This window comes from Paenibacillus sp. NPDC057934 (genome assembly GCF_042887565.1).
In the GTDB taxonomy this organism is placed as follows: domain Bacteria; phylum Bacillota; class Bacilli; order Paenibacillales; family Paenibacillaceae; genus Paenibacillus_AQ.
Map to the genome: position 1 here is coordinate 453,985 of NZ_JBHVPB010000004.1, position 108,276 is coordinate 562,260.

The 108,276-nt window shown below is 50.2% G+C and carries 95 protein-coding genes, 1 pseudogene and 4 riboswitches (1 of these 100 only partly in view); of the genes and pseudogenes, 75 read left to right on the forward strand and 21 right to left on the reverse strand.

The window, feature by feature from the left end; genetic code table 11:
• The 7 genes from ACFVRY_RS11875 to ACFVRY_RS11905 form a co-directional block, all read left to right on the forward strand.
• Window positions 1-187: the 3' portion of a hypothetical protein gene (locus ACFVRY_RS11875; RefSeq protein ID WP_387500390.1), read on the forward strand. Its footprint begins 113 nt before the window's first position; 187 of the gene's 300 nt are visible here — the last part of the coding sequence; its start codon lies beyond the left edge, outside the window; it ends in the stop codon at window positions 185-187.
• Window positions 184-370, forward strand: a riboswitch (cyclic di-AMP (ydaO/yuaA leader). It overlaps the preceding gene by 4 nt.
• Before the next feature lie 205 nt (window positions 371-575).
• Window positions 576-995, forward strand: a complete 420-nt coding sequence (locus ACFVRY_RS11880) for a hypothetical protein (protein ID WP_387500391.1) — start codon at window positions 576-578, stop codon at window positions 993-995.
• A 131-nt stretch (window positions 996-1,126) separates the two neighbouring features.
• The gene (kdpF, locus tag ACFVRY_RS11885) at window positions 1,127-1,198 is read left to right on the forward strand and encodes a K(+)-transporting ATPase subunit F (protein ID WP_387500493.1); all 72 of its coding nucleotides are present in this window, start codon (window positions 1,127-1,129) and stop codon (window positions 1,196-1,198) included.
• Window positions 1,199-1,256: 58 nt separating this feature from the next.
• Window positions 1,257-2,933: a potassium-transporting ATPase subunit KdpA gene (kdpA, locus tag ACFVRY_RS11890; RefSeq protein WP_387500392.1), complete on the forward strand. Its 1,677-nt coding sequence runs from the start codon at window positions 1,257-1,259 to the stop codon at window positions 2,931-2,933.
• Window positions 2,934-2,993: 60 nt separating this feature from the next.
• A complete protein-coding gene (kdpB, locus tag ACFVRY_RS11895; RefSeq protein ID WP_387500393.1) occupies window positions 2,994-5,027 on the forward strand; it encodes a potassium-transporting ATPase subunit KdpB in 2,034 nt (677 codons plus the stop codon).
• 33 nt (window positions 5,028-5,060) lie between these two features.
• The gene (gene kdpC, locus ACFVRY_RS11900; protein WP_387500394.1) at window positions 5,061-5,639 is read left to right on the forward strand and encodes a potassium-transporting ATPase subunit KdpC; all 579 of its coding nucleotides are present in this window, start codon (window positions 5,061-5,063) and stop codon (window positions 5,637-5,639) included.
• 82 nt (window positions 5,640-5,721) lie between these two features.
• Window positions 5,722-8,061, forward strand: coding sequence for a universal stress protein (locus ACFVRY_RS11905; protein WP_387500395.1), 2,340 nt, complete (start codon window positions 5,722-5,724; stop codon window positions 8,059-8,061).
• Between the two features lie 76 nt (window positions 8,062-8,137).
• Here the strand turns inward: ACFVRY_RS11905 and ACFVRY_RS11910 are convergent, their stop codons facing one another.
• Window positions 8,138-8,380 (reverse strand): glutaredoxin family protein, encoded by a 243-nt coding sequence (locus ACFVRY_RS11910; RefSeq protein WP_175372202.1) that lies wholly within the window; start codon window positions 8,378-8,380, stop codon window positions 8,138-8,140.
• The gene (ytxJ, locus tag ACFVRY_RS11915) at window positions 8,377-8,703 is read right to left on the reverse strand and encodes a bacillithiol system redox-active protein YtxJ (protein ID WP_175372201.1); all 327 of its coding nucleotides are present in this window, start codon (window positions 8,701-8,703) and stop codon (window positions 8,377-8,379) included. Before ytxJ ends, ACFVRY_RS11910 begins: the two co-directional genes overlap by 4 nt.
• Window positions 8,704-8,934: 231 nt before the next feature.
• On the opposite strand from ytxJ, the gene ACFVRY_RS11920 reads away from it, so the two are divergent.
• The 7 genes from ACFVRY_RS11920 (at window position 8,935) to ACFVRY_RS11950 (ending at window position 15,409) form a co-directional block, all read left to right on the forward strand.
• Window positions 8,935-9,657 carry an SDR family NAD(P)-dependent oxidoreductase gene (locus ACFVRY_RS11920; RefSeq protein WP_387500396.1) on the forward strand — a complete coding sequence of 241 codons (723 nt, stop codon included), beginning with the start codon at window positions 8,935-8,937 and terminating at the stop codon, window positions 9,655-9,657.
• A gap of 44 nt (window positions 9,658-9,701) precedes the next feature.
• Window positions 9,702-10,337: a ThuA domain-containing protein gene (locus tag ACFVRY_RS11925; protein WP_387500397.1), complete on the forward strand. Its 636-nt coding sequence runs from the start codon at window positions 9,702-9,704 to the stop codon at window positions 10,335-10,337.
• A 144-nt stretch (window positions 10,338-10,481) separates the two neighbouring features.
• Window positions 10,482-12,254 carry a spore germination protein gene (locus tag ACFVRY_RS11930; protein WP_387500398.1) on the forward strand — a complete coding sequence of 591 codons (1,773 nt, stop codon included), beginning with the start codon at window positions 10,482-10,484 and terminating at the stop codon, window positions 12,252-12,254.
• Between the two features lie 12 nt (window positions 12,255-12,266).
• Window positions 12,267-13,376: a GerAB/ArcD/ProY family transporter gene (locus ACFVRY_RS11935; RefSeq protein ID WP_387500399.1), complete on the forward strand. Its 1,110-nt coding sequence runs from the start codon at window positions 12,267-12,269 to the stop codon at window positions 13,374-13,376.
• A complete protein-coding gene (locus ACFVRY_RS11940) occupies window positions 13,376-14,581 on the forward strand; it encodes a Ger(x)C family spore germination protein (RefSeq protein WP_387500400.1) in 1,206 nt (401 codons plus the stop codon). Before ACFVRY_RS11935 ends, ACFVRY_RS11940 begins: the two co-directional genes overlap by 1 nt.
• 94 nt (window positions 14,582-14,675) lie before the next feature.
• A complete protein-coding gene (locus ACFVRY_RS11945) occupies window positions 14,676-15,068 on the forward strand; it encodes a MerR family transcriptional regulator (RefSeq protein ID WP_387500401.1) in 393 nt (130 codons plus the stop codon).
• Window positions 15,069-15,070: 2 nt separating this feature from the next.
• Window positions 15,071-15,409, forward strand: a complete 339-nt coding sequence (locus ACFVRY_RS11950; RefSeq protein WP_387500402.1) for a thioredoxin family protein — start codon at window positions 15,071-15,073, stop codon at window positions 15,407-15,409.
• Between the two features lie 73 nt (window positions 15,410-15,482).
• Here ACFVRY_RS11950 and ACFVRY_RS11955 read toward each other — a convergent pair whose 3' ends face one another.
• The gene (locus ACFVRY_RS11955) at window positions 15,483-16,367 is read right to left on the reverse strand and encodes a CHAD domain-containing protein (RefSeq protein ID WP_387500404.1); all 885 of its coding nucleotides are present in this window, start codon (window positions 16,365-16,367) and stop codon (window positions 15,483-15,485) included.
• A gap of 230 nt (window positions 16,368-16,597) precedes the next feature.
• On the opposite strand from ACFVRY_RS11955, the gene ACFVRY_RS11960 reads away from it, so the two are divergent.
• Window positions 16,598-17,521, forward strand: a complete 924-nt coding sequence (locus tag ACFVRY_RS11960) for a lipoate--protein ligase family protein (protein WP_387500405.1) — start codon at window positions 16,598-16,600, stop codon at window positions 17,519-17,521.
• A gap of 105 nt (window positions 17,522-17,626) precedes the next feature.
• Here the strand turns inward: ACFVRY_RS11960 and ACFVRY_RS11965 are convergent, their stop codons facing one another.
• Entirely contained in the window at window positions 17,627-18,409 is a 783-nt protein-coding gene (locus tag ACFVRY_RS11965; protein ID WP_387500406.1) for a carbon-nitrogen family hydrolase, read from the reverse strand.
• Between the two features lie 147 nt (window positions 18,410-18,556).
• Here ACFVRY_RS11965 and ACFVRY_RS11970 point away from each other — a divergent pair, with 147 nt between their 5' ends.
• The 6 genes from ACFVRY_RS11970 (at window position 18,557) to ACFVRY_RS11995 (ending at window position 21,805) form a co-directional block, all read left to right on the forward strand.
• Window positions 18,557-19,000, forward strand: a complete 444-nt coding sequence (locus ACFVRY_RS11970; RefSeq protein ID WP_387500407.1) for a MarR family winged helix-turn-helix transcriptional regulator — start codon at window positions 18,557-18,559, stop codon at window positions 18,998-19,000.
• A 36-nt stretch (window positions 19,001-19,036) separates the two neighbouring features.
• Window positions 19,037-19,672 (forward strand): nitroreductase family protein, encoded by a 636-nt coding sequence (locus ACFVRY_RS11975; RefSeq protein WP_387500408.1) that lies wholly within the window; start codon window positions 19,037-19,039, stop codon window positions 19,670-19,672.
• 20 nt (window positions 19,673-19,692) lie between these two features.
• A complete protein-coding gene (locus ACFVRY_RS11980) occupies window positions 19,693-19,986 on the forward strand; it encodes a putative quinol monooxygenase (protein WP_387500409.1) in 294 nt (97 codons plus the stop codon).
• Window positions 19,987-20,117: 131 nt separating this feature from the next.
• Complete coding sequence (locus ACFVRY_RS11985) at window positions 20,118-20,495, forward strand: hypothetical protein (RefSeq protein WP_387500410.1); 378 nt, start codon at window positions 20,118-20,120, stop codon at window positions 20,493-20,495.
• A gap of 113 nt (window positions 20,496-20,608) precedes the next feature.
• Entirely contained in the window at window positions 20,609-20,935 is a 327-nt protein-coding gene (locus tag ACFVRY_RS11990) for an ArsR/SmtB family transcription factor (protein ID WP_387500411.1), read from the forward strand.
• 171 nt (window positions 20,936-21,106) lie between these two features.
• Window positions 21,107-21,805 (forward strand): DUF1361 domain-containing protein, encoded by a 699-nt coding sequence (locus ACFVRY_RS11995; RefSeq protein ID WP_387500412.1) that lies wholly within the window; start codon window positions 21,107-21,109, stop codon window positions 21,803-21,805.
• On the opposite strand, the gene ACFVRY_RS12000 is transcribed toward ACFVRY_RS11995, so the two are convergent.
• Window positions 21,802-22,122, reverse strand: a complete 321-nt coding sequence (locus tag ACFVRY_RS12000) for an MGMT family protein (protein WP_387500413.1) — start codon at window positions 22,120-22,122, stop codon at window positions 21,802-21,804. The two genes, ACFVRY_RS11995 and ACFVRY_RS12000, sit on opposite strands and share 4 nt — an antisense overlap.
• A 235-nt stretch (window positions 22,123-22,357) precedes the next feature.
• On the opposite strand from ACFVRY_RS12000, the gene ACFVRY_RS12005 reads away from it, so the two are divergent.
• From ACFVRY_RS12005 to ACFVRY_RS12030, 6 genes are all read left to right on the forward strand, one after another.
• Window positions 22,358-22,762, forward strand: a complete 405-nt coding sequence (locus ACFVRY_RS12005; RefSeq protein ID WP_387500494.1) for a DJ-1/PfpI family protein — start codon at window positions 22,358-22,360, stop codon at window positions 22,760-22,762.
• A gap of 30 nt (window positions 22,763-22,792) precedes the next feature.
• Window positions 22,793-23,416 carry a hypothetical protein gene (locus tag ACFVRY_RS12010; RefSeq protein WP_387500414.1) on the forward strand — a complete coding sequence of 208 codons (624 nt, stop codon included), beginning with the start codon at window positions 22,793-22,795 and terminating at the stop codon, window positions 23,414-23,416.
• 46 nt (window positions 23,417-23,462) lie between these two features.
• On the forward strand, window positions 23,463-24,275 hold the full coding sequence (locus tag ACFVRY_RS12015; RefSeq protein ID WP_387500415.1) for a phosphotransferase family protein: 813 nt from the start codon (window positions 23,463-23,465) through the stop codon (window positions 24,273-24,275).
• A gap of 28 nt (window positions 24,276-24,303) precedes the next feature.
• Entirely contained in the window at window positions 24,304-24,846 is a 543-nt protein-coding gene (locus ACFVRY_RS12020) for a DUF1697 domain-containing protein (RefSeq protein ID WP_387500416.1), read from the forward strand.
• Between the two features lie 732 nt (window positions 24,847-25,578).
• Window positions 25,579-28,065 (forward strand): glycosyltransferase family 39 protein, encoded by a 2,487-nt coding sequence (locus ACFVRY_RS12025; protein ID WP_387500417.1) that lies wholly within the window; start codon window positions 25,579-25,581, stop codon window positions 28,063-28,065.
• Window positions 28,066-28,160: 95 nt separating this feature from the next.
• On the forward strand, window positions 28,161-29,141 hold the full coding sequence (locus tag ACFVRY_RS12030) for a glycosyltransferase family 2 protein (RefSeq protein WP_387500418.1): 981 nt from the start codon (window positions 28,161-28,163) through the stop codon (window positions 29,139-29,141).
• Between the two features lie 459 nt (window positions 29,142-29,600).
• Here ACFVRY_RS12030 and ACFVRY_RS12035 read toward each other — a convergent pair whose 3' ends face one another.
• From ACFVRY_RS12035 to ACFVRY_RS12045, 3 genes are all read right to left on the reverse strand, one after another.
• Window positions 29,601-30,092: a hypothetical protein gene (locus ACFVRY_RS12035; protein WP_387500419.1), complete on the reverse strand. Its 492-nt coding sequence runs from the start codon at window positions 30,090-30,092 to the stop codon at window positions 29,601-29,603.
• A 294-nt stretch (window positions 30,093-30,386) separates the two neighbouring features.
• Window positions 30,387-32,009, reverse strand: coding sequence for a sensor histidine kinase (locus tag ACFVRY_RS12040; RefSeq protein ID WP_387500420.1), 1,623 nt, complete (start codon window positions 32,007-32,009; stop codon window positions 30,387-30,389).
• The gene (locus tag ACFVRY_RS12045) at window positions 32,006-32,692 is read right to left on the reverse strand and encodes a response regulator transcription factor (RefSeq protein WP_387430607.1); all 687 of its coding nucleotides are present in this window, start codon (window positions 32,690-32,692) and stop codon (window positions 32,006-32,008) included. The genes ACFVRY_RS12040 and ACFVRY_RS12045 overlap by 4 nt, the downstream gene beginning before the upstream one ends.
• 464 nt (window positions 32,693-33,156) lie before the next feature.
• Between ACFVRY_RS12045 and ACFVRY_RS12050 the strand changes: the two genes are divergently transcribed.
• The 3 genes from ACFVRY_RS12050 (at window position 33,157) to ACFVRY_RS12060 (ending at window position 37,957) form a co-directional block, all read left to right on the forward strand.
• Window positions 33,157-34,320 (forward strand): glucose-1-phosphate adenylyltransferase, encoded by a 1,164-nt coding sequence (locus tag ACFVRY_RS12050; RefSeq protein WP_387500421.1) that lies wholly within the window; start codon window positions 33,157-33,159, stop codon window positions 34,318-34,320.
• A 24-nt stretch (window positions 34,321-34,344) separates the two neighbouring features.
• Complete coding sequence (gene glgD / locus ACFVRY_RS12055; RefSeq protein WP_066374518.1) at window positions 34,345-35,448, forward strand: glucose-1-phosphate adenylyltransferase subunit GlgD; 1,104 nt, start codon at window positions 34,345-34,347, stop codon at window positions 35,446-35,448.
• Between the two features lie 76 nt (window positions 35,449-35,524).
• Window positions 35,525-37,957, forward strand: a complete 2,433-nt coding sequence (locus ACFVRY_RS12060; RefSeq protein WP_387500423.1) for a glycogen/starch/alpha-glucan phosphorylase — start codon at window positions 35,525-35,527, stop codon at window positions 37,955-37,957.
• Window positions 37,958-38,052: 95 nt separating this feature from the next.
• On the opposite strand, the gene ACFVRY_RS12065 is transcribed toward ACFVRY_RS12060, so the two are convergent.
• Window positions 38,053-38,532 carry a GAF domain-containing protein gene (locus tag ACFVRY_RS12065; RefSeq protein WP_387500424.1) on the reverse strand — a complete coding sequence of 160 codons (480 nt, stop codon included), beginning with the start codon at window positions 38,530-38,532 and terminating at the stop codon, window positions 38,053-38,055.
• Window positions 38,533-38,755: 223 nt separating this feature from the next.
• Here ACFVRY_RS12065 and ACFVRY_RS12070 point away from each other — a divergent pair, with 223 nt between their 5' ends.
• The 4 genes from ACFVRY_RS12070 (at window position 38,756) to ACFVRY_RS12085 (ending at window position 41,464) form a co-directional block, all read left to right on the forward strand.
• The gene (locus tag ACFVRY_RS12070; protein WP_387500425.1) at window positions 38,756-39,055 is read left to right on the forward strand and encodes a hypothetical protein; all 300 of its coding nucleotides are present in this window, start codon (window positions 38,756-38,758) and stop codon (window positions 39,053-39,055) included.
• Window positions 39,056-39,221: 166 nt separating this feature from the next.
• Window positions 39,222-39,806 carry a GNAT family N-acetyltransferase gene (locus tag ACFVRY_RS12075; RefSeq protein ID WP_387500426.1) on the forward strand — a complete coding sequence of 195 codons (585 nt, stop codon included), beginning with the start codon at window positions 39,222-39,224 and terminating at the stop codon, window positions 39,804-39,806.
• Between the two features lie 5 nt (window positions 39,807-39,811).
• Window positions 39,812-41,311: an MDR family MFS transporter gene (locus ACFVRY_RS12080; protein ID WP_387500495.1), complete on the forward strand. Its 1,500-nt coding sequence runs from the start codon at window positions 39,812-39,814 to the stop codon at window positions 41,309-41,311.
• A gap of 6 nt (window positions 41,312-41,317) precedes the next feature.
• Window positions 41,318-41,464: a hypothetical protein gene (locus tag ACFVRY_RS12085; RefSeq protein ID WP_387500427.1), complete on the forward strand. Its 147-nt coding sequence runs from the start codon at window positions 41,318-41,320 to the stop codon at window positions 41,462-41,464.
• A gap of 476 nt (window positions 41,465-41,940) precedes the next feature.
• Here the strand turns inward: ACFVRY_RS12085 and ACFVRY_RS12090 are convergent, their stop codons facing one another.
• Window positions 41,941-42,408: a MarR family winged helix-turn-helix transcriptional regulator gene (locus tag ACFVRY_RS12090; protein ID WP_387500428.1), complete on the reverse strand. Its 468-nt coding sequence runs from the start codon at window positions 42,406-42,408 to the stop codon at window positions 41,941-41,943.
• Window positions 42,409-42,754: 346 nt separating this feature from the next.
• On the opposite strand from ACFVRY_RS12090, the gene ACFVRY_RS12095 reads away from it, so the two are divergent.
• The 8 genes from ACFVRY_RS12095 to ACFVRY_RS12130 all read left to right on the forward strand — a co-directional run bounded on the left by ACFVRY_RS12095 (window position 42,755) and on the right by ACFVRY_RS12130 (window position 53,038).
• Window positions 42,755-44,497 (forward strand): cache domain-containing sensor histidine kinase, encoded by a 1,743-nt coding sequence (locus ACFVRY_RS12095; RefSeq protein WP_387500429.1) that lies wholly within the window; start codon window positions 42,755-42,757, stop codon window positions 44,495-44,497.
• On the forward strand, window positions 44,490-45,512 hold the full coding sequence (locus tag ACFVRY_RS12100; protein WP_387500430.1) for a response regulator: 1,023 nt from the start codon (window positions 44,490-44,492) through the stop codon (window positions 45,510-45,512). The genes ACFVRY_RS12095 and ACFVRY_RS12100 overlap by 8 nt, the downstream gene beginning before the upstream one ends.
• A gap of 216 nt (window positions 45,513-45,728) precedes the next feature.
• Window positions 45,729-47,408, forward strand: a complete 1,680-nt coding sequence (locus ACFVRY_RS12105) for an extracellular solute-binding protein (RefSeq protein ID WP_387500431.1) — start codon at window positions 45,729-45,731, stop codon at window positions 47,406-47,408.
• Window positions 47,409-47,482: 74 nt separating this feature from the next.
• Complete coding sequence (locus ACFVRY_RS12110) at window positions 47,483-48,340, forward strand: ABC transporter permease (protein ID WP_387500496.1); 858 nt, start codon at window positions 47,483-47,485, stop codon at window positions 48,338-48,340.
• A 15-nt stretch (window positions 48,341-48,355) separates the two neighbouring features.
• Window positions 48,356-49,240 (forward strand): carbohydrate ABC transporter permease, encoded by an 885-nt coding sequence (locus tag ACFVRY_RS12115; RefSeq protein WP_387500433.1) that lies wholly within the window; start codon window positions 48,356-48,358, stop codon window positions 49,238-49,240.
• Window positions 49,241-49,317: 77 nt separating this feature from the next.
• A complete protein-coding gene (melA, locus tag ACFVRY_RS12120) occupies window positions 49,318-50,616 on the forward strand; it encodes an alpha-glucosidase/alpha-galactosidase (RefSeq protein WP_387500435.1) in 1,299 nt (432 codons plus the stop codon).
• Between the two features lie 407 nt (window positions 50,617-51,023).
• Window positions 51,024-51,782 carry an ABC transporter ATP-binding protein gene (locus ACFVRY_RS12125; RefSeq protein WP_387500436.1) on the forward strand — a complete coding sequence of 253 codons (759 nt, stop codon included), beginning with the start codon at window positions 51,024-51,026 and terminating at the stop codon, window positions 51,780-51,782.
• Window positions 51,779-53,038: an ABC transporter permease gene (locus ACFVRY_RS12130; RefSeq protein ID WP_387500437.1), complete on the forward strand. Its 1,260-nt coding sequence runs from the start codon at window positions 51,779-51,781 to the stop codon at window positions 53,036-53,038. The genes ACFVRY_RS12125 and ACFVRY_RS12130 overlap by 4 nt, the downstream gene beginning before the upstream one ends.
• A 253-nt stretch (window positions 53,039-53,291) precedes the next feature.
• On the opposite strand, the gene ACFVRY_RS12135 is transcribed toward ACFVRY_RS12130, so the two are convergent.
• Entirely contained in the window at window positions 53,292-54,560 is a 1,269-nt protein-coding gene (locus ACFVRY_RS12135; RefSeq protein ID WP_387500438.1) for a BaiN/RdsA family NAD(P)/FAD-dependent oxidoreductase, read from the reverse strand.
• A 175-nt stretch (window positions 54,561-54,735) separates the two neighbouring features.
• On the opposite strand from ACFVRY_RS12135, the gene ACFVRY_RS12140 reads away from it, so the two are divergent.
• The 3 genes from ACFVRY_RS12140 (at window position 54,736) to nadE (ending at window position 58,111) form a co-directional block, all read left to right on the forward strand.
• Window positions 54,736-56,493 (forward strand): two-component system sensor histidine kinase NtrB, encoded by a 1,758-nt coding sequence (locus ACFVRY_RS12140; RefSeq protein ID WP_387500439.1) that lies wholly within the window; start codon window positions 54,736-54,738, stop codon window positions 56,491-56,493.
• A 122-nt stretch (window positions 56,494-56,615) separates the two neighbouring features.
• On the forward strand, window positions 56,616-57,050 hold the full coding sequence (locus ACFVRY_RS12145; protein WP_387500440.1) for a BrxA/BrxB family bacilliredoxin: 435 nt from the start codon (window positions 56,616-56,618) through the stop codon (window positions 57,048-57,050).
• A 251-nt stretch (window positions 57,051-57,301) separates the two neighbouring features.
• On the forward strand, window positions 57,302-58,111 hold the full coding sequence (gene nadE, locus ACFVRY_RS12150) for an ammonia-dependent NAD(+) synthetase (protein ID WP_387500441.1): 810 nt from the start codon (window positions 57,302-57,304) through the stop codon (window positions 58,109-58,111).
• A 102-nt stretch (window positions 58,112-58,213) separates the two neighbouring features.
• Here the strand turns inward: nadE and ACFVRY_RS12155 are convergent, their stop codons facing one another.
• Window positions 58,214-59,047, reverse strand: a complete 834-nt coding sequence (locus tag ACFVRY_RS12155) for an alpha/beta hydrolase family protein (protein ID WP_387500442.1) — start codon at window positions 59,045-59,047, stop codon at window positions 58,214-58,216.
• A gap of 250 nt (window positions 59,048-59,297) precedes the next feature.
• Here ACFVRY_RS12155 and acpS point away from each other — a divergent pair, with 250 nt between their 5' ends.
• Window positions 59,298-59,690, forward strand: a complete 393-nt coding sequence (gene acpS / locus ACFVRY_RS12160; RefSeq protein WP_387500443.1) for a holo-ACP synthase — start codon at window positions 59,298-59,300, stop codon at window positions 59,688-59,690.
• Window positions 59,691-59,727: 37 nt separating this feature from the next.
• The gene (gene mutY / locus ACFVRY_RS12165) at window positions 59,728-60,993 is read left to right on the forward strand and encodes an A/G-specific adenine glycosylase (protein WP_387500444.1); all 1,266 of its coding nucleotides are present in this window, start codon (window positions 59,728-59,730) and stop codon (window positions 60,991-60,993) included.
• Window positions 60,994-61,301: 308 nt separating this feature from the next.
• On the opposite strand, the gene ACFVRY_RS12170 is transcribed toward mutY, so the two are convergent.
• On the reverse strand, window positions 61,302-61,910 hold the full coding sequence (locus tag ACFVRY_RS12170) for a superoxide dismutase (protein WP_387500446.1): 609 nt from the start codon (window positions 61,908-61,910) through the stop codon (window positions 61,302-61,304).
• A gap of 447 nt (window positions 61,911-62,357) precedes the next feature.
• On the opposite strand from ACFVRY_RS12170, the gene ACFVRY_RS12175 reads away from it, so the two are divergent.
• The 4 genes and pseudogenes from ACFVRY_RS12175 (at window position 62,358) to folE (ending at window position 65,225) form a co-directional block, all read left to right on the forward strand.
• Window positions 62,358-62,777: a GNAT family N-acetyltransferase gene (locus tag ACFVRY_RS12175; RefSeq protein WP_387500447.1), complete on the forward strand. Its 420-nt coding sequence runs from the start codon at window positions 62,358-62,360 to the stop codon at window positions 62,775-62,777.
• A gap of 258 nt (window positions 62,778-63,035) precedes the next feature.
• A pseudogene (gene queG / locus ACFVRY_RS12180) lies at window positions 63,036-64,199 on the forward strand (tRNA epoxyqueuosine(34) reductase QueG); the annotation flags it as partial.
• A 126-nt stretch (window positions 64,200-64,325) separates the two neighbouring features.
• Window positions 64,326-64,577: a YneF family protein gene (locus ACFVRY_RS12185; RefSeq protein WP_379468397.1), complete on the forward strand. Its 252-nt coding sequence runs from the start codon at window positions 64,326-64,328 to the stop codon at window positions 64,575-64,577.
• A gap of 54 nt (window positions 64,578-64,631) precedes the next feature.
• Window positions 64,632-65,225 (forward strand): GTP cyclohydrolase I FolE, encoded by a 594-nt coding sequence (gene folE / locus ACFVRY_RS12190; protein ID WP_066374474.1) that lies wholly within the window; start codon window positions 64,632-64,634, stop codon window positions 65,223-65,225.
• A 651-nt stretch (window positions 65,226-65,876) separates the two neighbouring features.
• Here the strand turns inward: folE and ACFVRY_RS12195 are convergent.
• Both ACFVRY_RS12195 and ACFVRY_RS12200 read right to left on the reverse strand, forming a co-directional pair.
• A complete protein-coding gene (locus tag ACFVRY_RS12195; RefSeq protein ID WP_387500448.1) occupies window positions 65,877-67,256 on the reverse strand; it encodes a Fe-Mn family superoxide dismutase in 1,380 nt (459 codons plus the stop codon).
• A 573-nt stretch (window positions 67,257-67,829) separates the two neighbouring features.
• On the reverse strand, window positions 67,830-68,870 hold the full coding sequence (locus ACFVRY_RS12200) for an alpha/beta hydrolase (protein WP_387500449.1): 1,041 nt from the start codon (window positions 68,868-68,870) through the stop codon (window positions 67,830-67,832).
• 264 nt (window positions 68,871-69,134) lie between these two features.
• Between ACFVRY_RS12200 and ACFVRY_RS12205 the strand changes: the two genes are divergently transcribed.
• The gene (locus ACFVRY_RS12205) at window positions 69,135-69,878 is read left to right on the forward strand and encodes an IclR family transcriptional regulator (protein ID WP_066374469.1); all 744 of its coding nucleotides are present in this window, start codon (window positions 69,135-69,137) and stop codon (window positions 69,876-69,878) included.
• 1,168 nt (window positions 69,879-71,046) lie between these two features.
• On the opposite strand, the gene acnA is transcribed toward ACFVRY_RS12205, so the two are convergent.
• On the reverse strand, window positions 71,047-73,791 hold the full coding sequence (gene acnA / locus ACFVRY_RS12210) for an aconitate hydratase AcnA (protein WP_387500451.1): 2,745 nt from the start codon (window positions 73,789-73,791) through the stop codon (window positions 71,047-71,049).
• 233 nt (window positions 73,792-74,024) lie between these two features.
• Between acnA and ACFVRY_RS12215 the strand changes: the two genes are divergently transcribed.
• The 8 genes from ACFVRY_RS12215 (at window position 74,025) to def (ending at window position 80,971) form a co-directional block, all read left to right on the forward strand.
• The gene (locus tag ACFVRY_RS12215; protein WP_387500452.1) at window positions 74,025-75,047 is read left to right on the forward strand and encodes an amidase domain-containing protein; all 1,023 of its coding nucleotides are present in this window, start codon (window positions 74,025-74,027) and stop codon (window positions 75,045-75,047) included.
• A gap of 22 nt (window positions 75,048-75,069) precedes the next feature.
• A complete protein-coding gene (locus tag ACFVRY_RS12220) occupies window positions 75,070-76,161 on the forward strand; it encodes a D-alanine--D-alanine ligase (RefSeq protein ID WP_387500453.1) in 1,092 nt (363 codons plus the stop codon).
• 55 nt (window positions 76,162-76,216) lie between these two features.
• A complete protein-coding gene (locus ACFVRY_RS12225) occupies window positions 76,217-76,534 on the forward strand; it encodes a hypothetical protein (RefSeq protein WP_066374462.1) in 318 nt (105 codons plus the stop codon).
• Window positions 76,531-77,538, forward strand: coding sequence for a UV DNA damage repair endonuclease UvsE (gene uvsE, locus ACFVRY_RS12230; RefSeq protein ID WP_387500454.1), 1,008 nt, complete (start codon window positions 76,531-76,533; stop codon window positions 77,536-77,538). Before ACFVRY_RS12225 ends, uvsE begins: the two co-directional genes overlap by 4 nt.
• Window positions 77,539-77,720: 182 nt before the next feature.
• On the forward strand, window positions 77,721-78,605 hold the full coding sequence (locus ACFVRY_RS12235) for an inositol monophosphatase family protein (RefSeq protein WP_387500498.1): 885 nt from the start codon (window positions 77,721-77,723) through the stop codon (window positions 78,603-78,605).
• Between the two features lie 13 nt (window positions 78,606-78,618).
• Entirely contained in the window at window positions 78,619-78,909 is a 291-nt protein-coding gene (locus ACFVRY_RS12240; protein WP_387500499.1) for a hypothetical protein, read from the forward strand.
• Window positions 78,910-79,025: 116 nt separating this feature from the next.
• Window positions 79,026-80,318 carry a stalk domain-containing protein gene (locus ACFVRY_RS12245; protein ID WP_387500455.1) on the forward strand — a complete coding sequence of 431 codons (1,293 nt, stop codon included), beginning with the start codon at window positions 79,026-79,028 and terminating at the stop codon, window positions 80,316-80,318.
• Between the two features lie 101 nt (window positions 80,319-80,419).
• Window positions 80,420-80,971, forward strand: a complete 552-nt coding sequence (def, locus tag ACFVRY_RS12250; protein WP_387500500.1) for a peptide deformylase — start codon at window positions 80,420-80,422, stop codon at window positions 80,969-80,971.
• 120 nt (window positions 80,972-81,091) lie between these two features.
• Here the strand turns inward: def and ACFVRY_RS12255 are convergent, their stop codons facing one another.
• On the reverse strand, window positions 81,092-82,411 hold the full coding sequence (locus ACFVRY_RS12255; protein WP_387500456.1) for a glutamate-1-semialdehyde 2,1-aminomutase: 1,320 nt from the start codon (window positions 82,409-82,411) through the stop codon (window positions 81,092-81,094).
• A gap of 123 nt (window positions 82,412-82,534) precedes the next feature.
• On the reverse strand, window positions 82,535-83,575 hold the full coding sequence (locus tag ACFVRY_RS12260; RefSeq protein ID WP_387500457.1) for an LCP family protein: 1,041 nt from the start codon (window positions 83,573-83,575) through the stop codon (window positions 82,535-82,537).
• 106 nt (window positions 83,576-83,681) lie between these two features.
• Here ACFVRY_RS12260 and bcp point away from each other — a divergent pair, with 106 nt between their 5' ends.
• The 3 genes from bcp (at window position 83,682) to ACFVRY_RS12275 (ending at window position 86,294) form a co-directional block, all read left to right on the forward strand.
• The gene (gene bcp, locus ACFVRY_RS12265; RefSeq protein WP_387500458.1) at window positions 83,682-84,149 is read left to right on the forward strand and encodes a thioredoxin-dependent thiol peroxidase; all 468 of its coding nucleotides are present in this window, start codon (window positions 83,682-83,684) and stop codon (window positions 84,147-84,149) included.
• Window positions 84,150-84,339: 190 nt separating this feature from the next.
• Window positions 84,340-84,798: a MarR family winged helix-turn-helix transcriptional regulator gene (locus tag ACFVRY_RS12270; protein ID WP_066374450.1), complete on the forward strand. Its 459-nt coding sequence runs from the start codon at window positions 84,340-84,342 to the stop codon at window positions 84,796-84,798.
• A complete protein-coding gene (locus ACFVRY_RS12275; protein WP_387500459.1) occupies window positions 84,795-86,294 on the forward strand; it encodes a DHA2 family efflux MFS transporter permease subunit in 1,500 nt (499 codons plus the stop codon). Before ACFVRY_RS12270 ends, ACFVRY_RS12275 begins: the two co-directional genes overlap by 4 nt.
• Window positions 86,295-86,421: 127 nt before the next feature.
• Here the strand turns inward: ACFVRY_RS12275 and ACFVRY_RS12280 are convergent, their stop codons facing one another.
• On the reverse strand, window positions 86,422-87,369 hold the full coding sequence (locus ACFVRY_RS12280) for a helix-turn-helix transcriptional regulator (RefSeq protein ID WP_387500501.1): 948 nt from the start codon (window positions 87,367-87,369) through the stop codon (window positions 86,422-86,424).
• Between the two features lie 133 nt (window positions 87,370-87,502).
• Here ACFVRY_RS12280 and ACFVRY_RS12285 point away from each other — a divergent pair, with 133 nt between their 5' ends.
• Window positions 87,503-88,846: an MFS transporter gene (locus ACFVRY_RS12285; RefSeq protein ID WP_387500460.1), complete on the forward strand. Its 1,344-nt coding sequence runs from the start codon at window positions 87,503-87,505 to the stop codon at window positions 88,844-88,846.
• Here ACFVRY_RS12285 and ACFVRY_RS12290 read toward each other — a convergent pair.
• On the reverse strand, window positions 88,821-89,489 hold the full coding sequence (locus ACFVRY_RS12290; protein ID WP_387500461.1) for a DedA family protein: 669 nt from the start codon (window positions 89,487-89,489) through the stop codon (window positions 88,821-88,823). The two genes, ACFVRY_RS12285 and ACFVRY_RS12290, sit on opposite strands and share 26 nt — an antisense overlap.
• Window positions 89,490-89,599: 110 nt before the next feature.
• Here ACFVRY_RS12290 and ACFVRY_RS12295 point away from each other — a divergent pair, with 110 nt between their 5' ends.
• From ACFVRY_RS12295 to ACFVRY_RS12345, 11 genes are all read left to right on the forward strand, one after another.
• A complete protein-coding gene (locus ACFVRY_RS12295) occupies window positions 89,600-91,003 on the forward strand; it encodes a polysaccharide deacetylase family protein (protein WP_387500462.1) in 1,404 nt (467 codons plus the stop codon).
• A gap of 273 nt (window positions 91,004-91,276) precedes the next feature.
• Window positions 91,277-92,530, forward strand: a complete 1,254-nt coding sequence (locus tag ACFVRY_RS12300; protein ID WP_387500463.1) for a DUF58 domain-containing protein — start codon at window positions 91,277-91,279, stop codon at window positions 92,528-92,530.
• Complete coding sequence (locus tag ACFVRY_RS12305; RefSeq protein ID WP_387500464.1) at window positions 92,499-94,913, forward strand: transglutaminase TgpA family protein; 2,415 nt, start codon at window positions 92,499-92,501, stop codon at window positions 94,911-94,913. The genes ACFVRY_RS12300 and ACFVRY_RS12305 overlap by 32 nt, the downstream gene beginning before the upstream one ends.
• Before the next feature lie 216 nt (window positions 94,914-95,129).
• Window positions 95,130-96,668: a glutamine-hydrolyzing GMP synthase gene (gene guaA, locus ACFVRY_RS12310; RefSeq protein ID WP_387500465.1), complete on the forward strand. Its 1,539-nt coding sequence runs from the start codon at window positions 95,130-95,132 to the stop codon at window positions 96,666-96,668.
• Between the two features lie 322 nt (window positions 96,669-96,990).
• Window positions 96,991-97,089, forward strand: a riboswitch (purine riboswitch).
• 125 nt (window positions 97,090-97,214) lie between these two features.
• Window positions 97,215-98,615, forward strand: coding sequence for an NCS2 family permease (locus tag ACFVRY_RS12315; protein WP_387500466.1), 1,401 nt, complete (start codon window positions 97,215-97,217; stop codon window positions 98,613-98,615).
• Window positions 98,616-98,740: 125 nt separating this feature from the next.
• Window positions 98,741-100,750, forward strand: a complete 2,010-nt coding sequence (locus ACFVRY_RS12320; protein ID WP_387500467.1) for a glycosyltransferase family 39 protein — start codon at window positions 98,741-98,743, stop codon at window positions 100,748-100,750.
• A complete protein-coding gene (locus ACFVRY_RS12325) occupies window positions 100,747-104,577 on the forward strand; it encodes a glycosyltransferase family 39 protein (protein ID WP_387500468.1) in 3,831 nt (1,276 codons plus the stop codon). Before ACFVRY_RS12320 ends, ACFVRY_RS12325 begins: the two co-directional genes overlap by 4 nt.
• A gap of 64 nt (window positions 104,578-104,641) precedes the next feature.
• On the forward strand, window positions 104,642-105,619 hold the full coding sequence (locus ACFVRY_RS12330; protein ID WP_083205355.1) for a glycosyltransferase family 2 protein: 978 nt from the start codon (window positions 104,642-104,644) through the stop codon (window positions 105,617-105,619).
• Window positions 105,609-106,013: a GtrA family protein gene (locus tag ACFVRY_RS12335; RefSeq protein WP_387500469.1), complete on the forward strand. Its 405-nt coding sequence runs from the start codon at window positions 105,609-105,611 to the stop codon at window positions 106,011-106,013. The genes ACFVRY_RS12330 and ACFVRY_RS12335 overlap by 11 nt, the downstream gene beginning before the upstream one ends.
• 26 nt (window positions 106,014-106,039) lie before the next feature.
• Window positions 106,040-106,717 (forward strand): class D sortase, encoded by a 678-nt coding sequence (locus tag ACFVRY_RS12340; protein WP_387500471.1) that lies wholly within the window; start codon window positions 106,040-106,042, stop codon window positions 106,715-106,717.
• A 107-nt stretch (window positions 106,718-106,824) separates the two neighbouring features.
• A riboswitch (cyclic di-GMP riboswitch) is annotated at window positions 106,825-106,905 on the forward strand.
• A gap of 75 nt (window positions 106,906-106,980) precedes the next feature.
• Window positions 106,981-107,061: riboswitch (cyclic di-GMP riboswitch) on the forward strand.
• A 13-nt stretch (window positions 107,062-107,074) separates the two neighbouring features.
• Window positions 107,075-107,881 (forward strand): transglutaminase domain-containing protein, encoded by an 807-nt coding sequence (locus tag ACFVRY_RS12345; protein ID WP_387500472.1) that lies wholly within the window; start codon window positions 107,075-107,077, stop codon window positions 107,879-107,881.
• A 189-nt stretch (window positions 107,882-108,070) separates the two neighbouring features.
• Here ACFVRY_RS12345 and ACFVRY_RS12350 read toward each other — a convergent pair.
• Window positions 108,071-108,276: hypothetical protein (locus tag ACFVRY_RS12350; RefSeq protein WP_387500473.1), on the reverse strand; the 206-nt coding region annotated here is incomplete at its 5' end.

Genomic DNA, 108,276 nt, shown 5'->3' on the forward strand with positions numbered 1-108,276 from the left:
TCTACCTAAAATTTTCGATAATCGTGACAAAAACGTGAAAATAAGAGATATAGAGAGATTGAATATCAAGAAAGCGCTACCTGATATGAAAAGGGTTTTCTTTATGCATTATTTTGGCATCCTTGGCGTTTTACAAAAATTCCAGCATGAGAGTATGATTACATCTGTTTCAACCACAACTGAATAGTTGATCCGCTTAATTTCCGTCAAGGAAAGCGGGGGAACCAACAATCGGCAGCCGATGTGAGAGTCGGAGCCGGTTAAGGGGTGAATCCTGTATGGATGCATCAAGTATGCATTTATACGGGTAGGGCGACTCTCACCGCCCGAATCCGTCAGCTAACCTCGTAAGCGTATGGAGAGAGGATGAGTGCAATGTGACCGTTAGCGAGCCACAGAGGAGATCCTTTGTGGTTTTTTGCTGTGCTTTTATAAGCAAAACGCTTGTAAGGCAGCGTCTGGTGACGTGACACAGCCAGACATGGCTGTGTCCGAAAATGACGATAGGTCATGTTCCTTTCGGAGATTTTCGTTGCCTCCTTGTTGTTGTACAAGAGCAGGAGGGGATAAGAGATATGGCGGATCAGATGGAATATGTGCTGGTATGCGCACCAACAAAAGCTGGAGAGCATTTTATCAAGATTTTAAAATTTAGAGGCGTCCAGGTAGCAGGGTTAACGAACAATCAAGAGGAGAAGGCCCGTTTAGAGGAACTGGGAGTTGAGAACACTGTTTTAGTAGATACTCGCCATCAGAAAACGTGGTTTCGTCCATCTTTTCCTGTAGGCAAGGTGTATCTGTTCGAGAGCAGCTTTACGCTATGCTGCCGTTACATCCAGATGTGCCGGGCCTGGACCACACAGCCCATCTTTGTCATCACATCCTCCTTGAACCCTAGATTGGTCTATAAAAGACTGGGTGCAAGTTATGTCATCTATTCCCATAGCGGGGATGCCATTTTTTTGGCGGATAAATCATCCCGTGATCAGGGATAAACAAAGGGGCGGGAAACGATGCTGGATTTGTATATGATTGCTGCGCTGGTCGTTATATACGGCTTGTTCTATGGATTTGTTCAATGGTGCTCGGGTGTAGCCCGGGATGCAGGGGGGAATGAGCGGTGATTGTGATTATTGCGGTGACCTTGCTGCTATTCATCTATCTGGTATATGCGCTGATTCACCCGGAGAAATTTTAGCTACATCTGATGCGAGGAATGACAACAGAAATAGAAGTCTTGCTAAGGAGGGACATTCATGGGCACTCTGCAAATGGTCGTAGTTATCTTAATCCTTCTGCTTCTGGTGAAGCCAGTGGGCACCTATGTGTATCATGTATTCTCTGGCGAGCCTAACCGTACAGACAAATGGTTTGGGCGTACAGAGAATGGTATCTACCGCCTAATTGGGCTGAAGCAACGGGAAGGAATGTCCTGGAAGAAATACGCGTTAAGCTTCATTTTAACGAATATCGTGCTGGTAGCCTTTAGTTATATTATTCTGCGAGTGCAGCGTGGCCTGCCGCTTAATCCAAATGGGACTTCTGATATGGAGCAGACGCTCACGTTCAACACTGTAATCAGTTTTATGACAAATACGAATCTTCAGCACTACAGCGGAGAGACTGGTCTGTCCTATTTCTCGCAAATGGCTGTGATTACGATGATGATGTTCACCTCTGCTGCCAGCGGCTTCTCCGTAGCGATAGCGTTTGTCAGAGGAATCACCGGGCGGGAATCGGTGGGGAACTTTTTTGAAGACTTTGTAAAAGCGCATGTGCGGATCTTTCTGCCGCTGGCATTATTGGTAACGCTGATTCTAGTGGGCCTGCATGTGCCGCAGACGCTGAAGCCTACGCTTGAAGTCACAACACTTGAGGGCCAGGCGCAACACATTGCGATAGGGCCTGTGGCTTCCCTGGAATCGATCAAGCATCTCGGAACAAACGGTGGGGGGTTCTTCGGGGCCAACTCGTCACATCCGTTCGAGAATCCAAGTCCGATTACGAATGTGCTGGAGATTCTTTCGATGTGGATGCTGCCCGCAGCACTTCCGTATACGTACGGTTTGTTTGCCAAAAACAAACGCCAGGGCTGGGTGATTTTCACCGCGATGATGACGCTCTTCGTGCTGCTGCTGGGGCTGAACTATTATGCGGAAACCCGTGGGAATCCGGCGATCAACGCCTTGGGCATCGAGTCCTCACAGGGTAGCATGGAAGGCAAGGAAGTTCGCTTCGGGATTCCACAGTCCTCCCTGTTCACTACGGTGACAACCGCGGCGACCACAGGCAGTGTTAACAATATGCATGACACGCTGACACCGCTGGGTGAGATTACGCCGCTGGCGCTTATGATGCTGAACAATGTGTTTGGCGGTAAGGGTGTAGGGCTGATTAATATGCTGATGTATGCGATTATGGGTGTTTTCCTGTGCGGACTCATGGTCGGCAGAACCCCGGAATTCCTCGGAAGGAAGATCGAAGCCAGAGAGATGAAGCTGATCGCTATCGCGATCCTGATTCACCCGCTTATTATCCTGGTACCGACCGCGGGAGCCTTCCTGACAGAGCTAGGTAAAGGCTCGATAACCAATCCGGGCTTTCACGGGATGACCCAAGTGTTATATGAATATGTTTCCTCGGCCGCCAATAACGGATCTGGCTTTGAGGGACTGGTGGATAATACCTCCTTCTGGAATATAACGACCGGGATCGTCATGCTGTTGGGCCGATACGTCTCCGTTATCGCTATGCTGGCGGTTGCCGGGTCCTTGCTCCGCAAGAACACTGTGCCAGAGACTACCGGAACCTTCCGCACAGACAACGGCTTGTTCACAGGTATTCTGATCGGTACCGTTCTGATCATCGGTGCGCTAACCTTTTTGCCAGTCATTGTGCTGGGGCCGGTTGCCGAGTACTTGACCTTGCGGTAAGCAGTGGCTGTCCATGGCAGGCTTTGCTTAAGCGAAGCTTAGAAAGAGAGGGAGAACAAGATGAGTACTGCGAAAAGAAAAAAGCTGCTGACCGGACCGATACTCCTCAGCGCTGTGAAGGATAGTTTTGTGAAGCTGAACCCGGTAACTCTGCTGAAGAATCCGGTAATGTTCGTAGTCGAGATTGGTACCATCATCGTTCTGCTTATGGTGCTGGCTCCCGGATATTTTCATGCCGAGCAGTCGATGGGTTTTAACATTACGGTATTCTGCATTTTGCTCTTTACCGTTCTGTTCGCTAATTTCGCCGAAGCGCTTGCCGAGGGTCGCGGAAAGGCCCAGGCCGATTCGCTGAAGAAGACTAAACAGGATATTACAGCCAATAAACTGGTGGGAACAGCGATTAAGACGGTCTCCTCCTCTGAGCTGCGTAAAGGCGATATCGTGGTCGTCAGCCAGGGGGAACTAATCCCGGGTGACGGCGAGGTGATTGAGGGACTGGCTTCAGTGGATGAATCGGCCATTACGGGAGAATCAGCCCCAGTCATTAAGGAAGCGGGGGGAGATTTTGGCTCCGTTACCGGCGGTACACGTGTTGTCAGCGATGAGATCAAGGTACGGATTACGAGTGATCCCGGAGAATCGTTCCTGGACCGGATGATCTCTCTTGTAGAAGGGGCCAAACGTCAGAAGACGCCGAACGAGATTGCACTGAACACTCTCTTAATCAGCTTGACGATTATTTTTCTGATCGTTGTCGTTACCTTGCGGCCGATTGCCGGATACTTGGGTATTGCGCTTGATATTCCGGTCATGATTGCTCTGCTGGTCTGTCTGATCCCGACAACAATCGGCGGGCTGCTCTCGGCAATCGGCATAGCGGGCATGGACCGGGTCACCCAGTTTAACGTACTGGCCATGTCCGGGAAAGCGGTGGAGGCTGCCGGGGATATCAATACGATGATCCTGGATAAGACAGGAACCATTACCTTCGGGAACCGGATGGCGAGTGAATTTGTGCCAGTGGGTCAAGAGACCGAATCGGATCTAACGGCGTGGGCCGCGATCAGCTCCTTGAAGGATGAGACACCTGAGGGGCGGTCCGTGATTGAACTCGCCAAGAAGCTGGAACGCAGCTATGACAGCAGTCTTGGAGACGGCGGCGAATTTGTGGAATTCAGGGCAGAGACCCGGATGAGTGGTATCGACCTTCGTGACGGGCGCAGTGTGCGCAAGGGAGCTGTTGATTCCGTGAAAAAATGGATATTGTCGAAGGGTGGACAGATTCCGGGTGATCTGGATAGCCGTTCCGATGATATTGCCCGGTTGGGGGGCACTCCCCTTGCCGTTGCAGTAGACAACCGCATCTATGGACTCATCTACCTGAAGGACACGGTTAAGCCCGGCATGAAGGAACGGTTCGAAGAGCTACGGCAGATGGGGATTAAAACAATTATGTGTACTGGCGATAATCCGCTGACTGCTGCCACCATTGCTCGTGAAGCCGGGGTGGATGATTTCATTGCTGAAAGTACACCGGAGGACAAAATTGAGGTGATTCGCCGCGAACAGGCGCAAGGTAAATTGGTGGCCATGACCGGTGACGGTACGAATGATGCACCTGCACTGGCCCAGGCAGACGTCGGGTTGGCGATGAACAGCGGTACCACAGCAGCCAAGGAAGCGGCCAATATGGTCGATCTGGACTCCGATCCTTCCAAAATCATTGAGGTGGTGGCGATTGGGAAGCAATTGTTGATGACACGCGGGGCGTTGACGACGTTCAGTATTGCGAACGATATCGCCAAGTATTTTGCCATTATTCCGGCTATGTTCACCTTGGCGATCCCGGAGATGGAGGTCCTTAATGTCATGGGACTTGGCTCGCCAAGCTCAGCCATTATCTCTGCACTGATTTTCAATGCGATCATCATTCCGCTGTTGATTCCTCTTGCTATGCGGGGGGTGTCGTACAAACCAATGAGCTCGTCCCGGCTACTCGGCCGCAACCTGTTTATCTACGGCTTCGGTGGCGTGGTTGTACCGTTCGTAGGTATTAAGCTGATTGATATGATTGTAAGCTTGTGGATCTAACGGCTGATTAAATCAGGAAAAGGGTGAGATGTCATGAAAAACTCTAATTTCTTTATCATTGTGCGGCTTGCTCTGGTATTCATTGTACTATGCGGGGGAGTGTATCCGCTGGCTACAACAGCTATTGCCCAGGTGCTCATGCCTTCCCAAGCTAACGGTAGTCTGATTAAAAATGAAGCTGGGGCCGTTGTTGGCTCGGAGCTGATCGGTCAGAACTTTACAGACCCGCGTCTGTTCCACAGCCGGGTGTCGAGCATCGAGTATAGAGCGGAGGCTTCCGGCTCGAACAACTACGGGCCTTCCAACCCGGATATGCTACAGCGTACGAAGGATTTCATCGCACAGTGGCAAAAAGACAACCCCGATGTCGCCTTGAACAAGCTGCCTGTGGATTTAGTGACTAACTCGGGATCAGGGCTTGATCCCCATATCTCCCCGGCTGCGGCGGCTGTGCAGATTCCGCGAATTAGCAAACTGACGGGAATTCCGGCGGCGGAGCTGGAGCGGTTTGTAGCAGCGCATACACAAGGGCGTGATTTAGGATTGTTCGGCGAAGAACGTGTGAATGTACTGGAGCTAAATCTGGATGTGCAGAAAGCGATGAAGCCATAGAATAATAGCCAGAAGCCAGCATCCCTGCCCGAGGTTTGTTATTGGGCAGGGGTGTCTGTGTCATGTAAGGGAGAGGGTCTGCATGGGAACATTCCGGAGAAAAACACCGGAGGAGCTGCTGTTGTCCTTATATGAGCTGCATCGCGGCCGTCTGAAGATTTATATCGGCCCGGCAAGCGGGTCGGGCAAGACGTACCAGATGCTGCGCGAGGGGCAGATGCTCAGAGCGCAGGGCATTGATGTGGTGACCTGTGCGGTTTTCACCCATCAAAGTCCGGAGATGCTGGACCAGCTCCGCGATCTGGAGCGGGTCCCTAGCATCCACTGGCACAAGAAGGGGATTGAGAAGAAGGATCTGGACATGGAAGCCATCTTGCAGCGTAACCCGGAGGTTGTGCTTACGGACGGCGCGGCACATCGGAACCGGGAGGGAGCCGAGCGGGCAGGGCGGCTGGAGGACATCCAATTTCTACTGAGCCATGGCATTAGTGTCATCACCACAGTGAACGTCTACGAAGTAGAAGGAGCCGCAGAGCTAGCTCGGCAATGGACGGGGATGAAGGTGGAGCATTCTGTTCCGGTGAATGTGCTTGCCCTGGCCGATGAACTGGTACTGGTGGACGTGACTCCAGAGAAGATTCTCCAGCGCTTGTCCGAGGGCCATCTGGGCGGAGAAGCCCATACGCACTTATTTAATAAAGGCAATCTAGGTAAGCTGCGTGAGCTGGCTCTTCGTCTTGTGGCTGAAGATGTGAATGACTCTCTGGAGAAGCATAGGGAGGAGCAGGGGCTTCAGGGTGGGGCCGGCATCGCCGAGAAAGTGCTGGTCTCCGCACAGTATTATTGGAATGGTTCGATTCATATTCGCCGCGGACAACAGATTGCCAAGCGGCTGAACGCAGAGCTGGAAGTGGTGTCGTTCTGGAAGGAGGGGCTCGCTATGCCCTCAAATGCGGCTACCTTTAAGCGTTCGTTATGGAAGCTTGCCGATAAAATCGGTGCCTCCATCAAGGAGATTTCCTTCCGCTCGAGGAGGGAGATCCCTCTTCTGCTAGTGCAGTATGCGATAAAGAACAAGGTTACCCGAATCGTCATGGGCCACTCCAAACAGACAGCGTGGCAGGACTTTTGGAAAGGGTCGATCGCGAGCACGCTGTTGAAGCAGATCCGCAACGTGGATGTGTTCTTCGTGGCGGATCGTGCGGAAGTGGAAGGAGAACGGGTGCTTCCGACCCGGCAGAGTCGCAGTGGTGAGCAGGAGGCGCAAGCTTATCATAGACTGAGCAATCAGGAAGTCATGGAGAAAATCGAGGACTTTCGGCGCGGTACCTTCAAGGTGTACATTGGCGCGGCCCCTGGCGTAGGGAAGACCTACAAAATGCTGCGCGAGGGTAATGATCTCCTGAAGAGGGGAATCGATGTTGTTATCGGGCTGCTGGAAACCCATGGCCGTAAAGAGACGCTGGCACAGGTCGCCGATCTGGAGTCTGTTCCCCGCCTGCGCATGGATTATCGGGGAACGGTACTGGAGGAAATGGACACGGAAGCAATCATCCGTCGTAACCCTGAAGTAGTGTTGGTGGATGAGCTGGCACATACCAATGTACCGGGCAGCAAGCATAGGAAGCGTTATATGGATGTTCTGAAATTACTGAATGCAGGGATTTCGGTCATTTCGACCGTAAATGTACAGCATCTGGAGAGCCTGAATGATTCTATTGAGCAAATCACGGGTGTCCGGGTAAGGGAGACAGTGCCCGACAGCATTCTTCAACAGGCCAGTGAAGTAGAGCTGATTGATGTGACGCCCGGAGCACTGCAAGAGCGGATGAAGGAAGGCAAAATTTATGATATGGCCAAGGTGGATCAGGCGCTGGGGAATTTCTTTAAAATCGGCAATCTGATCGCCCTGAGAGAGCTGTCCCTACGGGAGATTGCCGACGATGTTGATGAACGTCTGGAGGCTTGGGAGCGTGACGGATCGCTGCGGGGGCCTTGGCGGCGCAAGGAAGCTATTTATGTCTGTGTTACCCTGGGGCATCAGGCTGAGCGGCTAGTCCGCCGAGGCTTTCGAATTGCTTATAGGCTTAAGGCTTGCTGGTACGTCACATATGTTCAGGAAATCAAGCAGGGGGGTGCATCTCAAGAGGAACGCATCCGTAAGCTCAAGGAATTGACGGAAAGTCTCGGTGGCATTTTTAAAATAATGCCTGGTACGGCGCACCGCCGCGTGGCTGCTCTGCTGCTAGAAAGGTCAGAGGCCCTTCAGAGCACTCAGATTATTATCGGGCAATCCAGGCGTTCATGGCTTCGCAAATGGATGCGGGGCGATGTGACCAAGCAAATTCTGCGCTCCGCCCGTCATGTCGATGTGCTGGTTGCGGCAGATTACAGGCCCGAAACTTCGCCTCCGGTAAAATAGAAAGGGGATCTCTTGCAGCCTGATGGCTTGAGAGATCCCCCTTTTGTATAAAGAGCAACATGCTTAATGTATTAAATTATTTAGCAGCTGATTCAATCAGCGATTTAAGCTCCTCGTGGTTGAACCCTTTGACAGCATGGGTACCCGATACGGTCACTGGAATGCCCATGAAGCCCAGTTTCTCAACTTCTTCTTGATAAGTAGCGCTGGTCATGATGTCTCTTACTTCAAAGGGAACGCCTTGTTCAGTAAGGAATTGCTTGACCAGGTTGCAGTCGCTGCAGCCCGATGTGGAATAGACAATCACTTGTTCGCTCATTGGTTTACAGCCTCTTTGATAGCGTCTTTAGTGATCTTCCAATGGGATGTATTCCAGCGAACCTCGCTGTCTTCAAGAAGGAAGAGCTGTGGCGATTCATGTTTAATGCCGAAATCTTCGGCAATTTGATTGGAGACCGGGCGATCTTCAATAACATGAACGATGGCTGCTGTAGTGTCCGAGTCCTTAAGGAAGGCTTGGAATTCTTCATGCGCTTTGGCGCTGATCGGGCAGGTTGTGCTGTGTTTGAAGAGCAGCTTCTTGCCTGGCTGCCCAACATATTGTTGTAGATCATCCAGTGTATGCAGTTGTTGAATAGACAAATGGATCACCTTCCTGTACGTTTTTTGTTTAAATTCAAGGCATTATCAGGGCGATTGGCAACCTGTAATCATGATTGTAACATAGTTAAAAATTAAAGCAAAAAAATTATTATCCGTGTTTAAAATGGCTGCTCCGCCGAATGGACGGGCAGGTATTGAAAAATCCATTTTTGCATGCTAAGGTGAGGGGGTTAATGAAATAATTACCATTCGATGGGAGTGACCAAAGCAATGAATAAGGTTGCTTGTATTACCGGTGCAGACCGGGGACTGGGACTGTTTCTTACCCGCTGGCTGCTGGAGAATCAGTATCAGGTATTTGCTGGTCAATACTTGGAAGATTCTAATTTTCTGAAAGCGCTTAAGGATCAGTACCCGAATCAATTGAACCTGGTTCCGCTTGATATTGGGGACAGTGACAGCGTCAAGAGAGTGGCAAGAATGATTGCTAGCAGAACAAGGCATGTTGATATCATCATTAATAATGCAGGGATTATTCAATCCTCCGATAATGCTTCGATACTGGTGGATATGGATATTGAAGCGATGCAGCGTATCTATAATGTCAATACGCTGGGATCGCTGAGAGTCAGTAATGCACTTATGGGGCTACTGCTCCAGAGCGAGCAGAAATTAATAGTCAACATCTCGTCGGAAGCTGGCAGTGTTGGCCGGAACAAGCGCACTAACATGTATGGTTACTGTATGTCCAAGTCGGCGCTCAATATGCAGTCCTCTCTGCTGCACAATCATCTGAAGGAACTGGGTGGACAGGTGATGATCTTCCATCCCGGCTGGCTCCAGACCTACATGGGTGGGCAGATCGATGAGAATGCGACTACAACGCCAGAAGAGTCGGCCTACAAAATTATGGCGCTTGTACAGAACCATAAGCAGTATTTAGGCGAAGAGCCTGCGTATCTGGATCTGGAGGGCAATCCTTGGCCTTGGTAGGGTTTTGTTAAGAAGTAATTATTCTAACCAAAGGATGTGTACAAATGACTACTATAAAAGCGCTAGCCCTGGGCAGCTACTCTAACGTGAAGTATCACCCGTTCAAGGATGTAGACCGTGAATTTGAGAGTATCTTCAGAGGTGAGGTGGAGGTGCATTGCACCGAGGACCTGGATTCTCTGAATCCCGAGACGCTGGCTGGCTACGAACTGATCATTTCCTATACCGAATTCTCGGATCAGCCGCTTACTCCACAGCAAACTGCGGCTCTGATTTCTTTTGTCGCCGGAGGAGGCGGACTCCTTGTCGTACATAACGGAATCTCCATGCAGCGTACGCAGGAGCTTGGCACGGTGCTGGGCGGATATTTCACCCATCATCCGGAATATACGACGCTCCAAATCGAATTCCCGCAGCGGGAGCATCCTATTGTGCAGGGCATCGAGTCATTCGCTATTGACGATGAGCCATATTATTTTGAAATGCAGCCGCATTTCAAGACAACGGTGCTGGCGCAATATCTCCATGAAGGCGCGATGAGAGAAGCGGCTTGGTGTCATGAATTCGGTCAAGGGCGTGTGGTCTACCTCATGCCTGGACATCATCTGCCATCCTTCTCGGTAGAGCCGTTCCGCCAATTGATCCTGCGGAGCGGATTATGGGCTGCGGCCCGGCTATAGTTATCATACGGTTATAAGATAGTATGACCCTTGAAAGAGTCCAACTGCGGAATCCCCGCAGACTGGGCTCTTTTTGCATGTGTGCATGAATAATCCTGCTTCGGTAAAAATATGGCTACAGCTCTTAAGCAGGAGGCGGTAATAATGTGGAGCGTGATCACGGGGTGGTTCCCCGGCTGGAGCGTCCTTTTCCAGGGACTTATTCTTCTGATTGTCCCCATAGTCATCACACTGACAGTGGACTGGATCAAAAGTTCTGAGGGGAAAGTCAGCAAACGGGGCCAGAAGGCTAATGCCGCCTCAAACAAGGATGGAGGAGCAACTTCTATAAAAGGTACAAAAGGTGCAGAAGGTACGAAGTCGAACAAAACTACATTCATTGCAGGAATGGGGGAGAGTGGTGAATCTGGCAACAATGATGGACAAAAGACGCCAGAACGATCCTATACAGGCAATATAGATGGGGACCTTCAGATGTTCAAGGAGATCAGCAGCGATATGGCAGACGTGAACATCAGGGAGCTGCGTATCGGAGCTCTGCAGATCAAGGCCGTACTGCTGTTCGTGGATGGCTTGACGGACAAGGACAGCATGGACCGCAACATTCTGAGGCCATTGATGAATGCGGTCCTACCCTTTGAAGGGATGACTGAGGCACCAGCAGCGGAGGAACTGAAACGGATTATTGTTGAGCGAGTCATTCATGTCTCGGAGATAGAGTACACTACTGATCCGTTAAAATCACTGAAAAAGGTACTGTTCGGTTCTGCTGTGCTGATGGTGGACGGCATGAAGGAGCTGTTCGTGCTGGGCACGCCCAAAGGCAGAACAAGAGGCGGGGAAGAGCCGGTATCCGAAGCGCTCCTGCGCGGTTCGCGTATTGGTTTTAATGAGACGCTCAGTGATAATACGGCCATGCTGAGAAGGCATGGACAGAACGCGGAACTGGCAATGATTTCTTTTACCGTAGGCAAAAAGGTGGAGAAGGAGCTTGTTCTCACCTATATCCGGGATATAGCCAATGAGGAACTGGTGGAGGAGATCAAACGCAGGCTGCTCACGATAGATATTGATGATGTACAAGAGTCCGGTTTTGTAGAGCAACTGATCGAGGATGACTTTCTTAGTCCCTTTCAACAGATTCAGAATACCGAACGGCCTGACCGTGTAATGGCCGCCATGCTGGAAGGGAGAGCCGCGATCCTGCTGGATGGGACCCCATTTGCTCTGATTATGCCGGTGACGTTCGGGATGTTGCTGCAATCGCCCGAAGATTATTTTGACCGCTGGATGGCAGGATCTCTGCTACGGACATTACGGTTCTTCGCGGCAATGGTTTCACTGTTTGCTCCGGCTCTGTATATCTCCTTTCTTTCTTTTCATCCCGGGCTAATTCCGACCAAACTGGTGATATCCATCGTTAGCTCTCGTCAGGGCGTGCCCTTCCCCTCGTTGATTGAGGCATTGATCATGGAAGTATCCATTGAAATTCTGCGGGAGGCTGGCTTACGGCTACCGAAGCCGATTGGTCCGGCAATGGGGATCGTCGGGGGTCTGATTATCGGCCAAGCTGCGGTAGAGGCGGGAATTGTCAGTCCTATTCTCGTAATCGTCGTTGCAGTTACGGCCATTTCTTCCTTCGCCATGCCGATGTACAGTGCAGGCATCACCTTACGGCTGCTGCGCTTCGTAGCGATGTTCTTCGCAGCGGTGTTCGGGATGTACGGTGTCATCTTTTTCTTCCTGCTGCTGAGCAGCCATTTAATCAAGCTGAAGAGCTTTGGGGTGCCTTATCTAGGCTTGGCGGTACCCTCTCATCTAAAGGACTGGAAGGATTTTATTATCCGGCTGCCCCTGCATCTGCTTAAGCGCCGCCCTGCGATATTGAAGTCGAAAGACCCGATTCGAAAAGGATAAGCAAATCTAATCATGGCAACGGAGGTGAAAGGCTTAAATATGGATACGAAGGACCGGATAACAACGACCGAGGTAATCATTATTGTGGTGAACTATGTACTTGCAGCAGGTGTATTCACCCTTCCTCGAACCACTGTTGAGCAAGCAGGAACCCCTGATGTCTGGATTTCTGTGATCATTGGGGGGCTTGTCTCCATGATTATGGGACTGATCATTGCGAGACTCAGTCAGCGCTTCCCGGGTCAGACTGTTTATCAATACAGTAGAAAGATCATCGGTCGGCCGCTGGCGATTCTGCTGGGAGTGGTACTCATTGGTTACTTTGTGTGCATTGCTAGTTACGAGATGCGGACCGTGCAGGAAGTGACCGTCTTTTTTCTGCTGGAGGGAACTCCCAACTGGGCGATTACTGGCATCTTCATGTGGGTGGCCCTTTATTTATGCAGGGGAGGGATCAATGCGGTCTCTCGCATGTGCCGATTGATGATTCCCATTACCTGGACTGTGTTCTTTGGCGTGTGCCTGCTCAGTCTGCAGATCGTCGATATCAACAATTTACGTCCTGTACTGGGTCAGGGCATGAGTCCGGTTTGGCGGTCCGTTAAGCCAACAGCATTAACTTTCACCTCCGGGGAAGCGCTGCTCTTTCTGGTTGCTTTTATGGATAAGCCGAAAAAGACGATGAAGGTGGTTGTTTCTGCTACACTAATCGCTATGGTTTTTTATATTGTGGCAGTTGTGCTATGTATCGGAGCCTTCTCCGTAGATGGTGTGGTTACCCGGACTTGGCCCTTCATTGACCTCATTCGCAGCTTTGAAGTGAACTATCTGGTGTTCGAGCGTTTCGAATCCTTATGGTTGACCATCTGGATTATGCAGATTTTCTGCACCTTCTGCATTGCCTTTTATGGAGCGGCGCTCGGATTGTCGCAATTGACGAAGATCCCTCTGAATCATTGTTTATTTACACTGCTGCCCGTTATCTATATCGTGACAGAGAGCCCCCGTAATCTGAATGGTTTATTTGCCTTTGGCAGTGGAATTGGCAACTGGTCGATGATTTTATTCGGGGCACTGCCGCTGACTCTGTTGATCATTGCCCGTTTGAGGGGGGCGCGCTAATGAAGCGGATTTTGAAGCGAGGATGTAGTCTGAGCCTGCTGATTGTTGTTTGTCTGCTGCTCTCTTCCTGCTGGAGCAGTTCGCCGATCGAGGATGTCAATATGGAAGCGGGAGTCGCCCTGGATATCGCGGATGAGACAGAGACAGAGCAGGACTTTACACAGAAAGGTGGAGATTACCCGAAGCGATATAAAGTCTCCTGTACCTATCAATTTCTCATTCCTCAAGGGGCCATCGGTTCCAAGAAGGAGGGAGGACAGTCGAAAAACTACTATAACGCTACGGAGACCGGCGATTCTATCTTTGAGGCGGTGCGTGAGCTCTCGCTGCGATCCAGCCGTCTTCCCATCGGTCATCATCTGAAAACTATCGTCATTGGAGAAGAGCTTGCACGGACAACGAAGCTCTCCGAACTCATCGAATTTTTCAGCAGAGATAATGATATTCGGCCAAGCGTGCTGCTGCTCATCAGTAAAGGCAAGGCGCGGGATGTTTTTCGGGATTCGCTCCCGGGCCAGACTCCTGCTTTTGTGCTGAATGGCACCTTCAATAACCGAAAGCGGATCACAAGGATATGGGAGCCTGTATCGATGGCGAAGGTGGTGGGTCCGCTGCACGGTCATAGTAGTTTTGCCCTGCAAAATGTGATCGTATCGGGGAAAGAAGTCAAGTTCTCGGGAGTGGCAGTTATCAAGGGGTCTACCGGAAAGCTCGGCGGTTTCCTGGACGAAGCGGGGCTGGATGGATTGATCTGGCTGACAGGAAAAGGGAAGGGCGGTGCCGTCAAAACCTATAATCCTGACAATAATAAGCTCGTCACGTATGAGATCACAGGGATGGACAGCAAAATCAAAGCCAGCGTAAAGGGGGACAAGATTTCTTTTCATGTCTCGATGGAGTCGAAAGGTAGAATTGCCGAGACTTATTTTACTGGCGGGAAGAGACTGCAGGACGGAACCTTAAAAAAAGTTAGAAAGGCAATACAGAAGAAGGTGCAGGAACTGGCCGAAACTACTGTGCACAAAATGCAGCATGAGCTTCAGGCAGATGTTGCCGGATTCGGCAAGATCCTTCAGATTCAGCACCCATCCGTTTGGAACAAAGTGAAAGAGAATTGGGATGAGGTCTTCAGCCATGCACCGGTTACTTATGAGGTGAAGCTGAATATTGAAGATTATGGGGCCTCCAGCACAACTTCGGAATAGGCGGTCTCTTTTCAAAAAAATAGGTTGACCCTCACACTGATGTGAGGGTTTATACTATGTGTAGACCATTTCTCATGAACCCGGGGAGAATGCCATGAAAATAGGTGAGCTTGCACGCCAGACGGGCGTTAGTGTCCGTTCATTACGTTATTATGAAAGTCAGGGCTTAATTGCACCGGTCCGTCAGGCCAACGGTTATCGGGAATATTCGCCGCTTGCTATAGAGACTGTGGAGAGCATCAAATTGTATTTGAATCTTGGATTGTCCACGGAGGAGATCGCCGGTTTCCTGAATTGTGTACTGAAGAATAAAGAGTCCTTCTGTGTGGAAGTGATGCCGGTGTACCAAAGTAAACTGGAAGAGATTGAAAAGCAGATTTTGCAATTGAACCAGATCAAGCTGAATCTGGAGCAGCGGATATCTTCGATTCAGGAAGAACAGCATGATCAGGATATCCTTATAGATAAGGAACATAGGAGGGATTAAGTATGGCTATTTTCGATGTAGAGCAAGCCGATAGTCTGCGGTCAAAACTGAGCGGTGAGGGTATAGTGCTGGTAGATTACGGAGCGCCCTGGTGCCCGCCTTGCAAGGTTTTGCTTCCATTACTGGAAGAACTGGACAGAGAGTATGGGGAAGAGGTAACCATCGCTAAGGTCAATTGTGATCATCTGCCGGAGCTGGCTTCGGAAGCTAGCGTGATGGGGCTGCCGACAGTGATTGTCTACAAGGACGGTCAGCCGATGGAAAAGCTGGTCGGTCTTCAGCCGAAAGCTGTCTACCAAGGCGTATTGAATAAATATAGCGGTGCGAAAGCAACGCATTAAGAAAAGCTAAAGGCGTGAAGGGCAGGATGATAATCTGTCTTTCACGCCTTTTTTTGAAATACTGGTGCGGTGTTTATTTGCTATCCCCGACAGGAAGTACACGATTATGCTGCAATGCCACCAGCACTTCTGCCCGTAGTTCACCGGTGAAGGATTCCCAAGTTTTTTTACCGACATCAAGCTTTTTCCGGCCGATCTCATTCAAAGTCTGCAGCCAGATCCGCTTATCGTTGATCTCCCCCAGCTGTGCCTGAACCTCTTTGTAGATGCCCTCATCGGCCTGAAACTTCTGGTTCAGTGTAAAAGCTGCTGCCCCGGCAGTGTACCGCAGTTCCTTAGCGGCAATCCGTAGCTTGTGGAGTGTCTCGAAAGCCTCCTCCGATGGAGAAGACAGGTCGTTGAAAAGGCCTTTACAGGCTTGTTTCTTCTGCTCAAATGCTACCTCCAGCTCACGCATCACCACATTGGCATCTCTTCTGGCGATCATGCCCTCTAATTGCGTGCTCAGGAAAACTTCCCATCGCTCATCCAGGGCAGAGTTGGCCAGCTTCGGCAGATCCTGCGCCAGTTGCTCACGGTACTTTTTTCGCGTGTGTTTCTGATGCTTGATGACAGCTGTTAGCAGTTTGACTGTCTTGGGTTTGCCATCAGTCTCAGCCTGCTGTCTTCTTTCCTTGAAGGACTGGATCAGCACATCGGCATCCCTGACCTTACCGAGCCGCTTCTGGGCTTTTTTGAATATAGGGTACAGGCCGGAGGAATGCTCCGGGTCAAGTATGGCTAACAGAGTCAGCAGCTTGCGACAGTTCACTCTGGCCTGATGGATATCCTCGTCGGCAAATTTGCGAAGCGCTTCCTTGCTATAATCTTGAAAATTGAGATACAGCAGATTCAGCGCGTGCTCCCATTGCTCTGTTTGGCTTGCCGGTCTGCCCTTCGGAGCCTGTTCGGCTGTCATGCGGCACCACTCCTGAATGTTATTAGTTGTTTGTTATAGTATTACCCAAAAGTCAACTTAATTAGATTCCTGCGGTTGAGTCAAATTCAAGGATTATGTAAGTTAAACTCGATGGTTAAGGATAGCGTGATTGGAGGCTCTTTTCAAGCTTCGCGAGGGCAGGCAGATGGGTTACAATGAGATTATGATTACGGCAGAATATTGAATAGAACTGCGCTCGGGGGTTATTCATGAACATGACACTATGGAATGAGAAAACTAAAGGGGAAGGGAGCTTGCTTCCGCCGGTTATGGGGTTGTTTGAGCATTTGCACGAAGTGGAAGAACTCGGAGAAGGTGGGTACTCTGTGTCCGCGCAGGGTGGTGGCGATTTATTACTCCCGTTCGCCTTTGAAGAGATGTTATGCCGGGATGTAGGAGCGGGTCTGGTTCTTCCTTCTTTGCATCTCTGGAGTCATCCCGGCGGGGTAGCTCTGGGGCTGCGTGACAGCAAACTACCCGGGGCTGCCCGGGCGATGGACAAGCTGGAGAGCCGTGGCATCCGCACGGCGGTCCGGCATTCTGGCGGCGCGGCTGTGCCATTGGACGCCGGGATTGTGAATGTATCCCTCATCTTGCCCAAAAGCCAAGGCAAGTTGGACTTTCATGACGACTTCCGGCTACTCGCGACTGTAATTACGGAAGCCGTAGCCGTCAGTCATCCTAAGGCAGCGGCACAGATTGTAGCGAAGGAGGTCGTGGGCTCTTATTGTCCGGGAGATTTCGACCTCTCCATTGGCGGTCGCAAATTTTGCGGGATTGCCCAGCGCAGACAGAGTCAGTCCTTCTTCGTGCATGCTTTTGTGGTAGTCTCCGGCTCTGGACTGGAACGCGGCGAACTGATTCGCAGCTTCTATGAGGACGCAGCCGCAGGGGAGCACGGCTTGTCTTATCCGCAGGTACGTCCGGAGACCATCGCCGGGCTGGGCGAACTGGGCGGACCAGCGACCACTGCTGCTTTCTGTAGCGGAATAAGGGAGGCTTTGGCTCGCAGGGCGACAGAGCTGATCCCTTCACGCAGGCTCCAACAGGAGACCGGATATAAGCTGGACTACAGCGACCAGCGTGTCAAAGATGCCGCAGGGGTGCTGCGGGAACGTTATTCTCAGCTGTAGATGATAACTACAGAGCACACAGAAAGGGCGTTACGGAGGATTGGTTAGAAACCAGTGTTCGTAACGCCCTTTCTATATGTATGCTGCAACATGGTTAATTTAGTTTTAGACGTATAGATCTGGCCGTCTGTCCGAGAACACCGGGATCTGGGCTCGTACCTCGCGCACCTTCTGCCAGTCGATCACGCCGCTAACGATTTCCTCGCCCTCAGAAGCTTCACAGACGACTTCACCCCAAGGGTCAATGATCATGGAATGTCCTGCAAAGGTGTTAGCCGGATCGCTTCCGGCCCGGTTGCAGGCAACGACATAACACTGGTTTTCAATCGCGCGGCTGGTCAGCAGCGCTCTCCAGTGAGACAGGCGCGGCAGTGGCCACTCGGCGCTGATGAAGAGTACCTCCGCGCCTTGTACGGTGTGGGCGCGAATCCATTCAGGGAAGCGAATATCGTAGCAGATCAGTCCGGCACAGGATGCACCGTCCAGAGTAAACAAGCCTTTGGCTTCCCCTGGCTGAAGATAGAGATGCTCATCCATCAGCCGGAACAGATGGAGCTTGCTGTATTCCCCGGCTAGCTCTCCCTGACGGTTAAAAATGAACATACTATTGGTTACACCGCCGCCGGGATGTCTGTTAGCCACGGAACCCGCCACAATATTAATGCTGTATTGCTTGGCAAGTGCGGATATGAATGCCTTGGTTGTGCGTGCTTCCGGGTCGGCGATTTCTCCAAGCCGGGTCAGGTCATATCCTGTCGTCCATAGCTCGGGGAGAATCAGGCAGTCGGGCCTGTCTTCTGCCGCCTCTCGAATTTTACGTTCTGCCGCAGCATAATTAGCCTCTGGATTGCCAAAAGCTATATCAAGCTGAATAAGGGCTATCTTCATTCACAGATCCTCCTCCTTAGTTCAGACTATAGAATTCTCTGCCCATAAAAGCAACCCTGTTTTTGGCGTGTGATCACATTAGTTGACAGGTCAATGATTTATGAGTAATATAGTTATCGTCTGATTGATTGTGCACAATTCATTGGAATGAGGAGGTATATTTTGCCTGAAAAATACCCCGAGGAAGAGCAGATCTTCGAGCTGCTGCAGAGCCTTGGCAAAGCCATTAGTCCAAAGTTTGAGCGGTTGGTGAACATTAGTCCAACCCGGCTTCGCCTTCTTCATGAGCTTTACGATGGTGATGAGATTAGTCAGTCTTTCCTGCAAAAAGAAGTGGATATAGATGGAGCTGCCGTTACCCGCCACCTGAAAGGACTTGAGGAGTGCGGAATGATTACTAGGCGCAACAATCCTGAAGATAACAGGGTTACCTTGGTCTCCCTCACAGAGGAAGGACGGGGGAGAATTGCCTCGCTATGTGAAGAAAAGAAGAATTTTATCAGCAACTTATTCAGCAGCATCACACCGGAGGAGCGAACCGCACTTATCGATATGCTGACCCGGATGCAGCAGAATATTAAGCAACTGTAGATCACATCCTATATCAATCAAAGGAGATTCATTCATATGAACAATACACAACTTAACGATTTCAAATCCATTATCACTGGACGCCGCTCCATTCGCAAGTATGACCCTTCGGTCAAAATCAGTAAGGAAGAAATGACGCAAATTTTGACCGAAGCGACGCTTGCACCTTCTTCAGTCAATTTGCAGCCTTGGCGTTTTCTTGTCATTGAGAGTGAAGAAGGCAAAGCCACTCTGGCGCCGCTAGCTAAATTCAACCAATCCCAGGTGGAGACTTCTGCAGCTGTGATTGCCGTCTTTGGGGATTTGAACAACTTTGATTATGCGGAGGAGATTTTCAGTGCCGCCGTGGAGCGCGGATTCATGCCAGCGGAAGTAAAAGAAAGACAAATGAGTGTCCTGAGTAACCATTTTCCAACACTGCCGCGTGAAGTTAAAAAGGATACCGTGCTGATTGATGGTGGACTCGTGTCCATGCAATTGATGCTGGTCGCTCATGCACATGGCTACGACACCAACCCTATCGGTGGTTATGAGAAAGACAAAATTGCTGAAGCTTTTGGACTTGATAAAGAACGTTATGTTCCGGTTATGCTGATCTCTATCGGTAAAGCTGCGGATGCAGGTTATGCTTCGGTTCGTTTGCCTATTGAAAAAGTTGCCCAGTGGAAATAAGAAGGAGCTGACAGAAGACGATGATTATTATTCATGCAGTTTTTCATGTGAAGCCGGAGCGCCGCGAGCAGTTCCTGACTGAGGTTAAGCCTCTGATCGCCTCTTCGCAGACAGAAGAAGGCAACCTCGCCTACGAGTTGTACGAACAGTCCGGACAGGACAATATATTCATCATGGTGGAAACCTGGCGCGATGCCGAGGCCGTAGCGGCCCACAATGCCAGCAGTCATTTCACAGGTTTTGCTGGTCAGGCCGGCGAGTTCCTGTCTGCACCGCTGGACGTTAAAGTCTACAATGCGGAGCAGGTAAGATAAAAAAGAGTACAAATCAAGGGATGTCCTATGCTGCCAAGGCGGGGACATCCTTTTTCTATGCCAGGAATCCCTTTCGTTCCAAGGCTCATGTATAATAAATGTTGAATACTTATACGGATGGGGATTACGAAATGAGAATAACAGTGACCCGGAACGGGCTCAGGAAGAATGAAATTTTCTTCACTTCAGCATACGGAGAAGGCCGGGGGATTTGGCATGGCACCCATGCGACACCACTGGAAGAGATCAACGTGGAGTTCGAGCTGACCCAGCTCTTCATGCGATGGGTGGATATCGTTCCTGCCGACAAGGGGGAAGCCGGGATTGCCATAGATGGGGACAAAGTTGTCTTTACCGGTATTCTGGAGGATATTGACGAGGACGGAACGGGTTATCTGCGGCTTGGGGAGAGTGTGCTGATGTTCGAGAGCCTGGGCGAACCTATGGCCTTGGGGATCTTTGCTAGTATTTCAGTGAAAGAACCGGGCATCTATCCGATTGTCGTTTAGCTGAAAGACGAGTTAGAATAAACTGCGATTGGGCAGGTAGTTTAAGACCGGATAAGGCTATGCTATGATAGCATTAGATTTCAGAAGTAATGCTATTCGAGGAGAAAATGTCTATGAACTACGAAATTCAGCAATTTAAGACGGAGTTTTTCAAGGCGCTGGCCCATCCGATGCGTATCCGCATTCTGGAGCTTCTGAGTGAAGGAGAGAAGAATGTGAACGAATTGCAGGCTATTCTGGGTTCGGAGGGTTCTGCTGTATCCCAGCAGCTGGCCGTTCTGCGTGCGAAGAATGTAGTCGTTAGTGTGAAGGAAGGCACTTCCGTGATTTACTCTCTTCGTGACCCTCTGATTAAAGATCTTTTGGCTGTAGCCAGACAAATTTTCGATAACCATCTGGTCAATGCGATCTCGCTTCTGGAAGGTATGCGTGGTGACTAGCAGGGGAACTATTGAAAAAGATGTTCGCGGTGACGATCATAATAAAAGGACTGTTTTAAGCCATTACGGCTTTGGGAGCAGTCCTTTTTGGCATATAGACTACCTTGTTCCAAATTTGTACAATGTAGGTTAATTGAACGTTATACCTAGAAGATAAGGAGACTGAGCCTGATGAAGGAACTGAACTATTCAAAAGTATTCTTGCTGTTGGCCGGTCTGTCAGTGGCTACACTTGGGGTATACCGTGTGGTATCGCTTCAGACTGATTCGTTCTATGCTTTTCTGATCTGGAATCTGTTCCTGGCCTGGATTCCCTTTCTGTTCTCAATGGCTGCCCATGAGCTGGATAAGCGGAGGATCGGGGGAATATGGCTGCTTCCGCTGGGCGTGGCCTGGCTCTTGTTTTTCCCGAACGCTCCGTATCTGATGACTGACCTTGTACACTTGACGGCCCAGAAGGGAAGATATATTGTCCACGGAGTGATTCAGAACCGGTACTGGTACGATATGGTCATGCTGCTGCTGTTCACCTGGAGTGGCTGGCTAACAGGGTTCTTCTCGCTATATCAATTTCAGGCCGTGATCTACCGCAAAAGCAATTTGTTATTGTCCTGGATATTCGTCCTCGCGGCCTGTGTGCTGGGCGGATACGGGGTTCTGCTCGGCAGGGTGTACCGGCTCAACAGCTGGGATGTGCTTACCGACAGGCACCAGCTTTATCAACTCGTACTTGACAGCTTGAACCGGCAATCAGTCTTTTTCAGCCTGTTCATAGCGCTGGTGCTGCTAGTGATCTACGCGACAATGTATTGTCTGCTGAATGTGCTGGGGAATGGTGCAGGACAGGGGCGTTCCAGAGGCAGGGGTTAATCCTGATTGTCCACAGGAAGATATTGAAACTGCTCGAGGTTGATGGCACCCTTCAAGTCGAACAGGATGCCTTCATCCTCCAGATAAAGTCGCTGCATCGTGCCGGCCTCATCTTCGGTGAGAGCAACCATGCCCTTTGCATTAACCACCCGGTGCCAGGGAAGCTTATATTTGCGGCTCATGGAATGCAGGATGCGGACGACCTGTCTCGCGGCTCTAGGGCTGCCGGCAGCACGGGCGACCCCTCCATAGGTCATGACCTTGCCCTCAGGGATGGATTGAATCACTTCGATTACTTTTTGGGTGAATGGTGTCATGGCAAGTCTCCTTACTAAAATCATACGATTTCTACGTTTAGGCGGAAAATCCGGGAGATCATTGATCCGAGCGGAAGGTTCCGTTTTTATTATACAACGAATTAGGCGTTAAAAATTCGCAGCATCAGAGCCCTTTTTGTCATTTCCAATGTTTATGTAAAATAGCTATACTTATAGACAAGTGTGATGTGAAAGATTTCTGTAAAGTGGAAGAGTCTTTATATTTTGAACACATATATTCTTATTCTATGACAGCTTCGTGCAGTTTGAGGTTGTACTGGCTGCTTATTTTATGAAAAGGCAAGGCGAGGTTTACACGTTGGGTCTTGGGTCTTCACCAGTAAATTCCTGCGAGGGCTTCTCCGTGAATCCGGCAAAGACGCTTCAAGAGGTAAACGTCCAAGATATTGACCTTCTGATTATCCCTAGGGGTGAAACGGGGGAGATCGTTAAGGAGGAAGCCCTACTGAAACTGCTCCGTGATCTAGATACAGCCGGGAAGGGCATTGGCGGTATTTGCGGGGGTGTATCGGTGCTGGAGGCCGCGGGCATTTTGAACAACAGACCATTTGTTACGACTGTTGATAAGGTGGATTATCAGGAGACGATAGATTTCTTCAAATATTTCAAAACCGTGTGAGCATATTGCTGACAGGAGGGAGCGTCATCTATGAGTGTTAACAGCGTTGTAATGCCCTCATATTGGGGGAGAGAGGTACGCCACAAGCATATTACGCGGGGATCTAAGGTACTGGCGGTTATTTTTCCCGGTAAAAATTATTCGGCAGAACGCCCGCTGCTGGAATATGCCGCCAAGGTAGCTGCGGAGTATAACTGCGACACCCTTCAGCTCGAATATGGTTATCAGAGTGCCAGGGTAGAGATGAAGCGAGAGGATATTGGCATCATTGTGGAAGAGTGTACGAATGCCATCACCTCTGTACCCAAGTATGAGAAGATATTGTTTATCAGCAAAAGCATTGGCACGGTCATTGCCGGTAAAACCGCCGCCACCTTGAAGGCCAGCCAACAGATTGAGCATCTGTATCTAACCCCGATCCCGGATGCACTGCCATTAATTGAACAAAGTCGGGGCAGTGTGATCTACGGCAGTGCCGATCCATTGTTTAGTGAGCCACATTCCCGTGAACTGGCCGGACTGCGTAATATCAAGGTGTACCGGATAGACGATGCTAATCACTCTTTGGAAGTCGGAAACGTCAAAGAGTCATTGGCTATACTAATTGTCATTATTAATATGTATCATGAATTTTTCCAGCGTTGCCTGAAGTAGCAATCCATAGTCACGTGCTGAACCATTCGGAGATGGGGGAAACGGCATGAAGGGAAAGCGGATTGGAGAGGGCAGAACAGCGGAGATTTGGGAGTATGGGGCTCGCAAGGTGCTGAAATTGTACCGGGAAGGAATTCCGTTAGATCATGTAACGAGGGAATATAAAATCAGCCTGTTCGCACATGCCCGAGGGATTCGTACTCCGCAGCCGTTTGAGCTGGCAGAGGTCGAGGGGCGGAACGGGATTGTGTTTCAGCAGATTGAGGGTGCGTCATTATTGGCCTTACTTGGCAAAAGTCCATGGAAGGTTGGTCAATATGCCCGCAAGCTGGCAAAGCTGCACTACGATCTACATACGCTAGAAGCCGGGGACGATCTTGGATTGCAAAAGGAGAGGCTGAAATGGGGCATACACGAAGCGCCCCTGTTGAATGAGTCGGAGAAACAGGCCATTCTCTCTTACTTGGATACGCTCCCGGTGGGTGGCAAGCTGTGTCATGGCGATTTTCATCCGGATAATATACTTATGGATGGACAGGTGTGGATTATTGATTGGATGACTGGTGTTGCCGGAGATCCGGCCGGGGATGCTGCAAGGTCTGTCGTCATGTTCAGCATGGGGGTAGTTCCTGAGGCGACGCCCGGCATTGTCAAATTGGTGATCGGCTTTATTAGAAAACGCCTGACAAAGGAGTATCTACGGGAATATCTGAAGCTCTCGGGGCAAACTAGCGAAGAGATCGAACGCTGGATTCTTCCAGTCGCCGCAGCTAGGCTAACAGAGTGGCTTCCAATGGCTGAGAAAGAGCAGCTGGTACAGGAAATCCGTAAACGTCTGGCAACGCTCACCACTGATTAACTTCTACTCCAATAAGGAAGTGTATGAGATGTCAACCTATATTGCATTGCTCCGCGGGATTAATGTCGGGGGCAACAAAATCATTAAGATGCAGGATTTGAAGGTGATGTTCCAATCCCTTGGTTATGAGAATGTGAGGACGTATATTCAGAGCGGCAACGTTGTTTTCGAGAGCAGCGAAACCTCGTATAGTGTAGTGGGCAAAACCATCGAGCAGCAGATTGAGAGAGTATTCGGCTTTGAGGTCTCCGTCATTATACGGACACAGGAGGAATTGGAGCGAGTTATCACGGATAACCCGTTTGATCTGAGCGAGCCGGAGGACTTCAAACGGCTGTACGTTTCTTTTCTGGCAGCAGAGCCATCGGCGGAGGCGCTGGAGAAGCTGCTTCCACATGGAGATGGACCAGACAAAATACGTTTGGTCGGCAAGGAGATGTACACATTGTATGAGATCAGTGTGAGTAAGTCGGCGCTTTTTAAAGTCCCTGTGGATAAAATTCTTGGCATGCCTATCACGGCGCGCAACTGGAATACAGTCAACAAGGTGGCTGCTATGTGCAGGACTTGACTGTTTTAAATAAGCAGTACTGAAGTGCAATTAACGGCATTTTCGTACCTTAAATCCTCTGCAGCTAAGGGTTAGTGGAGATTAAGTGCAATATTGTACCCTAAATCTTTCAGAATACCCCGTCTAGTGTGATTTCTCGGAAAATAAGATGCAATAATGCACTTAATTTCCTTATTTTCCTTTATTGGAGAAAAATAAGGTGCGAAAATGCCCTTAGTTGAGGAGGTGGCCCCTCATTTTCACTGTTAAGACGAATGGTGAAGGGGAGTTTCCGCCTCTAGATGTTGAAATTTGTCGACAATCTATGTTCCGTTGCTAACTTTCCTATGGAATGCTTTCAGGCGAGTGCTTTGCGCCTACGGTTCCAAATTTCCCCGTTCGTTCATCTTCGCTTTTTGTTAATTTCTTTTACTTGGCTTATAGAAGAATAAAAATATTAGATGGAAGCTCCGCTCACCCGGAAAAGGGCAGTGGGGCTTTTTTCGTTATGCTATTGCAACGCCTGCAACCATTGCAATTATTGTAGTCATTGCAGTATGCAACCAATGTAGTCGTTCAGGTATTGCCACCGCTGCAACATCCCTGAAAAAGTTATTCAGCAAACATTCAGCGGGCACTCATTGTCCATTAAGGTACGGATGCGATACTACATCTGCGGAACATGGAACATCGAAACGAATTAGCGGTGCACCGCATGATGAAGTTCAAGAGCGATGGGAGTGTGGGGGACGTATGTCAACGATCAAAAAGCAGGAACGCGATCTTATTTTGCCTTTTATTTTGCTCCTTGCAGCATTTCTGTATGGCTATGGTATTTGGAATGATCACTATGCTAATACCTATTACACAACAGCTGTAGGGAGCATGCTGCAGAGCTTTCATAATTTCTTTTTTGCTTCCCTGGATTCGGCAGGTTCGGTAACGGTGGATAAACCGCCGGTAACGTTTTGGATTCAGAGCCTCTTTGCCCTGATTTTCGGGCTACATGGCTGGAGTGTGATTTTACCACAGGCGCTGGCTGGAGTAGGCTCAGTTTTGCTAGTATATTTGCTTGTTAAACCAACCTATGGTAGAAGCGCTGCACGTATCACCGCATTGGTGATGGCTTCGACTCCGGTAGCTGCGGCGGTTAGCCGCACGAATAACATTGATGCGATGCTGGTATTCACGCTGCTGCTGGCAGTCTGGTTTCTTTTTAGAGGGACTAAAAGCAATCGTATAGGCAGTCTTCTTGCCGCCTTCGCGCTGATTGGAGTTGGGTTCAATGAAAAGATGCTGCAGGCCTACATGGTGCTTCCGGCATTCTACCTGTTCTATTTCCTAGCAGCCAAGGTGAGCTGGAAGCGAAAAACAGGTGTGCTGGCAGCAGGTACGGCAGTCATGCTGGTAGTTTCATTGTCATGGGCGGTAGTTGTCGACGCTATACCGGCGGATAAACGTCCTTTTATAGGGAGTAGTGGTACCAATTCCGTGCTTAATCTGGCTTTTGGGTATAACGGAGTCTCACGGTTAACGGGAGATCGCAGCACCGGCGCTGAGTTTGGTGGTAGTGGCGGCATGCCTAATATGAACGGAAACGGAATGTCCGCTTGGAATGGAGAAGCGCGGGGCGGAGGCAATGGCAATACGTCTGGTATGGACGGGGGAAATAGCAACGCGTCCGGGGTGGACGGCGGCAGATCCGGGATGGGCGGCATGGCTGGACGTGGCGCAAATGGCGCCCGAGGCATGGGCGGTAGAGGCAGCGGCATCGCTGCAGGCACTGGCGTTACGGACGGTCAGCAAGGTGCAGTAGACAACGGGCAAGGAGCAGCGCAGGGAGGGCGACCAGGCACAGTAGACGACGGGCAAGAAACGGGTCAAGGAGGACAGCCAGGCGGAGGTTCTACCGGTGGCCAGAACGGAGGGCTGCAGGGTTTTCCTCCGGGAAATGGCATGAACTCCGATGGGCGACAACGGGACTGGGGCCAGGGAGGTCAAGGCGGATTCGGCGGCGGTGGAATGTTCCACACAGGTACGCCCGGACCGCTGCGGCTCTTCCAGTCCGACCTGTCTGGTCAGGCTAGCTGGCTACTGCCACTCGTAGCTTTTGCTTGCATCGGGCTGTTCGCCAATCTGCGCAGAAGAAACTTCACGCAGAAGCATAAAGAGGCGATTTTCTGGTTGGCCTGGCTGGTGCCGGTAATGGGCTTCTTCAGCATCGCCGGGTTCTTCCACCAGTATTACCTGATCATGATGGCTCCACCGATTGCCGCACTGGCTGGTGCAGGCTGGATACAGCTGTGGAGTCAGTACCGTGAGCGCTCCGGCTGGCGTTCCTGGCTGCTCCCGGCAGCCATATTGGCCACGGTGGCCCTTCAATGGTATATTCTACACCCTTACGACAGTACTATCGGCAGCGGATGGTCCATTGGGATTTTGGCTGCGGGCATTGCAGCGACCCTGCTGCTCGTTATTTTCAAGGGTAAAGAGCAATCATTCGTGCATACAACGGCGGTTGCCGGGCTGCTGGTATTATTGATCGGCCCCCTCTACTGGGCAGTAACACCAATTGCCTATGGTGCCAACAGCATGACCCCGGCTGCGGGACCTGACAGCAACTCTGGCCCGGGCGGTATGCGAATGAATGCTGGTTCAAATGGCAGTGGGGACGATAGGGGGGGCCTAGGTGGGGGCACGGGCGGTTTTGGTGGAGGTGCAGGCAACTCTGGTGGCAACGAGGACGGCTTTGGCGGAGGTGCAGATAACTTGGGTAGCGGCGCCGGCGATTTTGGTGGAGGTACGGGTAACTTCGGTGGTGGTGTGGGCAACTTCGTTGGCAGTAGGGGCAGCTTTGGTGGACGCGGCAGCGAAGGGGTTAACGAAGCTCTGTTGACTTATCTGGAGGAGCATAATTCCGGCGAACAATACTTGTTCGCGGCCATGGATTATGGGACAGCGGGACCTTATATCATCGACAACAATGCGTCCGTAGTGATTCTTAACGGATTTAATGCCTCTGACCAGGTATACACGCCCAACTCTTTGAAGGCATTGGTGGAGAGCGGGAAAGTGAAATATTTCCTCATTTCCGGCGGTGGGATGGGCGGCGGCCGGGGCGGAAATAGCGAACTGACAACATGGATTACCGAGCATGGAACCGAGGTGCCCGCTGCGGATTGGCAGGGAGCAGGTGCAACGGCCAACAGTGGAACCCTATACGAGGTCACCTTGAAGTAAAAGTATGACTTTAACCATAGCATAACAAGCAAGCACGCTGCGGCCTGTGAGTTGCCGGGCGTGCTTGATCATTCCCCTAAAAGGAGGTAGCGTCCATGAGTGCAACCATACGCTATTCCATTATCATACCGATGTTTAACGAGGAAGCAGTTATTCAAGAGACGTACCGGAGGATCAAAAAAGTAATGGGCACAACGGGTGAGCCGTACGAGCTTCTTTTCGTGAATGATGGCAGCACCGACCATTGTGCAGACATGATCGAGGAGTATAGCCACTGGGACGAGAGCGTCCGCTTGATCGACCTGTCCCGCAACTTTGGGCATCAGGTGGCAATCACGGCAGGCATGGATTATGCCCAGGGCGATGCGATTGTCATTATTGACGCGGATCTTCAGGACCCGCCGAAACTGATTCTGGAGATGATAGAAGAATGGAAAGTGGGCTTTGAAGTGGTGTATGCCAAACGGGTGAAGCGACGCGGGGAATCGTTGTTCAAAAAATGGACGGCAAGCCTATTTTATCGGGTGCTACGCTATTCCACGGATATATCAATCCCGGTAGATACGGGCGATTTTCGCCTTATCGACCGTAAAGTTTGTGACCAGCTAAAGCGTCTGCCCGAGAAAAACCGTTTTGTACGCGGGCTCGTCAGCTGGGTCGGTTTTCGGCAAAAAGCTATCGAATACGAGCGCGACGAACGCCTTGCCGGTGAGACCAAATATCCGCTGAAGCGCATGATCAAACTATCCCTGGATGGAATCACTTCTTTCTCGTACAAGCCGCTGAAGCTGGCCGGGTATCTTGGTGGGGTACTGTCGGCTGCTGGTTTTCTCTACCTGATGGATGTGCTGTATCTGGCGATCTTTACGGATTCTGTAGTAAAAGGCTGGGCATCGATGATCGGCATCACCCTGACGTTCAACGGATTCGTGCTAGTCATGCTCGGCATTCTCGGAGAGTATGTCGGCCGCATTTACGACGAGACTAAAGGACGTCCGCTATATATCGTACAGGAGGTATACGGAGGCCAGCCGCAGGTGGTTCAGGAGAAGCGCAAGATTCAGCTGAACAAATAATGCTCAAGGCTTCTTTGCTCGTTTTACTAAAATAGGGGATGCCCTTCCAGCGAATGTTTGCGCTGTGGGCAATCCCCCTTTCAAAAACAGGATTTTCTCCAGTTAAATCTGAGGGAAATCCTGTTTTTTTATTATTTAGCTGGAAATTCTGCCGTTAATCATCGGTAATTTAGCAGATATGACCTCGCAAGGCCAGAATAACTGGAGAAATTCCAGTTATTGCAGTAGTTTTCGGGTATGACGGCGAATTAGCGGGAGAAAATCCAGTTATAGGCGGTGAATCAGACTAAACTTTGAGCGCAGCCAGTCATTAGTCAGTCTCAAGCAGTCTCAAGCAGTCTCCAACTAGTTTCCAAAAGTACTTAACCAGTCTCAAATCAGTCTCAAACCGTTCCCAAGCTGGTCCCTAGCCAGCCTTCAACCGGTCTCCAACTGCCTCTAACCATAAAAACTGGTTGTTTAAAACAGTTTTTGAAACGCAGCTTTGTCAAACCTATCTCCTTGCACAAGCCATTTGCCATCCACAAGCAATAAAGTCAAAATCCCTTCTAACGGAACCCGCACACTCTCCTTCTCTTGGTCCAATAAGACAAGGTCAGCCGTATACTTTAAATCGGTCCAATCATCCGTCTGATCTAATACTGTGAGTTTAAGATTCTCTGATGTAACCGACGCCTGATGGGTATGAGCTACACTTACGGGTAAGGTTGTATAGCGGGTAGCAATTGCTTTTTTAGAAAAGTTTTCTGTAAAAAAAGGCTTCATTTCCTCATTCCGCTTTTCAATGGATTCGATAGAGAGCAAGTTATCTGAGGCTGCCACGTTGTATTCTTTATTTTTGTAGGTTTCAGCAGCCTGAATCGCTGCATTCTCCGCTTTATTGGTATTGCATCCCGTGATTAAGATAGTTGCCAGCGCTGTTGAACATAATATCCATAGAAGCTTCTTCATACTGTGAATTCACCTCTCTTAAGAATAACCTTTAGTGTTAACCCTTGCCTAATCACCCCGAACCTTCAGCGCAGTAAAACAGCTCCGAGAGCATATGCTAAGTTTGACGAAGCCTAAACGCCTTGAACCCTCAACGCAGTAAAACTACATCGAAGCATGCGCCAAAATTTACAAATCCTAGCTGTGTGTAAAATATACCGGTGGCTCCCAGCTCTTTCTATGACCTTGCTCAGGCAACAAAAATAGCAAGCTCCGGCGTATCTCCGGCACTTGCTATTATAACTTGAATAGTCACTATTTGGATATTACTTCCAGACAAGGGAGGGATATTATGAAGACTGTTTCTACACCAGGAATGCTGGTGACGCTGATGTCCCCGCCATGGGCCTCGACGATGGACTTCGAGATCGACAGGCCCAGCCCGGACCCTCCGTATTTGCGGGTCCGGGAGGAGTCGCTGCGGTAGAAGCGGTCAAAGACGCGGGGCAGATGCTCGGCAGTGATGCCGGAGCCGTTGTCGCTCACGGTCAGCTCCGCCCGCGGCCCCCGGGCATGCAGTGCGATGTGGATGACGCCCTCCTGGTCATCCGTGTGCTGCACTGCATTGTGGAACAGGTTCAGGATCACCTGTTTGATTTTGTCGGCATCATAGAGGCCATGGATGCCGTAGGCAATATCGAAGCTGACCCGGCGGTTCCCGGCCAGCACGAGCAGACCTGGCGTCATCTCCTTCAAGATGCCGCCGAGCTCAAGATCAGTGAGGCGCAGCTGTGGTGCGCCGTCCATACGGGCCAACAGCAGCAGATCCTCGACTAGCTTGTTGATCCGCTTCGATTCGCCGTGCATGCTGTTAAGCGCGCTGTACAGCTGCTCACTGTTGTCAGCGGCGCCGCGAAGTAGGACCTCCAGAAAGCCGTGGATGGAGGTCAAGGGAGTCCGCAGCTCATGAGAGGCATCAGCGGCGAAGCGCCGCATCTGTTCTTTGGCTTCCCGCTCGTTGCGGAAGGAGACCTCCAGACGCTCAAGCATCGCGTTGAACGATTGGGACAGCTTGTCGATCTCCATCTGCCCCTGAAACACCGGGAACCGCACATTCAGGTTGCCGGCATCAATGCGCTGGGCGGCGTCCCCCATATTGGACAGGGGGACGAGTGTCTTTCGCAGTGCAGGCAGATACAAGAACAAGCCGGCGAGCAGAGCTGCCAAGGACAAGGCAGCGAAGATGAATAGCTGCTGCAGGATGATATCCTTCAGCGGACCGGTTTCCACTGTCATTTGCAGCAGCAGCCTTGAATTTCCCGGCCTGCCCAGATTCATGAAGACAGCAAGGTGCTCGCTGCCGTCTTCGGCGGTGATCAGCTTATATTTACCTGTGGCCCGATCGGGTGTCCGCTTCAGCAGTTCCTGATACTCTTCATTGGTTAATCTGGGAGCAGCCGTCGTAGACAGCGTATCCTGCTGAAAATCCTTGAAGGTGCCATCCGAGCTGTAGATGGCAAGAGTCGCGTGGGCGTCCAGCAATAGTGGCCGTCCTGTACCGTTGCGGAAGTTGCCGGGCACTATGCTTCCGGCCGGATTATCGAAGCGGCTACCGTTCCCGCCGCCGAAATTCTCATTAGGCTTGTTTGTACCGGCCTCATCCCTCAAGGAATAATTTAAGAAGTTAAAGAAAAACTCACGGGGAACAGACCGCAGTTGAGTTTCCATAGCCTCCGCTCTGTTCGTATAGGTGAAGTTGCGCATCAGGATATATTGCAATACACCAATGAGCAGCAGCAGCATGGACAGGATCAGCAGCGAGATGGACAACAACTGTTTGCGGAGGGAACGGGGAGCAAAACGATCCCATACCGTGCGAAGTCTACTTCGTCCACTCGTCACTCCAAGGTTGCCTCCCTTACGCGATGGCCCGGTCATTCCAGATCCACCCGGTAGCCGGCACCGCGCAGAGTACGGATAATACGATGTTCTTTATCGCCCAGCTTTTCACGCAGGGAACGGATATACACCTCTACGATGTTCTCCTCTCCGCCAAAATCATACCCCCATACCTTGTCAAGGATCATGGGTTTGCTGAGAACGAGACCATGATTCATTACAAGATACTGGAGCAGCTCATATTCGGTGGGTGACAGCTCCAGCACCTCACCGCGGAAACGGATTTCCTTGCCTCTCCCGTCAATGCGGAAGGGACCGAGGCGTACCTCACCCAGCAGCCCGGGGAATTGGTTGCGCAGCCGGGCCTGTATTCTTGCCAGCAGCTCCTCAAAGCTGAACGGTTTAATCATATAATCGTCCGCACCAATAGATAGACCTTTGACGCGGTCATCGACCTCGTCTTTGGCGGTCAGCATAATCACTGCGATATCGTTCTCTTCTGAACGGAGATAGTGACACACTTCGAAACCGTCCATTCCTGGCATCATGACATCTAGAATGGCGACATGTGGCTTGAAATCAGCGGCCTCGGCAATAGCCGTCAGCCCGTCGGGAGCCGTTCTAACTTCAAAACCTTCATTGACCAAGCCCAGTTCCAGAAACTGCAGAATATGCGGCTCATCATCAACTAGCAGCAGCCTGACGCCTTGGGTAGCCTTCATACCGATCCCTCCAAAGTTCTGATACCCTATTATGCCACAACTATTTGAACGTTTGCTGAAGATCGGTACAGGCTTCTCTGTCTTACAAAAACGACTTTCTTCAACATGATGCGCAGTGGTTAATCAATAGGATAAGAGATTCATGTGCTTAATAGGCAATAGGGTTATATTTTCTTATTTTTCATTCCTGTGAGAAAGGGTTTTGACGGCGGCTAGCGAACAATTTACAATAAGAATAACTTACCCGGTATGGAGAGCCCTCTCCAGTCAAGGTAGGCCATTAGAACGACCCCGTTTCCCCGTTTGTAACCTTGTCTAAGTTTCCTATCTCAACTCATTTCTTTGCGGTTCACTTCTTTCTGGAATTTTGATTTCAGGCGTCATTCTATCCATTCCACTTCTTAATCACTCAACCTTATTTATTGCAGAAGCTTTAATACCCATAAGTCAAGGGAGGCTCTTCCATGAAGAAAAAAGAAATGGTAGCCATGCTATTGGCAGGAGGCCAAGGGAAAAGGTTGAAGGGATTGACCAAATCACTTGCCAAGCCAGCTGTTTATTTTGGGGGGACCTATCGCATTATTGATTTTCCTTTGAGTAACTGCTCCAATTCGGGGATTGACACGGTGGGAGTACTTACGCAATATGAACCGCTTGTGCTGCACTCATACATTGGCGTAGGCAGTGATTGGGATTTGAATCGTAAGAACGGTGGGGTATTCGTACTGCCGCCGCATGAGCGGGAGAACGGCAGCAGTTGGTACAGGGGAACGGCAGATGCGATTTACCGCAATCTCAAATTTGTGGAGCAATTCGACCCGGAACACGTGCTGATTCTCTCGGGTGACCACATCTATAAAATGGACTACAACGCTATGCTTCAATACCACAAGGAGCGGGGAGCCGATTGCACAATCTCGGTGATCGACGTTCCGCTAGAGGAAGCAAGCCGTTTTGGCATACTTAACACGGAGGATGACCTCAAGATTTACGAGTTTGAGGAAAAGCCCGCGCAGCCCAAAAGCACACTTGCTTCAATGGGCGTATATATTTTTAAATGGGAAGTCCTTCGGAGGCACCTGCTGGAGGATGGGGAAAACGCTGATTCCTCCCATGATTTCGGCAAGGATATCATCCCTCTGATGCTGGCGGACGGCCAGTCGCTCTATGCATATCCGTATGAAGGCTACTGGCGGGATGTGGGAACAGTGACTAGTCTCTGGGAAGCGAACATGGACCTGCTCAGTGACGAGCCGCCGCTCAATCTCAATGACCCCGGCTGGCGCATCTTTACCCGCAATCCGAACCAACCGGCCCAATATGTGGCCCCCGGAGCCAACGTCTCCGGCAGCATTATTAACGAGGGCTGCATTGTCTATGGTGAGGTTAAGCACTCGGTGCTCTTTTACGGCGTGGAGATTGGTGAGGGCAGTTTAATCACGGATTCGGTGATCATGCCCAAGGTCAAGATTGGCAAGAACGTACGGATACACAAAGCAATCATCAGCGAGAACACGGTGATTGAGGATTATATGGAGATTGGCACCCAGCGGGAGAATGAGGAAGAGATTCTGCTGGTCGACGATAGAAGCAAAAAACGTATTTCCGTTGCAGCCAAAACCATATAACCATGTAGAGGACGGTGGAATCCGATGAAGCAACTGATGGGTGTAATCAATCTGGATCATGAACTCGACAAGCTGAATGAGCTAACCTATTTCCGCTGCGGCGCAGCCGTGCCTTTTGCCAGCCGTTATCGCCTGATTGACTTTGTGCTCTCCAATATGATGCGTGCAGATCTGGAGAGCGTAGGGCTATTCGTTCGCCGCAAATACCGATCGCTTATGGACCATCTAGGCGACGGGAAGTCATGGGATATGAACCGCAAGCATGGCGGACTGTTTATTTTACCTCCGGATTGGAACGACCCGACCGACACCTCACAAGGTGACCTCCAGCACTACCACAACAATCTCGATTTCTTCAAGCGGGCCTCCGCCAAATACATCGTGTTCTCGGGCAGCCAGCACGTGAATACGATCGACCTTCAGGATCTCTATCGCTATCATCTAGACAAAGGCGCTGACGTTACACTCGTCTATAAGAAAATCGAGCATCTCCAACCGGAGCATGATCTGTGCCGACGTATTGAATGCGATGAAGATCAACAGGTCACCGAAATTCACCACGAGAAGGACCACCCCAACCTCTATCTTGATATTTTTATTATGGAAAAAGAACTGTTCCTGGAGAAGGTTGAATACTGCATCGCCCATGGGGAGAGTTATTTCTTCCGGGATGTCATCCAGAAGCAGCGCCACAAACTCAAAATTGCCGCCTATGAATACCATGGTTATCATGCTGTTATCAATTCTTTAGAGAGCTATTACAAGAACAGCCTGGAATTGCTCCGGCAGGACAATTACTTCAGCCTGTTCCGGGAGAATCCGGTGCAGACGAAGATCAAATATGAAGCGCCAACCCGTTATCTGGAGAGCGCGAATGTCAGCAACTCGCTGGTGGCTAACGGCTGCATTATCGGCGGTACGGTGGAGAATAGCATTATTTTCCGTGGAGTACAGGTCCGAAAGGGCGCAAGGATTATCAACTCGGTCATTATGCAGAAATGTGTGATTGAAGAGGATGCTGTTATTGAGAATGTCATTATGGATAAGGACGTCCATCTCAGCAGGGAACGTATCCTTGTCGGAGATCATAAACGTCCATTCGTCATCGCCAAGAGCAGCAAGATTTAGCAGGAGAAATCCGGGTAATCCGGTTGTTGTCTGTCGGTTGTTTTACTAAAAAAGCATTGTTAGGAGGAACCATCTGTTGTTTAACGATAAAGAAACCTTCAAACAAGTGTTCCGCGAGAGACTCATCGGAAATTTAGGCAAACCGCTCGCAGAAGCTTCGAACGCCGATGTCTACAATATTTTGGGAAGCATGATCCGCGAACGCGCTGGAAGCAATTGGGCAGATACGAATCAGAAGTATAAGGTGGATAAGGATAAGCAGGTTTACTATTTTTCAATGGAGTTTCTGATCGGCAGGCTTCTCGGCAATAACCTGTTGAACATGGGTGTGCTGGAACTTGTGCGTGAGGGACTGACCGAACTCGGCTTTACCCTTCAGGATGTTGAAGAGGAGGAAGCAGATGCGGGCCTCGGCAATGGTGGTCTCGGGCGTCTGGCAGCTTGCTTCCTGGACTCGCTGGCTTCCCTGCAATATGCGGGGCATGGATGCGGGATACGATACAAATACGGTCTGTTCGAGCAGAAGATTGTTGACGGGTATCAGGTGGAGTTGCCCGATTACTGGTTGCAGAAGGACAACGTATGGGAAGTGCGCCGTGAAGACAAGGCTGTGGAGGTGCGTTTCTGGGGACGGGTGGAGACGGATGCCAAGGATGGAGAATTGATCTTTACGCATAAAGACTACGAGGCCGTGCGGGCGGTGCCTTACGACATTCCTATTATTGGTGCTGATCACAGGCATGTGAACACGCTGCGCAACTGGAGCGCAGAGTCGATTACGCAGCCGTCCCGGACACTTGGGGTGCTGGGCGGATCGGATTATCACAAATACCTGGAATACAAACGATCCGTTGAATCCATCTCGGAATTCCTCTACCCTGATGATACAGAGTATGAAGGCAAGCTACTGCGGCTGAAGCAGCAATACTTCCTCTGCAGCGCAGGGCTGCAAAGTATCCTTCGAACCTTCGGAAAGCTGAGTCTGTCATTTGAAGAACTGCCGAACAAGGTAGCCCTGCATATCAACGATACACATCCTACGCTGGTGATCCCGGAGTTGATGCGGATTCTAATGGATGAGAAGGGGTTTGGTTGGGATCAGGCGTGGGACATCACAACCCGTATGGTCTCTTATACGAACCATACCATTCTGAGCGAGGCATTGGAGAAGTGGCCGCTGCAGATGGTAAAAGAATTGCTGCCGCGTATCTTCCTCATTATCGAGGAGATCAATGCCCGCTTCTGTGGCGAACTGATGAGCCGCTATCCTGGTGATCAGGACCGCATCGCGCAGATGGCGATTATTCATGACGATCAAGTGCGTATGGCTCATCTGGCGATTGTGGCCAGCCACAGTGTGAACGGGGTCGCGGCGCTGCACACAGAAATTCTGAAAAAGCGTGAAATGCGGCTGTTCAACGAGATGTACCCGCATCGTTTTAACAACAAGACGAACGGGATTACTCACCGGCGCTGGCTGCTGCACGCCAACCCTGAATTGGCTGGGCTGATTAATGACTCTATCGGTACCCGCTGGAAGCATCATCCGCAAGAGATGATCGGGCTGATCAAATACGGTGAGGATGCGTCTTTCCAGGAGCAAATCGCTGGTATTAAACGCCGCAACAAGCTCGGTCTGGCTGAATATATCAACAGTAAGCATGGGATATGGGTAGACCCAGATTCCATCTTTGATGTTCAAGTGAAGCGGCTGCATGCCTATAAACGTCAACTGCTGAATATCCTGCATATTATCCATCTTTACAATCAGATCAAAGACAATCCTTCGATGGATATGGTGCCGCGCACCTTTATCTTCGGGGCCAAGGCTGCACCAAGCTATCATCTGGCGAAGCGGATTATCAAGCTGATTAATACCGTGGCCGATGTCGTCAACAATGATTCTGATATCAAAGACAAGGTGAAGATTTTCTTCCTGGAAAATTACTCGGTTTCCCTGGCGGAGAAGATTATCCCTGCAGCAGATGTCAGCGAGCAGATCTCTACAGCAAGTAAGGAAGCGTCCGGCACCGGGAACATGAAATTTATGATGAATGGTGCGTTAACGATCGGGACGATGGACGGGGCTAACGTGGAGATGCATGAAATGGTGGGCGACAATAATATGTTCCTGTTCGGCCTGCGGGCGGAGCAGGTGCTTGATTATTACCAGCATGGCGGTTATAACGCTCGTGATGTCTATAACGGCGACGGCAGGGTCAAAGAGGTGCTGGACCAGTTGATTACACCGGGGCCAATCTGTAATCACACTCAGGAATTTGAGACCATCTATCATTCGCTACTGGATAATAATGATGAGTTCTTCGTCCTCAAGGATTTTGCCAGCTATGTCGAGACCCAGGTCGAGATTGATCTGGCTTACCGCAATCGTAAAGAGTGGATTAAGAAATCGATCATCAACATCGGCCATTCCGGCAAATTCTCCAGTGACAATACCATTAGCCGGTATGCGTCCGAGATTTGGAACATCCGTCCCGTCTTGCTCTAGTGGCAATAATAGATAAATAAACAAAAGAACGGCTGCGCCTCTTGTTACGGAGGGGGCAGCCGTTTTTGTTGTGATTTTTAATGAGACGAAAGGGCTTAGATAGCTTCCACGATAATCGCTGCGAACCGTTCCAGAAAACGGCGCTCTTCGTCGTCAAAACGATCCTTGAGCGGACTGTCGATATCCAGAACGCCGAGTAGTTCGCCTTCTCTGATCAGTGGAACCACAATCTCGCTGTTGGAGGCGGCGTCACAGGCAATATGCCCTGGGAAGGTATGGACATCGTCCACGACCAGTGTGCGGCGCTCCGATGCAGCTGTACCGCATACTCCACGGCCTAGCGGAATACGGATACAGGCGGGCAGGCCCTGGAAGGGTCCCAGTACCAGCTCATTGCCATCAAATAAGTAGAAGCCGGCCCAGTTCGTGTCCGGCAAAGCGTGTTTAAGCAGTGCTGAGGCATTAGCCAGATTGGCCATCGCGCTCGGTTCGTCCTTGATGAGTGCCGCGAGTTGAGTCAGAACCATCTCGAATTGCTCGCTGCGTGTTCCATCATAAGGCATAGCCTGAAACATAAAGCATCACCATCCTGTACCTTTGAGTCAGTATAATTCCTTAACTGTATCTACCAACATAGTACAGCCCGGAAGGTACGTCAAGCCTGAAGCGGATGAAGCATGAAATCTTGACCAAGCCGGTATCCATTGACTGGAAAGTGAAGGGACTATGTTTCCGCTGGCACCCCTAAGGGTAATGCAATAATAAATACTGAAGGCTCATGGCCGGAAGGAGTGGAATATGCGCGCCGATGTACAGAACTTGTTCGTAGGAATTCACATGCTCTATTTTGCACATGAGAAGGATTTGACGATTACGGGGATGCAGCCTGAACTGGAGAAACTAGGGTACCGGGTGGCTGAACGCGAAGTGAAGCAGGAACTGGAACGGCTGACCCAAGAGAATTTCCTGACCGCCCATGATGATGCCTATAGCATCACAGGCACAGGCATTGAAGAATTTAAGGCTATACAGGATAAGCTGGGGGTTCTCTGCACGGAAGTGCTGAAGCCGGTCAAGGCGGCAGGAACTACAGGTTAATTCGGTAAGGATAATTAAACATAAGCGTCTGTAGTCGGGTATTGATTGCTGCCTGATTAACGACGCTGTTTTTGTGTGCAATACAGTATTTCATGGATATGCCCTCTCTTCTGCAAGAGAGGTCTGCAAATTGATGTATAATAAGTAAAGTTGAGGAGGCGAGAGCGTGGAGTCACACAATGAAGAGACACCTGAGTTAGTGGGGGCCAGAGTGAGGCTGCGGGCGTTGTCGATGGATGACGCAGATGCACTGCATGCCATCTGGAGTGATCATAGTGTTGCCCGCTGGCTGGGGGCTCCACCGCTGGCCTCCGTGGAAGAAACCCGTGAACTGGTGGCGCTTCTTCTACAAATGGCGCTAGAGGAAGAAAGCAAGCGCTGGTGCATCGTGCTGCCTGGCGGACAAGTTGTCGGTAGCTGTGGCTTCAATTACTGGCAGCTGCCCGGTGCTTACCGTGGTGAGTTCGGATGCGATCTAGCGCCAGCTTACTGGGGACAAGGCTATATGACAGAAGCGCTAAAGTTGCTGCTGGATTACGGGTTCGAGCAGATGGGACTGAACCGGATTGAGGCACTGTGTCATCCCGTCAACACAAGAGCTGCACGTCTGATGTCTTCGCTGGGCTTCGAACGCGAGGGCCTGCTGAGGCAGTACCGTCATACCCCCTCAGGTTATGAAGATTCCGTTCTGTACGCCTTGCTCCGTCAAGACTTTCGGAGAGATTACTTAGAGAGAGAAGGATTAAAGTGAGCGACATGGGAGAAAAAGAACGCCGGCTTATTTTGATTGGTGTCCTGCTGGCTACTTTTTTGGCTGCGATTGAGGGTACCGTAACTGGCCCTGCCGGTCCGGCGATCGTCGGTGATTTTCAGGGCATTCAATGGCTGAGCTGGATATTCACAGCTTATCTGCTGGCTATGGCTGTCAGCACGCCGATATTCGGCAAAATCAGCGACCTGTTCGGCCGCAAGCCTGTCTTTATCGGCGGTGCCGCGGTCTTTTTGCTGGGCTCGTTGTTGTGCGGGATTTCGCAAAGTATGGAACAACTGATTGTGTTCAGAGCTATTCAGGGGATTGGTGCCGGGGCGCTGATTCCGATGACCTTTACGATTATGGGTGATATCTACACTCTTGAAGAGCGAGCCAAAAAACAAGGACTACTAAGTTCTGTCTGGGGGATTTCCTCGTTGATTGGCCCGCTCCTTGGCGGGTATGTCGTCGATTATTTAAGCTGGCGCTGGGTATTTGTATTCAATCTGCCCTTTGGCCTGCTATCTATTGTATTCATCGCGCGTTATTTGAAGGAAGGAAAAGTGCGCCGGAAAGCAAATATTGATGTCGCGGGCGTGCTGCTGTTTGCCGCCGGGATGAGTGCGCTGCTCTTTGGGCTTACGGTCGGCGGTCAGAATCTAGCTTGGTCTTCGCCGCTGCTGCTCTCCATCTTAGGGGCATCTGTAATTCTGCTAATTGTGTTCGTCATGGTAGAACGGCGCGTGGCTGAGCCGATGCTTCCGCTCGGGCTGTTTCGGATCCGGAACATTTCCGTATCCACAGTGGCTAATGTACTGGTCAGTATGCTTATTATCGGGCTCTCTACGTATATCCCGCTTTGGGTACAGGGTGTGAAGGGCCAAAGTGCAACGATGTCCGGGATAGTGCTGGCACCTTTGTCCGTAGCCTGGGTATTTGGTTCTTTCGCGGGCGGTCGAATGATTCTCCGCGCGGGTGCCCGCCGGGCAGGTCTCATCGGCACCTTTTTCATAGCTGTAGGCGTAGTTGGGTTAATCTTCCTTGCGGGGCATTCATCGCAAGCGCTGCTGTTGATCCTGATGACAGTGGCCGGGATTGGTTTCGGCTTTGCTTCGATAGTGTTCACTATCATTGCCCAGTCCTCAGTAGGGCATGAACAGCGCGGAGCTTCTACAGCCTTGAACACTTTTACCCGTTCACTGGGTCAGACGGTCGGAGTGGCGATTTTTGGTTCGTGGCTTAATTTGAAGATTAACAGTCTGCTGTCAAAACAACCGGGCGGGGAGAACGCCGGGGGCGATATTAATCAATTGCTGAACCCGCATGGCGGAAGCTCCTTATCAGGAGAAGCCTGGAGCACACTTCGCGGCGCACTTGAAGGTGGTCTTCACTCGCTGTTTATCGTGATGGCCGTGATTTCTGTCTTATCCTTGATCTTCAGCTTTGGGCTCCGCAGCGGAGTGCCTTCTGCTTCAGAGGAAGGTCTGTCTTTGAAGAAGGCGTAGGGTATCATGCGTAAAGCTTGTCTCGATAGTTTATCTGAGACAGACGGTGCAAAACGTGAAGTTACCGTGGTTGTTGTAATCAAAGGTGATAAGGTATCTTATATTTCGAAAAAATCCGCTCATTTGGGGATCAAATGCAGCATTGTACCTTAATTTTCATGGGAAGAGCTAATTAGGGTCAGGGGTGCAATTAACGACATTTTTGTATCTTAATTCTTCTGAAATAGTTCTTTCAGCGTAGTTTTTCGAAAATAAGATACAATAATGACCTTATTTCCCTATTTTACCTATATCCCAAAAATATAAGATACAAAAATGCTCTTAGTTGAGGAAATTGGTCATTTTCTCACTGTTAAGAAGACAGTTCAGGGTGAGTTTGTGTCCTACAGTGTTAACTTCATCAGAATCACGCCAGGTCTTCTGTTGAATTTTACATTCGATTAACATACGTAATCCATCCTTGTTTATTACCTTTAAAAACTAGCTATAGAGCTTGGCAAAAGGCTCTCATCCTTCGCAAACGGTGGAAGGATGAGAGCCTTTTGTTCTGTACTCGGAGGTACATTTTATTTAGTACATTTTGATGAAAAACCTAGCGTGGCCACGTGTAGCTATACTGCTCAATTCTCTTACTTGCGCGGAAGCGGAGACAGCTTCTCAGCCTGCAGGCCCATCTTCTTAAGCAGCACGATCATCTGCTCCTTCTCTTCGTCGCTTAGCCCGCTGAACGCTAGATGTAATCTCTCCGAATACTTCGGATACATCTCGTTCATCAGACGTTCGCCCTCCGCTGTTAACTCGGCAAAGATCACCCGCCGGTCAGTTGGGCAAGGCTTGCGCTGCAGATATCCGCGCTCCTCTAGCTTGTCGATGACGTAGGTGACGTTGCCGCTTTGCAGCAGAAGCTTGGCCCCGATCTGCTGGATCGGCTGCGGCCCTTTATAGTACAGAACTTCCATAACAGCGAAGGCTGTCGGATTGAAGCCTTCGATTTTGCTACCAGTAACGGCGTGCTCGTTGATGCTTTTGAAAGACTTGGCGAATACCCGGTACAAATGCAGTGTTAATTGAGTATCACGTTCATAAGATTGTATCATGCTTCTCCACCCTCTATAAGTTAATCGTGTGAACGCGTCGCACGGTATGATGTCAATGCCTGTATTGCTAGGGTCACCTGTGCAGCGATCCTGAGATAACTTTACAATACGTTAAAGAAACGCAGAAGAACATGTGATTTGTCACAATGAGCACACTTTTAATTATTAAAAATCAAACAATTTTTTGAACCGGTCCATTTTCTCTTCTTTTTCCGCAATAAAGCAAAGATGTTTTGGTTGTTCTGCAGGCATCGGACGGTATAATGGAGGGGATATGCGGAAGTTTCACTTGTGACACACTTGAGTCATCAGCTTGGCTTGCGGGCAGAAAAAAGGGAGTGTTGTCTTGCTTCATTCGAACCGAACCTATTTCAATTTCCGGTCGCTGCGGGGGCGGTTGGCCTTCGTGCTGGTACTGGCGGCTATCTTTCCGATTGTCGTCATTGGTTTTATTTCTTACCGCTGGATTTACACCGTACAGACGCAGAAGATCGATCAGGATTTGCAGAATAGCGTGATATGGCAGAAGGAAGAGCTGGAGCGGAAAATCGAGGAAATGGAAAGGGTATCCCAACTCCTCGATATAGAGGGCGGTATTGGCCGTGATGTCGTACGCTTTTTGGACAGCACTGCTCCTTATGAACGTTCTACGCTATATAGGAATATCTCATCTTCTATGGCCAATGTTAACTTTTCCAATCCTAATTTGGGTGCCATGTTCTTCTATTCTCCGGATTCCAGTCAGAAAGTGATGTTTCCGAATTCACCGGATCTTGCCGGATTTGAACCGGAGCGCTTGAAATTGTTATTTCAGCAACGTAATTTTTCCTATTACGGTCCTGACGACACGCTTACCCGAACGGATAACAATCTTGTATTTTCATTGATGCGAAAGCTGGAGAATTCTCCGAGGCCGCCGCTCTATGTATATATTGAGATTAAGGTTGTTGGCTTCAGCGATCAATTTGCCGATACCTCTGGCCGTTCTCCGGGGGATCATCTCTATTACACACTGATGAATGACAGCGGCGAACTTCTATTCAGTAACTTGCCGGAAGCCTCATCGGTGGGCATAGACGGGGAGCATCCGCTGCCCGCTGGCTATAAAGCTTTTGAAGCGAATGGACAACATGGGTGGAAGCTATATCAATTCGTGCCTATGAAGGATTACAAGCATGAAATCAACAAATGGATTTCGCAGTTTATACTGTTCTCGCTTTTGTCGCTTTTGTTTGGGGTGTCTCTGGCTTGGGGCGTCTGGCGCATGGTGTATCGGCCGCTGCGTATGGTGAATCATGAGATTTTGAATTTCAGGCAGCAGCGCGTTGCTGAGCCTCCTACCGATACCGGGCTGGTTGAATTTAACCATATTCTTTACAATATTACAGAGATGCGAAACCGCATACATGAGCTGATTACAGACGTAGAGGAAAAAGAAAAACGGCGCGGCAAGCTCGAGGTGGAGAAATTGCTGGTGCAGATCAACCCGCATTTTTTGCATAACACTTTGAATACGATTCAATGGTTAGCCCGTATGCAGGGTCAGAGCAACATAGCGCAGCTAGTGACGATTTTTACAAGAGTGCTGCATTATAATCTCGGCAAGCAGAATATTATTGTCGAATTAAGGGCGGAAATTGCTGCTTTGAAAGACTATATTGAATTGCAAAATATACGCTATGACCATATATTTAACGTGGACATTCAAGTTCCAGATGAGCTTCTGGACATACAGGTGCCGAGATTTATTCTGCAACCCCTTGTTGAAAACGCTCTATATCATGCTTTTAATCAAGATGAGGGTGAGATTACCGTGCTTGCTGTGCTGGAAAATCCGGATACGCTTATGATTGAGGTGCGCGATAACGGCTCCGGCATACCGGCGGCGAAGCTGACGGAGATGTTAAGTGAAGAACGGATTGACCAAGGGTCCGGCTTAGGGATCGGTCTGCGATATGTACGCAAAATGCTTGAGGTTTACTACGGTGATTCAGCAGAATGGATTGTGGAAAGTCATCTGGATGCGGGGACCTCTATTGTAATGAAGCTGCCTACTGTGATCAGGGAGGAGAGGGTACGTAATGATTGAAGCTCTTATAGTCGATGATGAAGGTCTGGTCCGTAAAGGCTTGCGGGTCATGCTTCCCTGGGAGCAGCACGGCATTCGGATTGTCGGGGAAGCAGCCAGTGCCGAAAAGGCGTTGGAGTTCATGCAAACTCATTCCATTCGCCTACTGGTAACGGATATTACGATGCCGGGGATGTCGGGACTTGAACTCATCGAACATCTGAATGAGATCCACTCGCCAGTCAAGGCGGTTATTCTAACCTGTCACCAGGATTTTAATTATATTCAGCAGGCACTCCGCCTTGGCGCTATCGATTATATTGTCAAAACACAACTGGAGGATCAGGACCTGAATGCTCTGCTAGGCCGAATCGCTGCTGCTGTCAATCAGGCAGAGACGGAACTGGAGGTTTCAGGAGCAGCGCCTGAGATGACGATGGCGATGTTGGATCAAGAAATGCACAAACTTGCATGGGTATTTCCAGATGAGGAATTTGAGCGTCTAATGAATACCATGCAAGCGAAGAATAATGGACTTGACCTGCAGACGGCGATCGGGAATTGGTATGATTTTGTCCATCAGGCATTCCCCCGATTTGAAAAGAATGATCTTTTACCGGAGAGTGGTTCAGGTAACCACAACGTATCCCGGTTAGTGATCCAGCGTCAACACTTGCAAAAGTGGCTGCGTGCTTCCGGCTACAATGAGGAGGTTCTGGTATCGATTATCCGTGCCATCAGTCTGATTCTGGAAGACAGGGAAGAACCACTGAAGCAGTCCGGGCTAGCCAGAGAAGTGAACTTAAGCCAAAGCTATTTTAGTATATCCTTTAAAGAGGTCATGCGGATGTCCTTCACGTCCTATATGCAATGGGTCAGTATTGAGCGGGCGAAGCAACTGCTCCGTTATACGAACCAGCCCATTTACTGGATTGCTGAACAATGCGGTTTTACGGATCAGCGTTACTTCAGCCGGATTTTTAAAGACGCAACAGGGATGCTACCTAGTGAGTTCAAGCAAACTTCTACTCCGTGAACTTATTCTATTAACCTATATCTGCCACACCTTATCAAAACCATGGTCTCTTACGTGGTTTTTTTCTTTTTTTAGGTGGATGATTTTTAGGAAAGAGATGTGTCGTTGATTGCACAAAAAATTCATACAAGACGAGAATGATAACCTGTCACTCCTTTTTGTAAACGCTTGCTATAATCACAGTGTACTTATCATAAACAAAAAGGGGATGTCCGTGTGGGGAAAGCAAAACTGCTTGTAACCGGAATTACAGTGATGGCATTAATGTTCGGGGCTACGGCATGTGCGGGCAACAATAACGAAGCTACAAGCAATAACAGTGCGCCGGAAGAGTCAAAGCCGCAAGCTGAGAATATTGATCCAATGGGTAAATATGAACCTGCTATTACCGTTACAGCTGTCCGCGCAATCTCGGATGGCATGACCTTTAGTGAAGGGGAGTCGCTTCAGAACAACGTTTGGAGCCGTGCCTATGAGAAGGAACTGGGGATCAAAATCAACTATGACTGGACGACGCCGACAGCCCAGTATGATCAAAAGCTGAACATCGCCATCGCGTCAGACCAGCTACCCGATATTATGAAAGTGAATGCGGCCCAGCTAAAGCGCCTGGTAGAAGATGAGCAAATAGAAGAATTGACTTCATTCTATTCCAGTACCGCTTCTGAATTTACCCAGAAGATTCTCTCGGAGGACGGAGGCAATGCGCTGAAATCAGCGACCTTCCAAGATAAGCTGTATGCCCTTCCAATGATGGGTTCAGGTCTTGGTCAAGCCGATGTACTGTGGATTCGGGCCGATTGGCTGAAGAATCTTGGTCTCGAAGTACCGAAGACGATGGATGATCTGATGTCTGTGGCGAAAGCCTTCACGTTTAACGATCCTGATCAGAACGGTAAGCAGGATACGTATGGGCTTGGACTTAATAAGGATATTGCTGATAAGGATGCCGGGGCTTATTATGCCGCAGCAGAAGGGTTCTTTAACGGGTACGGTGCTTATCCGAATATTTGGGTCGACAAGGATGGGGAGCTTGCGTATGGCAGCATTCAGCCGGAGATCAAGACCGCACTGGCAGCCCTTCAGAGTATGTACAAGGATGGCTTGCTCGATAAGGAGTTCGGTACGAAGGACCCGAGTAAAGTGAACCAGGATGCCGTGGCAGGCAAGGTTGGCATGCTGTACGGATACTTCTGGAATACAGGTGCTGGCTGGCTGCAGGATAGCAAGATCGCTGATCCGAAGGCGGATTGGATTGCTGTACCGCTTCCGTCTTCGACGGGGGAGCCGGCGAAAGCACAGGTGCCTTTTGCGATTAATTCCTACTACGTTGTGAAAAAGGGTGCGGAGCATCCGGAAGCTGCGGTTAAACTGTTGAACCTGGCACTTGAGAAACTATGGGGTGAAACTGCAGAGCCGGATGTCTACAACACAGATGCTGAGAAAGGGACCGCATTGTTTAACTACGCCCTGTTATACGGAGAAGCTCCGCGCAAGAATCTGGATGCCTATCTACATGTCACTGACGCCTTGAAGACCAAGGATCCTTCCAAGCTGAACCCGGAGGAGAAGGGATACTACGATAGCTCGGTTAAGGCGCAGGGCGGTGACAATAATTACTTTGGTGTTCTGAATATGTATGGTGAGAAGGGTTCGCTCTCTGTACTCGAAGGTTATTCGAAGAATAACACGCTGCAAAACGATCTGTTCTTCGGCGCACCTACGGACGGGATGACTGAGCATAACGCTACCCTGCAAAAGCAGCAGCTCGAAACCTTCACGCAAATTGTTATGGGCGGGGACCTCAATCAATTTGACCGCTTTGCGGAGAACTGGAAGGCTCTTGGCGGCAGCGCCATTACAAAAGAGGTGAATGAATGGAACCAGTCGCGGTAGGAAAAACCGGGAAGCCGCAAGTACCAAGCTCCAAATTACGGGGGCCCAACTGGCGCGAGCTACCCTATCACCTAATGATTCTTCCAGGATTTCTGCTGGTGTTCATTTACAGCTATATTCCGATGGCCGGGATTATGATGGCTTTTCAACGCTATCGTCCGGCCAAAGGGATTCTTCATTCGCCATGGGTGGGCTGGAGCAATTTTGAATACATGCTGAATATTCCAGGCATTTATCAGGTGCTGTGGAACACAGTATTTATCGCGCTAATGAAGATTATTGCGGGAATCTTGGTGCCGGTAGTGGTAACGCTACTGCTGAACGAGGTGAGGGTCCGCTGGTTTCAGCGGGGCATTCAGACGATCATCTACTTCCCTCACTTTCTGAGCTGGATCATTCTGAGCGGGATTCTGATTGATATTTTGTCGCCTTCAACAGGAGTAATCAACAGCCTGCTTAGCTTCTTTCACATCAAACCTGTGTTCTTTCTGGGCGATGTAAAATGGTTCCCGTACACCATGGTGCTGACGGATACCTGGAAGGAGTTTGGTTATGGAACGATCGTGTTCCTTGCGGCACTAACGGGAATTAATCCGGCTTTATACGAAGCCGCCTCGATAGATGGGGCAGGCCGCTGGAAGCAGACGCTTTATGTGACGCTACCCGGTATGCTCCCGATCATTATTCTGATGACGGTCCTGAGCCTTGGCAACGTGCTGAATGCGGGGTTTGACCAAATCTTCAATTTGTACAGCGCCCAAGTGTACCCTAGCGGAGACATCATTGATACGTTGGTGTTCAGAATCGGGATGCAGGATGCCAATTATGGTGTCGCTACTGCAGTGGGACTGTTCAAATCCGTTGTGTCACTGATTATGATAGGAGCCTCCTATCTGCTGGCTTATCGCTTTGCCGGGTACAAGATTTTTTAAAGAAGGAGGAGACCTGTGAATAGACATAATAGCCCTGGACGGCGCGTCTTTCTCATTCTGAATTACACTTTTCTGATTCTGCTTGGGTTGGCATGTCTGCTGCCGCTCATCAATGTGCTGGCGATTTCGTTCAGTTCAAGCACGGCGGTAAATGCCGGAAAGGTAAGTCTGTGGCCGGTGGAGTTCAATCTGGATTCTTATCGGTTTGTGGTCGGGAAGCCGGAATTTGTAGAGTCCTTTCTGGTTTCGGTGAAAAGAGTGCTGGTCGGCGTCCCGGTCAATATGGTGCTGACCATACTCGTCGCCTACCCGTTGTCCAAGGAGCGCGGCACATTCCGCTTCCGCAATTATTACGTATGGTATTTCATTATCACGATGCTGTTCAGCGGGGGATTGATTCCCTGGTATATGACGATTCGGGCGACAGGCATCCTGGATACGTTCTGGGCACTTATATTGCCTGCGGCAGTGCCAATTTTCAACGTCATACTGCTGCTCAACTTCTTCAAGAACATCCCGCCGGAGATTGAAGAAGCTGCGCGGATTGACGGTAGCGGAGTGTGGCAGTCGCTTTGGAGAATAGCTGTGCCATTATCTGCCCCGGCGATTGCGACATTAACCCTATTTTGCATCGTAACGCATTGGAACTCCTGGTTCGACGGTCTGATCCTCATGAACAATCCGGCACATTATCCGCTGCAGACGTATCTACAGACCATTATTGTCAATCGGGATATGAGCCTGATTAATGTGGCTGATCTTACCCAATGGGCAGCCATTTCAGACCGGACCTCACGGGCAGCCCAAGTATTTGTAGCGATGCTGCCTGTCATGCTCATCTATCCTTTCCTGCAGAAATATTTCAGCCAGGGCATTGTGATGGGAAGCGTAAAGGGGTAACGAAGTAGTGAACTAAATTTGCTCTTATAAAAATCAGATTTACTCAAATTTATAAACAGAAAGTAGAGGAAGACCTCATGACTAAAATTGCCTTCATTGGTGCAGGAAGCACTATTTTTAGCAAAAACGTACTGGGTGACTGTATGACTACGCCGGCTCTAGCTGATGCGGAAATTGCCCTGCATGATATTGACCATGAGAAGCTGTTCAATTCCGAGAAAATGCTAAAGAACCTCAGCCGCAATCTGGGCGGACGCGCTCAAGTGACTGCTTATACAGACCGTAGAGAAGCGCTGCGGGGGGCCGACTATGTTATTAATGCGATCTCTGTTGGGCAGTATGAGCCTACGATTAAGAGTGATTTTGAGATTCCGCATAAATATGGATTAAAGCAGACCGTTGCGGATACGCTTGGGGTGGGTGGAATTCTTCGCGGTCTGCGGGCCGCATACGCCATGCTGGAATTCACACGAGATATGGAGGAGCTGTGTCCGAACGCCTGGTTCCTTAACTATACGAACCCGATGGCGATCGTAACGGGAGCGGTACTACGAGGTTCGAAGATCAAGAGTGTAGGATTGTGCCACAGTGTACAGGTATGTGCCAAAGAACTGCTGGAAGGACTGGACCTGCCTACGAACAATGTCCGCTACCGGATTGCAGGAATCAACCACCAAGCCTGGCTGCTAGAAATCACGCGAAATGGCGAGGATTTGTATCCCGAGATTCGTCGCCGTGCCGCTGAGCGTCCAGCCCCGCATGATGATATGGTACGCTATGAGATCATGAAATCCTTCGGTTACTATGTGACAGAATCTAGCATGCACAGTGCGGAATACATGCCGTACTTTATCAAGAGCGGCCAGCCGGAGCTGCTTGAGCAGTACAACATCACGACAGACTGGTACCTGACTTGGGGCGACAGCAAGACGGAGTATTGGCAGGAGGTCATGGACTCTCTCGTCAATAACCCGGATGTATCGCATGCACGGACCCATGAGTACGCTTCTTATATTATCGAAGCTATGGAGACCGATGTGCCTTTTAAAATCGCCGGTAATGTACTCAACACTGGAGGTTTGATCGGCAATCTTCCTCAGGATGCGGTTGTAGAGGTACCTTGCCTGGTGGATAGCCAAGGCGTCACTCCTTGCAAAGTAGAGGATTTGCCGCCGCAATGTGCTGGTCTCAACCGGACCAATGTCAATATGCAATTGCTGGCCGTTGAAGCGATCCTGACCCGTAAACGTGAACATATCTACCATGCGGCTATGCTTGACCCGCATACTGCCGCCGAGCTCTCGCTGGACCAGATCCGGTCGCTGATCGATGAAATGCTGGAAGCGAGCGCAGAATTCCTTCCGGAATTCATATAGAAAGCAATTCTTCATCAAACTGGGATTAATCATTGAAGTGAAAGGCCTTCTTCTGCAGATGTTCTGCGGGGGCAGGCTTGTTTACTTTTTCATGAAACGTTAAATGGGAATTTTCGTAAGTCTAAGATGATAGGAATAAAAGTTAAGAAATGGCAGGGGAGCTATGAACCTAAAATCGGAATGAAGAAAGTAATGAAGAATGACTATCGGGGTTATGTATCAGACAAGGGCTGGATTCATGCGATAGCTCCATGCTGCTGATGCCATAGAAGAAATCTCTCAGCAAGTCTTATCTACCGGTGATATGATTGCATTACTGGCTTCTATCCGAAATGTGATATGTACCAAGGGTTTTACACGGAGAGAGAGTTAGGATTTTAATAACCCGAATGTAGGAGATGGGCAGGATGGAAGAGATCAGGGCTGCACAGGTGGGGGAAACGAAGGATATCAAAGAGACAGATAACGAGATTGTATTGGACGTTGACATTAAAGAAGCCGGTTATGAGGCTGGCGATCCTCGGATTTTTGATATATCTTTTCAGGTCCGGCGTGGGCAGTTGCTGGGCCTGATCGGGCCGAACGGGGCGGGCAAAAGCACAACCATTAAGACCCTGCTAGGCCTGTTGAAGCATGCCAAGGCCAAGGTTGAGATCGGCGGGGCGAACAAGTCGTATGCCTACGTGCCGGAGCAGCCGGTTTTCTATGAGGATCTGACACTTTGGGAGCATCTGGATTTGGCTGCTGCTGCCTATGGACTGGAATACGGGCAGTTTCAGGAGACGGCGGAAAGGCTGCTGAAGCAGTTCGGCATGGAGCTTGTGCGCAATGACTTGCCGGCGGGATTCTCTAAGGGAATGAAGCAAAAAATGATGCTGATGCTGGGGTTCCTGGTGCAGCCGGACATCTATATCGTGGACGAGCCGTTCATCGGGCTGGACCCAAGGGCCACGAAGGACTTCCTGCGGCTGCTGGAGGCGGAGCGGATACGAGGTGCAGGAGTGTTAATGTCTACGCATGTTCTGGATACTGCGGAGAAAATCTGCGACGATTTCGTGCTGATCTCCGGCGGTAAAATGGCAGCAACCGGAACACTGGAGGATATCCGCACTCAGGCCGGACTACCGGAGGCGTCGTTGTTTGATTGCTTCGACGAACTGGCATGAGTGGGCAAAATCGTTCCGCTTACGCTTTCCCGACGGCACAGCGTCTCTTCCGCAGACGGCTGCTCTCCCATTGGCGCGAGCAATGGAAGATTATTCGTACCGCCGCAGATTGGACGGTACTGCTCTATCTGATTATCCCCAGTCTCCTGCTGGGAGGACGGATCTATTACGGATATTGGGTTGAACCTCTTCCCGCATGGAGCACAGCAATACCTTTTCCGATCGTCCCTGCGCTGTTGACGCTGCTGATAAGCAGGGGAGGCTTGCTGCTGTTTATGCAGGAAGGCGATCTGCTGTTTCTTCGTCAGCGCAAGCGTTGGGTCAACGCCATAATACGGCGCGGCCTGCTGTATAGTCTATGCGTGACCACACTGAAGATAGGAGCAGTTTATCTGGTCATGCTGCCCTTTATCATACGCAGTTATCATGTGCCTGTATCAGCAGCTGTTGTACTACTGATCCTGACGATAGTTGCGAGTTGGTGCGTCAAGCTGCTGGGACATCTAGTCAGGGTGCAGCGGCAAGGGTGGCGGAAATGGCTGTGGCAGATTCCGGCTATTGTTATTCCCTGCGGGTTCTACCTTCGGATGGCTATTCTGTGGTACGACCGTCCAGGCTTGCTGCTGACGGTTGCCGGAGTTTTTGCGGCTGCCACGACCACAGCCGTCCAGCGGCGTTTCCTGCTGCGCGGCACGTTCATGAACGATGTGCGCGAGGATTATAAGCAGCGTATGAATATAGCGAGTCTGTTGCTGCGCGGTGTGCTGGATAAGCCGCGTCCGACCCGGCACAAGCCGTGGATCTTCCGCAGGTCCCAGCCGCTGCTGAGATCCAAGCAGGCTGAGAGCCGTTTCGCAGCTGCTGCGGTTAAAGCGCTGGTACGGAATCCGGCGCATATGAAGCTGTACCTGTGGTTTGCCGGGGTAACAGGAGTGGCGATATTTATCGTTCCCTCTGTTCTGAAATGGCTGGTATTTATCGTGCTGAATTCGCTGATGGCCTATTGGCTGCACTCTTTCTGGTCCTTATTTTCGGGTGATGATTTTGTAGGGATATTACCCTTTACCAAGGAGCAGAAGAACGGAGCCGGCGCAAAAGCAGTCCCTATTCTGCTCATTCCATTTTCCGTATTTTGTGCGGGTGTGATCTGCCTGCAGCTCTATGCCTGGTGGGGGCTGCTGCTATTCATTCCTGTTGGTTACCTGGGTGGGATCATGATTGCACGGGTATTCAACACCTTTCGACTCAGTTCGTGAGGAGGAAGGGATGCTAGAGCATAATTGAGATGCTAGAGCATTAGCAAAAGCAGAAACATTAGCAAAAGCAAAAACAGAGTGAAAGTAGAGCAAGTGCAAATCAAAAAGCTCGTAAAATAAAAACAGTGTGACGGATATTGCTCCGTCACGCTGTTTTTGTGGTAGCAGGCTCTATAATATAGACTCTAAGGTCCATGTCCTTGTTATCACTATTGAGGCGCCACTAGTGGGTCTACTTCTAGTCGGCCAACTGTTAGTTGTTGTGGGCCTCAGCGGCATGCTTGCCAGCCGTATAGCCCGTAGAGAACGCAGCAGTAATATTATAGCCGCCTGTATAACCGTGGATATCCAACACTTCGCCACAGAAGAACAAGCCCGGCATTACTCGGGATTCCATCGTCTTGGGTTCAATCTCCTTCAGATTGACGCCGCCTCCGGTAACAAAGGCTTCCTCTATGGAACGGGTGCCATGTACCAAGATTGGCATCCGTTTCAGGAGGGGGGCCAATGACAGCAGGCCATTCTTAGGTAGGCTGTGGCCGGTAATATCCCCATCCAGTCCCGCTTTGGACAGCAGAAGCGGAATCATGCGCTCAGGCAGTAATCCCTTGAGGGAATTGCGGATCGCTTTTTTCGGCTCCTGTTCCAGTTTGTCCTGAATTTGAGATTCCAGTTCCTGCGGGTGAAGATCCGGGAACAGATCGATGGACAGTTCTACCGTATCCACCCCAAATTTGTTCTTCACCTGGCGCAGAAACTGGCTGCAGCGCAGGGCAATTGGTCCAGATAGACCAAAGTGGGTGAAGATCATATCCCCCCGATGGGCAATAACCTTTTTCCCCTTGGGGTTCCAGACCGTCAGTGTTACATCCCGCAGGGATAAGCCTTGCAGGTCGCCGGACTTGATCCATTCCTCTCTTGAAAGGATCGGCACCTCTGTCGGGAACAGCTCCGTAATGGTATGCCCGGCTGCTATAGCCCAGGGATATCCGTCTCCGGTGGAACCAGTCTGGGGCACAGACTTACCGCCGGTAGCGACGATCACTGCTGAAGAATGATGCACTGCGCCGGACATCAGACGGACGCCTTTAACCGTCCCGTTCTCATATAGAACTTCACGAACGGGGCTATCGGTCAGGATCTGTACACCGAGGCTCTTGACCTTGCTGATTAGCGCCGAGACAACGCTTGAAGCTTTATCGGAAACGGGGAACATTCGTCCGTTGTCTTCTTCTTTTAACGGAATGCCAAGGCCTTCAAAGAAAGCGATGATATCCCGGTTGTTAAAATGATCGAAGGCGCTGTACAGAAAACGTCCGTTGCCCGGAATATGGGCGATCAGATCGGCATTCTCCTTAATATTGGTCACGTTGCAGCGTCCACCACCTGAAATACCAAGCTTTCGGCCCAGTTTGGAGCCTTTATCGACCAGTAGGACGGATGCTCCGTGCTCGGCTGCAGCCACGCTGGCCATCAGTCCGGAAGAGCCGCCACCAATCACTATTACATCGTAGTTACGCATGAATTTACTCCTTTACATGTCAAAGCAGAGGTTGTGTCTACCGTTCTTCTATCGGCATCATACCATTTTCGACTCTGATGTCACAGTCCTGACATCATTTGTCGATTTACAATTGTCAGAAAAGCGCGGGTATGCTTTAATCTAAGGGTGTAGGATTATTTGTCCAACTTGGGGAGTGATTTCAATTACTGGTGCGGTTAAGGATATTTTATTGCAAATATCGGCTGCGAGCTCCTTTCTGTTTCTCTTTCAATGGTGGCTGGATCAGAGCCATTGCACCCGCAGGAACAGCAAATTGGATAACCAGTCCTTTTTGATGATAGCATGTGCGCTGAGTGTTACGCTCTGCTCGTTAATGTCCACGTCCTTATTCGGAATTACCTATCTCAATTTAGGAATTTTACCAGCCTTTATAGGCATATTATACGGCAACTTCCGTTCAGGATTTCGTCTGTCCCTCTTGTTTCTGTTCTGCAACATTCTCTTCTCCAAGCCGGATGGCCTGAGTATGCTATTGCTGAATTCGTCTGTCCTGCTCTATCCATTGCTGTTTGGTATGTCCAAACGTTTTAAGAAAGGGACGGTCGTAGAGAAGATCGGTCTGCTCTGGATGGTGTTGCTCCCAAGTATGCTATTCGTGGCACTAATGCCGATTCTGGGGGGACAAGACCAATATGAGCGGCACTTTGGCAATTCCGGGAATGCTATGGAAGCGCTTATACTTACCTTGTATGTGTTTATTGCCATTGTTCTGGGGGCGGTATTCATTTATTTTGTAGAAGTGACTTGGGGGAGAGTTCACCTCAAAGAACGAATGAAGGATTTTACCGAAAAGTTTCAGTGGGAGTCGGAGAAGCTTCAGCAGATTACCGATATCATGCCACTCAGCATTATGTCGCTAGATGAGAATGGAGCGATCACGGGGATCAACGATTATATGCTGGAACTGATCCGCAACCATTATCCTAATGTCACTAAAGTCGATATTATGTCGCAACCTGTCTGTCGTTTGTTCAGGGAGGATGTTGACGAAGAGATTTTCACACGCATGCGTGCCAGCATCCGGACCAAAGAGCGTTCGAGTGAGAAAGTCATTCATAAAGCAAGGGTATATCACATATTCATAGCCCCACTCCCTCCTCGGGTACCTGGACTGTTCGGCGGATCCCTGCTGATCGTCCAGGATATGACCGAGGAAGAGAAAATGCGGAGTGAGCTGGACAATGTAGAACGGCTTACCTTGGTAGGTCAAATGGCAGCGGGCATCACTCATGAAATCCGCAATCCCATGGCAGTGGTGCGTGGTTTTCTCCAACTTATGAGAGAGAAGAGTGCACCGGAGCTGGAGTCCTACTATCAGATCGTGATGGAGGAGTTGGACCGTGCCAACAGTATTATCAATGACTTTCTGTCGCTGGCCCAGAGCCGTATTTCACACAAGGAGCATGTCCTCTTGCATGAAATTATTAATGATCTCAGTCCCTTACTGTGGGCAGATGCTAATCTGCGTGGTCAAAGCGTTGAAGTGAAGCTGAGTCCCTCGCTGCCTTCGCTGGATCTGAATGTCCGGGAGATCAAGCAATTGATCCTCAACCTCGGTCGCAACGGGATGGAAGCCATGGGCCCCAAGGGGGTACTGACACTGGAGACACGGACCGTGCAGGATCATGTGGAACTGATCATACGAGATACAGGAAGTGGAATTTCGGAAAGTCAGCGGGAGAAGTTGTTTGTTCCTTTTTTTACGACGAAAAGCCAGGGGACAGGTCTTGGGTTGTCACTGTGCCTCAGCATTGTCGAGCGGCATAACGGTTCGATTGCCGTCGATTCGGAGGAAGGCAAGGGAACCGTGTTCACGGTATCCTTCCCTGCAGTGTGCGCAGAGGTGTCGGAGTATATCATTGCAGAGAGCAAGGAAGCTTCCGCAGGATGAAGAGTGCCGCGAGGCCTTGCGCATCCCTTGCTTTCACAGAGTATGGATGTATAATAAAGTTAGTAAGTGCTGTTGTGATATGATCTGACAAGCAGCTAAAGTGCAAAGGAGAGTGCTGAGAAATGTCCATGTCTTTTAGCCAATATATGAGAGATTCAATCCAGCCTATGCGTGACGATCTGACAGGCATCGGATTCGAGGAGCTGTTTACCCCCGAAGCGGTGGAAGCTGCGCTTCCAAATGCCAAGGGTACAGCGCTTGTGGTTGTTAATTCCGTATGCGGATGCGCTGCTGGCCAATGCCGTCCGGGCGTAGCCCAAGCGTTGCAAAATGAGATTGTGCCGGATCACCTGTTCACAGTATTCGCCGGTCAGGAGAAGGAAGCTACAGCTAAAGCGCGTGAGTATTTCGCGCCATATGCGCCGTCTTCGCCTTCCATCGCACTGATGAAGGATGGAGAACTGGTTCACTTCATTGAGCGTCACTCTGTTGAAGACCGTTCCGCAGCTGAAATTGCTGCTGAATTGAAGGAAGTATTCAACCGTCTCTGCCAATAAAATCATAGCTCTAAAGTGAACTTAAGAATCAAAGCTATCATTCTTAAGTTCAGCTTATATAGTCCATATAATCTCGCTGCGCCGGATACTCCGGCTGCATGCGGGATTTTTCAGAATAGAAATACATACTTTCAGGCTTGATGTTCCCTCCATGTTTGGGACAGAATAGGTTTGGAAGTGTTCAGGTCCCATTATTATGGTGATATGATGATAATGGAATCATTTCAGACTGATGAAACGGGGTGTAGTTTGTGAGTTTGCAGGAAGAGATTATCGCCGACCTCGGTGTCAAACCAACAATTGATGTAGAGGCAGAGGTTCAGAAGAGAGTGGATTTTCTAAAAAAGTATGTGCTTCAAGCAGGCGCCAAAGGGCTGCTAATCGCGATTAGTGGCGGAGTAGACAGTGCGGTGGCCGCGGGTCTGTGCAAACGGGCAACGGACGAGCTGTCGGAGCAGGAAGGCAAAGAGTACGTGACTCTTGGTGTATTCCAGCCTTACGGGGAACAGGAAGATATTGACCACAGTTATGCTGTAGCCAAGGCTTTTGACCTGAAGCATACGGTGGAGACCAATATTGAGGAAGCCGTGAACGAAATCGCTCTTGAAGTAGAGCATGGTATGAAGGCGCTTGGCGATCATCGTCATATGACCCATCAGGGTAAGGGTAACGTGAAGGCTAGAACACGGATGGTGATGCAATACGCACTTTCCTTTGAAAAGAATCTGCTTGTAGTTGGCACGGATCATGCTTCCGAGGCGATTACCGGGTTCTATACCAAATGGGGTGACGGGGCTGTCGATATTACACCTCTCTCTACGCTGAACAAACGTCAGGTGCGGCAAGTGGCTTCCTATATCGGTGTGCCAGAAGAAGTAGTCACTAAAGCGCCTACGGCCGGACTTTGGCCTGGACAGACGGATGAGACGGAGCTTGGCATTAGCTATGATGACAACAGCGATTATCTGGAAGGCAAGCAGGTTCGCCCTGAAGTCGCAGAGAAGCTGGAAAACTACTACCGTAGAACAGCGCACAAGCGCAATGTCATTCCGGGTATTTAATGAAGTAAAAGCATACCTGATCTCGGGAACCGCCGCGAGCATCTCTGTGAAATAGCGCAGAGTCCGCGGCGGTTCTTGGCGTTTCGTAGGGCGAAGCGACAATTATTTTCCAGGCAGGCTAGCGAGTGTACGGCCGATAAAAGCTTCAGAGACCGCAATGGCCTGCTCCAGTTGTGGGGTGGTTCCTGCAAAAGGGTGTACGGTTCCGAAGGTATGATTTCCTTCCGGAATTTGTACCCAGTCGATATCCGGACGGATCTCGGTCAACTGTGCTGAACCGTGCCGCAAATGCTCGCCATCACGTGTGCCCTGAATCAAGACAGTAGAAAAAGTAGCTACCTTCATTCGCTTCAGGATTTGATATCGCTCTTGGTGCTGCTCGAGATCTTCCAGAAGCACTGCATCCAGCGGCATTTGCTGGCCTGTGCGGCCATTAAGGATGTAGGCCCGGCCTTGCTGTAGCATATCTCGTTTCTGATCCGGTGAGTACAAATCCTCAGGATGGGTCACACCATTCCAGGAGATGACACCTGTGATTCCTTCCGGATGATCTAATGCGTACAACAGAGCATCAGCGCCACCCCGGCTATGTCCTAGGAGAAAGACGGGAAGACTACCTAAATCAGGATGCTGGTCCAGATAAGAGAGTAGAATCTCCATATCTTTGAGCTCCCGACTGAAGGTGTTACGGGCAAATTTATCAAGCTCGGTAAAATTGTGAAGGTCTTCTCCAATCCCTGAATGTGAGAAGTTAAAGGTAACGACTTCGTGCTCGCGACTGAGTACATTGGCGAGATAGGGAAACATTCCCCAATCCTTGAACCCTTTATAACCGTGAATAATGATAATGAGGCTTTTCGGTGTGTTATGCGCAGGAAAGCGTGAGCAACGGAGCAGGGCATCATTTCCGGCTGGAATTTCGAAGCTGCGGTTCATAAGGCGATCCCTCTTTTCTATACAGAGTGGCGTTTATCGTAAGGCGATTGTTGCCAATTGGTAGTTGCAGAATAGACTTCCGACGAGTTTTCTTTTAAGATACAGAAGGGTTTAGTATAGGTGTTGAAATTATGTTTACTTCTATTATATCGGTATATGTTCAACAAACGGTTCTACAAGAATTTCTTACCATTTATAATACCATTAAATGAAGCAATCGGGGATACACGTCTACAAGGAGCGTGAAATATTGATATACGGTATCGGACATGATCTTCTGGAGATTGAGCGCATCAAGGCAATGATGCAAAAGGGTATAGGAGCGAAGTTATTGCAGCGGATCTTGACGGAGAAGGAGCAGCTTCTGGCGAAGGCGCGGGGGGGCAAGGCTGGAGAATTTGCAGCTGGACGCTTCGCGGCCAAGGAAGCTGTCGTTAAGGCGCTTGGTTGTGGAATTGGAAGTCAGGTAGGTTTTCAGGATATTGAGATCCTGCCGGACGGGCTGGGTAAGCCGGTGGTCACACTGACTGCTGAGGCCTGGGTAAGACTGGCCTTGCCGGAAGGTACGGGCTACACCATACACCTGACGATCACCCATACCCGTGAATTTGCCTCAGCTTTTGCTGTAGTGGAATCTCCATAGAATAACTATGAATACACAAGAATAAGGGGAATAGAAGATGATTCAGCAAGAGCAACAACAGCAGGAGGCTAAAGTATTTTTCAGCCGCCATTTGCTGGAGTGGTATCAGAGAGAGAAACGGGATCTGCCGTGGCGCCGTCACCGCAATCCGTATTATATCTGGATTTCTGAAATCATGCTGCAGCAGACACGGGTCGATACAGTGATTCCTTATTTCCACCGTTTTATCGAACGGTTTCCAACGGTGGAATCGCTGGCTGATGCACCGGAGGAAGATGTGCTGAAATGCTGGGAGGGGCTAGGTTATTATTCCCGTGCCCGTAACATTCAGCATGCAGCCAAGCAGGTGAAGGAGCTGTATGGCGGACAGGTACCAGACGACCGCGACGCGGTGTTCGGACTGAAGGGTGTGGGGCCTTATACTGCAGGAGCTATTCTCAGTATTGCTTTTAACAGGCCGGAGCCGGCTGTCGACGGCAATGTCATGCGTGTATTATCCCGCTATTTCTTGATTTGGGATGATATCGCTAAAGGACCCACCAGGGTGAAAATGGAGGGACTGGTCAGAGAGCTGATTCCGGAAGGGGAGGCCTCAAGCTTCAACCAGGCACTCATGGAGCTGGGTGCACTGGTCTGCACCCCGAAATCGCCGCGCTGCCTTACCTGCCCGGTGATGGAACATTGCGCCGGGCGGCTTGCGGGCTGCGAGACCGAGCTGCCCGTGAAGACCAAGGCCAAGCCGCCGCGCCCGGAAGAGCGGCTGGCGGCTCTGGTGGAGGGCCGCGGTGCCCACGCGGGCCGGGTGCTCATCCGGCAGCGGCCATCCAGCGGGCTTCTCGCCCGCATGTGGGAGCTGCCGCACTGGCTGGCGCCGCCTGTTGCGGGCGGCGCACCCCGCACGCCGCTACCGGAGGCCGCGGCGCAGGACCGGCTGCGCCGGTCCTTGCAGTCGGCCGGGATCTCTGCCCGGCCGGAAGGGCACTGGATGGCTGCGGAACATGTGTTCAGCCATATCGTCTGGACCCTGCAGGTGTACCGCTGCAGGGAGGAAGAGGCCCTGCCGCTTGCCGCAGAAGGCAGGGCGGTGTACGGCGTCGCAGATGCAGAAGCCGCTGCGGGTGGTACGCTGCTGCCCGATGGCAGCGCACCTGTGGAGCCGTTTGACGACGGCGGCGATCCCGCCGACCGGGGGGCAGTCCGCTGGATCAACCGTGCGGACATGGCGAATTATGCTTTTCCGAACGTGTTTCTGAAGCTGCTTAACAGCTATTTTGACGAGCAGGAGCAGGCTGGGCAAGAGTAGTAATAGGCAGGACATAAAGATGCTCGACTTTGCTTGACCGAGTAGGGTCGAGCAGTTTAGTCCTTCAGTTGCGAACAGCCTGCTCCGTCCCAACTTGGCCGTCTATTTACTCAACATTCAAGGCAATAGACCTGCCATTTGCAGCCTGTTGCCATGAGCGTGTTCGCGGATAGCAGAGTACTAATTACCGAATATTAACACAAAGAAGGTATCTCCCTGGCCCTGAAGCCGTAGGAGATACCTTCTTTTGCTGTTTATATAGTAGAAAACGGATGCTGCCGTTCAAAAGGCAGCGAAGTCAAAGCGTCTTACTTAGCGCTTTCGTAGCGTTTTCCAACTTCTTCCCAGTTTACTACGTTCCAGAACGCTTTGATGTAATCTGGGCGTTTGTTTTGGTAGTTCAGGTAGTAAGCATGCTCCCATACATCCAGACCGAGGATTGGAGTTGCTCCTTCGCTGATCGGGTTGTCTTGGTTAGGCGTGCTAGTAACTGCCAGCTTGCCGTCTTTTACAACGAGCCAAGCCCAGCCGCTACCGAAACGGGTAGTTGCTGCTGCTGCGAAATCTTCTTTGAACTTATCGAGACCGCCAAGTTCGCTGTCGATTGCGGAAGCTAGTGCGCCAGTTGGTGCGCCGCCGCCGTTTGGTCCGATAATTTCCCAGAACAAAGTATGGTTAGCGTGTCCGCCGCCATTGTTGCGAACGGCAGTACGGATGCCTTCAGGAATAGCGTTCAGGTCGGTCAGAAGCTCTTCGATGCTTTTGCCTTCCAGTTCAGGTGCCTTTTCCAAAGCAGCGTTCAGGTTCGTCACATAAGTGTTATGGTGCCGGTCGTGGTGAATCTCCATCGTCAAAGCGTCGATGTGTGGTTCGAGTGCGTTGTTCGCGTAAGGAAGTGCCGGTAATTGAAATGCCATGGAAAAATCCCTCCTGATATTAGTTGTTTTTTTATAGGTTATCCCAATATAACCTATGGGGATATGTACCCGTCTAACTACTATCATTAAACAGCATATGGAACAATAATGCAATACTAAATAAACAAAGATGTTTACAAAGTAGCCGCGCTTGAACATCCCATTTTTCAATTGTAAACGTTGTGTCAAAGGAATAGGATTCCGCGTTGTAGCTATCTTTATTCATGATTTTTTCCTTAATAAAGAATTAATGTAAACTAATACTTTGTAAACGCTTCAAATCAAGCGCTTTCAAAAGAAAATTGATGATATAGCGAGAAATATGTGCTTTAATAGATTTAAAAGCAGGTATTCCTCGATTTTTGTTGCTTTTTTCGTCTCCACACTGTTATGGGAACTCCTTCTTTTTGTAAAATCATAAGCCATAGAAAAGGGAGATTTTAAAGAATGCACGTTCGTTCCTTTCAATTAAGCGACGTAAGCCCAGTAACTGAACTGCTGCAGACCGCGCTATCGGATGAGTGTTTCGAGAACACCATTGAGCCTTTCTCCAGACAGCTTTCATGGGATTCCGATCTCATTGTAGTTGCTGAAGATGAAGGAGAGATTGTGGGCGCTCTTATTGGCACGATCGAGAAGAATCACGGCTGTTATTTCCGTATAGCCGTACATCCCGATTATCGTCGTAGAGGAGTCGGCAGAAGTTTGGTAACGGCTATGGAGCACCGGTTTCAGGCACGCAAGGTCAGCGGTATTTTTATAGCTGTGGACGAGCATAATTCGTTTGCGTTGCCATTGTATGAAGCTATGGGCTATGGCGAGAATCAAATCTTCAAATCCGTACGGAAGCTGAGTATTGTAGGCTAATCCCCTTGATGTCGGCTACTGCGTAAGCGGAAACATTTTCCTAGAATAGAGAACGATAGTTGTTTCATTATACTGAAGCATATCTTCGAGGGTCCTTTGCAAAGGACTGGGAGATATGCTTTTCTATTGTTATAATGGTCTGAAGGCACGATGGAGCACGAATGTTGCCGGACCCTGTACCGAGAATTTTGTCGACAATTGGGGACAGAAGCTCCCTTTTTATAAAATAAATCAAAGGAGGATGCGGAGATGCACAGAATGCCGGATACCTCATATGCCCCACCGCCCTCCAAGTGGGAAGAGCTTAAGGCAGAGATCAAGGAGGCTGCGTCATCACTTGGAATTGACGATGTGGGGTTCACCACCGCAGACCCTTTTCTCTACTTGAAAAATATACTTCAGCAGCACCGGGAAAAGGGCTTCGAGTCCGGATTCGAAGAGCCTGACCTCGATAAAAGAACGATTCCGGCCCTACAATCCGGCGATAAGCCGGAATCGATAATTTCTATTTCGGTTGCGTATCCTTCCAAAATGGAGAATCCGCCAAAGTCGGAGCCGGGCGCTCGGCGGGGCATCCTGGCCCGCGCCTCTTGGGGACAGGATTACCACCACGTGCTGAGAGAAGCGTTGGCGAACCTCGAAGCATTCATCCGCGAACGGGTACCAGATGCTGTGATGGATAGTATGGTTGATACCGGTGTGCTGGTGGATCGTGCGGTGGCGGAACGCGCTGGAATCGGCTTCAGCGGGAAAAACTGCTCGATTATCTCGCCCAAGTGGGGGTCATGGATTTTCCTTGGTGAGATGGTTACGAATATTCCGTTTCCTCCGGACGAGCCGGTCCAGGAAGGATGCGGGGAATGCACCAAATGTATTGATGCTTGTCCTACGGGAGCGCTTGTTGGTCCCGGCCAGCTCAACGCCCAGGCCTGTATTTCTTTTCTGACACAGACTAAGGGCTTCTTGAGCGATGACTACATGACTAAGATAGGAAACCGGCTTTACGGCTGTGATACGTGCCAAATCGTCTGTCCGAAAAACCGCGGCAAGAACTGGAACCACCGTCCGCAGCTCCAGCCCGACCCCGAGGTTGTGAAGCCGCTGCTCATGCCGATTCTGGATCTCAGCAACAGAGAGTTCAAGGAGAAATTCGGCAGTAGCTCAGCGGCGTGGCGGGGCAAGAAGCCGATGCAGCGCAACGCGATCATCGCGCTAGGGAACTTCAAGGAGACCGCAGCTGTTCCGAAGCTGTGTGAGATTCTGCTGCGGGAGCCGCGGCCGGAGATGCGGGGAACTGCTGCCTGGGCTCTATCACGCATTGGCGGGGAAGAGGCTCTGGCGGCTGTGACTCAGGCGCTGGAGACTGAGCAGCATGAGACGGTGCTTGAGATGCTGGGCCGGGCTCAGGAGAAGTTGCGGAGTGGGCAGGAACAACGCGAATAATGGGACGGAAATATGGATTTTTCCAATTGCTGTCCACTTCTTGAAATGCTATGATATACTCGCGTGCCTAGTGGCGTAGACAAAAGCAATAGAGGTGGACTTGGGATGAGTGTTGCATTACCCATTATTACGTTAGTCGTAGGTCTGATCGGTGGATTCTTCATCGGTGTATACTATCTGCGCAGACAAATGACAACGATGCAGAATGATCCGGAAATGTTGCAAAAGGTAGCCAAACAAATGGGGTACAATCTGAACAGCAAGCAAATGCAGCGGGCTCAGCAGATGATGAAGGGTAATAACCCGCAGGCGGGACGTCCTGCTCCGGGCAGAGGCGGAAATCGCAAGGGCAGATAACCGAAGTCCGGTATAGATAGATTTTCGCGCGGGTGCGGAAGGGAGAGGTTGTGCATGGGGGGCATCAAGGACTACGTAAACAGCAATGTATCGAAACACCGTGAACAAATAGAGTATCACGTTGAGAAAATATTGGAATTAATCGGGGAAGATACGGCCCGCGAGGGTTTGCTGGAAACCCCGGCGCGTGTTACACGGATGTATGAGGAGATCTTCGGTGGATACTCAGTGGATCCCCGTGAGGCGCTCGGCGTTAGCTTTGACGAGTCGCATGAAGAGCTCGTCATCGTCAAAGATATCGTCTACTACAGCCAGTGTGAGCATCACATGGCCCCTTTCTTCGGCAAAGTGCACATTGGATATGTGCCAAGCGGGAGAATAGCAGGACTTAGCAAGCTGGCCCGGCTCGTTGAAGCCGTCAGCCGCCGCTTGCAGGTGCAGGAACGCATTACAGCACAGATCGCGGATATTATGACAGAGGTGCTAAATCCCCACGGCGTGATGGTCGTGGTGGAGGGTGAACATCTGTGCATGTGTGCCCGTGGCGTGAAGAAGCCGGGAAGCAAAACGGTAACGATGGCAACACGGGGAACCTTCCGTGAGGATGCCGCGGCCCGTGCTGAGTTTCTGGCTTTGATCAAGGAATAATACAGCAAGAAGGACCTACCAGCCATTCCGATGGCAGGCAGGTCCTTTTTTGGTTTGCTGGCGTGCTTATAGGTGTGTATTTTCTAGCTATATACTATGAACTTGAAAATCTAACGTGTTGCTGGGGCGGCTTGGGCTTCTGGGGCTGCTGAGCTATCTTGCGTAATACATCCGTAGCCGATCATTTATAATTCAGTGATAGAGATCCATTAACTTCTAAGAAATAGAGGAGTAACAGCAACCGCAGTTTAAACTCAGCACGTTACCGTAATATTCGCCCAGTCGTCATTCGGGGATATGTGGGGCTTGAATAGCGGGAAAATATACCGTTAATTATTTGATTTTGCCTTGTGCTCCATAAATAACTGGAATTTCTCCCGTTAAAAACCTCTTTTTATTCATAACACTCTAATTACGAGGGAATTAACAGGAGTTTTTCCAGTTATCTTTAGAAAAGAAGGGGATTGAATCGAAATAACAGGAGCTATTCCTGTTATTCCCACACCCTGTAGTAGGCTCCAAATCTTGGTGCGCAACTTAATTTACGCCATCGGGGAGAGTTAAGGATCATGTGAAGAAATCGAGCAGATTTGAATTGAATATGGGTATACCGCTTACCGAAACAGTTTAAGCCACCGCTAACCTTATTCCTTAATAAGGTTGCCAGGCCAGCTTGCTGGCGGCATTGTAGCGCTCGGATACGTAAGGCCAGTTCACCACGTTCCACCAGTCCTTGATATAGTCGTCACGCTTATTTTGGTGCTTCAGGTAGTATGCATGCTCCCATACATCCAGAGCGAGCAGCGGAATGACATCCCATTGGGACAGGTTTTGGTGCTTTTCGGCGGTTAAAATCTCCAGTCTATGGCTGCGCGGGCTCCATACTAGGATTGCCCATCCACCACCCTCTACCTTGTTCGCCGCTTCGCTGAACTGCTGCTTGAAGCTGTCGTAGCTACCGAAGCTTTGCTCAATAGCATCCAGTAGTGGCCCGGTTGGACGGCCGCCACCCTGTGGCGACATTACATTCCAGAAGATGGTGTGTAGGTAGTGTCCTGCCCCGTTAAAGGCCAGCTCCCGTTCCCAATGCTTCACCAGATCGAAATTGCCGCTCTTGCGGGCTTGGGCCAGCTTTATTTCGGCAGTGTTTAAGCCATCTACGTAGCTTTGATGGTGCTTGTCATGGTGAATATGCATCGTTTTCTCATCAATATAGGGTTCCAGCGCGTTGTACGCATAAGGCAGGGGCGGCAGACGGTGGCCGCCAATCGGAACAGCAGATAAATCGCGTGATTCCTGTAGCAAATACGAACCATCTTGTTCTAGAAAATAACCTTGTTCCTTCGTATAATCCAGTTCTCTTGGTCGTTCCTCCGAATCTTCTAAGTCGCCCAGTGCATATCCGCCTTGTTCCGCTGTATAGCTATTTTTCGCTGCAAAATCCAGTTCTCTTGGTCGTTCCTCCGAATCTTCTAAGTCGCTCGGCACATGCTCGCCTTGTTCTACTGTATAGTTATTATCCGCTACATAATCCAGCTCTGCTGACCGTTCCTCCGGATCTGCCAATCCGCTCAGCGCATACTCGCGCATCATTCCTCCCAGCTGCCCCGGCGTATTCAATGTCTGCAGGACGGCAAGGAAGTATTCCGATTCGCGGATGATATGCAGCAGGACGACGGTTGCCAGCGGAACGGCCTTGACCGCAGCACTGCCTTCCATGATGGCATATAGCTGTCTTATGAATTCGGAAGACTGTGCGCTAGCTACACGTAGTAGCTGTTCAGTCTCGTTGATCAAAGCCCATTGATCCCCATGAGCCGGGGCTGACAGAGCGGATTCCAGCAGATGTCTAGCAGCTTCCTCGGTAGCCCCAAAGACGACAGCCCATTCATCCAGCAGTTTCACATAATGTTGTTCCAGATTGGGAACGATGGCCTTGATTACTTCGGTATGCTCCTTCTCCTGAGTCTTCCAAAATACGATTTCTTCCAGAATGCGTACTGGCAGCATCGGTCCGTATACATATAGCATTACCTGTTCAAACCTCCCGTGATATGACTTCACAAATACATTTATATGAGCAGAATAGATGGCTTATGAGCTTGGTGGGACGGCAAATATTAAGGAAGCACGAAGGGAGGAATTTAGAAAATGGTTTAGAAGAAAGCTTGGCGAACAGTCTAGAGAAGAGTGTAAAAAAGAGCTTTAGAGAGGGAATCAGAGAGGGCTTAGGGTAGAGCTCAGAGAAGAACTTAGAGTAGAACATAGAGGGAAAGAATGAGGAATGGGTTAGAGGCAGGTGGTTTGAATTGACCTGAATTGATCCGGAATGGCCTGAATTGATCTGCTTTTCGTGAACATCAGAATTTGAATATCCTGCAAAGTGGTAAGTCTATAATAATACGCGTGGATTGTGGCTGGCTGATCTCGAAGAAAAGAAAGACCTCCTCCCGGCAGCATTTCTGCATACCACGGAAGGAGGCTCATGTGCATCTATAGGTGAATTACGAAAGGTTTATATCATGACTAAGATATAGTATGAAATATTAATGCTATAAAGCAGACGCAAGTCGGCGATGGCATTACCCTAATCTATGAAAGTAGTCAAGGTTTTACAATAGTGGACTGTTCAATTTCTTTCGCTTCCGCCAGCTGCACATTACCGAGGAATGCAGAGACCCGGCGCAAGTATTCGCGCGGATGCTCCCGGAATAACAGTTCATGATGGCTACCTTCTACAATCCAGGATTCAGAGTAAGGGTTGCTTTGGTTCGCTGCAAGCTCCTCGGCAATTGGATAAGGCGCCTTGTCATCCTTCGTTCCGTGTAGGAACAGGATCGGGAATGGATAATCCTCTGATTTTACCTTGGCGTATGGAATCTGATTCAGTCCGGTTCCATTCAGTAACGGGAACAGCAGCTCCATAATTTCCAGAGAGGGTTGGCGCGGCAGATCGATGTTCTGCTTGATATTATGGTACAGCGTGTCCGGCTCCAGTAGGAAGGTGCTGTCGAGAATCATGGCATCAACATCCTTGGTGACCAGTCCAGCCTGAAGCGCGGTCCCAGCCCCCATGGAGAAGCCCCATACGACAATCTGCTGCGCGCCTTTCTCCTTGGCGAACTGGATGGCACCTAGCAGCTGTTGGGATTCTTTTTTGCCGCCGGTGGCGATATCCTTGTTAATCTGTGAAGCAAATCCATAATCGAACATCACGACATTAAAATTCAGGCGATGGGCGTAATGCGCAAGATCATACATCGGTACCCATGATTCTTCGCGATTGGCACCATATCCATGGCTAAACACGATGGTCTTCGTAGACCCTTCAGCGGGAATATACCATCCTTGCATGGTGCGACTGCCGTCCAGTGCCGGGAAAGTTACATCCTCATATTTGAGGCCCTTGGCAATTGAAGGGTTAGAATAAAGAGGGGCGACTGTAGGATTGGACAACACCCAGGCGATATATCCATGCAGCGAGATGAAGCAAAACACGAAGAAGAAGAATACCGAAAGCAGTAATGCTACAATGACATGCCTGAGGCGAATCATGCCCAGAGACAATGGCGGCGGCGTATCGGGCTTGCGCTTTATAGGCTGGCGGGAGACCGGCGTGCCGGTGCGGGTTGTAGCCAAATCCATGATGGTCACCCTCCTAATCTTTTTGACAGATACAAGTGTGAAAAGTCTTACGTATTAGCGTCTTTCTACTTATATATATCGTATGATCATGACTTATCAAAGTCAATGAAATCGGTGGTTTTGTAATGCAACTGTAAAGTGGAACCCAGCCTTTTCCGTGTGCTGAATGTGCTGGATTTCCGCAGGCTTTTGCTCTAAGATAGAATTGATTATATTTAATAATGTAACCGAGTTTCATTTGATGAAACAAAAGGGGAGATCAGGGTGGAGGACCGCAAACTGACGGTGCGCGCCGTAGAACGGGCGCTTGATATATTGTTGTGTTTTACGAAGGAGAACGAGCTCGGATTGACGGAGATTGCGGGGCAGATTGGCCTACATAAGAGTACGGTGCATCGGCTGTTAACGACGCTGGAGGAAAAAGGGTTCCTGACTCGCAATGCAGCGACGGAGAAATACCGTCTAGGCATTCGTGTCTGGGAGCTATCGACCCATCTGCCAGCTTACGATGAGTCGGCAGCTCTGCTGTTGCCGGCCATGGAACGGCTGCGCGACCGGCTTGGCGAGACAGTCAGCCTGTACCTGCGCGACGGACTGGAGCGTGTGCGCATTCAGGCTGTGCAGAGCCAGCAGGCCATCCGCCGGGTGGCGCAGATTGGCGCTCGCCTGCCGCTGTCGGTGGGCGCTTCCAGCAAGGTGCTGGCGGCCTATGCGCCGCCAGAGGTGCTGCAGTCGCTGCTGGAGGGCCCCGGCTGGCCCGACTATGTGGAGCGCGATGCTTATAAGCATCAGCTCCAGGAGATTATGAAGCTGGGCTACGCGACGAGCTTCGAGGAGCGCGAGCCTGGCGCGGCGGCGGTAGCCGTGCCAGTGGTGGGACGCAGCGGCACCGTCGTAGCCGCGCTGTCCGTGTCCGGGCCAGTCAGCCGTCTCTCCCAGGAGACGCTGCTGGCGTATGCCGCCGTCCTCCATGAGACGGCGGCTGAGATGGGCTTGATGCTGCCGTAACATCAGACGGCAGCATCAAGCCCTGGCTGCTAGCCGCGCCCTTGGAGGCGGCTAGCAGCAGAGGCTGGGAAGCTGCCGCATAGGCGCGGCCAGCACCTAAAGATCGGGCCAGCAGCTGGCGCACCGCGGCCAGTGCTAACGTCTGGGCCAGCAGCCGTGGCGCACCGCGGCCAGTGCTAACGTCTGGGCCAGCCTTCTAGCACCGCTACTGGCCAGGCACTGCAGCCTCCGCGTCCGACATCCGCGGCAGTACATGAAAAGGTTGTTCCAAGCGTTTTGGAACAACCTTTTTTCTCTCTTATGAGTAACTATCTTCGGTTTAGAAAGCAGAAAACAGAAACAGAAAGTAAACAAGCCGAACAAAAGAAATTAACCAAAGACGAAGATGAGCGAACGAAGCTGGAAGTTTGGAACTGCAGGATCGAGTGAACGCGGTCGCCTGAAAGCTGTTCATAGGAAAGCTAGCACCGGAACATAGACTATCGACAGATTTCATCCACTAAAAGCAGTCAATTTCCCCTTCACCAGTCGTTAACAGTGAAAAAGAGGGGTCCCTCCCCAACTAAAGGCATTTTTGTACCTTATTTCCCTCCAATATAGACAAATGAGGGAAATAGAGGCATTATTGTATCTTATTTTTCGGAAAAGTACGCTAGACGGGGTATTCTGGAAGAATTAAGGTACAATATTGCACTTAATCTTCACTAACCCTTAGCTGCAGAGATTTTAAGGTACAAAAATGCCGCTAATTACACTTCGATACTACTTATAAGCTCTCTGTTAACGACGAGCTACGAAACGTTGATCTGCAAGCCACAATCGACGATCCACGAGCTACGAAACGCTGATCTGCAAGCTACAATCGACGATCCACGAGCTACGAAACGCTGATCTGCAAGCTACAATCGACGATCCACGATCCACGAAACGCTGATCTGCAAGCTACAATCAACGATTCACGATCTACGATCGACGAGCCACGAGAACTACGGTCGATGATTCACGAGCTACGAGCCACAATCGACGAGCCACGAGCTAAGTTCCACGATCCATGAACTACGAACGACGGAGCCATGATCCCCCACCCATCACTTTACGTCTAACCATACAAAAGAGGATGCCCCCAGCGCCAATGGCTCAAGGGACATCCTCTGTTTAAACGTTCAGGTTATTCAACCGAAAGGGCGTTATCTGTAGTTGTAGCGTCGGCCAGCATCTGGCGGAGTACGGTCTGCAGAATACCGCCATTGCGGTAGTAGTCGATATCCACGGTACTGTCGAGACGTGCGATAGCAGGGAACTCGAAGTGGGTTCCGTCTTCGCGGGTAGCCGTGACGGTCAATTCTTGGCTAGGCAACACATGGTTGTCTAGACCGGTAATGTTGAAGGTCTCGCGTCCGGTCAGGCCCAGGCTGGTCCAGCTATGACCTTCTTTGAATTGCAGTGGCAGAACGCCCATGCCGACCAAGTTGCTGCGGTGAATCCGCTCAAAGCTCTCGGCGATGACGGCTTTGACGCCCAGGAGCAGGGTTCCTTTAGCGGCCCAGTCGCGGGAGCTGCCTGTGCCGTACTCTTTTCCGGCGATGACAACGAGATTCTGTCCTGCGGACTGATACAGCATGGAAGCGTCATAGATGGACATAACCTCTTCGCTTGGCAGGAAGGTGGTTACCCCGCCCTCTGTGCCCGGAGCCACAGCGTTACGGATACGAATGTTGGCGAAGGTACCGCGCATCATCACTTCATGGTTACCACGACGTGAGCCGTAGGAGTTGAAGTCTGCACGCTCTACGCCGTGATCGCGCAGGTACTCGCCTGCCGGACCGTTCGTAGAGATGTTACCTGCTGGAGAGATATGGTCTGTTGTTACAGAATCACCCAGCAGCGCCAGCACGCGTGCGTTAGTTACATTCTCGATGTCGCCAAGGCCGTCGGCCAGATGTTCGAAGAACGGCGGATTCTGAATGTACGTGGAGTTGTCGTCCCACTCATACAGTTCGCCTTCTGGTACTGGAATCGAATTCCAACGTTCGTTCGCGGTAAATACATTTTCGTATTTACGACGGAACATTTCCGGGCTCAAGGAGAGGCCGATCGCTTCTTTGATTTCCGCGGAAGTAGGCCAGATATCCTTCAGGAAGACAGGCTCGCCTTGAGGATCATATCCGAGCGGCTCATTCTGCAGATCAATGTCAACAGTACCTGCCAGCGCGTAAGCGACAACCAGCGGCGGGGAAGCCAGATAGTTGGCTTTGACCTGCGCATGGACACGGCCTTCAAAGTTCCGGTTACCTGAAATTACAGCAGCTACCGTCAAGTCGTTGTCGTTAATCGCTTCGCTGACTTCATCTGGCAGTGGGCCAGAGTTACCGATACAAGTAGCACAGCCATATCCAGCTACGTAGAAGCCGAGAGATTCCAGCGGTTTCAGCAGATCTGCTTTCTCCAGGTACTCTGTAACTACCAGCGAGCCTGGGGTCAAGCTGCTCTTAACGTATCCCGGCTTAGTCAAACCGCGTTCCACGGCTTTCTTCGCCAATAGACCTGCACCCAGCATAACGCTTGGGTTGGAGGTGTTCGTACAGCTCGTGATTGCTGCAATTACAACTGCACCTGTACGCAGCTTGCTAGTCGAGCCGTTCTTGTGCTCTATTTCAACAACCTGATTGATTTTCTCGTCGCTCAGGCCATATCCACCCTTATTTACAGGGGTGCGGATAATGCCTTCAAAGCTTTCTTTCATATTCGTAAGTTCCACACGGTCCTGCGGACGTTTTGGTCCCGCCAAGCTTGGGACAACCGAAGCCAGATCCAATTCGATAACATCGCTGAACTGCGGGTCTGGTGTTTCTGCGGTGCGGAACATACCTTGTGCTTTGTAGTAGGATTCCACCAGTGACACCAGGTCGTCAGGACGGCCGGTGCTGCGGAGGTAAGCCAGTGTCTCTTCATCGACAGGGAAGAAACCGATCGTTGCGCCATACTCAGGAGCCATGTTGGCTACCGTAGCACGGTCTGCGAGACTGATGTTCGCCAGGCCAGGGCCGTAGAATTCTACGAATTTGCCGACCACGCCTTTTTTACGTAGCATCTCAGTTACGGTCAAAGCCAGGTCAGTGGCAGTAGCGCCTTCTACAAGGCTGCCGGTAAGCTTAAAGCCCACAACATCTGGTGTGACAAAATAAAGCGGTTGACCCAGCATGCCTGCTTCGGCCTCGATACCGCCGACGCCCCAGCCGACTACGCCAAGACCATTGATCATGGTAGTGTGGGAGTCCGTTCCTACAAGAGAGTCCGGGTAAACTACGGTTTCGCCATCTTGGGTCTTCGTAGCGGCCACAGAAGCCAGATACTCCAGATTCACCTGGTGTACAATACCCGTCGCAGGCGGAACCGCACGGAAATTGTTGAAGGCTGTCTGTGCCCAGCGGAGGAAGCGATAGCGCTCTTCATTACGTTCGAATTCAACGTTCATATTGTATTCCAGGGCATCGGATGTACCGAAGGCATCAACCATGACAGAGTGGTCAATAACCAGGTCTACCGGTACGAGCGGATTGATCTTCTTGGGATCGCCGCCTGCTTTTTTAACTGTATCCCGCATGGCTGCCAGGTCTACGACTACCGGTACGCCGGTGAAGTCCTGCAGTACGATCCGAGCAGGGATAAAAGGAATTTCTTTGTTCCGGTCAATACCGCCAGCCCAGCCGGCCAACTGCTTCACATGCTCTTCCGTGATCGCTCGTCCGTCGAATTGGCGAACTGCAGCCTCAAGCAATACTTTGATGGAAAAGGGCAGGGAGGAAATGTCGCCCAGTCCTTGTTGTTCAAGGGAATTAAGGTCGTAGTAGCGATACGTTTTGCCACCCGACTCCAGGGTGCGGGCTAGCGAAAAATGATCCTTGCTTGGCATAAATGCGCCTCCTTGTTTCATCTGTTGAAACTCCATTTCATATATTGCATCTTCTTTAAGTATAACGTTTACAAGGAGGGGAGTAAAGTTTTTTTTGCTCCTTTTTGATGGGAATACCGCCCGTTTTCTCCCCCCTGTAATCATGTCCAAAATGGATTGCATCTGTATAGGAGCGCACTTTCCTTCATATACATAGGACAGCAGCCAAACAGGGGAGAAGGGGCGGGAGTAGAATGGAGCAAGATTGGAAGCGAAGTCTGTATGTATATGTGGATCAACTGAACAAAGACCGAGTGGAACCGGGGGCTATGTCGCGTTTTTCTGTGGTGAGAGATCCGCGCTTTCGGATACAGCAGGGGGAGCGCTCGCGCAGGCTGTCGGAATGGTATGCCGTCAGAGGCATCACGCCGCTGCGTGGAGAGACGGGAGTCAAGACATTAAATGTTGTACATCAATCTCCGAGTGAGGTTATTGCAGAGGTGGCGCTGCACCGCGCGCTTTATTATGAGAAGGGCGGCATGAGGCATCGTGAAGATGCAGTAGAATCGGAACGCTTGATTTTTGTGCAGGGCGGAAGTTGGGAAATTGCAGCAGTGGAGCGGAGTATTCCAGAGAGGAGTGCCAAACGCTACATTGAACCTGAAGCGGACGGGAGAGTCTCCAAATGGGGAGAAGTTCTGCCTGCCCCCCAGCCCTCGCAGCCGCTCCTTAACAAGAATATATTAGGGGGAAATTCCGGCTCCAAAGAGATTCGTTACAACCGCGAGGCAGCTGTGGCATACGCCGATCGTTGGTGGAAAGAAGGGAACCCGGAATACACCAACTTCGAAGTGGATTGCACAAATTATGTCTCCCAATGTCTCTTTGCAGGGGGGGCGCCTTTCAACTATACTGGTAAAAGAGAAACGGGCTGGTGGTACAAAGGGTACACTGGAAGCCAGGAGTGGTGGAGCTTCAGTTGGGCTGTGTCGGACAGCCTGCAGCGTTATTTGAGTGCCAGCCGCAGTAGCGGCCTGCGTGCTGAAGCGGTAGAGCGGGCAGAGCAGCTCCAGCCGGGAGATGTCATCTTCTATGACTGGGACGGCGACGGCCATTATCAGCACAGCACGTTCGTCACGGCGCTCGATGCAGGCGGCATGCCGCTGGTGAATGCACGTACGGTCAGCAGCCGCCACCGGTATTGGGATTATCGCGATTCCTATGCGTGGACCGACAAGACGGCCTACCGTTTTTTTCATATTAATGACTATTTATAATTCGGAAAGAGGTTATTGGAGTATGGGGAACGCAAAATTGACCGTAGGTCTGGTATACGGCGGCAAATCCGGTGAGCATGAGGTGTCGCTGCAGACGGCTTTTGCAGTCATGAATGCTTTTGATTACGATAAATATGAGATTCTACCTTTTTATATTACGAAGCAGGGATTGTGGAAGGTTGGCGAGACGCTGACAGCGCCTTTCGCGCAGATTGAGCAGCTCAAGCTTGCCGATGCATCTTCCGATTCAGGAGTTGCGATGAGCGCTGTGTTCAGCGGTCTTTCCGGTGAGGCGCCAGCGGTTGATGTGATGTTCCCGATGCTGCACGGCACTTATGGGGAAGATGGTACGATCCAGGGCTTGTTCGAAATCGCGAACATTCCTTATATTGGGGCTGGCGTTTTGGCCTCGGCGGCAGGCATGGATAAGGTTGTAATGAAGAAGCTGTTCGCTGAAGCCGGACTGGACCAGTGTGAGTACAGCTACTTCAACGTTAGCTCGTGGAAACACAGAAGTCATGAGCTGATCGTGAGTGTGGAGGATAAGCTGGGTTACCCCGTGTTCGTTAAGCCAGCCAACCTGGGCTCCAGCGTGGGCATTTCCAAAGCGGAAGATCAAGAGAGTCTGGTTAAGGCTGTTGAGTATGCTTTCCGGTATGATACGAAGGTCATTATTGAAGAATTCGTGGATGCACGGGAGCTCGAGGTTGGCGTGCTCGGCAACGAAGAGCCTGAAGCCTCCATTCCGGGTGAAATTGTTTCCTCCGGTGAATATTATGATTACGCGGCCAAATACATTGACGGCAAATCACAAATGCTGATTCCGGCTCCGGTTGAACCCGATATTGCTGACCGGCTCAGAGAATCGGCGCTGGTGGCTTTCAAGGCTATTGAAGGAAGTGGAATTACGCGGGCTGACTTCTTCGTGCGCAGATCTGACGGCAAAATTATGATCAATGAAGTGAACACGATGCCAGGCTTCACGCCTTACAGTATGTACCCACTACTGTGGCGTGAGACTGGCGTGTCCTATAGAGCGCTGCTAGACCGTATGATCGAGCTGGCGTTGGAGCGCTATAATTTCAAGCAAAACCTGAAATACGATAACGAATAATACAGTATGGCAAAGTGCCAGGCGGGATTATCCCGGCCGGAGAGGAGAGAGAAGGATGGGCTTTCAATCAGAGTTCAATTCGGTATGCAAATTCAAAAGTGAACAGGAACTGTATGAGCTGCTGGAGTATGGTCGCACTAAGATGGTAAAGCAAGGATTTCGCGTCTATCCGACCGGGCAAAAGGTCATCGCCTACACTCCGGAGAATGTTGCTGTGGCGATCGTCAAAATTTCGGCGTCCATCGCCGAGATCAATTTTCAGGGACATGAGGTAACAGCGGTGGAGATGGATCTCGTCCGCAAGCTGAATGAGGAAGAATCAAGGGTGCAGACCGCGCTTGCTTATGAGATGTTTTTCGGGGAAGAGAAATGATTGTACGGTTCGGTTATGTGGCGATGTCCACGGTTATTCCCGACTGTTCACCTTCCAAGACGATGACGATGGCTTCATTCAAAAAGCTGGAGGATCGCGAAGCAGCGCTTAGTCGTCTGGAGACCATCACCCGAACGAATCTGCACAACACGCTACGTCTGCTGAAACATAACAATGGTTCCGATATCAAAGTATACCGGATGACCTCGAAGCTGGTCCCGCTGGCAACGCATCCTGATCTTAAGGATTGGAAGCCGCTGGCGGCACTAGCGGATGCGTTCGCTGAAGTGGGCGATTATGTGAAGAGACACGGCATGAGGGTGTCGTTTCACCCGGATCATTTCACGGTACTCAGTACGCCGCGGCCAGAGGTGCTGGTGAATTCCATCCGGGATCTCCAGCATCATTCCGCTATGCTGCAGGCGATGGGACTGCCCGCAACGGCAAAGAACAACATCCACATCGGCGGAGCCTATGGGGACAAGCCTACGGCGGCAGCTCGGTTTGAGGATCATTTCCGTGAGCTTCCCTTGGAACTGCAGGAACGTATTACGCTGGAGAACGACGACAAGACCTTTAGCGCCCCGGAGACGCTGGCAGTCTGCCAGCGTCTCGGACTCCCGATGGTGCTGGATATTCATCATCAGTGGGTGAACAATGAGGGGGAACTCCCGTGGGAACTGTGGCCTGAAATTCTGAAGACTTGGCAGACAACGCTTGCGCTGAAGGATGTGCTTCCTGGGGAGCATTTGCCGCCGAAAATTCATGTGTCGAGTCCCCGAAGCCCCTCCGATCCCCGCAGTCATGCCGACGGGGTAGAGCCTGTGCCATTGCTGGCTTTTCTGCAGCACATTGCAGAGGATACGCCTGCCGTAGATGTGATGATTGAGGCCAAGCTGAAAGACGGTGCGCTTTTTGGACTAATGGAAGACATGAAGGAAGCGGCTAAGGCTGACCATAGAATAACTGTATTAGACGGGGCCAGCGTTAATATTGAACCATAAACAGTGATAAACCGGGTGATATAGCCGGAACAGAGGCCTGCCCATGACTTGATAAGTCTCCGGAAATAGGGTACGTTGGATAAAACCAAATGCCCGGGAAATCCCTTGCTGTTATTTATACTTTTTTTGCAGGGGCTCCGGCCCGGAAATGACGATTATGTTCAAGAAAGCGGAGTGAAATGATGAATCCTATAAATCCTAATAGCCGAAATGAACGGGAACCCTATGTCGTAACCAGCAAGGGACACACGGCCGTAGCCATTAATGCTGCCGCCAAGGCAGGGGAATGGATCAAAAGCAGACAGGGACAGGTGAAAGAGCTTGGCACCAAAACCTCTGCCCAGGATCTGGTCACAGAAGTGGACAAGGGCGTAGAGCAGATGATCCGCAGGCTGATCCTGACTCATTATCCTGACCATGCCATCCTTGGTGAGGAAGGCGTAGAGCCGGGTGCTGCCGCAGCTGCTGCCGCGCTTGAAGAAGCACGTGAGCATGAATATTTGTGGATTGTGGATCCAGTGGACGGAACCACCAACTTTGTGCACGGCTTCCCTTTTTACTGTGTGTCGATTGCACTGGTCGTTCGGGGAGAATTGACCGTTGGCGTGATTTATGACCCGACCCGTGATGAAATGTTTGTCGCTGAAAAAGGTAAGGGCGCATATATACACGGTATTCGTGCTTCCGTCTCGGTGGAGAATGAACTGGCTGGCAGCTTGCTAGCCATGGGCTTCCCGCCAGATCGCGAGTTTGCGCAGCCAGCGAACATGGCCGGTCTGCAGCAGCTGCTGCCGCAGATCAGGGGCATACGCGCCGGTGGCTCTGCAGCATTACATCTTGCCTACGTGGCAGCTGGCAGAGTCGACGCTTACTGGGAAGTGGGGCTTAACCCATGGGATTGCGCGGCCGGTGTTCTGCTTGTATTGGAATCTGGTGGCAAGGTCACAGATACTCGTGGGCGTGCTTATGATATTGGCACTCGCCATGTTGTGGCGAGCAATGGCCGTATTCATGATGCGCTGATTGCTTCGCTGAAAGCTGGGGAAGCTACAGGATATCAGCCATAGGGAGGAATCCATGATGACCTTGAGCGGCAATGATGATTTGGAACGCAAGCTGAGTGAGCTGCTGGAAGATGGCGAGATGGAGCAGACCGACCGCTCTGCTAAGGAGCTTAGGCAAATCTCGCCCAAGTATGAGATTCGTATCCAGACGACGCTGGACCCCATCGTAGAGGAGACGCGGCGTTATCGCAAGATCGGCCAAGAATTAGATGGCCGTTATGATAAATATATGGAGCGCGCTGGAGAGCCACCAGGTCCAGCGAATGACTCCGCTAAAAGTCAGAGTCCAAATTCCGACAAGGAATAGCAATAGAATAGTTATCTTCTTATCAAAGAGTGGTTCTTCGTTTAACGAGGAACCACTCTTTTGCATGGGTACCCGGGATGATAGAATAGAGTCAGAACGAATGATGGAGGGATACGATGCTGAAAGTTTGGAAGAAGATAACAGCGGCTAGTATGGGCAGTCTGCTGCTGCTGTTGCTATGGGCAAGTGCTCCCGGGTCAGTGCATGCTGCAGGAGAGGCATCTGCAGCACAAGAGAAAGGACAGGAGACCTTCCGCATCGTGGCGTTGGGAGATTCCATAACAGCCGGGTATGAGCCGGGAATGACGAACCCAAGCGCGAAGCCATACGGATATGCGGAGAGATTGCTAGAGCAGGGCTGGTACCATGGCCGGAGCACGCTCGCCAATTACGGGATTCTCGGGTTGACGACTTCCGGTCTGAGCCATTACACAGAGGCGCTCAAAACCGGTGCGGTCACTACATCAGATGCCATTCAGCAAGGTCTTCCCGATCCGAGAATCGCTACCTTCGCAGCGGAGATCCCGCAAGCGGCCAAGGAGCTTGCGGCGGCGAATCTTATCACCATTACAATTGGCGGGAATGACTTAAGCAGCTTGTTCCTGAAGGTCAAAGAACTGACAGATTCAGATTTTGAGACACAGCTTGAGCAGAAGCTGGCCGATTACAGTGCCAATCTGAAGGTCATTCTGGAGAATATCCGGGTGGTTAATCCGGAGGCCAAAATTCTCCTTGCCGATCAATATCAGCCGGCACCCAAGATTGCCGTTGGCCAATCTTACACGAAGCTGATGGGTGCAGCAGATCGTCTTACTTCTGCCGCTGAGGCTGTGGCAGGTACAGTCAGCCAAAACAGCGCACCGGTGCTGGTCGCTCATGTTGCCAAGCAATTTGCCGGAGCAGAGTTCTCATTGACTCATATTATCAGTGGCGACTCACCGGATTTTCACCCGACACAGCTAGGGTACGAGAAGATTGCCACAGTGTTCGCAGAACTGCAGTGGGGGTCATACCGCATACCAACCGCAGCCGCTACGGCTGCGGCAGTCGCACCCATGAATATTGTGGTGAAGGGTGTGGAATTGAATACTCCCAACAAGCCGATACTTAAGAACGGTCAGAACTTCCTGGCACTGAAGGATATTCTGAATGCTGTAGGCGCAGCTGGCAAATGGGATAACAAAACATCAAGTGCAACGATTCAATACGGTGACAGAACGGTTGTCGTTACGATTGGATCGAAGACGATTAAGGTTAATGGGCAGGATGTAGCGATTGATACCCCTGCTTTTCTCCAGAAGGTTGGCAAGGAAGACAAAACCTATCTTCCGTTGGGTGCGCTAGCCACTGGACTTGGATTTGACGTGAATTACAGCGGCCAGCTGCGGACGGCTTTCATAAATCCGTAAGAATGCATATAGTACTTATATATATCTAAATCAAGCCCGTAAGGCAAAGGTGGATGAAATTGTTGTCTAATGCAAAATTTACTGCCGACTATATCATTCGAATGGACGATATTGTTCGGGAAGGAGATCCGGTACTTCGTGAGGTGACCCAGCCGGTGGAGCTTCCCTTGCAGGAAGCTGATCGTGAGGCCATGCAATGCATGATGCAGTTCCTGAAGAATAGCCAGGACCCTGAAACTGCAGCTAAATACAAACTGCGTCCTGGTGTGGGGCTTTCAGCTAACCAAATTGGGTTGTCCAAGCGGATGTTCGTCATGCTTGCCACCGATGAGAAAGGGCGTAAGGTAGAGCAGATCTGGGTAAATCCCAAGATCATCAGCCACTCCATGGCAATGGTGTATTTGCCTGAGAGTGAGGGCTGCCTGTCGGTAGATCGTCCAGTACACGGATTTGTGCCAAGATATGAATCTGTGAAGGTCAAAGGTTATGATGACAGCGGGAAAGAGATCGTTGTTCGCTATAAAGGCTATCACGCTATCGTTATCCAGCATGAGATGGATCATCTGGACGGGATCATGTTCTATGACCGGATTAACAAAGAGAACCCGTTCAAGCTTCCGCAGGGTGTGGAAATCCACAGTCTGTATGAGTAAGCTGCCGGGCAAGCGAGTGGACGGTACTATTTGACACGAAAAAAGCCGCTGGGGAACAAAATATCCCCAGCGGCTTTTACTGATATAGCTTATATGAGTTTCACGTACTGATTCAGCTTCTTACAGGTCACCCGCCGCCATGGCGGCAAATGAAGCTTCAGCAGCTTCCAGAGTAGCCTCAATATCGGCATCGGTATGTGCGGTGGTCAGGAACCAGGCCTCATACTTGGACGGCGCGAGATTGATACCGCGGTTCAACATATGCCGGAAGAAGCTGGCGAACATTTCTCCGTCCGTGTCCTGCGCTTCTTCGTAATCGGTGATCGGGTGGTTGCAAAAATGAGTCGAGAATGCACCACGGATACGGTTGATCGTCAGCGGAATACCGTGACGGTCTGCCGAGGCCTGAAGCCCTTCGGTCAGAGTGATCGCAAGACGCTCCATTTCTTCATAGACGCCTTCTGAGCTTAACACCTCAAGACAGGCAATACCGGCGGAGATAGAAACCGGATTCCCCGCCATCGTCCCTGCTTGGTAAGCAGGACCGAGTGGAGCTACCTGCTCCATGACATGCTTGCGCCCACCATAAGCACCGATCGGCAGGCCACCGCCGATGATTTTGCCGAGCGCCGTCAAGTCAGGTGTGATGTCTTCATGGTTATCGAGACCGGCATAGGTTTGAGTGGAGCCGTAATGGAAGCGGAAAGCCGTGATTACTTCGTCGTAGATGACAAGCGAACCATTGTCACGAGCCTGTTTGCACAGTCCTTCCAGGAAGCCTGGCTTCGGCATTACCATACCGAAATTGCCGACAATCGGTTCGACCATAACAGCGGCCACATCGTCGCCCCAGGTGGCAAGTGCCTCGCGCAGTCCGTCCAGGTCATTGAACGGGACGGTGATGACCTCCTGTGCCAGGCTGACGGGAATGCCGGCGCTGTCTGGGATACCTAGTGTGGAAGGGCCGGAACCGGCGGCAACGAGCACTAGATCGGAGTGGCCGTGATAGCAGCCGGCGAACTTGATGATCTTATTGCGCTTCGTATAGGCGCGAGCCACGCGAATCGTGGTCATGACGGCTTCGGTGCCGGAATTGACGAACCGCACTTTGTCCATCGAAGGGATGGCTTCTTTAAGCATTTTAGCAAGCTTGATTTCCAGATGGGTTGGTGTACCATAAAGAATGCCGTTCTCAGCAGCTTGAGTGATGGCTGCGGTAATGTGAGGGTGGGCATGGCCGGTAATAATCGGTCCGTAAGCAGCCAAATAATCTATGTAGCGGTTATTGTCCTCATCCCAGAAATGCGCGCCGCTGGCCCGCTTCATGAATACAGGGGCACCTCCGCCGACGGCTTTGAAGGAACGGGAGGGACTGTTGACGCCTCCTACGATATGTTGAAGGGCTTCCTGGTAAAGTTGCTCTGATGTGGAACGGTTCATGAATATTCATCCTTTCATCTTCCATAGGCAAGGGAACGGGCGAGCAGCGTTTATGTCCGCTGTTCGCCCGTCCGTGTTCATGCCTTGGGGGTTATTGTATAGTCTTCCGTGCCCATTACGGAACTATGGGGTCGCGGGAGCATTACTACTCGTGCCGGTCTCAGGTGAAGGAGAGGGCTCAGGACCATTCAATGTATCCTGTACAAATTTCTTGAGCTTGCTGTTGCTGCTGATGCCTATAACAGCTGCCCCGCTACTGGTTTTGTCTTCAGTGAGCAGGTTCATCGGCGGGATCTGCTCACTGCCGTTAATACTGCTATCATAGCCAACGCTCGCTAACTTCGCCATATCGGTCAGTGTCAGATTGGTGTCAATATACGGACTAACATCTGACAGAATGGACGGTAGCTTGAAGAGTGTAGTGGTACTTTTCAGTTTGTCGGCTACGACCTTCAGGAAGGCCCGTTGACGTTCGGTCCGGGTGAAGTCAGAGGTAGCGTCATGACGGAAACGGACGTACTGCAGGGCCATATTGCCGTCCAGATGCTGGAAGCCCTTTTTGAGATCAATATCGTATTCGGGTCCGTCGGCGATGGTCTTGTAGACCATATCCTTCTCTACGTCGTAGTCCACACCGCCTACCGCATCCACCAGCTTGATAAAGCCCTGGAAGTCCGTATAGACATAATATTGAATCGGGATGCCCAGCAGATCGCCTACTGTCTGCATTGCCGTGTTAGGTCCATAAATAATCGCTGTATTGATACGCTCCTTACCGTGATCCGGAATAGATACATACGTATCGCGGAGAATAGAGAAGACAGAGATCTTCTTCTTCAGCGGATCAAGAGAAGCGACAAGCATCGTGTCCGATCGGGGGACTTCGCCTTTCTTCACCCCACGGGCATCCACACCCATGAGCAGAATATTAACGGGCTCCGTGCCCTCCCATTTAGGAGGATCAGGCGTGTTGGTATCCACTGTTTCCACATTTTGGAAAGGTGAATTGTCGCCATCCTTTTGGAGATTGCCAAGTTCATTGGCGATGGAAGTGAAGTAATATACAACACCGCCGATGATTAGAAGAAGTATTATAGCCAGAGTCCAAAACAGTGGTTTCTTAGTTTTACCGGCCTTTGCGTGCCGTTTCCTTCTTGGTGGCATTTCTCGTTCTTCCTTTCGCATTCACATTCTCTACATTATAATTTCTTTTGGGAATACGCGCAATTTCGGAATAATTATCCTAATAAAATGAAGGTGTGAGAAAATCATGAATAATACTGGAATAGAAGTGGGACAAGTCGCCCCGGATTTTACGTTGTCTGCCTCGAATGGAGAGCAGATTCGTCTGAGCCAATACTTGGGACATAAGGTCATTTTATATTTTTATCCGAAAAATATGACAACCGCCTGTACGCAGGAAGCGTGCGACTTCCGGGATGCTCATGAAGAGATTGCTGCCAAGGGTGCAGTGGTTCTGGGGATCAGTACCGATAGTTTAACCTCGCATGCTAAATTTATTGCCAAGTACGGTCTGCCTTTCTTGTTGCTCTCGGACGAGGAGCATGCCGTTAGTGAACTTTATGGCGTGTGGCAGCTGAAAAAAATGTATGGCAAGGAATATATGGGCATCGTCCGTTCGACCTTTCTGATTGACGAGAATGGAGCCGTTGTAGAGGCGTGGAACAAGGTTCGGGTTAAAGGGCATGTGGAGGCAACTGTGGAGAAGCTTAGCTAGGGATATAAGTGGATTAATTTATATACGAAAATAACTATTTGTTTGGTCGTCCATGTGAAGTGGACGGCTTTTTTTGTAGACAAACATCCATTTCAGAAAATTTCAGCAAGTAGTTGACGGGAAAATACGTAAAGAGTAGAATAGTTCGCATGCGAAGTATTTAATTTTAAAGGTACTGGAGGGGAAGGCTGTGGAGGAGAATGAGCAGCGACGGCAGCTGGATGAGATTATCTCTTCCTTTCGCCGGATCAGTCATGCTTTTCAGCAACTGCTGTGGAAAGACGCGGAGGAACTTGATATTACGCCTACCCAGTTGATGGTCTTGCGTAAGATCTCTGCACATCCTTCAATTGGAATCACTGAGCTTGCAGAGCTGTTGCATCTCGGAAATAGTGCGGCCAGTGGAGTTGTGGACCGGATGGTGAAGGCTGGTTTGCTAACGCGGGAGCGGTCTGAGAGTGATCGACGGATCTTCCAATTGACACTGACTGACAAGGGCAGTGAGATTATGGAGAAAAGCAAAGCCTCACTGAGAAGATATCTGTTGCCGCTAGCAGACATCCCTACCGAGGATGCAGGTGAACTGCTACGCATACATGGTGAAATCGTGCAAATATTAGAACAAGGGAGAGACAAAAAGAAATTATGAGTACAATAACTGCTAATGCTACGGCAGGCAAAGCCATTCGCAGAGGTCCGATTATCGCGGCGCTCTTGATCGGTGCATTCGTTGCGTTGCTCAATCAGACGCTGATGAATGTGGCGCTGCCGAAGATTATGGAAGATTTGAACATTCTGGCCAATACGGCCCAATGGCTGACAACAGGCTTCATGCTGGTTAACGGTGTACTGGTACCGGTCAGTGCGTATCTGGTGGAGAAGTTTACGACCCGCCAGCTGTTTATTACGGCAATGGTTCTTTTTTCAATAGGTACGCTGGTGTGTGGTGTCGGCACCGGCTTTGAGATGATATTGGTCGGCAGACTGATTCAGGCTGTCGGTGCAGGGATTCTGATGCCGCTGATGAACATTGTGTTCCTGCGCATCTTCCCGATTGAGGAACGCGGCAAGGCGATGGGCTTAATGGCGGTGGCGATGATTTTTGCCCCGGCTGTCGGTCCTACATTGTCCGGTTGGGTTGTGCAGAACTACTCTTGGCGGGTACTGTTCTTTATCGTCTTGCCACTGGCTATTTTCTCCACGCTGCTGGGTGCGAAGACGATGCAAAATGTAGGGAAGGTCACTTCTCCTTCGCTTGATAAATTAGGCGTCATTTTGTCCACACTCGGCTTCGGCGGTTTACTCTACGGCTTTAGTGACGCGGGAACAGACGGCTGGGGCAGCACCACGGTTATCGTGTGTCTCATTCTGGGTGCAGTTTCCCTGGCGTTGTTTGTATGGCGTCAACTGAAGATCGACAAGCCGCTGCTGGAGTTTAGAATTTTCCGTTATAACATGTTTACACTAACCACCATCATCAATATTATCATTACGATGGCGATGTACTCCGGTATGATTCTGCTGCCGATTTATCTCCAGACGATTCGCGGCTTTACGCCGATGGAATCTGGGCTGCTGCTGCTGCCTGGTGCGATTCTGATGGGAATCATGTCGCCGATTACGGGGATTATTTTCGATAAGATCGGTGCCAGATGGCTTGCGGTTATTGGTCTAATTATTACTACAATCACGACTTATGAGTTTAGTCATCTTACAGATTCCACCACATACACATACCTTATTCTGACGTATACCGCGCGGATGTTCGGGATGTCTATGCTGATGATGCCGATTGTCACTGCGGGTCTGAATCAGCTTCCGCAGCGTCTTAACTCTCATGGCTCTGCGATGTCTAATACCCTGCGTACGATTGGTGGCGCGATGGGGATAGCTGTGTTCGTCAGCTTGATGACCAATCGTACCAAGAGCACAATTACCGACGCTTTGGTTAGCGGAGCGGTCTCGAAGACAGACAAAGTCGCCATGTTGAAGCTGTCGCAGGAAGCAACCATTAACGGTATTAACCATGCCTTTATTGTGGCTACCTGGGTGACTGTTGCTGCATTGGTACTGTCTTTCTTCATCAAGAAAACTTCGCCGCAGGCAGATTTTCTGAAGACAGAAGTCGAAGCTGAGGTCAAGTAACACGTTCTCTAAATGGATCAAAGAAAGGGCTGTTCTCACCCGATTGGTGGGAGCAGCCCTTTTTGATTTTTTCCTTTATCAATGATGAAGATTTGCGCATTCAAGACAGATTCTGTTGACAGAAGTCTTACTTAGTATACTTTGAGGCGATTTCTGCTGCGAGCTTCCCTAGTTTTTGCCGAATGGATGCTGGTTCCAGCACCTCGACAGACGTGCCGAAAGCAAGCAGGAAGCCATAGAGCCAGCTATCCTCGGGATAGTGGATCGTTACGAAGTACCCTCCGTTGCCGTCAGGCTGCAGCTCGGCAGCATCAAAACGGTCCTCCGCCAAATGCTTGCCCTCGGCAGTAAATTGCAGTACGCATGGGACAGGGCTACCCTCTCTCTGCCAATCACCCGCCCAAGGTAATGACTCCAGGGGAAGATCCTCTCTGGTATAGATCCGCGCCTCCTTCACCAGCGACTTCATACGTAGCAACTTGAAGATGCGGAAGTCCTGCCGTAATCCGCAAATACCGTATAAATACCAGGCCTGTCCCTTCAGCACTAAGGTATATGGCTCGACAGAGCGCTGTGTGATCTGGCCCTCGGCATCTACATATTCAAACGAGACAGCCACGCTCTCTTCCAAAGCTTCTTTTAGGATCGTCAAGCGTTCTTCCAAAGGACCGTTCAGCCCGCGTGGTGAAAAGTCTACGATGAGTTGGGTGGTCTTGCTACGGAAGGCGGCCGATTGAGATGGAGGAATCACACTGCTGATTTTCTCCATGAGCAAGGTATGTTTAGTTCCGCCGGAAGAGGAGACGCCTTGTAGCGCGGTGAAAATATCGGCCAACTCCCGATCGGTCAGCACGTTGCGGTCAAGGCGGTAACCTTCCATCAGGCTGATCCCACCGCCGGCTCCTTGAGTGGTAAGCACCGGAATGCCGGCAGCATTGATCGTGTCTATATCACGGTAAATGGTGCGTACAGACACTTCGAACATGTCGGCAAGCTCTTTAGCTTGAATGTGACGCCTGTTAAGCAACAGGATGACGATGGAGAGCAAACGGTCTATTTTCATCAGAAGTCTCACTTTCAAGAGGTTATCGTGTAATACGCTTTTTTCATTTTAACAAAATAAAACGAGTAAACCTATTGCGTGATGTTTATTTATTAGATTAATATCTAATTAGATATATATTTAATTATAGAGGTGAGGATGAATCATGAACACAGAATCTGCGGGGGCCGTTTTGAAATATCACCGTGGTTATACCCGATTGTTCATCACAGGAATTATCAATGGAATCGGTGATCGTTTTAGTCAGGTGGCGATGCTGTCGCTTGTGCTGCATCTGACGGGATCGGGGCTGGCAGTGGGGGTGTCGCTGGGGGTCAGAGTGTTACCTTTTCTGCTGCTGGCTCCGCTTGGAGGAATGCTGGGCGGAAGGTTGCCTCGCAAAATGATCATGATTACCACAGATTTGCTACGAGTACCGGTGGCATTGACTTTCCTGTGGGTAGATGGGCCGGACAAAATTTGGGTAATTTATGCCGCAAGCTTTCTGCTGGCTGCCGGAGAGGCCATCTATAGTCCGATTCGCAAATCGTCCATTCCGCTGCTGGTGAATCGGGAACGGCTGCTGGCTGTCAACGGGATGGAGCAATTGATGACGGGCATGGTGCTGATACTGGGTACATTTGCCGGTGGCGTCGTTTCGTTATGGTTCGGTCCCCAGTGGGCATTCATTCTGAATGCAGTATCCTTTTTGCTTGCCGCGCTGTTGCTTACCGGTATTCATTTTCCGCAAGGCCATGGCAGCAGCTCGGAGGGGAAACAGGCTCAAGCCCAAGAACAAGCTCAAGAACGGTCCCAAAAACACGACCAGGCCCAAGGCCAAGAGTACGGCCAAGCCCAAGCTGCTGCGGGATCAACCCCATTTTCACCGTCTCTACGTAGCGTATGGGGTATAGTGACTGGTAGCATAATCTTGCAAATTATTTTTGCTTTTGAACTGCTCGTACCGCTGGTCAACGGGTTGGATAACGTGCTGATCAGCGTATATGCGATGCAGGAGTTTGGGGCGGGAGATGCAGGGGTAGGCGCCTTTTATGGGGCTCTAGGTATCGGCCTTAGCCTTAGCTTTTTGGCTGGACGTTTGATGCATAAGAGACTGCTTCTGGGAGCGCTCGGTGGATTGTTACTGGAGGGGATACTGTTAATTGCAGTCAGCTATAGCGGAAGCTTCGTGGCGGTGTTTGGGCTGTACATTTTACTTGCCTTCACAGGAGGCATCGGCAATGCCTGCCTTGATACCTTGTTGATGAGGGAAACGCCTGTAATCTATCAACCAATCATCTTCGGGTGGCTCACGGCCTTTAGCAGTACACTCCTGGGTCTATCCATGTTTGGTGCGGGACTTGTCCTGGAGATCATGGAGCCAAGGCAGCTTGGGTTATGGGGCGGAGTGGGATTCGTATGTATTGCACTGATCCTGTCTTTATATGCCAAAATCCGTATGAACAAGAAAAAGGACGGTTTGATCACCGTCCCTTGGAAGTCTCTTTGATTTTAGTCTCAAGCTTAAGTTTGGCTCTGCGCCGGAGCAGGAACCCTGCGATTCCCTTGCGATATCGGTACATGAGTATCAGGACAACTAAGCCTGCAATACCAGAGATAATCCAGATTGCATATCGCTCGAAAATATGGAATACGCCCATCCACTGTGGACCGAAGACTCGACCGATACCAAGGAACAGCACAACCCAGAACAATGCGCCGCTGTAGGCGTACAAGGCGAATTTACGGAAGGGCAGACCGATAATTCCAGCGAAGTATCCGGTAAAGTGGCGTACACCAGGGATGAAATAACCGATGGAGATCAGGACGCTTCCGTATTTTTCGAACCAACGCTGCGTCTTCTCCAGCTTGGTTTCTGAGAACAGAAACCATTTGCCATATCGTTGAATGAAGGGAAGTCCGGCTTTGAGTCCGATGAAGTAGGTAATGGTCATACCGACCGTAGTTCCGAGAAAAGCGATTAAGACTAGTAACGTAAAATCCAGTTTGCCTGTATAGGAGAGAAATCCGGCAAAGGCCATCGTGGTCTCCCCTGGAAAGGGCAGTGCGACGAATTCCAGCAAGAGTCCGAAGAACAGTACACTGTATCCGTAGCTCGCGAATAATTCCTGAATCCAATTCAATACTTCCATAGGGTAATCACTCTCCAAAGGCGAAAAGCCGTATTCTAATTGAAAGCTTGTCTTCATACAATCTACTAACGGCTTTGAGAGCCAATAGAATGCTGGAGGTAGAGAAGAAGATGAAGGGTAACAATAATACAAACGGCCGTCGGATAATGATCCGCGGATTGCTCGTTATGGCTATGGCACTGCTGGTGACATCCGGCTGGGGAACAGATACGTATTCCGGGTCCGGGTCGGCAAGACCCCTTCCACTTCAGGCAACAAATGCGGATGCCGCTTCTTTTCAGCATAATCCTCTGGCAGCTCCGGTGCAAGCGGACACGATTATTCCCGCTATCCCGGCTGCTTTGGCAACAATATCTATTGAAAATTCGCCGACTAAAGCGGCTCCGATACAACACCTAGCGCTCCCCGCAACAGTGACAGAGACGGCTGTAGTTCAACAAGTGACAGCCAAAGCATCTAAGACGGTTTACCTTACGTTTGACGATGGTCCGAGCAAAATCACGCGGGAGGTTCTCGATATTTTGCAAAAAGAGGGGGTTAAGGCAACTTTCTTTGTATTAGGGAATGCTGCAAAAAGCCATCCCGAGCTGATCAATGCCATCTGGGAGCAGGGACATGCCATCGGCAATCATTCCTATGATCATGATTACCATAATCTATATAGCGGATTCACCGCATTCTGGAATCAAATCAAACAAACAGAGAATATTATCCGTGAAATTACAGGCGAACGGCCCCGACTTGTACGTGCCCCGGGTGGAACCTCTGGCCATTTTGATGATACCTATTTCCAATTGTTGAATCAAGCGGGCTATCTTGTCATGGACTGGACGGTAGACAGCGGCGATTCCCGGAGAAAAGGTGTACCAGCAGCTGAAATCCTGCGGGAATCCACCAAAGACTTAACGTCTCCCGAGGTCGTACTGCTGCTGCATGATGGAGGGGGGCACGGGGAAAGTGCCAAGGCACTGCCCCAGATTATTGCTCGCTACAAGGCAGCAGGTTATACCTTTAAGGTTCTGGACGATAGTGTCAAGCCGGTGCAGTTCAGGGTGTCAGCCAAGGCAGCGGGCTTGGACCGACTGAAGCCATCCGATGCCTGGATCGCTTCCAATATCCTGCCGAATGTCGCACTTTTCCAGCCGGGCAGAACACTCGCACTAGAGGTAGGGCTGTTGGAGGCCAAATTGAATCCGGGTGAATATAGCATCATCAATGGACAATACATGGTGCCGCTGCGGGCTGTGGTAGAACGGCTTGGTGGACAGGTGAGATGGGATCAGGCAAGTCGCAGTGGCCAGGCGGTCTGGAGCGGCAGGACCGTGACAGCAGATGTATTTGGCGGGGAACTGGTTGTCAGTCTTCCAGGAGGTACTCAGGAGAAGCGGGCTGCTAGGGTGGAGATCATTGGCGGCGCCATCTGGGTGCCACTGAGAGAGTTGCTGGAGATAGCGGGCCATCCTCTGAAAGCAATCAGTGCTACTTCAGAGGAGCGCCGGGTAAAAGCTGCCTGACACGGCAATATCCTGCTCCTTCTTGAGTCAGTAAAAAGGATGGAGACAATAGTCTGAGGGGAACTTTTCCTGGAAAGAATAGATATTAACACGCTCTTGCCCGAGTTTTGCACCACAGACCTAGGGGGCTATGAGCAAGTCTATGTCCGAAGGAAGGGTATCCCATTGTCCTCTTCAACTCAATATGAAAGTCATGGAAAAGAAGGTTCACAGTCATTAAAAAGGGCGGTTACGCTCAGAAATCGTAGCAGTGCCCTGGGAGAATGGCTGCGGATGCTGACAGCAGGAGGCATAATTAGTGTTCTCTACGCCTGGCGTGGAGGGCAAGCGCTGCTCTTTCTCTTGTCCACAGTCGCTCTTCTCTTGCTGGGTGGGCTAATACTGCAGCTCTTTGGGCCTCGCCGGATCAAAGTAGAGCGAACGGTTACGCCAGCCCGTCCTGTTGCGGGGGACACTCTACGGGTGCAGGTTCAGGTCAGTTTCACCTCACGGATTCCGCTCCCTTGGATGATCATATTCGATGATTGGGGGAGTGTCAGCCATCAAGAACTGCTGTTTCCTGGATTTCGCCGTTCCTTCGCTTATTCTTATAAGTTGAACGAGTTGCCCCGGGGAGTTCACCGGTTGCGGGCCTGCAGAGCGGTGTGGGGGGATCTACCCGGCTGGTTTACGGGCAGCAGCAAGCCTATCGGGGAGGCCAGTTTTAAGGTGTCACCTGCTCCATTATACTTCCGTTGGTCGGTGCAGGAAGGCGGAGTTCTTCCAGATCAGATCAGATCGGCGAAGTGGAACCGTGGTAGCAATGAGGAGGCTGTCGATATCCGTCAATATGCGCCGGGAGACCCTCTGAACCGGATACACTGGAAGAACAGTGCACGTCGTGGTGTTCTGCAGAGCAGGGTGCCGGAACAGGAGCGTGGGCGCATGACTTGTGTTGTGCTGGACAATTGTGCCGCGAGCTATGAGGTTCCTTATGGTGCACTCGGAGCACGAGGACGGAGGGGCGAGAGCCCTTCCGGCTTTGAGCAGGCGGTGTCAGCGGCGACGGGACAATTGATCGCTGCTGAACAATCCGGAGCTTATATACAGTTGTTTACCGGGGGGTGGCCGGAAGGGCTGGCGCGTCATGAGGGGCTAGGAAGGCTGCCAGTTCGGGTATTGGACATGCTCACTGAAATTGCCCCGGACGGTGGACGAAGCTTGTCGGAACTGCTCGAGGATGCCGCTCGAGCCTGGATTCCGGGAATGTCTGTTGCAGTGATTACAGGACGGCTTAACGAGGATTCGGCCAAGGCTATTGCACGTTATCTCGTGCAGGGTATCAAGATGGATCTCTATTATGTATGGGATTTGCCCGCTCCGCAGGGAGGCAGTGCTGGTCGTGAGAAGTCTTCCACTGCGGGAAGCATTTCAGACAGTCTACGCCGTCTCGGTGCCAAATTATATTGCCTGGACGGTGCGCTGCCTGTTTATGGACACGGGGAGGTGGAATTCCATGAATCAGCCGGAAAACCAACCATACGGTAACAAAAAATCCGGTTCGACCCGGCACAGTTACAGGGGCGGGTCAGGAGCGCGGAGAACGGATCACATCCTCACTGGACGAGAGCCTTCCGCGGAAGGTCAGGCTTCCGAATTTCAGAAGGGTGGGACTTTAACCGGAGTGGCTTCAGGGTCCCACATTATAGAGAACAGCCAGGCCGGAGTGCAGGGGGAAATTCCTCTCGGGTACCGCCTGCTGTTCTCTTTGCCTGTTTTAGGCCTTTTTATCCTGTGGCTGTCTCCACTGTACCGTGTCTCAACTACTCCTGGAACGGCCAGCCTGATGACAACTCTGATGATAACGGCGGCTGTGCTTATTTTCTGGGGCATGCTTCAGTTACCTGGTTGGCTGCTCTTGACGCTACAGTTTGCGAGTATTGCATTTGCCTGGGGGTATCTGGCTGGTGGGGAGGAGGGAGCCGGCTGGTTGACGGAATACCCGGCAGAACTATTAAGGGATCTCGTTAGGCTCTTGTCGGGTCATGTTACGGATTTAGGCAATGCCAGCAGATTGCTGATTCTGGCCGCAGGCTGGGGGATGCTGATCTCATCGGTCCAGCATTTAGCGATACATAGGGGGAGTTCTTCGCTTTTTAGCATGGTGTCCATAGCTTATTTATTGGTGCTGGATATTGCTTTTAGCATAGAGACGACCATAGAGGTCATGTTGTCTGCAGGATTGATTATATGGATGCAAGGGATGGGAGGGTTGTTTCGTCTACGGGAACGAAATACCCACATGAGGATTCCTTATGGCCGTTGGGGAAGTACGGCGTTTATATTAGCTCTCGTTCTGATGATAGCGGCTTGGTGCGGAGAACAGCTCTATGGTTCACGCTCCGTGAATCAGATCACACTGCATTCTGCCTTCAGCAAGCTAAATGACTGGGCTGCCGGGCATATGAAGGAGAGTATGGAAGCCATGGGTAGGGGAACCACGGGTTACAGTTTGAATTCTGCTGAATTGGGAGCCCCGCTAACACCCGGTACAGAGCCAGTCTTTACGGCGTTCAGCGATGAGCGGACTTATTGGCGCGGCGAGAGCTTGGCTTACTATGACGGTCGCCGCTGGATCAGAGAGGCGGATTCGTATACTCCGTTGAATCTTTCAGGTTTCCCGCTCCCTCCGGCGCCTGATTCGGGGCTGTCCACCCGCAAGACACTGCGGCAGCAGGTTCTGTTAGCTACTCCTTCTCCAGGAGGACTTCCGGTATTCAGCGCAGGAACTATTGACGACATAGAGTCCGGGGAACTGGAGGATGGAAGCCGTCTGGGTTATATTCTTGTCAATAAAGAAGGAGATGGCTTCCGTCTGCCGGATGAGGCGGGGAGCGCCCGGGTTACCGGCTACACGGTTCTTTCCGCGCTACCCGAGTCTGATCCGGCGGTTCTGCGCGGCGTGCAGCAGGCGGACCCTGAAGAGATCCGCAGCAAATATTTAGAGCTGCCACCGCGGCTGCCTGCCCGGGTGGCCTCTTTAGCAGCCGAGCTTACGGCCGCCGCTGGAAGCCGCTATGATGCTGCTGTGGCGGTAAGGAATTATTTGCAGAATCATTATCCCTATACTCTGGATACCAAACTTCCGCCGTCTGGCAGTGACTTCGTAGATGACTTCCTGTTCCAGGCGAAGCGCGGTTATTGTGTTCATTTTGCAACAGCGATGACCGTCCTGCTTCGCAGTGCCGATATTCCGGCCCGTTTCGTCCAAGGCTATGGGCCGGGCGAACTGGTGACAGGTCCCGGGCCGCAGCGGTATGCCGTTACCGAGGGTGATGCCCATGCCTGGGTCGAGGTGTACTTTCCAGGTGTAGGTTGGGTCCCCTTCGACCCGACGCCGGGTGGCGCGGGTGCTGGCACCGCGCAGCCTGCCGTTCCGGCGGCTTCCTTGGCGCCGCCGGCCGGGTCCGGCCTCTCCGCTGCGCAGCGCGCGGAGAACTGGCCCGCCCAGTCGCTTCCGGGCGGGCAGGTACCCGCGCCGCTCCAGCTCGCGGCGCTGGTGCTTCCCGCCGCCGCGTGGCACTGGCGGCGGAGCCTGGCCCTGCTGTGGGCTGCGCGCAGCAGGGCTGTGGGCCGGGAGAGGCAGCTTCGCGCAGCCTCTCTGACCTGGCACGGGCTGGCGGCGCGGTATGGGCCGCCGCCGCCCGGGGTCACGGGCAGGGAGTACATAGACTCCCTGCCGATCGCAGATGCCGGACTGCGCGCAGCGGTCCGGCGGTTCGTACGCCAGTGGGAGACCCTGGCGTACAGCGGGGGCGGCGGGTCACCAGCTTCCCGCCGCATTCCCCCGGCGGCTTCTTCCCTTCCGTCATCAGCCGCCGATGATGCCTTTCTACGGGAATGCCTCAGGATCACCTTCCGGCTGACATAAACCGTCTGCAGGAAGTAGAAGGTCCGGCCATTGATACACTTGCCTGAAGTGGCGACTCCTTAAAAATGGAAACTAACCGCATCATTTATGTTGCCGCCTTCAACGATTCTGACAGCAATCGACATGACAAAATCCAGCCAAATCCATGCCCTCCTTTCCTTGACGTTGCGAATTAACCATGAGTATAATGAATCCAATAATCAAGGGAGGCACGTAATGAACAAGCCAAATGAAATCATCGTTGTTCTCGATTTCGGAGGACAATACAACCAACTTATCGCGCGCAGAATCAGAGATTTGGGAGTATATAGTGAGCTTCTGCCTTACAATACACCAGTGGAGAAGATCAAGGCGTTATCGCCGAAGGGGATCATTTTCTCCGGTGGACCAAGCAGCGTATATGCTGAAGATGCACCGCATGTAGATCCAGCAATTTATGATTTGGGCCTGCCAATTTTCGGCATTTGCTACGGAATGCAGCTGATGGCTCAGCAGCTTAACGGTAAAGTTGAGCGTTCCGCTAAACGCGAATACGGTAAAGCCGATGTTGATTTTGTAGAAGGTGCTCAGCTAGTTAAAGGGTTGGACAACCGTCAGACTGTATGGATGAGCCACGGAGACCATGTAGTGGACCTTCCGTCAGGCTTCAAGCTGGATGCAGGTACCGAAAGCGCGCCGATCGCGGCTATGAGCAATGCCGAGCGCCAGTTCTTTGCGGTACAGTTCCATCCAGAGGTTCGTCACTCCGAGCATGGTAACGAGATGATCTCTAACTTCCTGTATGAAGTCTGTGGCTGCGAAGGCAACTGGACGATGGAATCGTTTATTGAAGAAGCCATTCAAGACATCCGGGATCAAGTAGGGGACAAAAAAGTACTATGTGCTCTTAGTGGCGGTGTGGATTCTTCCGTAGTGGCGATGCTTATTCACCGAGCTATCGGGGATCAGCTGACTTGTATGTTTATTGACCACGGTTTATTACGCAAAGGTGAAGCCGAGGACGTTATGGAGATGTTCGTAGGTAAATTCGATATTCATGTGGTGAAGATCGATGCCAAAGAGCGCTTTATGAGCAAGCTGGCTGGTGTGGATGATCCTGAGCAAAAACGTAAAATCATCGGCAACGAATTCATTTACTGTTTCGATGAAGAATCGGCCAAGCTGGGTGACTTCTCCTTCCTTGCACAAGGTACGCTGTATACGGATATTGTGGAGAGTGGAACAGCAACAGCACAGACCATCAAATCGCACCATAACGTGGGCGGTCTGCCGGAAGACATGAAATTCAGCCTGATCGAGCCGCTTAATACCTTGTTCAAGGACGAAGTCCGCAAGTTGGGCGAAGAGCTGGGCATGCCAAGTGCTCTCGTATGGCGTCAGCCGTTCCCAGGTCCGGGTCTTGCTATCCGTGTGCTGGGCGAAGTGACAGAGGAGAAACTGAAGATCGTTCAGGATTCCGACTACATTCTGCGTGAAGAAATCGTCAAAGCCGGTCTCGACCGCGAAATTTGGCAGTATTTCACTGCATTGCCGAACATGAAGAGTGTTGGCGTTATGGGTGATGCTCGTACGTATTCCTACACCGTAGGTATTCGTGCAGTAACCTCCATTGATGGCATGACTGCAGACTGGGCACGTATTCCTTGGGATATCCTTGAGAAGATTTCCGTACGGATCGTTAACGAAGTAGAGAATGTAAACCGTATCGTTTATGACGTAACTTCGAAACCACCTGCAACAATTGAGTGGGAGTAGGTAACCAGTTGCTATAGATTGAAAAAATACTCTCTTTTATCTGCGTTGTTCAGCAAATAGAAGGGAGTATTTTTTATACTCTAAAGAATTCTGTCGAGAATTGAGGATTCAAAGTTCCGACCGGACACAACATTATTGCGAGCTATAGTGAGTCTAGGCGTTCAATTTTTTACAAAGCAGTACAATGTTTAATACACTTTTCTTCACGATTACGATATGGAACTGGTGTGAATTGTCGTTTTTACGAACAATACAAAAAAAATACTGTTTAATGTTCGTTTTTGTCATTGACAAGGGATGTCATCTCCCCCTAAAATGATAAAGCACAACAACATCATTTACTCGTATAATTCCGGGGATTGGCCCGGAAGTCTCTACAGGTCACCGTAATGACCTGGCTACGATTTAAGAAGAGAACTATCTCCTGTGATCATCGCCTTTGGATTGGCGATATGCAGGAACCTACTCTTTTTTATCTGGCCGGTGTCTATCAGACTCCGGCTTTTTGTTGCTGTCAGACACAACATACCTTAGGGGGAGAACAATTTGAATCGCTTTTTCAAGTTGAAAGAGAATGGTACTACCGTTCGTACAGAGATTATGGCCGGCTTGACTACGTTTATGGCAATGGCTTATATCCTGTCCGTAAATCCCAACATACTGACCGCTTTTGGCCAGATCGACATGGGATGGTATTCTGTATTTTTGGCTACAGCGATAGCCGCAGGTGTTTTCACTATTGCTATGGGGTTGTTCATTAACTTCCCGGTTGCATTAGCACCTGGTATGGGACTCAATGCTTATTTCGCATCGGTTATCCTGTCATCCGCCACATCGGATCATCCATTCACTTGGCAGATGGGTCTTACCGCCGTATTCATTTCAGGTCTGATCTTTATCCTGCTAACGGTAACCAAGGTACGTCAGATCTTGTTGACAGCTATTCCTGACAGCCTGAAGCATGCAATCACCGTCGGTATCGGCTTGTTTATTACCATTATCGGCCTTAAGAACAGCGGAATTATGACGATCGGCGTGGAAGCGGGCAACGACATTGCCGCTCATAAGTTCACAGATGTCCTTTCTTTTGAAACAGTTATCCATCTGGGCAGCCTGGAGAGTACTAATGTCCAGCTTGCCATTATCGGCCTGCTGCTGATCGCAATCCTGATGGTACTGAATGTTCGCGGCGCGATCCTGTTCGGTATTCTAGGTACTACTGCAGTGGGAATTCTGATGGGTGCAGTGGATTTCAGTCCTCTTTCCAACCCGCAAACACCATGGGTTCCTGATTTCACTCAATTGAACTTTATGGAATTTGACTGGGATGGCATTCTGCATACCGGTATTATTTCCGCCATTGCGACATTCACTTTCGTAGAGTTGTTTGATACATTTGGTACACTTGTAGGTACAGCTCAACGTGCTGGAATTATGGACAACCCTGAAGAAGGTAAGAAGCGTGTAGGTAACGCAATGTTCGTCGATGCGGTGGCAGTAGCTGGTGGTGCCATGGTCGGAACTTCCACAACTACGGCTTATGTAGAGAGTGCTGCTGGGGTTGCTGAAGGTGGTCGTACAGGTCTTACCGCAGTAACTACAGGTGTCTGCTTCCTGTTGGCACTGTTCCTTGCTCCTGTGGCTGCACTTATCCCTGGTTCTGCTACAGCTGCGGCCCTAATTGTTGTAGGTGTGCTGATGGCGCAATCACTTCGTAATATTGATTTCCAGGACATGGTCGTTGCCATTCCTGCGTTCCTGACATTTGTTATCATGCCTTTCACTTACAATATCGCTAACGGTATTTCCTTCGGTATCGTTACTTATGTCATTCTTGCTTCTGTCTCAAACTTGGCTGGCAAAAAGAAATACGACATTCACTGGATGATGTGGGTACTCGCGATCCTGATTATTCTCCGTTATGCATTGATGGGTAGTCAGGGCTAAAGCCCGTATCTGAGAAATCCATCCTGCGGCCCCTTCGATTTTGAAGGGGCCGTTTTTTTTGTGGGTTTTACGTATCGGACTTTCCATCATCCAATATTTAGATTATATTGTTGAAGAGGTGATAAATGTTGTCCAGCAGTCTAAATCGGGTAATTATCTATTGCAAGAACAACCCTTGGCTCGTTCTAATGTTCCTGCTGGGAGCGATGATCCGGATAGTGTACATTGGTTCCATTCCGCCAGGATTGAATCAGGACGAAGCGTCGATCGGATATGACGCCTACGCTATACTTCATTATGGTATTGACAGAAACGGAATCCACCTGCCAATTCACCTGATCGCCTGGGGCAGCGGGCAAAATGCGTTGTATGCCTACTTGTCCATGCCGTTTATCTGGTTATTCGGATTATCACCGGTAACGGTGCGGATGGCGAGTCTGCTTATGGGGCTAGTGGGTATGGTAGTGTTCTATCTTTTGTCCAAAAGACTCTTCTCCTCCCCTGCCGCCGGTCTTGCCGCCATGTTCTTTATCGCTATTAATCCATGGCATATCATGATGTCGAGGTGGGCGCTGGAATCGAATCTGTTTCCCACGTTGATTCTGCTCGCTGTGTATTGCTTGCTTCGATCGTTCGAAGCTCCGAAATGGTCCTATGCGTTTACAACTGTCCTATCGTTGTCGCTTTATGCCTATGGGACTGCCTATTTTTTTGTTCCGGTATTTGCTTTGGGAACTGTAATTCTTCTATTGTATAGAAAAGCGCTGAAGCTACGGACCATTCTATGGAATGGTGTACTGTTTATCCTGCTGGCTTTGCCGATTCTATCCTTTATAATGATCAATCGCTATCAACTACAGGGCTTTTCTACCCCGATCTTTTCCATCCCAAGATTAACTACACCGCGAGTGGAGCAGATCTCCTCGGTCTTCGGCGGGCAAATGTTCGACACGGCCTGGAGCAATCTCCGCGAATTTTTCAAGATCATGCTCAGTGGAAGTGATGGTCTGCCGTGGAATTCCATATCACCATACGGTTACGCCTATTCTCTTGGATTGCCCTTTGTCCTGGTAGGACTTATTGTTATAATAAAGTCTTTACGGAACCGGGATTCTTACGGCACTGGTCAGTCGGTGATCTTGTTTTGGTTCTTGACTGCTATTCTGATGGCAACCATTACGAATGTGAACATTAACAGGATTAATGTTATTTTCTACCCTGTAATTCTGCTCATTGTCGCCGGCTTCTTGTGGCTTGGCCGTAAGATCAAGGGAGCGGGCCTGGTTGCAGCGGGTGGATTCGCCTTATTTTTCGTTTTGTTTGGTATGACGTACTTCCGTGATTTCCCGGGGAGGATCGGACCTGACTTTTATGAGTCCGTCGGGGAGGCCATCCAGTATGCATCTGCGGAGACTGAAGGGAACATCTATGTTACTGATAAGGTCAACATGCCCTATATCTATGTGCTCTTTTATGAAACTATCAATCCCCATGATTTCGTGGAGACCGTTAGCTATACCAATCCGGGCGCTCCTTTTCAGCTAGTAAGCTCATTTGGGCGTTACAGGTTTGGAGGTCCGTCGATCGTTCCGGGTGAGCGGGCGGCATATATCTTTTGGAATGGTGATCCTCTCCCCGCCGGGGGTGAAGGATACGAGATTAAGAGATTCAAGAACTACACTGTAGTTGTTGACCGCGAAGGAATATCACCTATGAGCCCTCAGGATACTGGGTCCGACGATGACCGTCATGAACTGATGAACGGAGGATTCGAGGAAGGGGCGTTGCACTGGACTTTTACAGCCGGGACAGGAATCGGGACCAATAATCCGTATCAGGGAAGTTCGCTCGGCTATCTTGATCCTGGTACAGAAAAGTCCGTTGCCCAATGGATTTCCCCGCAGAATTCCGGGGAGTACAAGATCTCGGCAATGATTAGCGCAGGCGGGGGAGGCGGAAAGTTTGGTGTACGGGTTAACGGCGCCATCCTTACTGAAACCGAACTCACCGAAGGTGCAAGTTATCATGAGATTGAACTTGCCGCAGTGAGCCTGCTAGAGGGTGAACAGGCGGAGATTTATTTTACCGGCGGAAACGGCTGGATTAACATTGACGAGGTGAGGATGGAACAATGATGATCAAGAATACACGTGCAGCCGCAATACTCATTGTCATATGCGCACTCTTCATGCTTCCGGTGACAAGCGTATTTGCGGAGGGCAACCTACTGCAGAATCCGGGCTTTGAGGATGGGGATGGCAGTGCTCCGTCCGGCTGGACAGAGGACGCATGGATTCCGGGGAAAGACGCTGGCTATGTGTCCGTGCAATCGTCCGAGGTCCATTCTGGCAGTAAAGCGGCTGTAATCGAGAATTTGCAGCCGAACCATTTGAAATGGGTTCAGACGGTTCAAGTAGAGCCGGATCACTTGTATAAAATTTCTGGCTGGGTCAAAGTGGTGAACGCAGCAAGCGGAGGCTTTGGCGCCGGTGTGTTCGTGGTTGGAGTAGGAGGTGGTTATCCAGGTGTCATGGAGACTGCCGGGGAATGGAAGTATCTAGAGTTCATCGGCAAGACAGGGCCAAATCAGAAGGAAATTGGAGTGGGTGCCAGTCTTGGTGGTTATGCCAGCCTGACTCAGGGCAAGGCTTACTTCGATGATTTGGCAGTAGAACCGCTAGATGCTGCCCCTGAGGGTAGCAATATCATCTCACTGGATAATAGTTCTGCGCCCCAAGGCGGGGACAGCAAACCTGCGGAAACACCGCATAAAATTTCTCCGGCGAAGTTGCTGCTGATTTCAGCGCTGTTCAGTGCCTTCTTCGCAGTACTCTGTAACCGGCTCTTCCGTAACAACAAATTAATGAAGCAACCGGATAACGTATACAGCCGGTGGCTATATATTTCAATTGGTGCAGCGCTGATTTTGCGGGTCTGGATCGGACTTACGGCGCAGGGTTACCAGAATGATATGAATACCTTTATTGCCTGGGGTCAGCGGATGCTGGATCTGGGGCCTGGTGGATTTTATGAGGAAGGATATTTCGCCGATTATCCGCCAGGATATTTGTACATATTGTATGTGCTAAGCGCGATCCGCGGGATATTTGGTTTGGCTCATGGTTCGGGTGGAGAGAATCTGTTATTCAAGCTGCCAGCGATCATTTCGGATCTGGTGCTTGGTGGACTGATTTATCGAGCGGCCCGCAAAAAACTTGGTTCCGGAATCGCACTTGGTCTTTCACTACTGTTCTTGTTTAATCCAGCGGTTCTTATCAATTCTGCTGCTTGGGGGCAGGCCGATTCCTTTTTCCTTATTTTCCTCTTGCTCAGCATTGAAGGAGCAGCTAACAAATCTCTGGTACGGGCAGCCATCTGGTTCGCCATTGCCACGCTTGTTAAACCACAGGCACTTATCTTTACACCGGTGCTGTTGTTTGCCTTTTATCATCAGCGGGCCTGGAGACAACTTGCGCTCGGTGCGGTATATGGCCTTGGGATCTTCGGTGTGCTGGCGGCGCCATTCTTCTGGAATAATGGTGGTTTAAGCGGACTAATTAATCTTTATAAAGCTACATTATCTTCTTATCCGTATTCAACCGTTAATGCCTTTAATCTTTATGCGCTAACCGGTCCGATGTGGTCGGCCTTGGATCAAACCTGGCTGGGAATCTCGTACCGGGGCTGGGGATTCGTCTTTATTCTAGTCGCTGTAGCGTTGGCGATGTTCTATTCATTCCAAAAGGATCGTAAGGATTTATCCAGATCATTCTTTATTGGTATGATACTGATAGTTACCGTCTTTGTATTAGGTACAAAAATGCATGAGCGCTATATGTACCCTGCACTGATTCTGGCTGTGTTCGCTTTTATTCAGAGTAAGGACCGGCGATTCCTAACGTTGTTCCTGGGGTTCAGCCTGACCCAGTATGTGAACGTTGGTTATACACTGGCCCATTTGAATGCAGGCAACAACCCGGAAGCGGATGGCATCGTTATAGTGACGGCGATCACCAATCTGGCCCTGTTACTATACATGCTTTACATTGGGTACGATGTATATGGAAGGGAACGGGTGAAGAGCTTGCCTCCTCTGCGTTCTGAGGAGGAGCAACGTTCGGAGGATCTGGGCTTAGTACAGAACATTCGGCTACTCAAGGACAAATCGGGGGAATCCCGATTCAAGCTGAAACTTAGTCGCAAGGACTGGTCCTGGATGCTTGTTATTACTGCTGTGTATGCAGCAGTTGCCTTGTTCCATCTGGGATCTACGAAGGCACCGGAGACTTTATGGGAACCGGCGGCTAGCGGAGAGAGCTTCTATGTGGATCTTGGACAGAGCAGGCAGCTTGAGCGTGTGAATGTCTTTGGAGGCGTTGGAACGGGCAAGTTCAAGCTGGAGTTCGGTGAATCGCCTGAAGCCTGGGGCAGTCCGCTCGAAGTCAATGAAGATGTCGGCAATGTATTCATCTGGAAAAGCCAACCACTGAGTGTGGCGGCAAGATATGTGAAGCTTACCGTTCTCTCGCCGGGGTTCACCTTGAATGAGATGGCCTTCTACGAGCAGAACGGAGGCAGAACACCGCTTCCGATTGCCAGCGTTACACCTGATGGGGGAACCGCTAAGCGGGGAGCACCCGGTAATCTGTTCGATGAGCAGTCGCTGATTCCGGAGTATTCCAATTTTATGAACAGCACCTATTTTGATGAGATTTATCATGCGCGGACCGCGTATGAGCATTACCACGGCATCGTACCGTACGAGAACACACATCCCCCATTGGGCAAGCTGCTGATTGGGATTGGGATGGAATTGTTCGGTGTTAATCCATTCGGCTGGCGGATCATCGGAACGCTGTTTGGAATTGCCATGTTGCCGCTGATTTATATGATGGCGTTGCGTTTGTTCAAGCAGACCCGTTATGCGGCGCTTGCATCAGGATTGTTCGCGCTGGACTTTATGCATTTTACGCAGACAAGAATTTCTACTATTGATGTGTATGGCGTATTCTTCATTATGTTAATGTTCTATTTCATGCAGCGATACTTTACATTGAACTTCTATAAGGTACCGCTCGGTAAAACATTGATTCCACTGTTTTGGTCCGGCCTGTTCTTCGGCATCGGTGTGGCCTCCAAGTGGATTGTGCTGTACGGCGGAGCGGGTCTGGCCGTAATGCTAGCATTGGCATTGGTTGACCGATACCGTGAATACCGGGCCGCCAAACGAGTGTTGGCCGAAGGCCACTTGAGCGATCAAACATTGGCCACTGCTTGCCGTAGTGCGGTGAACTCCTTTTGGAAGAATACTATTATAACGCTTGCCAGCTGTATTGGATTCTTCGTCATTATACCGGCGATTATTTACGGCCTGTCCTTTGTTCCCGCCTTGTCACCATCGGCGAACGGCTTTACTTTGCAGGGTCTGATTGATGCCCAGAAGAATATGTACAACTATCACAGCCAACTCGTTGCGACACATCCATTTGCATCCTCCTGGTGGGAATGGCCATTCATGAAAAGACCAGTATGGTTCTTTAGCGGCGGAGAAGGGTTGCCAGCCGGAAAGGTCAGCAGCATCGTAACTATGGGTAATCCGCTCATCTGGTGGACAGGAATCTTTGCGATGATAGGTTCACTGTGGCTGACAATCAAACGGAAAGACAAAAACCTGTTCATGATCTGGATCGCTTTCTTTTCTCAGTATGTGCCGTGGATGCTCGTACCGCGCGAAACATTCTTATACCATTATTTTGCCATGGTACCGTTTATGATTCTTGCTATTGTATATGTAATGAAGCTTATTGACAGTAGGTATCCGAATGCGCGGTACATTCGCTATGTTTATGTCGGCGTAGCGGCGCTGCTCTTTATTGCTTTTTATCCAGTGCTTTCGGGTATGCAGGTCAACGGAAGTTATGTGACGAGCTTCCTGCGCTGGTTCCCGTCGTGGGTGTTCTAAGATTTATGATTTCAGGGCTTGTGCTGCCACAGGCCCTATATAAACTTTACTAGGAGGAACAAAGGTGAAGGCCAGATACAGTGTAGTAGTGCCTATGTACAATGAGGAGGAAGTCATCAGCCATACTTACGATCGGTTAAAGCAAGTAATGGACAGATGCGGCGATTCCTATGAATTGATCTTTGTTAATGATGGCAGCCGTGACCGGACCGTAGAGATTATGCAGGAGATCAGTAACCGTGATGAACGGGTCAAGCTGGTGGATTTCTCACGGAACTTCGGGCATCAGATTGCGATTACAGCGGGTATGGACTATTCCTCAGGGGATGCAGTAGTGGTTATTGACGCTGATCTCCAGGACCCGCCGGAAGTTATTTTACAGATGATAGAGAAGTGGAAGGAAGGCTATGAGGTTGTCTACGGGAAGCGATTGAAGCGGCATGGGGAGACTCTTTTCAAAAAAGTGACCGCCAAGCTCTTCTATCGGTTACTCAGCAGCATGACCAGTGTGGAAATTCCCACGGATACCGGAGACTTCCGCTTGATAGACCGCAAGGTCTGCGATGTCCTGCGGGGATTGAAGGAGAAGAATCGTTATGTAAGAGGGCTGGTAAGTTGGGTAGGCTTCCGGCAGACCATGGTGGAGTATGTGCGTGAGGAGCGTTTTGCGGGGGAAACGAAATATCCGCTGAAGAAAATGATCCGTTTTGCCTTGGATGGGATTACTTCCTTCTCGCACAAACCGCTTAAAATTGCTTCCTATGTGGGGTTCTTCATCTCGTTTTTCAGCTTCCTGTATTTATTCTTCGTATTATTTCAAAAGGTCTTTACCTCATGGACCGTTCCAGGCTGGACCTCCATTGTCGGCGTTAATCTGTTGTTCAACGGAATCGTATTGATGCTGCTGGGCGTTATCGGGGAATACATCGGCAGAATCTATGACGAGTCCAAAGACAGACCACTCTACATTGTGCGTGAGACAAGAGGCTACCCTGAGGGAGAGCTGAAGGAGAGCCGGAAGGATAAAACTTATGTCCGATAATAACCGGAGGGCCGCGTTCATTCAATTCTTGAAGTTCAACGCGGTGGGCCTACTTAATACTCTCATCGACTTTGCGGTCTTTACCCTGCTCCATTCGCTTGGGATGATGTATGGGCTGGCGCAAGTGTTCTCCTACAGTGCAGGTACCGCCAACAGCTTTATCCTCAATAAAAAAGTGACCTTTCGGGACAGTAACCGCAGCGGCAAGAATGGATTTGATCGCATACAGCTGCTAAAGTTCATCATCCTGAATCTAGCTGTGCTTGGGATCTCTCTATTACTGATGCAAGTGCTTACGGATCGTTTCGGAGTGCAGGTACTACTGTCCAAAGTGTTGGTAACCTTCGTTACTGTAGTTATTAATTTTTTCGGAAGCCGTAAGTGGGTGTTCTAGGAATATAAAATACGGGGGTGAAGATCATGCGCAAGTTCTCTTATCTCATCATTCTTGCAGGAATTCTTGTCATGTTGTACCCGAAGGCTAATGAATGGTATGAAAATAGGCAAGAGCAGAAGCTGCTCGAAGAGGCAGAACATGGCTACAGTAATCTGGTCCCAGTCTCTGCCGATAACGATCTCAAAAGCAAATATGCTCAGGTAACGCAGTTGCTTGCAGAAGAGTCTGCCGTCGAGGAAAAGCAACCTCAAACGGAAGCACCTGCACAAGCAGAACCAGAACTTGAGGTTGGCGGAAAAGTAACTGCTTTAATTGAGATTGATAAGATCGGCTTGAAACTGCCTGTCCTTGAGGGGGCTACCAAGACCAATATGAAGCATGCGGCAGCTCATATGAAGGAGACGACTCCTATTGGCGAGATTGGCAATGCGGCAATTGCAGCTCATAGAGCGCGGACTACGGGAAGGCTGTTTAATAGATTGAACGAAGTGGCTATTGGCGATACCATCACAGTGAAGACTAATGCAGAGGAATTTGACTACGAGGTCTATGATATCTCTGTAGTAGACCCTACGGATGTATCCGTGCTGAACGGGAATAACAAGGATAAAATCCTGACGTTGATCACCTGTGAACCGTTAGTAAACCCAACACATCGCCTTATTGTTCATGCTAAATTGCCCCAGACGGCAAAAAAATAATGTTTTTTTAAGAGATTAGTGTTATCTTTTCAATAAATTAGAGTAAAACTATTAATTTAGGCTTTGAATATATATATGAATATGCTAGAATTAACTTAGAAAGCTAAACACGATAACGGCAAACCTATCGAAAGGTAGGGACGCAAAGCTAAAGGGTCTTCCCGTAAGGATGGCAGCCAGCTACCGAATGCAGAGGCTTTTTTTGTTGTCTTTCCAAGGTAAATCTAGTTGTTTTCTAGTAGATGCGAGGATAGATAAAGCTTATACGATAACGGCAAACCTATCGAAAGGTAGGGACGCAAAGCTAAAGGGCCTTCCCGTAAGGATGGCAGCCAGCTACCGAAAGGGGTTTTATCCATGAAAAAGTTTTATTTTGCATTAATGGCCCTGTTTGTAATGGTCACCTCTGTTAATGTCACTTCAGCAAGCGCTGCAAGTGCAGACGCGAAATGGCTGGATACCTCGAAGCTAAGTCAAGGCGTAGTGGGGGTCCAATATGATGTTCCGAAGGATAAACGCATCAAAGTTATGATTACCAAGGACAACAATAGCTACACTTACAATCTTTATTCCTCACAGCAAGTCGAATCTTTCCCACTTCAACAAGGCAATGGCTCTTATAAAGTATCTGTTCTGGAGAATACAACCGGCAACAAATATAAATCGCTCTACTCTGAAACTTTGGATCTGTCGCTTAACGACACTAACGCTGTATACTTGGGTTCCGTCCAAAATGTGAAATGGAATTCTTCCGATAGTGCTATTCTTAAAGCCAAACAGGTTACAGAAGGCAAAACAACTGTGCAAGGAAAAGTACAAGCTATTCATGATTACATTGTTGCCAATGTGAAATATGATTACTCGTTGGCTAATAGTGTGACTACCGACTATATTCCTAATATCAACAATACACTGACCAGTAAAAAGGGCATTTGCTACGATTACGCTTCTCTGTTTGCTGCAATGTCCCGTAGTGTAGGTGTTCCTACCAAGCTGGTTATGGGGAATACAAGTTATGTTGCTCAGTACCATGCTTGGAATGAAGTATTGATTGATGGTAAATGGGTGACGATTGATACAACTGTAGATGCCGGACTGGGCAAAAGTGCCCCGAACGATCTAATCAAAAGTTCGAGCAAATATACCGCAGCAAAATTCTATTAAAATGCATTGAATATGTTAAACAACCTGCTTAATTATTAAGCAGGTTGTTTTTTTATATTAGGGGTTGCTTTTTTGTTGGAAGATAGGGTATTATATAAAAAGTGTTGTTGAGCAGGGCAAAGTGCTGTGAAATGATTGAAAAAAAGAATTTCGAAAAAACACTTGCGCTTCTGAGAATAACGTGTTATATTATAAGAGTTGCTGCTGAGACATTAAGCGGACAACGAGAACAGCTTGATCTTTGAAAACTGAACAACGAGTGAGTATCGAATTCACGAAAGTGAATTCAAAATGAGAATGTAAATTCTCGTCAGATGTTTCAAAATGAGCAATCGCTCTTTCTAAATACCAATTTGGAGAGTTTGATCCTGGCTCAGGACGAACGCTGGCGGCGT

Excerpts from the sequence above, each read along its gene's own strand:
- ACFVRY_RS11880 (WP_387500391.1), top strand. The coding sequence starts at position 576 with ATGGCGGATCAGATGGAATATGTGCTGGTATGCGCACCAACAAAAGCT.
- kdpA (WP_387500392.1), top strand. The coding sequence starts at position 1,257 with ATGGGCACTCTGCAAATGGTCGTAGTTATCTTAATCCTTCTGCTTCTG.
- kdpB (WP_387500393.1), top strand. The coding sequence starts at position 2,994 with ATGAGTACTGCGAAAAGAAAAAAGCTGCTGACCGGACCGATACTCCTC.
- kdpC (WP_387500394.1), top strand. The coding sequence starts at position 5,061 with ATGAAAAACTCTAATTTCTTTATCATTGTGCGGCTTGCTCTGGTATTC.
- ACFVRY_RS11905 (WP_387500395.1), top strand. The coding sequence starts at position 5,722 with ATGGGAACATTCCGGAGAAAAACACCGGAGGAGCTGCTGTTGTCCTTA.
- ACFVRY_RS11910 (WP_175372202.1), bottom strand. The coding sequence starts at position 8,380 with ATGAGCGAACAAGTGATTGTCTATTCCACATCGGGCTGCAGCGACTGC.
- ACFVRY_RS11920 (WP_387500396.1), top strand. The coding sequence starts at position 8,935 with ATGAATAAGGTTGCTTGTATTACCGGTGCAGACCGGGGACTGGGACTG.
- ACFVRY_RS11925 (WP_387500397.1), top strand. The coding sequence starts at position 9,702 with ATGACTACTATAAAAGCGCTAGCCCTGGGCAGCTACTCTAACGTGAAG.
- ACFVRY_RS11930 (WP_387500398.1), top strand. The coding sequence starts at position 10,482 with ATGTGGAGCGTGATCACGGGGTGGTTCCCCGGCTGGAGCGTCCTTTTC.
- ACFVRY_RS11935 (WP_387500399.1), top strand. The coding sequence starts at position 12,267 with ATGGCAACGGAGGTGAAAGGCTTAAATATGGATACGAAGGACCGGATA.
- ACFVRY_RS11940 (WP_387500400.1), top strand. The coding sequence starts at position 13,376 with ATGAAGCGGATTTTGAAGCGAGGATGTAGTCTGAGCCTGCTGATTGTT.
- ACFVRY_RS11945 (WP_387500401.1), top strand. The coding sequence starts at position 14,676 with ATGAAAATAGGTGAGCTTGCACGCCAGACGGGCGTTAGTGTCCGTTCA.
- ACFVRY_RS11950 (WP_387500402.1), top strand. The coding sequence starts at position 15,071 with ATGGCTATTTTCGATGTAGAGCAAGCCGATAGTCTGCGGTCAAAACTG.
- ACFVRY_RS11955 (WP_387500404.1), bottom strand. The coding sequence starts at position 16,367 with ATGACAGCCGAACAGGCTCCGAAGGGCAGACCGGCAAGCCAAACAGAG.
- ACFVRY_RS11960 (WP_387500405.1), top strand. The coding sequence starts at position 16,598 with ATGAACATGACACTATGGAATGAGAAAACTAAAGGGGAAGGGAGCTTG.
- ACFVRY_RS11965 (WP_387500406.1), bottom strand. The coding sequence starts at position 18,409 with ATGAAGATAGCCCTTATTCAGCTTGATATAGCTTTTGGCAATCCAGAG.
- ACFVRY_RS11970 (WP_387500407.1), top strand. The coding sequence starts at position 18,557 with ATGAGGAGGTATATTTTGCCTGAAAAATACCCCGAGGAAGAGCAGATC.
- ACFVRY_RS11975 (WP_387500408.1), top strand. The coding sequence starts at position 19,037 with ATGAACAATACACAACTTAACGATTTCAAATCCATTATCACTGGACGC.
- ACFVRY_RS11980 (WP_387500409.1), top strand. The coding sequence starts at position 19,693 with ATGATTATTATTCATGCAGTTTTTCATGTGAAGCCGGAGCGCCGCGAG.
- ACFVRY_RS11985 (WP_387500410.1), top strand. The coding sequence starts at position 20,118 with ATGAGAATAACAGTGACCCGGAACGGGCTCAGGAAGAATGAAATTTTC.
- ACFVRY_RS11990 (WP_387500411.1), top strand. The coding sequence starts at position 20,609 with ATGAACTACGAAATTCAGCAATTTAAGACGGAGTTTTTCAAGGCGCTG.
- ACFVRY_RS11995 (WP_387500412.1), top strand. The coding sequence starts at position 21,107 with ATGAAGGAACTGAACTATTCAAAAGTATTCTTGCTGTTGGCCGGTCTG.
- ACFVRY_RS12000 (WP_387500413.1), bottom strand. The coding sequence starts at position 22,122 with ATGACACCATTCACCCAAAAAGTAATCGAAGTGATTCAATCCATCCCT.
- ACFVRY_RS12010 (WP_387500414.1), top strand. The coding sequence starts at position 22,793 with ATGAGTGTTAACAGCGTTGTAATGCCCTCATATTGGGGGAGAGAGGTA.
- ACFVRY_RS12015 (WP_387500415.1), top strand. The coding sequence starts at position 23,463 with ATGAAGGGAAAGCGGATTGGAGAGGGCAGAACAGCGGAGATTTGGGAG.
- ACFVRY_RS12020 (WP_387500416.1), top strand. The coding sequence starts at position 24,304 with ATGTCAACCTATATTGCATTGCTCCGCGGGATTAATGTCGGGGGCAAC.
- ACFVRY_RS12025 (WP_387500417.1), top strand. The coding sequence starts at position 25,579 with ATGTCAACGATCAAAAAGCAGGAACGCGATCTTATTTTGCCTTTTATT.
- ACFVRY_RS12030 (WP_387500418.1), top strand. The coding sequence starts at position 28,161 with ATGAGTGCAACCATACGCTATTCCATTATCATACCGATGTTTAACGAG.
- ACFVRY_RS12035 (WP_387500419.1), bottom strand. The coding sequence starts at position 30,092 with ATGAAGAAGCTTCTATGGATATTATGTTCAACAGCGCTGGCAACTATC.
- ACFVRY_RS12040 (WP_387500420.1), bottom strand. The coding sequence starts at position 32,009 with ATGACCGGGCCATCGCGTAAGGGAGGCAACCTTGGAGTGACGAGTGGA.
- ACFVRY_RS12045 (WP_387430607.1), bottom strand. The coding sequence starts at position 32,692 with ATGAAGGCTACCCAAGGCGTCAGGCTGCTGCTAGTTGATGATGAGCCG.
- ACFVRY_RS12050 (WP_387500421.1), top strand. The coding sequence starts at position 33,157 with ATGAAGAAAAAAGAAATGGTAGCCATGCTATTGGCAGGAGGCCAAGGG.
- glgD (WP_066374518.1), top strand. The coding sequence starts at position 34,345 with ATGAAGCAACTGATGGGTGTAATCAATCTGGATCATGAACTCGACAAG.
- ACFVRY_RS12065 (WP_387500424.1), bottom strand. The coding sequence starts at position 38,532 with ATGTTTCAGGCTATGCCTTATGATGGAACACGCAGCGAGCAATTCGAG.
- ACFVRY_RS12070 (WP_387500425.1), top strand. The coding sequence starts at position 38,756 with ATGCGCGCCGATGTACAGAACTTGTTCGTAGGAATTCACATGCTCTAT.
- ACFVRY_RS12080 (WP_387500495.1), top strand. The coding sequence starts at position 39,812 with ATGGGAGAAAAAGAACGCCGGCTTATTTTGATTGGTGTCCTGCTGGCT.
- ACFVRY_RS12085 (WP_387500427.1), top strand. The coding sequence starts at position 41,318 with ATGCGTAAAGCTTGTCTCGATAGTTTATCTGAGACAGACGGTGCAAAA.
- ACFVRY_RS12090 (WP_387500428.1), bottom strand. The coding sequence starts at position 42,408 with ATGATACAATCTTATGAACGTGATACTCAATTAACACTGCATTTGTAC.
- ACFVRY_RS12100 (WP_387500430.1), top strand. The coding sequence starts at position 44,490 with ATGATTGAAGCTCTTATAGTCGATGATGAAGGTCTGGTCCGTAAAGGC.
- ACFVRY_RS12110 (WP_387500496.1), top strand. The coding sequence starts at position 47,483 with ATGATTCTTCCAGGATTTCTGCTGGTGTTCATTTACAGCTATATTCCG.
- melA (WP_387500435.1), top strand. The coding sequence starts at position 49,318 with ATGACTAAAATTGCCTTCATTGGTGCAGGAAGCACTATTTTTAGCAAA.
- ACFVRY_RS12125 (WP_387500436.1), top strand. The coding sequence starts at position 51,024 with ATGGAAGAGATCAGGGCTGCACAGGTGGGGGAAACGAAGGATATCAAA.
- ACFVRY_RS12130 (WP_387500437.1), top strand. The coding sequence starts at position 51,779 with ATGAGTGGGCAAAATCGTTCCGCTTACGCTTTCCCGACGGCACAGCGT.
- ACFVRY_RS12135 (WP_387500438.1), bottom strand. The coding sequence starts at position 54,560 with ATGCGTAACTACGATGTAATAGTGATTGGTGGCGGCTCTTCCGGACTG.
- ACFVRY_RS12145 (WP_387500440.1), top strand. The coding sequence starts at position 56,616 with ATGTCCATGTCTTTTAGCCAATATATGAGAGATTCAATCCAGCCTATG.
- ACFVRY_RS12155 (WP_387500442.1), bottom strand. The coding sequence starts at position 59,047 with ATGAACCGCAGCTTCGAAATTCCAGCCGGAAATGATGCCCTGCTCCGT.
- mutY (WP_387500444.1), top strand. The coding sequence starts at position 59,728 with ATGATTCAGCAAGAGCAACAACAGCAGGAGGCTAAAGTATTTTTCAGC.
- ACFVRY_RS12170 (WP_387500446.1), bottom strand. The coding sequence starts at position 61,910 with ATGGCATTTCAATTACCGGCACTTCCTTACGCGAACAACGCACTCGAA.
- ACFVRY_RS12175 (WP_387500447.1), top strand. The coding sequence starts at position 62,358 with ATGCACGTTCGTTCCTTTCAATTAAGCGACGTAAGCCCAGTAACTGAA.
- ACFVRY_RS12185 (WP_379468397.1), top strand. The coding sequence starts at position 64,326 with ATGAGTGTTGCATTACCCATTATTACGTTAGTCGTAGGTCTGATCGGT.
- folE (WP_066374474.1), top strand. The coding sequence starts at position 64,632 with ATGGGGGGCATCAAGGACTACGTAAACAGCAATGTATCGAAACACCGT.
- ACFVRY_RS12195 (WP_387500448.1), bottom strand. The coding sequence starts at position 67,256 with ATGCTATATGTATACGGACCGATGCTGCCAGTACGCATTCTGGAAGAA.
- ACFVRY_RS12200 (WP_387500449.1), bottom strand. The coding sequence starts at position 68,870 with ATGGATTTGGCTACAACCCGCACCGGCACGCCGGTCTCCCGCCAGCCT.
- acnA (WP_387500451.1), bottom strand. The coding sequence starts at position 73,791 with ATGCCAAGCAAGGATCATTTTTCGCTAGCCCGCACCCTGGAGTCGGGT.
- ACFVRY_RS12215 (WP_387500452.1), top strand. The coding sequence starts at position 74,025 with ATGGAGCAAGATTGGAAGCGAAGTCTGTATGTATATGTGGATCAACTG.
- ACFVRY_RS12220 (WP_387500453.1), top strand. The coding sequence starts at position 75,070 with ATGGGGAACGCAAAATTGACCGTAGGTCTGGTATACGGCGGCAAATCC.
- ACFVRY_RS12225 (WP_066374462.1), top strand. The coding sequence starts at position 76,217 with ATGGGCTTTCAATCAGAGTTCAATTCGGTATGCAAATTCAAAAGTGAA.
- uvsE (WP_387500454.1), top strand. The coding sequence starts at position 76,531 with ATGATTGTACGGTTCGGTTATGTGGCGATGTCCACGGTTATTCCCGAC.
- ACFVRY_RS12235 (WP_387500498.1), top strand. The coding sequence starts at position 77,721 with ATGAATCCTATAAATCCTAATAGCCGAAATGAACGGGAACCCTATGTC.
- ACFVRY_RS12240 (WP_387500499.1), top strand. The coding sequence starts at position 78,619 with ATGACCTTGAGCGGCAATGATGATTTGGAACGCAAGCTGAGTGAGCTG.
- ACFVRY_RS12245 (WP_387500455.1), top strand. The coding sequence starts at position 79,026 with ATGCTGAAAGTTTGGAAGAAGATAACAGCGGCTAGTATGGGCAGTCTG.
- def (WP_387500500.1), top strand. The coding sequence starts at position 80,420 with ATGGACGATATTGTTCGGGAAGGAGATCCGGTACTTCGTGAGGTGACC.
- ACFVRY_RS12255 (WP_387500456.1), bottom strand. The coding sequence starts at position 82,411 with ATGAACCGTTCCACATCAGAGCAACTTTACCAGGAAGCCCTTCAACAT.
- ACFVRY_RS12260 (WP_387500457.1), bottom strand. The coding sequence starts at position 83,575 with ATGCCACCAAGAAGGAAACGGCACGCAAAGGCCGGTAAAACTAAGAAA.
- bcp (WP_387500458.1), top strand. The coding sequence starts at position 83,682 with ATGAATAATACTGGAATAGAAGTGGGACAAGTCGCCCCGGATTTTACG.
- ACFVRY_RS12275 (WP_387500459.1), top strand. The coding sequence starts at position 84,795 with ATGAGTACAATAACTGCTAATGCTACGGCAGGCAAAGCCATTCGCAGA.
- ACFVRY_RS12285 (WP_387500460.1), top strand. The coding sequence starts at position 87,503 with ATGAACACAGAATCTGCGGGGGCCGTTTTGAAATATCACCGTGGTTAT.
- ACFVRY_RS12290 (WP_387500461.1), bottom strand. The coding sequence starts at position 89,489 with ATGGAAGTATTGAATTGGATTCAGGAATTATTCGCGAGCTACGGATAC.
- ACFVRY_RS12295 (WP_387500462.1), top strand. The coding sequence starts at position 89,600 with ATGAAGGGTAACAATAATACAAACGGCCGTCGGATAATGATCCGCGGA.
- ACFVRY_RS12300 (WP_387500463.1), top strand. The coding sequence starts at position 91,277 with ATGCTGACAGCAGGAGGCATAATTAGTGTTCTCTACGCCTGGCGTGGA.
- ACFVRY_RS12305 (WP_387500464.1), top strand. The coding sequence starts at position 92,499 with ATGAATCAGCCGGAAAACCAACCATACGGTAACAAAAAATCCGGTTCG.
- guaA (WP_387500465.1), top strand. The coding sequence starts at position 95,130 with ATGAACAAGCCAAATGAAATCATCGTTGTTCTCGATTTCGGAGGACAA.
- ACFVRY_RS12320 (WP_387500467.1), top strand. The coding sequence starts at position 98,741 with ATGTTGTCCAGCAGTCTAAATCGGGTAATTATCTATTGCAAGAACAAC.
- ACFVRY_RS12325 (WP_387500468.1), top strand. The coding sequence starts at position 100,747 with ATGATGATCAAGAATACACGTGCAGCCGCAATACTCATTGTCATATGC.
- ACFVRY_RS12335 (WP_387500469.1), top strand. The coding sequence starts at position 105,609 with ATGTCCGATAATAACCGGAGGGCCGCGTTCATTCAATTCTTGAAGTTC.
- ACFVRY_RS12340 (WP_387500471.1), top strand. The coding sequence starts at position 106,040 with ATGCGCAAGTTCTCTTATCTCATCATTCTTGCAGGAATTCTTGTCATG.
- ACFVRY_RS12345 (WP_387500472.1), top strand. The coding sequence starts at position 107,075 with ATGAAAAAGTTTTATTTTGCATTAATGGCCCTGTTTGTAATGGTCACC.